Raw genomic sequence first — 115,343 nt, 5'->3', positions numbered from 1 at the left:
GAGAGGCATCTGAGCCCTCTGCAACAGACAACCATATATCATTTAAGCCATCTTCATTTAGATCACCAACTGAAATATCGTATACTGTAAAATCACTGTCGAGCTCATAGTATGAAGTCGGGGAAAAATCACCATCTCCCTGGGAAATTAATACCGTTAAGGCCTTACCTTGTGATTGATCACTAATCGTTATGATATCGTCGACGCCATCATCATTAACGTCACCAAGTGCTAAGCTGCCGAGATTATCCGGCTCCAGGAAGTAAAGAAAAGACCTGTAATCCTCTGGCTTAGTGCCAACCATTGAATAAATTGCAACCCCAATAGTATCCGCACCTCTTCCAACAATATCACTAACTCCATCCCCCGTAACATCAGCAATGGCTATTTGACTAGCGTAAGATGAACTAAAAGATTCCCGTAAAGCTAAAGACCCATCACTAAGCTGTAAAAAAACATCAATTCGACTGTTATCAAAACCTACAGCAATATCCTGAAGCCCATCACTATTCAGATCTCCAACAGCAATAGACTTTGGCAGATACACATCATCACCACCCAATGGATAATCTATGGAATCCCTTAACTGTCCATTCTCACCTTGTAAAAATACCTTTAATTTAAGGTTATTTCCTGAATCAAAATTACCGGTGGTACTCAGCACCACATCATCTCGACCATCATTATTCAAGTCTGCTACCGCAATAGCTTCCGCTTTTGATCCTGTTGGATAAATTTCTGCGGGCTGAAATTGAACTTCTCCCCATGCGCTGCTGGCAAGCAATAAAACAGTAGTAGGGAGGACAAAGAATTTTGATAGTAACTTCAGTTTCACAACATCTCCTTGTGTAGAATCGCTTTAAAAAGCAAACGAAACCTAACACAAAATCCGCAGAATAAATGTGATCAATTATAGAAAGAGCATTTAAAACGGCGCGGCTAAAGCAGACGCTGGTGCCAAAACCTGGGTAGAAAGGTAAAACTGTAAAAGCATAAAACTAAGGTATCAGGCTAAGGTATCAAGCTATTCAATTTAGAAACAGCATATACTGCATTAAATAGAAAAGTGTTTAAATATCTTCAAAAGAATACCTGCTGAAAAGTTCAAGAATAAACGGAAATTAACAGTTACAAAAAAAGCGGCCTAAGCCGCTTTTTTATTACCAACTACTCGAAATGCTAAGCGCTTTCCGAACGCCCTTTGCTGGGACGGCGTCTTGGTGCTCTCTGAGGTTTCTGGCCATCACTGCGGCCGAATTCAGCGCCGCGAGCCCTGCCATTACCCCCGGCTCGATTTCCATTACTGCCTTTACCGCCGGCAGCATTGCTATTGCGGCCACCGTTTTCACGTCCTTCTGTCTTGCCGCGACCATTTCCGCGATTACCGCGGCGCTCATCGCTATTGCCTCGCGCTTCTCGTCCCCCCTCACTGTTGCGGGAGCCTGTAGGGCGCTTGTTGGCGGCGGGCTTTTGTCCACCACCCCGCTTGGGATTACCGGAGGCCGGCAGCTGGTGATCAGGCTCAAAGTCCTCAATCTCCTCGCGGGGGATTGGCTTGCCAATCAAGCGCTCAATATCGCGCAATTGCTTGATTTCATCGGCGCTGACCAGGGAAACCGCCTGGCCACGCGCACCGGCACGGCCAGTACGACCAATACGGTGGACATAATCTTCAGGAACGTTAGGCAGATCGAAGTTAACCACTTGGGGCAGCTGATCAATATCGATTCCTCGAGCGGCGATATCAGTGGCAACTAATATTTGCACTTTACCCGCCTTGAAGTCGGCCAGGGCACGGGTGCGTGCATTCTGGCTTTTATTGCCGTGAATCGCCGCCGCGCGGATATTGTCGCCCTCCAACTGCTTCACCAACCGGTTGGCGCCATGCTTGGTTCGGCTAAATACCAGAGCCTGGTGCCAGTCATTATCACGAATCAGGTGACTCAACAGTTTTGTTTTGCGTGCCTTATCCACAGGATGCAGTTTTTGACGCACGGTATCTGTAGTCGTGTTACGCGGACTGACATCAATTTCCAGTGGGTTCTTCACCAGGCCTTTTGCCAGCTGGCGGATTTCCGGGGAGAAGGTGGCCGAAAACAGCAGGTTCTGGCGCTCTGCGGGCAGGATACGCAATACCCGCTTGATATCATGAATGAAGCCCATGTCCAGCATGCGGTCGGCCTCATCCAACACCAGGGCTTCGAGCCGATCGAAGCGGATAGCCCCCTGGCTATGTAGGTCTAATAAACGTCCAGGAGTGGCCACCAGGATATCGGCACCGCCGCGCAGCCTGGCGATCTGTGGATTGATCTTCACCCCACCAAAGACGACAGAGTGGCGCATTGGCAAGTATTTACTATAACTCTGCACATTATCGAATACCTGCGCCGCCAGCTCCCTGGTAGGGGTAAGTACCAACGCACGCACCTGCCCTTTTTTTGCGCGCTCTCCCTGACTCAAACTGTGCAACAGTGGCAAGGTAAAACCGGCTGTCTTACCAGTTCCCGTTTGGGCCGCAGCCATAATATCGCTGCCCTGCATAACGGCGGGAATTGCCTGAGCTTGAATAGGCGTGGGCGCACTGTACCCCTGCTCTGCAACTGCACGGGCGATCTCCTGGGCAAGGCCCAGATCTTCAAACAACATAAATAACCTCAAACTGCGCCCTAGGCGCAATCAAACACATTCGCACCACAGAGGTGCAAATAGAAAAATCGGAGTTGGCATCCAGAGCAAGCGAGGCTCGATGCACACAGCCGTCAAATCACCGGCCAGCCGGCGCGCGGCATTCAGTAGAGGGTTCCGGGAAGAATTTAAGAAAAGTTCACGGGGGGATACCGGTATATCACCGGCCTACAAATGACGCAGCTGAGAAAAATCAGCTGCAGCACTATAACACAAACAATCTGACTGTATAGTTCCAGCTTCTAAAACTACTCTTCATAGCTATAGACACAGGGATTGTTAGGCACTCGGGAAAGACGACCGTAACATAGTTCCACGTTCGCAACCCGAGCGTCTATCTTTGTGATATCCAACCCTCGTTGCGAACCACAGTTAATGCAGCCAAGTGCTGCTGGGATATTCACAACCATGTCACACAATCGCAGTGTCAGTAATGAACACCAGATCGAACAAGTCACTCTCGGTAACGGGCGCAGGGTTTCAATACGCCCTATTTGTCGTAGTGACAGCCAACTGGAGAAAGACCTCATCGAAGATTTATCTCCAGAAACTCGGCGGGACCGCTTTATTGGTGGAAGCTGTAAAGCCAGCCAAAAATTGATTGAGCTACTCACCGATAATGATCACCAGATTCACGAGGCCTTTATTGCCCTGTGTACCAGTGACCATGCGCAAAGGGCCGTGGCCACAGCACATTACGCTGTAGATGCGGACGGACAAGCCTGTGAGTGCGCAGTTGTTGTGCGCGATGATTGGCAGGGATTGGGGCTCGGCCGTTTGATGCTAAAACGTCTGATCGACTGTGCAAGAGAGCAGGGTCTACAACGGATTTACTCCATTGAGTCCGCCGACAACAAACGCGTGCAGACATTTGCCCGCTCCATGGGGTTTATTTGTAAAGCAGACCCGAAAGATTACACCCTATTAACTTATACCCTTAATCTTCAGGGAAATCCCCCTTCCAATGGTTATGATGCAGCCTCTAAAGAGGCCGGGATTAACCTGGGTTAAAGACCTTCCTCACAATTTTGGCGGTTAGTGAATTTTATTTGGCTGCCGCCATCCCACTGCTTTACTGCCCTCGACTTAATGAATCTTCCTGTGCCCTTGTTTCCATCCGCCAAGAAGATTTTGAATGACCTTCCGGTCAGCTCGCTGCTGAATCAGTATACCTACCGGGATAACCGGCTGGGCATTACACCGGGAATTAAACCTTTAAACTTAATACCTGTTCTTACAGTAGAGTTGATTCGACACTGAAGTATGGCACCACGGATCTAAGGAGTTCACTATCTAATAATCTTACTCCTCCGTTTGGCGTACTAATCCAATAATTTACTGCTGACTTAATCGCGATAAGAATGAAACTAAAAAATCTGATTCCAATTATTTTATTCTGCACATTGATTTGTGCTTGCTCTTCAAATATTGCAGACTACATTACGCACTCTAAAAGCTTCCCTCACGATCATATCGTTTCCAGTGAACAAATCGAAAAATGGGGGTTTTATAAAGGTAACTATCGAGATACATACAGAGATCTTGGCATCAGCTATCTTTATGCCGCGCCCTTGGAAAAAGATAAGATTAAATATTCTATCGAAACCGACTCAGGCCACAATACAAGTACAGTAACTCTTGCCATAGAGAGAAAGTCTCTGAAAAAAAGTTATTCCGGCACATTGATTCTGCTACACGGTTTCCGCGCCTCAAAGGAATTCATGCTCAACTCTGCATTATATTTCCGTTTGTTGGGCTTTCATGTTGTTATTCCAGACCTTCTTGGTCATGGCGAATCCGAAGGCAATAAAGAATATGGTATCGGTGATAGTGAAATTATTAATAGGATGATTGATGATCTGATCAATACAGGCATTATAGAGAATAAAAATATTTATCTTCTTGGCAACTCCATGGGGAGTCTTGCCGCAGCCAGAATTTCTCAGTCAAGACAGGATGTCAGTGGCCTAATACTACAGGCACCCATGCTGGAATTTGATCAGGCTGTTTATCTTTATGCTAAGGAAAACTTTCCGCTGCTTAGCAGAACGATCTCGGAGGATGAGATTAAAAAGGGAGCATTAACCGCGCTAGAAGAGGCCAATATCAGTCTTCAAGATACAAAAATTGAATCCTTAATAATTAATTCTCCCATTCCCGTGCTTTTATTTGCTTCAAACACTGATCCTATATCACCCTATGATCACTTCAAAAAATTAGAACAGGACCATATTAGGGTGGTCAATTTACCGGAAAGAAATCATCCGAGCATGGCCATTATCGGTAATATAGAGCATAAAATCTTACAAGAGTGGCTTACTCTCAATTAAGAACACCAACCTTAAAAAGATTGCTACTTAAGGAAACTAAATACCCAATAAGGCGACAAACTAGCGTCGCCTTAGCCTAGAAACAGAGCACAATCATACATCTGGGAATAGATCCAGACTCTACCCCGATATCCCTTCACAAGTAAAAGGCCCACTAAACTCCAAAAGCCCCTGTGGCACTTGAATGGATTCCACCAGACTACCCTTTTTATAAAGAGAGAAGTTGATATTTGCCTGCATTGATTTCATATAATTCTGCTCACCACCAAAAATTATAACCGAAGGAAATAAAAGTTGATAAAAGCTATTGATATCGGCTTGTGCCTCCATAATCAACTTGTACTTTATTTTATTTAACTCAACTTTTAGACTGCCAGCGCAAGCATCCAACTCTCTTTTCACCGAAAGATTATTAAATGCTGGGTGAAAAATTAGGTCATATTCATCTGAAATATACCTACCCGCCCACATTTCAAAATCAGACTCCCCCAGTTTTGCCCCAGTAAACATATAATAAAGCTTATCTGACAGACCCATAGAATAGATCATGCCAGCACTGGACTCTTTGTCATACCACCCTTTATCCAATTGGGCATAGCCCTGCCCCATTAACGACTGGAAAGCATCACTAAAGCTGTATTCAATAGGAGTTCCTACTGTATAGAGGAACCACTTCCCCCCAACTCCTGGCAACTCTGGAATAATGCCAAAGGGTGTCTGCCCAGGGTTTAAACCATGCCAATAGTGATGATGCTCCCCAGCCCAATGCATAGAAAAGTTGAAATCAATGTGATTTACCCTTACCCCCTCCTCATCTGCCACAACTACACCAGGGACCTCGTAATAAAATCCATCAGATCCGTCTGGATTAGACAAAATTACTTCATCTCGGAAAATATCATATTTCACCTCAACACCGTTTCTTGGTGAAAAAGCCAAGTGTATGTAGGCTTTAGGTTCCGGCTTAATAAAATCTGGTGCAATGTATGTTTGAAGGCTTACTTTGAAGTATCCCACATCGGGTATCGCGATATTGTAAAACCATTGCTCTGCCCAGGTTTTATTTGAAGTAGGTGTATGAGCTTTCAAATCATCCAACGTGGTGGCCGAGACAAGGTGACTTATTGACCACAAAACAGAAAAGATCAACAACTTTAATTTTTTTTGATAAAACACCTTACAACCCCCTAATTTAAATTAATTTATAAAAACCTCTGAATTACTACTTTTAAAATACTTAAAACGCATACTATCAGTATGTTTACAACTATTATTAAAATACCTGACACCCATTACGCAAATTGAGAAAGCCCACACAATAATTATTTAATTCCATTAACCCGCATTAGCTACAACAAGGCCCGTCCGCCTGAAAAACATAAGAGAGTCATCTCTATTTCTGACCAGACTGTAGTTATCCAAAATCTCCCCCCTACACCTACTACCACAACTGTTCCAGAGCTCCCAACATCAACACACGGCGTGAAATGCCCCCTAACTATTCAGACAACCCCTAAAGCGCCTAAACTATTGGTCACCTCCCCACCTGTTTCTGGTAAGGCAAATAATATGAATAAATCCATTCCCGCTCGCCTTCCGCTTCTCATTGACGGCAACTGGATACAATCCAATGCTGAGGAGTGGCTGGATGTGACAAATCCTGCCACGGGGGAGGTTTTAACCCAGGCTCCCTATACCACTGAAGCAGAGCAACTTAAGGCCATTGCCGCCGCGAAACAGGTGTTTTTATCCTGGCGGGATACTCCAGTTCCTAACAGAGCGCGTATTATGCTCAAGTACCAGGCTCTACTAAAAGAAAACCAAGAGACCTTGGCTGAGATTCTCGCAGAGGAAACCGGGAAAACTTTCGAGGATGCCAAGGGGGATGTTTGGCGGGGGATTGAGGTTGTTGAACATGCTGCCAATATTGCCACGCTATTAATGGGCGAGACAGTTGAGAATGTTGCCAGCGCTATAGATTGTTATTCTTATGTTCAACCTATCGGTGTTTGCGCCGGCATTACGCCTTTTAACTTCCCCGCGATGATTCCACTGTGGATGTTTCCCCTTGCGATTGCCTGTGGCAATACTTTTATTCTTAAACCTTCCGAACAAGATCCAATTACACCATGCAAGCTGGCCGAATTATTTGAGCAGGCGGGCGCTCCCAAAGGGGTACTTCAAGTTATTCATGGTGGCCGTGAGCAGGTAGATCTTTTGCTCAAAGATCCAGACATTAAAGCTATTTCATTTGTCGGCTCGGTACCGGTGGGTCGGCATATTTATCAAACAGGTACTCAGTATTTAAAAAGGGTGCAGGCTTTTGCCGGAGCCAAAAATCATATGGTGGTCATGCCCGATGCCAATAAAAGTGCCGCTATCAACAATATTATCGGTTCATCTGTTGGCGCTGCGGGTCAGCGATGTATGGCAATTTCGGTTGTGGTACTAGTAGGTGAGGCACAAAGTTGGATCCCAGGAATACAGAATGCAATGGCAAAGATAAAACCTGGATATTGGAAGAATCCGCAAGCCGACTATGGCCCTCTAATTTCTCCCGCAGCAAAAGAGCGGGTGTTGGGTTATATCGAGACCGGCAAAAAAGAGGGGGCTGATTGTTTGCTGGATGGCTCACAAGTTACAGTTGATGGATATCCCCACGGTAACTGGGTTGGCCCCACCCTGTTCGCCAATGTCACCGCTGAAATGTCAATTTATACCGATGAAATTTTTGGCCCAGTATTGTGCCTGGTAAATGTGGATCACTTGGACGAAGCCATAACACTGGTCAATAATTGCCCCTACGGCAATGGTACTTCGATATTCACTGCCAGCGGGGCTGCCGCACGGAAATACCAACATGAAATCCTTGTCGGTCAGGTAGGTATCAATGTGCCTATCCCGGTTCCACTGCCCTTTTTCAGTTTTACCGGCTGGCGCAGCTCTTTCTATGGGGATCTACACGCTTATGGTAAGCAGGCCGTGCGCTTCTATACCGAAACAAAAACGATCACTGCTCGCTGGTTCGACTCAGATATCGAACACGCCGAACAAGCAAATATGACCATACAGTTAAAGTAACACTACATAACAACTCAGTTTTTATTTTTGGGATAATGCCATGGATAAAATCGTAACCTTTCTTGGTCTGGGACATATGGGTGCGCCCATGGCCTGTAATTTAATCAAAGCCGGATTCTCTGTGAGAGGTTTTGATCCGGTGGAAACCTTACTCCAGGCGGCTGCAGAGCAGGGGGTGAAGAAATGCGCATCGGCAAAAGAAGCGGTAAAAGGAGCAGATTTTTTAATTAGCATGCTACCCAGTGATGCGGTAGTGGAGTCACTATATATTGATAAAGATCACCTACTGGAAGTTATCGAAAAGCAAACACTAATAATCGATTGTTCCACCGTTTCCGCGAGTAGCTCAAAGCGCCTAATTAACGCCGCCCAAACTAAAGGGCTTCATGCCATAGAAGCACCGGTCTCTGGCGGAGTCAAAGGAGCAGCTGCCGCCACTCTCAGCTTTATGTGTGGCGGAGAGCGCGAGGATGTAGCGAGGGCTAAGACAGTTCTGCAGCATATGGGAACCAACGTTTTTTTTGCAGGCCCAGCAGGTGCCGGACAAACAGCAAAGATCTGCAACAATATGTTACTGGCTATTCATATGATTGGCACAGCCGAGGCGCTCCAACTGGGTGTGGATAACGGCCTCGATCCTAAAGTACTGACCGAAATTATGTCCAAAAGCTCCGGCGCTAACTGGTCTCTACAGACTTACAATCCTTACCCCGGAGTTATGGAGAGCGCCCCCGCAAGTAATCAATATCGCGGTGGCTTTAAAGTGGGGTTAATGTGTAAAGACCTGGGACTGGCTCAGCAAGCCGCCAACCATAGCAAAAGCTATACACCGCTCGGCTCACTGGCCAGAAATCTATTTGGCTTACACAGCTTGAAGGGAAATGAAGAGCTGGATTTCTCCAGCATCCAAACAATTTTCAAGAAAGAGACTCATCAATAAGATCGGTTATTTAGGCCCTCACCCCATCTAACCTATCTATCGATCCTGACCTGTAGCGGCTATCTGAACTTCACGGATATTCACGTGCTGGGGTTGGCTGTACATAAACATCGCCGTACGGGCGATATCCTCAGCATTGATGGCTCCACCGATGGAAGCCTTCCACTCCTCATAAGCCTTAATAATCTCCTCAGAGGTGGTATGGCTTAGCAGCTCAGTTTCAACCGCTCCAGGACAGAGAGTCATGATACGTACTCCACTTGCGGCAACTTCTTCACGCACAGTTTCACTAATCGCCGACACTGCGTACTTTGTCCCGCAATAGGCTGCGTGATTGATAAAAGTCTTCACCCCAGCAATGGAGCTGATATTGAGGATAGTGCCGCGACCACGGGATTTCATATCCGCCAGGACAGCCTGCATACAGTTCATCAAGGCGAGTACATTCACATCGAACATCTCTCGCCACTCTTCGGCGCTCTGGGACTCAATATTCCCCAGTAACATTTTACCGGCATTATTCACCAGACAATCCACAGGCCCATACAGCGCCTCCGCCTCCTGAATAGCCGTGGATAAAACCGCAGTATCAGTTACATCGACCTGTCGACAAAGAGTATTCGGTAAATTCATCGCCTCTAACTTTTCCAGACGACGCGCCAACAGCAATAACGGATGCCCGGCATCCGACATATGCTGAGCAATGGCCGCCCCGATTCCAGAGCTGGCACCCGTTATTACAACCAATGGCTTAGACATGCTGCTTTTCTCTTCTGCAATTTATGATCCTGGGTTACTGGGTAACCCTTTTGTATCGGCAGTATAGAATTTATAATTAGAATGACTAGCCCAACTAATATGAAATCATTGTTTGGATTTTATGAACAATATCTCCTGGCGAGCCATCCGCGCCTTTATTGCCGTGGCCGAGCATCGCAGCTTTACCGCTGCAGCGGATCACACAGGATACTCCAAGGCCACACTTAGCCAGCAAGTCTCGGAATTGGAATCCGCCCTGGATGTTCAACTATTGCTACGCACCACTCGTAAGCTGCGACTAACCGAAGTCGGTGAAGGCTATTACCAGCGCTGTAAGCAAGCGATGCAGCAACTGGATAGCGCAGCTGATTGGGCAACACACTCCAGGGAGAAGATTAAGGGCAAAATCCGTATCAACGCGGTAGGTGGTATTATCGGTGAGGAGATTATCGCCCCCCTGACCATTGAGTTTCAGAAGACCCATCCCGATGTGCAAATACAACTGGATTTCTCCAGTATACGTGTGGATTTGATTGAGGATCGCTACGATTTAGTAATACGTATGGGGGAGCTACCAGACTCAACCCTCATTGTACGCAAGCTACTCAACATCAAAACCCGCTATGTTGCTTGCCCGGACTTTATTAAAGTGCAGGGCCAAATTTTAAAACCCATGGACCTTACTAAAGTGCCCCTAATTTACGGCAGTGTTGACCAATGGGTGCTGACGCGTGGTAAGACCAGACATAAGATTGAGGTGGAACAGGGTATCAAGCTGGTCAGCGGCCGCGCGATGCGCCTTGCGGCGCTGGCTGGACTTGGGGTAACCCGCCTGGCAGACATCTATGTTCAGGCGGATATCAAACAGGGTAAATTACAGGAAATATTACCTGGGTGGTCAGAGTCCACCCAGCTTTCTATGGTTTGCCCGCCCTTACGCCATCAGCTAGCCCGTGTACGCAGCTTAATGCAATGGCTAAAAGATCAATTTTCCAAGGAATATGAGCAGTTATTGGAAAAGGGATCAGCTGAAAACGGATAACAAGCAGCTATCGGCAGAAATTCTGCAGTGATCTTAACAACGAATTTTTTAAGATCTATGCAATTTCATCCATCTTTTTCTGTTCTTTAACCATTCCTTCTGCAGAGTTTTCAGCGCTATCCTTTAGCTTCGTTTCTGTATTTTCTTCCTTATCCGTATTGATGAACGGGTAAATACAAAAAACCAATGCTAGGAGCACCCAAAAAGCTGTTGCCTGTGCCATAGGCACAGTTAAATACAGCCAAAATACCTGTTCTCCCTGAAGCGCCGCATTAATATACACCGCTGTTCCACCCAGACCTACCAACAAGGGGCTTATATAAGGGATAACGTTGATCCAGTACCCGTGTAAATCCCTAGCCATACGCTCACACCATCGAACCATAAAGGGCAATGGAAAATTGGCCAGAATAATCCCCAATAAAACCTCGATAAGTCCAATATTCCAGCCCAGATGGAAAGCCAAATAAGTAAAGACCAGTAAATTAAGGGTAATACAGAACCATAAAACACAGCGAAAATAGGACATCCTATGAATTCCTTCTAAGAAGTCTGATTATTATTGATCACGTTACCAGTTGCTCCCAACACCTCCCAGAGAGGAAACACCATTAAATTGATCATATTTATTAAGTGAAAGTATTTATAGGTTACTTAAAGAGTTCCTGGTAAAGCCCCCTGTACCCGCTCAATGGCTTTCAACTCTTCTTCTGTCAGGGCTTTATAACCACGTAAATAAGGCCAACCATAGCCCCAGCGGAAAGGGGTCGGCAAGAATGGTGTCCCGCCAACCCTGACTCCAACTAGCATAATCAACGCTACTTCTCTTTCCCCAGTTTTGGCAACACAAATTTCCAGGTTGCGATCGGCTTCTTCTCGCTGCGCATAGCTTCCCCCTTTCCAGTAGGCGAAATCATGGGCATGGCAGCAATCCAGCCACAAATCATTCTGATCGAGAGTGCCGTCAGGAAAGATACTACAACCATCAGAATGAAAACTCTCTATCTCTACGGCGAACAGCGGCATAGCATAGAATAAAAACAACAACGAAAAATACTTCATAGATATTCTTTAGATCTATGCTCTTTTCAATACATTCATAATCAAATAAACAATTAGATGAAGTCAACAAAAACTACCAGAAGAATATTGAAAATAATGTTACCGGCTGCTCTACCCTTTTATCTTTAATATGAAGGTAACCTGTTCGATTGTAATCTCGCACATAACAGGGATAAGGGCGGTCACATAGATAGAGAATCAAATCTCTCAGGTCAAAATAAAGACATAGGCCAATAATGATATATTCAATTACAAATAAAAAGCCAAAAACTCCCCAGCCTTGATAAATCTCAGAAAAATTCAGACTAAACCAAATAAAGATCGGGCCAAACGTCACCAGATGGCAAATCCCCAGAGCTCGGGTATAGGGAATCGCTCTGTCCAGATAATAGACGACATGCATTGCCAAATAGCGCGCCAGGAAAATCATTGGCCCCTCCCAACGCCCAAATAGTAAAGTGAACGGCGCCAGGAAAAACTGTGGCAACACCATGATCTTGGCCCATTGAGCGACCAGCCACCCGGTGGGTGAGCCTGGCTGTTCCAATAATCTGCGGTGCTCTTTAATGACAAAAATCACTCTGGTGACTAGCATGCTTAGCATTGTCACATCCTTCAAAAGAACAAGACTGTTATAAATAAAGGATAGAGTAGATGTTTAATTGTCATCTATAACCGGAATTAGTAGGACCGCAAATTCATCCCAACTGAATTTATCCTGATTTTCATATACAGCAAAATTTTTAATCTGACCTCCGACATCAGCAATAATGATCAAGCATTAAATATTCTCTTAAAAGACATGAAAAGAAATCACCCCCTACTAGTAACGTTACTAGACGATACCAGCATCACTATTTAAATTTATTGAAAGGGGAAGGGTTACTGGGAGGGGCACATTTACTTTGGCATTTATGCGCAAAGTATATGCTTTTTTCAAAGTGTCTGAGAGGACACATGTATAATTTCCCAGCATATAGATTATATGCTGATTACAGCATACGGTTATAAAATATTCTAACAGACATTTCACTCAAACGAACTTCATCTTTTCTGAGCTAACTTAAACGCCTCGGCGATCATTTTAACATCACTTTCCGCACGATGATGTGTGAAACGCCCTGATGCAGCCAGTTCAGCCTTACAATTACCAAATAGGGCACGGGCATCACCACCAAGTAGATCATAAATAGAGGCAATATGAAATTGGCGAGACTGTCGGGCACTATAGTATAAAGTGTCTACCCAGTCGACATCCCAGCGATCTGCATCGCTGTACAAGACACCCTCAAAACCCTCCATGAACCTATTAAGCTCGTGAGCCACTATGCTCACTGGCAGCCCTTCTTTTACCAACTGCTCTCGCGTAATTCCATGCATCTTTTCAGCCACCGCGCACCAATAAGTCCATTTTGAGTCAGGTTTAATGAGCCATGAACGCACTTCACCAGCTTTTAATACGGCTATCTCTATTGGATAGGAGTCAAAATGTAAGCCACTGGCCTCAATGTCTATGATGGCAATGCTGTTCATAAGAAAAACATAAACTCCTTTGGAGCAAAAATATTACGCTTTTCGAAGATTTGATTTGAAGGTTCTTTTTTCCAAAATGACTGGTCTGCTGGCTTAATCACTGAGAACCGCTCTTGCAATGCAGGCACCTCGCCACACCAGCTCGGTACTTTCTCATTGGCATTTTTGGGTGGCGCATTCCATATTTCTACCATCCGCTCTACTAGGCACGCCCTAAGGGCATGAAGCAGGGGGCTAGCAGGATGCCTATCTGTCGCAGACTCTAGCTCCCAGCCTCGACGCCACACTAGCTGGATCAAATCTAAAAATGCAATTTCGTCATGCTCTAAAATCTTATCAATCATTAGATCTAATGTAGAATCAAGATTTTCCATAAGCCTTTTCCCATATTTGCTCAAATCTAGCCTCAAAAAGCTTGTCAGCCACATGAGGAACGAAGGGCTTATATTTTTTAACCTTATCTAAGATTTCTTGTTTATCCTTTGGTTTAATTTCTCTTAAGAAATGTACCGCGTCATTTACATCACGCGCTCCACGAAATGCCGTCACCTTGTGTGACAACATTTCATGCCAATCGGCAGCTTTAAGTACTAAATTTGAGTGACGAAAGACTATGGTATTTGATTTCGATTGCAGCCCAATAAAATTAACACTGTCATTAAACCATTTATCTCTCGGCCCATGCTCTAAACCGAACTCTTCACCGACTTGATCAACCAGTTCTTTCAATATATTTGCTAAGGATGGATTATTTGGAAACAACACATCAACATCATGAGTCATTTGACGAGAGCCATGATAAAGGACGCTCACCACACCACCACAACAAACTAGTTCTAACTTCTTCTTTTTATTTTTTAACAGATCTCCTAATTTATTTAGTGCCTTTACAATAATCTCTTTCGTGATTTGTGTTCCTGTTTCACCGTAGTACATAAAATTTCCCTTTACTATATTCCTAACGCATAACCACAATCACTAGATATTTTATGCATAATGAGTTCCTGTTCTCGTCCAACCACTTATGCAAATTGGCAAGATCAAGAATACGAACTTCATCACGCATATAAACCTTCCCTATTTCAAGCTTATGCCCATAAGCTTTTACTTGACTTCTTAATAGCGTTTTTCAAAGTCACCCATTTTATTCACATAATTAACCCACTTCTGCCAGGTTACCCTTACTCTCCAACCACTGCTTGCGGTCCCCGGCGCGTTTCTTGGCCAAGAGCATATCTAACAGCTGGTTACTATCGTCACCGGCATCGATATAAAGCTGCACCAGGCGGCGAGTATTGGGGTCCATGGTGGTTTCACGCAACTGCAAGGGGTTCATTTCCCCCAGACCTTTAAAACGGGTCACCTGAATTTTGCCTTTTTTCTTTTCTGCACTTATACGATCTAGAATTCCCTGCTTCTCCGATTCATCCAGCGCATAGTAAACATCTTTACCGATGTCTATTCGGAACAGTGGTGGCATGGCTACGTAGACGTGACCGTTGGTCACCAGTGGGCGGAAGTGGCGCAGGAAAAGAGCACAAAGAAGAGTGGCAATATGCAGACCATCTGAGTCGGCGTCGGCGAGGATACAAACCTTGTTGTAGCGCAGTCCTTCCAGGTTGTCGCTACCGGGATCGACACCCAGTGCCACGGCAATATCGTGCACTTCCTGGCTGGCGAGGATCTCAGTGGAATCGACTTCCCAGGTATTCAGGATTTTACCGCGCAGCGGCATGATCGCCTGGAACTCGCGATCCCGAGCTTGTTTGGCAGAACCGCCGGCGGAGTCTCCCTCTACCAGGAAAAGCTCAGAGCGGGAGGTATCGGCACTGGAGCAGTCCGCTAACTTACCCGGCAATGCGGGACCCTGGGTAACTTTTTTGCGCGCAACTTTTTTGGCTGAGCGCATACGCTTTTGCGCATTGCCAATACACAACTCGGCAAGCTTATCGCCCTCTTCCGTATGCTGGTTCAGCCACAGGCTGAAAGCATCCTTGGCCACGCCGGAAATAAATGCGGTGGCCTCGCGGGAGGAGAGGCGTTCTTTGGTCTGCCCGGAGAATTGCGGGTCGGCAAGCTTGGCCGAGAGCACGTAAGAGCACTGTCCCCAGATATCCTCAGGGCCCAGCTTGATACCGCGGGGCAATAAGTTGCGAATTTCACAGTATTCACGCATGGCGTCGAGTAGGCCCGCGCGCAGACCATTCACGTGAGTACCGCCCTGGGCGGTGGGGATCAGGTTAACGTAGGACTCGGCGGTGACCTCACCGCCCTCCGGCAGCCATTGCACCGCCCAGTCTGCTGCTTCGGTAGAGGCGGCAAAGCTGCCCACAAAGGGCTCGGCCGGTAATACTTCCCAGCCTAGATTAGCGGCGGCAAGATAGTCTTTGAGGCCGTCCTCGTAGTACCACTCGTCGGACTCGCCATCCTGCTCATTGATAAAGGTAACCGTCAGGCCGGGGCACAATACGGCTTTGGCACGCAGCAGGTGGCGCAGGCGCACTACGGAGAATTTAGCGGAATCGAAATACTTGGGATCGGGCAGGAAGCGCACGCTGGTGCCGGTGGTGCGCTTGGCACAATCGCCGATCACCTCTAGGTCGGAAGCCTTCTCTCCATTTTGGAAGCCGATGCGGTGCATTTTGCCATCCCGTTGGATGGTTACTTCCAGCACTTTGGAAAGTGCGTTCACCACAGAAACGCCAACGCCGTGTAAGCCACCGGAAAACTGGTAGTTTTTATTGGAGAACTTACCGCCGGCGTGCAGGGTGGACAGTATCACCTCAACACCGGGGCGCCCCTGTTCCGGGTGTATATCCACCGGCATACCGCGACCGTTATCACTTACCGAGAGCGAATGGTCCTTATGCAGAACTACTTCAATTTTTTTTGCGTGCCCAGCGAGCGCTTCGTCGACACTGTTGTCGATCACTTCCTGGGCCAAGTGGTTGGGACGGGTGGTATCTGTGTACATGCCCGGGCGCTTTCGCACCGGGTCAAGCCCCGTGAGTACCTCAATATCTTCGGCGGAATAATTGGCCATAATTTTTATAAATTACTGCTGGTTAAATAGAAATTCGACTATGGGATCGCAGTAACGCGCGAAACCCTGAAAGCTGTGGTCGCCACCCTCTTCGACAGTTTGACGCTGCCCCTGATAGAAAGACTCCGCATCGCGGTAGTCGAGGGTTTCATCGCCTCGCTGTGCCAAAAGCCAATAGCGGCTGAGCAGCGGACTGGGTAACTCTGCTTCCAATTGCGCCATGGTATCAACGTCAGCCCCGCTAAGGCGATACTCCTGTGGCTCACCGCTGTAAGGCTGTAACACTTTACCAACGTAGGACGGCATAAAGCGAGATGGGCGGACCGCGGGGTTAATCAGCACTGCCGGTAAGCGATAGCGCTCACCGAGGTAGGTACACCAGAAGCCCCCCATAGAACTGCCGACCAGGCCTATAGGCCCTGTGTTGCCTGAGTCTAGGAAACTATCCAGTAGGCGCAGCAGTGATTGCTGAGCATTCCCCGGATAGGGAGAGATTTGCGGCGCACAGAAAATGATCTGCGGGTGGTCGGCAGCAAGCCGCTCCCGCATCAGTTGGCATTTAAAGGACTGAGGCGATGAAAGAAAGCCGTGCAGATAGATCAGCAGCGGCCTTCCGTTGAGATTTTGTGTTTGCATAGTCGGGGATTATAGCGCCCCATGGCGGTAATGGGGCCGGCCTCCTCACAGTTCCCACTGATCACCAATCCCGATTACAACAGGGACCTGTCCAAGCTGGTAAAAGCCCGGCGTATATCGACACGCATATCCGACCAGAAGGTGACACTGGTGAATCGCTCCAGCCGTCCACCCGGTCCCGTCGAAGAACCGAAATTCTCGCCAATATCCCGTCGATCACGAAAATGCATTACGGCGCTGCCGTCACGATCGTACAAGGTACCTACCATTTCTGCATAAGCACTCTGTTCTGTATAGACACGCCAGGTCCAGGGGGATGGATCAAGCGGTGCAGCCAGGGAGAAATTTTTCAGTGACAGGGATAACGTGTAATCGGCCTCCGCCTGATCTGGCACCTGCTGGGCATTGCGCGGTTTTAATAGCTTATCGCTAAAGCTCTGTGCCAACAGAGTGTTCAGTCGCTGCAGATCCCTCTGGTCCAGCTCATAATCTTTTTCCCGATATTGGCGCCTAGGCAGGGAAGAGAATCGCTTGGTGTATTCAATCTGAACCGGTGCGATATAAACCTTAGCACCACTGAGATCCAGGGCGAAAGCCGCGGCGACTTCATCGAGCTGGCTCGGCCGCACTTCCAAACCATCGCTGCGCTCTTGCAGAGTGGGCTGCTGACTGCAAGCTGCGATCAGTAAAAGAAATGAGATGAGTGGTAAAAAAAATAATTTTTGCATTTTTAATTTCCCAATTTTCCGAAAAATATTTATCCGGCGAGAGGCTCTCAACACAAAATTTATTACCACTCAATTTCGAGCCTCGGCAATCTCAGAAACCAAAATTAAATTCTAAATGGTCCCATCTTTCACCGCTCTTCCACCATATTGAAAAAATACAGTCCAATACAGGAGCCCCATTGTACGGTGAGACAATAGGAAAAACAGGGGGCTTCGGTAAAGAAAAGTTTTCTTGCGCTTTTCTAAAAAGGCAAAGAAAGGAATGCATCACTCTCTGGTCCGTATGAATTAGGGGTGGCGGTTACGAGTGGCACTGATTTATTTATTACTTATATCGGGAGCCGTGAATTCTCTACTTGGGAATCAATAGCGACTAACAAGAAAGAAGATAAAAAACTGCTGTGGAAGTACCGCTACGAAATCGTAGCGGTTTGACTTAAATCAATATCCAGATGAGGCGAGATCGACACAATACTTGGAGATTGGCACCCGCTCCACACCAGTTTCGTAAGTGCCATCACTGAACAGTTCAAACCAGCGGTAACCGGGCATCTCATCGTCTACGGCGAAGGGGCCGCTGCCGGGAGTAAACTGTACTGAGGTGGAGGGCGTCGCATGCAGGCCCACATGGCCTCGGCTGCTGTCAAACTGCTGATGTACATGCCCCCAAACCAAGGCTTTGACCTGGGGTGCCTGATCGACCATGTGCAAAAATGTTTCACAGCCCTCGCGCAGCATATGCCCGTCTATCCACTTGCTACCTACGGGCACTGGCTGGTGATGCATCATAATGATCACGGGGTGATCGCGAGTTTCCCACAGGAGCAACTGTAGACGCTCCAGTTTCACACGATCCAGACCGCCACAAATCTGGCCCGTCACACTGGTATCCAACAGCAGCAGGCGCCAATTTCCCAGGGCGACCAAGTCAGTACAGCGATTGGGAGCCAGTTTTTTCATACGGGCACTGACATCATGGTTGCCCGGCAGCCAGTACCAGGGCATGGAAAGCTTGCGGGTTTTTTCTAAAAATCGGCAATAGGAAGCCTCGGAGCCATTGGCACTGATATCGCCAGTGGCAACCAGTGCCCGGGCACGGGATTGCCCGGCCCTGAGAGAGGCCAAAACTTCATCGAGGGTGTGGCCGGTATCCAGCCCCAACAGTTGATAATCGGGCCGGCTGCCAATATGTGGATCTGTAATCTGGATTAAGCGGTGCGAAGCCACCCCCAGGGGCGAATCCGGCTTGTTGTGCTCGCGAATCACTTGCTCACCTTGTGTTCACATCCATGTGTTCTGCAGCAGAATTAAAATCTCCGGCCATCCAGCACCAGCTCAAATTCTGCACGACCATTTGCAAGACAGTACTCCAGCCACTCGCCAAGAAAGCGATTGGCCTGGGGTCTCTCATCTGCATGCTGCATACGGGGGTTTGGATAGGTGGTATTCACTCCTTTACCACCCACCGGTCCGCGCCCATTGGCTGATATCACCTCCGCCATGCACGCATCGTGGTAGAGGCGCACAGTCAAATTCGGAGGTTCCAGCCACTGGCATTCACTGGAGCTAGCCTCAGCCCCCAGAGACACCTCCGTGGTGTATCTAGAACGCTCTACAACTCTTAACACCAGCGTGCCACCGGGCAATTGGTAGCGCCAGAGCGCCCTTTGTGAAAGCTCTGGCAGCAATTTGGTCAAGCGCAGGTAGTTGGCATCACAATCGGCATGATAAGACGACAGATCGACTCGATACACCGCCCGCCCGTTGCCATTTGGCGACATTTCCGACTGCTTTCGCCGCCGCGTTTTTGCCTCGCCCAGTAGAGCCATTATCAACACTCCAATTCAGTGACCGCCGTGACTCAGCTCTCAGTTTGCTCTATACGCAGGTAACAGTGCGCAATGCAAATGACCAGTCAGGCAGTTGGCCTGTGGTTTTTTAGTTCTGCCCGGTTCAATTGCAGCCACTGCATACAAATAATAGTGGCCGAATTATCGATAGGGTTCTCTCCTGGAGCATAGTCCCCCGCCATGGTGGCGAGTACAGAGTCTCTGGAAAACACCCGCAGACGGATATCTTCGTTTTCCTGCTCCAACCCAAAGTAACCCTCCGCGCAGTTCAAGTCCACCAACGCACAGTACAGGTGTAGCCGTTCGGAACTGCCACCAACACTGGGCATATAGCTGTGGATAAAATGCAACGCCTGTACCTGAAGCCCCGCCTCTTCCAATACTTCGCGACGGGCCACATCTTCCAGGTCTTCCCCGTTTTCCACCATGCCAGCCACCACTTCCAAGCACCAGGGGCCCGCCGGCCGCTCCAGCGCGCCGATGCGAAACTGTTCGGTAAGCGCAACGAGATCCCGTTCCGGGTCGTAGAGCAATACCCCCACTGCCGGGCCGCGTACAAACAGCTCCCGCGTGAAGATTTCACTCCAGCCGCCACGATAAAGGCGATGGCGCAGCCGCAGCCTCAACATGGAAAAAAATCCCTTATAAACCGTTTCCCTGGAAACAACTTCTACGGAATCTGCGGAAAACTCCGGGGACAAACCCTTTTGACTCTTCATTTTTGACATTAGTTCGCTGACCTTCTGCGCGAGTGGGATCTGCATACTTGGGCACTATATGACCGGGATGCAGCTGTTATACTCTGCGCCCACCGTACCAGCCCCTATAGCAAGCGGCCATACGTATTATCTCCCTGGATTTTTTTAGAGACCGCACCACCATGAGAGTGCTCAATATCGCCTACCAGCAACTGCGCCGTTACGGTAAGACGCGGGTTAGCTGGGCACAGAAACTGACTTTTGGCCTGATCAAAAACGACCACTATACACAGGTGTTCAGCGACCGGGATGTGGCAGCCTTTGAAGCGCCCTTTGGAATCCGCGACTTAGGGGTGAGCAAAGCCAATCGCCGCCTGTTGGAAACGGTTGAAGCATTCGAGCCCGACCTGATCATCGCCGGCCACTGTGACATGATCAGTAACGCCACCCTGAAGACTATCAAGCAACAACAGCCCAACTGCCTGATCGCACACTGCAATAACGATCCGCTGTTCGTGCCCAGCAATGTTGAACGTATCAAGCACCGCGCCGAAGTGGTCGATGCTGTCTTTGTCTCCACCGGCCGCCGCGAACTGAGTATTTTTGAGGGGATTAATGCCCGGGTTTACCACATGCCCAATCCGGTCGAGCCCTCCATCGAAAACCTCAATAATGCCGAGCGCACTGATCTGCCCATCGATCTGCTGTTTTGTAGCAACAGCAATAATTTCACCAAGCGCCTGCAAATGGTGAAAAATCTCAAGGATGCCCTGGGAGATTCGCTGAACTTCAAAACCTACGGCAGCTTTGGTGAAGCGCCAGTTTGGGGGAGGGACTACGATCGCGCACTGGCACAAACTAAAATGGGGCTGAACTTTAACCGCCAGGATACCCACTATTGGTATTCCTCAGCACGTATGGCCCAGCTCGCCGGCAATGGTATTTTGCAGTTCACCAGTGACAAGTTGCACTTCGACGAACTACTGCCTGCAGAGAGCGTGGTTTACTTTTCCGATGAGCAGGACCTGTTGGAAAAAATCCGCGAGTTCCATGGTGATGATGCTAAGCGCCGCGCCTGGGCAGCAAAAGCCCGGGAATTTTTCCACACAGAAATGAACTCAAAACTCTACGCCCAGTACATTGTTGAGGCCACCAGCCTGCAGCCCTTTAGTCACGACTACGCCTGGGCGCACGATATCAACCTGGATGGCACGCTGAAATAACGGCAGCTGGAAGAATTACACAGAATACGTTGGATTTATGAGTAACAAGCCAATTCGAGTGGCGCAGGTCCTCGCCGGTGCCGAGCACGGCGGTGCGGAAAATTTTTTCGTGCGCCTGGTGAGCGGATTGAATCCGCGCACTGAGATTAACGAGAAAGCCTTTATCCGCAACCACGATCACCGCGTGCAAGCGCTGCGTAACAATGGAGTCGAAACCGAAGGTTTTAAGTTTGGCGGCAAACTGGATTTTCTCGGTCGCAGAGTCTACCGCGAGGCACTGAATAACTGGCAGCCGGACATCGTGATGACCTGGATGGGACGCGCCACCATTATCACCCCCAACTCAAAAAACTACCTATTGGTCAGCCGGCTCGGTCACTATTACAACCTGAAATACTACCGCCACGCGGATTATTGGATCGGTATCAGCAAGGGGATTTGCCAACATATGATCGATGGCGGCATTCCTAGGGAGCGGATTTTTCATATCCCCAATTTTGCCGATGAGACTCCGGTGGAACCGCTACCACGCAACAGTTTCGATACCCCCGAAGACAAACCCCTGATCCTCGCCGCGGGTCGCCTGCACATCAACAAGGGTTTTGATGTCCTGCTGCACTCCCTGGCGCAGATACCCGACGCCACCCTGTGGCTCGCCGGTACCGGCCCCGAAGAGGCCAACTTGAAGGCGCTGTGCCACAAGCTCGGCCTGGACCAGCGCGTGCGCTTTCTTGGCTGGCGCAACGACGTCACTACCCTGATGCGCACCGCGGATCTGTTTGTATGCCCATCACGGCACGAGGGACTGGGTTCCATCGTAATGGAGTCCTGGGCACACCGCTGCCCAATCGTCGCCACCAATTCCCAGGGGCCCGGTGAAGTTATCAGTGATGGTCACAGCGGCCTTATTACTCCCATCGACGATGCCGATGCGCTGGCAAAGGCCGTCCGCTCGGTGCTGGATAACCCGGATTTACGCCAGAGCCTGATTGAGAATGCCGCGGAAGTGTATGCGCAGGGCTATTCGAAGCAATTTATCGTGGACTCATACATTGAGCTCTACGATACCCTGATGCACCGTGGGCGCCCTTAATTTCGGAAAAAACTCTCAGATAACTCGTAAAGTATTTTTAGCGGTCCAATTACACTTAACTACATGGGCCGCTAAAACGAGAAAAAACAGCCAATAGCTTTCAATACCTGAATTCAATTAAAAGTGAAATAAGGAAGAATTCTCTGGTATTTGAAATGGCTCGCCGGCCTGTAGCCGGCGATGGAGCGTATCAACCAAATAGATTTAAAAAGCTAAAACCGAAAATATCTCGGTTCACTGATAAGCTGGTGGCAGGTCCTTTAATAGCGCACTTACGCCTCGTGAAATCAGGCGTTGACGCTGCTCGATACTATCTGGGCGAGTCAGGAGCTCGCTGGCACTGCCCCCCCAAATTGTCGCGCCATCAGGGCGACCAATCCCCACACTCATAATTACCAGTGGAGCATCGGTAAGTGGCGGCAATTCCACCACATCCTGCGGTGCGTTGCTGTCAAACTGCTTATCCCAGCTTGGGTCTTTGGTATCTCCGGAAAAAAACTCATCCACCACAGCCACCTGGTAATCCACAACCATATCCGCATCCTGGTCCTGGGCGACCTGCCGGTAACCGCGCTGCTGTAATTGGGCCGCTACCGTACCGCGCATTTCTTCATCCAGCTCTACCAATTGCGCAGAGGCATCCGCATCATTAAGGGGCGTCACTCCCCATTTATAAGTGGAAAAAACCACCGGCTGAGCCCCGGTATTTACCCGTTCCACTTGCATTTCCTGGCACCCGGCCAAAAGTAGTAGTGTCATTAGGCCCATGGTTATGTAACGCATAAATACTCCTTGAATTTATTACTTATTTGACCGGTTCGGCATAATTATACAGCTCTATCTTGGGACTCCACTTATACCACTTGGGCTCCGCACGTGGATAGAGCGGGAAGTGGCTGCCGGATTCCACTTCGAATCCCATAAATGGCGGCTCGGGTGTAGCAAAAGCAATTCCCCCCTTAATCAGAGCCTGCGCAGACTCTGTATTAATATTGAGACCACTTTTCAGCCCAAAATTCACATCTACACCGCTGGCGTTCCAAAAAACTGTGTACTCCCGCACAAGTGGGCGATATTGCGGCTCGATATGTACATAGATATAAACCCGGTCGGCCCACTCTCCCAATTCAAAACCGGTAACCTCCCCGACTTGAACCTGCCGGTAGTAGACGGGACTTCCCGCCACCAGAGAACCTCGCCTAGCGGCATCGAGTATTACTGTCAGGCCGGGTCGGCTCATAGTTTCGACAAGATCCTCTTTCGGGGCCTGTAGTTCAGCGTAAAACTCTGTTTCCGGCGGCCCACCGCCGGGCTCCAGAGCGAGATAGCGACCGGTAATTATCGTATCCAAGTGCTCAACTTTACTGATACCGATTTGCGGCGACACCACCCAGATACGTGTGCCGGCACGGGCAAAGTTGCTACCGCGATGAAAGAGCTTCGCTCGCGCCTGAACCTCACTGAGATCCTTACCGAGGCGCAAGCGGGTTAATTCTCCGATTTGCACGCCTTTGTAACGCAGCGGGGCCCCGACCTTAAGCCCCTCCGCACTGGGCAAATGAATGCTTATTTCAATGCCCTCCTCCAGCGCCGCCTCGCGACTGCGGTATAGGGGGAACTGATCGCCATTTTGCACAGGCCCTCCCTTTTCGTGGTCATCACGCCTCATACCAAATGCGACACCACCGCGCAGTAGCGACATCAATGAATCCGCCTGCACCTCGATACCGCTACTGAGACTCGCACTGGCCCGTAGGCCGCTGATATTCCAGAAGCGGGTACCCGGCTTAACCAGGTGCGCATAGCGGGGTTCGATCACCACATACACCTCAACGCCTTCGCCGTCTCTACGCAATTCCATTCCCTGCACTTTGCCCACTTCGATACGGCGGAAATAAACGGGAGCCCCCCGCTGCAATGAGCCCGGATTGCGGGAGGTAAGACGTAAATGCAACCCTGGCACCCTCGGGTCCATTTGTGGCGCCGATGCACGCGCGGAAAAAGTGCGTTGGGAGCGCTGTCCGCGGCGCAGGTCCACCTCAATACGATTACCCTGAATTAATTCGTTCAGGCCACCACTAAAATCAAAGGTGGGCGGCTCCAACCAGAAGCGGGTATTTTCACTGAGAAGGTCATCGGTGGCCGGGTCCATCAGCACCCCGACTTCCATTCCGTTCATGCTGTTATTGGCTTTAGCGCGACTGACCTCCCCCACCTTGATTCCCTGGTAGTACACTTTGGTACTGCCTGGCGTTACATCAACGCCCCGATCGAAATTTAGGGTGATAGCAATCCCCGCATCCGCTGCGGCAAAATTTTTATACAGTTTGAATTCTGTGCCATTGACTGCCAGAGGCGACTGGCGCTGGGACTCCGGGGTGTAAAAACTGACACCACCGGCAAACAGGGCGGCGAGTGATTCCAGGTTGATGCTAATACCGCTGATTCCACCCTCGATCGAAATCCCGGAGCTGTTCCAGAAGCGACTACCCCGGTGTACCAAATAAGCGTATTCACGACGAATAAACAATTCGATACTAACTTCGTTACCTTCTTTACCGAGACTGTAATCCGCCACCTGCCCCACACGTAACTGGCGGTAGTACACCGGCGAACCCCGGCTGAGAGAACCGAGCCGACGGGACTTGAGCACCACACGCAGGCCATCGCCGCGAATAAATGCCGGTGGGCGATCCAGTGCCACAAATTCCCGTTTGCGCGAGCCACTGCCGGACTCCACCGCGATGTAATTGCCCGATAGCAGAGTCTCCAGTCCGCTGATGCCAGTAATGGACAGCTCCGGTTTCACTACCCAAAATTCGGTGCCCTCCACGAGCAGGTATTCAGCACTGCGGTTGAGGCTCACTTCCGCCATCACGCCGTCGGCACCGTTTAATTCTTTGGCATTGGGCACCAGCCGTACATCTTGGACGACACCGATATCCACACCAGAATACTTCACCACCGTTTTGCCTTTCACCAGACCATCGCCGGAGTGAAACAGGATGCTCGCGTGCACATCCCCCTCAGCCATATCCTGATAAAGCAACCAGGCGGCGATTAGGCCCGCCACCAATGGCAGTATCCATACAAGCGGCAGGCCCCGGCTCCTGCGCACCAGGCCCCGCTGGGCGCCCTCATAGGCACGGGGCTCTATGGCGTCATTATCTTCAGGCACATTGTCAGCCATTTTCTGCCGCACTCCTGTGAGCCGTTTCCGGCTCTACGGCGGTTGCATACAGATCGCCGTCGTGTGCATCCCAAATCAAACGCGGGTCGAAAGAACGCGCCGCCAGCATGGTGATCACCACCACCGAGGCAAAGGCCGTACTGCCTGGGCCGGCAGCAACCTGCGCGATAAATCCCATATCCACCAGGGCCGCGAGAATCGAGATCATAAATAGGTCCAATAGAGACCAACGTCCGATCCCGGAAACCACCCGATAAATTTTCATCGCCTGGGTCGGCACAAAATGCAATCGCAGCTGAATCTGCACTAATAGCAGTATCAAACCCAGCAATTTCATTACCGGTACGGCAATACTGGCCACAAAAACAATTAGGGCAATCCCCCACATACCGCTGTTATAAAGCTGCATCACACCGCTGATAATGGTGCTGGGCTCCCCGGCGCCGAGATAAATAGCACTCATGATCGGCAAGATATTTGCCGGCAATAACAACAGAGCCCCGGTAATCGTCAGCGCCCAGGTGAGCATCAAACTGCCATCAATACGCCCGTGCACACTGGCACCACAGCGGGGGCAGCGACAATGCCCACCATTAGCCGGTAAAATGACCAGCTGATGGCAGCTCAGGCAACTGGTCATTCCCTTCTTGAGCGCTTTCTGCAGGGCACTCATAGGGCTGCCTCGCGTAAGGCGCGCCGCAACGCCATACGTTGCCAAATAGCATTTTGGTCGAAACTGAGAGAGGAGAGGTTTGCCACCAACATCATGGCACCAAAACAATAGAGACCCGGTTCCACATCCATTTTTCCCAGATCCCTTAATTTGATTAGCGCCACCAGGATGCCCAGCATATAGACATCCAGCATGCCCCACTCCTTGATGTGCTGGTACCAGCGCACCGTAAAGGCAACCGCCCGATCCAAAAACTTCCAGGCACTGCCACAGCAGATAAACAACAGCAGTAGGAATTTCCCCAAAGGAGCCAGCACACTGCAAAACAGCACCAACGATGCCAGCCAGATAAAACCCGCCTTATACAGGGAGTAAACGCCGTTCAGTAGGGTATTATCGGCACCGAAAGAGAAAAGCGAGAACCTGAGAAGCGGTAGGCTGGCAGAGGGAATAAATAGCAGCAGCCCCGTCAGGCTCAGCGCAATGGTGTAATAAACACTGTGATTACCGTTGCGGTGTAAGGTGCAACGACAACGCGGACAAACCAACTTTTGACCGGGCGGTGCCAAGCCACCAGTCAAAAGCAGGTCACACTCATGGCAGGCACGCTGCCAAGGTATCGGCTTTTTGTTGCGCAGCTGATCCATGTGCCACAGGTCCTTGCCTTATCCTGCACAATTTTTGCCGCATCCAAATACTTCGATGGCGCGTCTATTGCAATGTAGGGCCATTGCCCTATTCAATGCTGCCCTGATACTGCCAGGCAGTTACCGGTAAACGCACATTCGCGTCGGTTTAACGAAGATATACCAAAAAGCCGAAAGCGTCGCCTCGACGCTTAGACTAGCCGCGGGTACACTCTCGCGACTGCTAATTGGGGAGACTGGCAGCGCCATCAGACAATGCGAGCCAAAGGAACCCACCGAGAATAACAACTCGAGTGCCGCTCCAAATAACTGACAGAAGCTTGAAGACCGCACCCGCCACAGGAAGTTGAAACCGATGAAAAGAAGTAACCGCAAAGAGTCGCGAGGCCGCCAGTTGCGTCCACTGAAGAAACTGATCGCCGCAACCCTGCTGGGCTTCGGCGCCATGCAGGCCCAGGCCGACACCCTGTGGGACATCTATATGCAGGCGCTGGATAACGATCCCCAGTTAGCCGCAGATCGCGCCGCCTACCACGCTGGGGTTGAAGCTAAAAACCAGCTGCGCGCTCCTCTGTTGCCGCAGGTGAATGCCTTTATCGAAGCTAAAAGAAGGCACCAATACGATCAGTTAAATCAGGTTGCACCTATTGATGTTGATCCAGATGAAAATGTGGACCAACTAGAATTGGTTGAGTTTCTTACTCGAACAACAGGTACCACCCAAGACAGAACATATAATGCGACACTAAGCCAGGCTATCTTTGATGCTCCCGCCTGGTTTGGCTATCAGCAAGGCAAGAAGCTAACCGAACTGGCCACGGCAGAATATAGCGCCAACCAGCAGGATATGATGATCCGTGTAGCTACCGCCTACTTCGATGTGTTGCGGGCCTTTGATGTACTAGAAGCAGCCGTCTCTGAAGAAAAAGCTCTGGCCAAGCAGCTGGAACAGACCCAGCAGCGCTTTGAAGTGGGCCTGACCGCTATTACCGATGTGTATGACTCCCAAGCCGCCTACGACAGCTCTGTAGCACGACGTCTCACCGCTCAGGATAGCCTGCTCAGTAACTTCGATGCCCTCTCGGTGCTTACTGGTGGCTACCACGATGAAGTTGCGCCGCTGGTAGAGAGCTTTCAAGTGGCTCCACCGGTGCCCGCAGATCGCGCCGACTGGGTCGATTTTGCCCTGGCCAATAACTTCACCTTGAAAGCCTCACGCCTTAATGCCGAGGCAGCCCGCTACAATGCCCGTGCTGCTGCTAGCGAACACCTGCCCACACTGACAGGTTCTCTTTCTTACAACAAATTTACAAGAAATGGTGATGTTCGCGAACGAGTAATGTATGAGAACTTTCCAGAACTGGAGCAAGATGAAACATTCCCTCTCGATTTAGATAATCGCGAGTCAGCCGCTGCGATCTCTCTGAATATCCCCATCTACACCGGCGGTCTGCTCAGCGCCAATCGCCGTGAGGCGCGCAACCTATCCTTCCAGGCCCAGGATCTGCGCAACCTGACCGAGCGTAATACCATCCAGACCACCCGCACCCTGCACCGCGCGGTAGTCACCGATGTATCCCGCGTATCGGCTCGGCAACAGGCAGTGGTTTCCGCCAAAAGCGCCCTAGAAGCAACTCAGGCGGGCTATGAAGTGGGCACGCGAAATATCGTCGATGTATTGCTGGCTCAGCGCACTCTGTTCCAGTCACAGACGGATTATGCCAATGCCCTCTACGACTACATTCTTAACACCCTGAGCCTCAAGCAAGTGGCGGGCCTGCTGTCACCCAAAGACCTGCAGGAACTGGACACCATGCTGAACCCAACACGCCATGTATCCCGTGTTGCCGAAGCCGGCGCCGCCGGTCCTTCCAAGTAAACTCGACTTTAGTGAGTGGATATAAATCCACTCACTAGTCCTCCAAACCAGGCATCAAGCCTTCAATTTCATCCAACAGACGCTGCAAAGCGCCGCTGTTTTCCTGAGCGACATCCTTACCGCGCTGGCCTGCAGAGATACGTTCATGGTCATTTTTTAACCAATTCTTCAGCTGAGTAGCTAAAGCGGCTGCATCTTCGGCAATTTCCATACCGCCTGCAGCTTTCAATAGCTGGGCAACCGTAGCGAAGTTATGCAGGAAAGGCCCACACACAACAGGAACTCCCCAGGCCGCTGGCTCAATCATATTGTGCCCGCCGACGGGGACCAGACTGCCACCCACAAAGGCCATATCGCAGGCACCAAAGAAGCGCAGTAACTCTCCCATGGTATCCCCCAGGAGTATTTGATCGCGGGCGGATGGCGCCCGCCCCTCACTGCGCCTAGTCACTCTGAAGCCTCGCTCCTGACAGAGTCGCGCAACACTATCAAAACGCTGGGGGTGTCGGGGGACCAATACCAGAAGTAAATCTGCAAAGGTTTCGACCAGCACGTTGTAAGCATCCAGGATAATTTCATCCTCACCAGCGTGAGTACTGGCCGCCAGCCACACCTTACGCCCCTTTGGGCCACGCCACTGGTGAGCCAGAACCTGAGCCTCACTAGCCAGCCCCAAATCGATATCCAGGTCAAACTTGATATTGCCACTGGCCTGCACCCGCTGGGAAGGCAAGCCTAAATCGATAAATCGCTGGGCATCGACATCATATTGGGCGACAACCCTGTCCAGGTCAGCCAACATCGACCGGGTAAGCCTCGGCAGCTTCCCATAGCCGCGGGCAGATTTCTCGCTGAGCCGGGCATTGGCCAACAATGAGGGAATATTGTGTTGTTTGCAGAGATGCAGAAGGTTCGGCCACAGTTCAGTTTCCACAATCACCAGCATATTTGGACGCAAGGCCTGCAGGAATGGAGTCAGGCATTCGGGAAGATCATAGGGCAGGTAGTAGTGCAGCAGACGGCCGCCAAGAATGGGGCGCAACGCCTCGGTCACGCGCTCTGAGCCAGTGGGAGTGCTCGTTGTCACCAACCACTGCCAATGGGGATGGCGAGCCGCTAGCTGGGCAATCACCGGTATCGCCGCCAGTGTTTCGCCCACGGAAACTGAGTGTACCCAAAGCAGCGGTGTCCGGCTGAGGCGTTCCGGCACTTTTCCCAGCCGCTCTCCAAGGCGCTGCCGATACTCGGGCTGGCTGCGACCACGCCACCAAAGACGCAACAAAACAAACGGAATCGCCGCTCGAAAAATAAAGGTATACAGGACTCGCATCGACAAAAAGGGTTTCACAAGAAGTAAACAAATGCTGGTAGGCTGTACCACCAACTGTACTGGATTAGGCTTCACTGCATATAATGAGTCTTCTGCCAGGAAACCAAGGCCTGGTCATCATATCATTGGCAGAACATTTTCTTCTTGGTTACTCGGAGCTGGTCACTTGAAAGTTGTGCAACTACTGCCCGCCTTGAACTCGGGCGGAGTTGAACGCGGAACCGTGGATTTTGCCCGTGCACTGGTCCGAGCAGGACACCAATCCATTGTCATTTCCAATGGTGGCCGTATGGTGGAGCAGCTGCAGCGCGAAGGCTCACAGCATATCACCTTACCAATCCACAAAAAGTCCCTTACCAGCCTGCTACAGGTACGCCCTCTGCGTAGGCTGCTGCATGAACTCAATGCGGACATTCTGCACGTTCGCTCCCGAGTGCCGGCCTGGCTTACTTACCTGGCCTGGAAAAAAATGCCTAAGCATAGCCGCCCCAGGCTGCTGAGCACCGCACATGGGCTCTACTCCATCAACCGCTACAGCGCAATTATGGCGAAAACCGAACAGGTTATCGCCATCTCCCGATGCGTAAACGATTACCTGCTGGAGAACTATCCCAAAGACCTGCAGAGGCCCCCTCAGATTGTCTACCGAGGGGTGGATACCGCCGAGTTTCACCCAGGGATAAGTCTTCCGGCTGACTGGTTGGAACAGACATGCAGCGAGTTTCCGCAGCTCCAGGGAAAGCGCTGGCTATTATTGCCGGGGCGCTTGACCCGCTGGAAAGGCCAGGAAGATTTTATTGAGCTAATTGCCAAGCTCGCTCCTGTAAACCCCCATATTCATGGAATAATCCTCGGTGGCAGCGAAGCGAATAAGGTCCATTACGAACAAGAGCTAAAAGAGAAAGTGCAAAAGCTGGGTATTGGGGATCACATCAGCTTTGTTGGGCACCGCTCTGATATCCGCTACTGGTATAAACAGTCTGCTCTGGTTTTCAACCTCTCGCAGCGCCCGGAGCCATTTGGACGCACGGTGATCGAAGCGGCTGCGATAGGCGCACCGATTATCGGTTATGACATCGGTGGCCCAGCCGAATCCCTACAAGCTTGTTTTCCACAGGGGCTGGTGAATAAAGGGGATCAGCAAATGCTCCTCGAGCGCACACTCGAATTACTGGACGCTCCCCTGCTGAAACCTTATCTCACCGAGGAATTTACTTTAGAGCGACAGGCTGCCCATACCATGGAAATCTATCGCACAATGCTCGACAGCAGAAAGGGTGCGGCACAATGATAGATTTGAATAACCGTGAGCCCTTCGCCAGTGGGGGAAATCGCTTTTGCTACCAGCATCCACAAGACTCCCTTTTATGTGTCAAAGTGATGCGCCCAGGGCGCACTCAGATACTGTTGGATAGGGCCCCCTGGTATAAACGATGGCGCGGCCTGGACAGCTTTGACGATAACCTGCGCGAGCAGGAGGGTTATAGTCAGAGAGCACTACAGCAGGATCGGACCGGACTATGGCAACACCTGCCTCGCTGGTATGGCATTCAGCAGACCAGCCTCGGACCAGCGGCTGTAACAGATATGGTTTTAGATGAGAGCGGGGCTCCAGCCCCCACTCTACGTCAGTACTTAATCAAACACGGTTTGGATAGTGAAGTGCGTACGGCGCTGCAAGAATTTGCCGGCTGGTTACTGGAATACGAAGTACTGACCAAAAACCTAATCGCTCACAACCTGGTTTTACGTCGAGAAAATGGGCGTTTGCAGATCTACCTTATCGATGGCTTAGGTTGTGCCTCTTTCCTGCCGCTGCCGCGATTTTCCCGCTTTTTTGCCAGCCGTTATATCCACCGTCGTATCCAGCGTATGTGGCTTCGAGTGGAGTGGGAGGTTTCCGATAAGAAGGTACCCTGGAGAAAATTTGAGGCACGCGGCCTGAAAGGCTAATTTGCCAAGAGTCCGCAGCGACGTAATAGTGCCCTGGCACATAGCAGGTACTGGTCCAGCGGCTGACGCTCTGGCTGGGCCAATACTTCTTCCAGATGTTCACTGACCATTCCCTGATCGATCAGCCTTTGCACCGCGGCACGGACCTTATTGGACTTACCCCGGCCGGGAACCCGGATCACCCCTACCCGTGCGCGACTCTGCAGCGACTCAAACAGCATGGAAACACTGTCTTCACTCACCCAGATCTGCTCAGCTGTCGCCATCTGTTCCTGAACCCAACCGGGGGGACAAGAGTGCCAGTCGACAAGGCTGGCATTATCTCCAGACAGTTCCTCTAATGTGCCCCCTGGTGTTCGGCGGCTATTAGAAATCTGCCAATCCAGAGGCTGGCTCAATAGTGGCGCTATTTGGGTGCGAATCGCCTGAATATCCCAAGAATAATGTTTACTCGGACCACCGAGCAGTATCAATCCCCTTCCAACTTTTGGAGCTATATCGGGCAACGGCTCCGTCAGGGCGCCCTGACTGAGAATAATATTCTCCAGAGGCGGCGGCCGGTCGTGCTCGGGCACAATCGCAAAATCAAACCAGCTAAACGGCAGCTGTGGGCGGTTGATCGACACAATACGCCCACCAAAACGGTGGCGCGCGGCCAACATCGGCAAGCGGCTTTTTCGCCCAGTACCAATGAGGAAATCCGGTTTGGGCAGCTGGTTGAGCTGCTGTACTCGTCCCAGGAAGATACGCGAGGCACTCAACCCTGCCGGGATATCAATACTCTGAACCTGCCCGTCAAAACTTTTACCCAGGCCACAAACCAACGCCGCACTTTGTTTCTCATGCGCCCGGTTACCATCGAGAAAACGCCAAACCTTCAGCTGCAAAGCCAGTTAACCCCATTGGTAAAAGCCCGTAAGCATAACTTATTGCCTCCCTTTTGCCTCCCTTGCCACTAACAACACTAACAAGAGATATGCCGGGTACCTACCGTGGCAGGGTAGCAATATCTGATACACTTGCGCGCATGATTTTTGGGCAACACAGCCCCTCCAGCGACAGGTAATGGGATACTCATGAATGTAACGGTATTTGGCAGCGGTTACGTAGGACTAGTTCAAGCCGCAGTTTTGGCTGAAGTTGGCCACAATATTTTGTGCATTGATATTGATGAGAAGAAAGTCGAAGACCTGAAAAAAGGGATTATCCCCATCTATGAACCCGGCTTATCCCCGCTGATAGAGCGCAACCTGAAAAATGGCACTCTGAGTTTCAGCACTGATGCGTCACACGGCGTCGAGCATGGAGAAGTCATCTTTATCGCGGTAGGCACTCCTCCGGATGAAGACGGCTCAGCCGACCTTCGCCATGTGCTAGCGGTAGCCGGGTCTATCGCCACTTATATGAAAAGCCCTAAAGTAATCGTGAATAAATCAACGGTTCCCGTTGGCACCGCAGACTTGGTGAGCAAGGCGATTACTGATCAGCTAGCTGAGCGCAACGCCGAAGATATCTCCTTCGAAGTGGTATCAAACCCCGAGTTCCTCAAAGAGGGCTCTGCGGTCAGCGACTGTATGCGACCGGACCGTATCATTATTGGCACCCGCAGCGCCTCCGCAGAAAGCTCCCTACGCCAACTCTATGCGCCATTCAACCGCAACCATGAAAAAATCATCACCATGGATGTTCGCAGCGCAGAATTGGCCAAATACGCAGCTAATTGCATGTTGGCCACCAAGATCAGCTTTATGAATGAAATGGCACAAATCGCCGACCATGTGGGCGCTGATATTGAGCAGGTGCGCCAGGGTATTGGCTCCGATCCTCGCATTGGTTACCAATTTATCTACGCGGGCATCGGTTACGGCGGCTCATGTTTCCCCAAAGATGTAAAAGCACTGATATCGACGGCAACCCAAATGGGAGTATCCCCCGGTATTTTGAATGCTGTGGAGGAGCGCAACCAGACCCAGAAGAGCTACCTGCTACAAAAAATCACCAAACATTTTGGTGAGGATCTGAAAGGGAAAACCTTTGCCTTGTGGGGACTTGCTTTTAAACCCAACACTGACGACATGCGCGAGGCACCCAGCCGTACCTTAATGGAACAACTCTGGCAGCGCGGTGCAAAGGTCCAGGCCTTCGATCCTCAGGCAATGGAGGAGTGTCAACGGATATACGGTGTACGCGAAGATATGCACCTCTGTGGTACCAAAGAGGTTGCACTATCTGGAGCGGATGCACTGATTATCGCTACCGAGTGGCAACAATTTAAAGCCATTGATGCTCAGGCCGTTATTAATGCGTTAAACAATCCGGTTATTTTTGATGGCCGTAACCTCTATGAGCCCCTGCATATGGCCGAGAGTGGGATTGAATATTATTGCGTGGGGCGACCAAAAGGATAAGCCGATCTTAACGTATTGAGGGGGAACTCCCCCTCATAATCACTGGCTAAGAGCCTGAGTTTGCTCAGTAGCGCTCTTACTTTTAAAAATATGGGTAACGATACCCGCAACTACAATGCCAAATATATAATGGCCGCTGGAATAGAAAAGATAAGATTCGAAGCAGTTAGCAATCAGCCAAAGAACCATAAAACCAATATAAAATAAGAAGAAATCCCCCGGTAAAAAGCCCTTGCGCCAGCTTTTATAAGCTGCCAAGAATAGCCAGCAATTTAATGCTCCCCATACCAAGGCCCCTAGAAACCCATAGTTCACTAGTAGATCAAGATAACTATTGTGCAGATGCCCAATAGAATTTTGAAACTCCGATGGCATATCCTGCAGGCTTTGGATAACAAGACGCCGACCCTTACCACCCCAACCGAGCAATGGGCGTTCGGCTATCCAATTAATCGCCGCATGCCAGCTGTGGACCCTAACACCGATACTGGAATAGGGGATCGATTCAAGGTTGCCTGAGAGCAAGGCATCCACCGTATTCCTCTCTAGCCCGAGGCGATTGATCACTACATCCCCAACTTTCATCCAAAGGGCGATCATAGCTACACCGATAACCGCCCCCCAAGAAAGCAGACGCAACCAAATGTCCTTACCCTGCTTGCGAAAAACTACCACCAGGTAAACTATTAGTAGAGTGAGCAGAGATATTGCCAAAGCAAACCAAATCGCGCGGGTCTGTGTATAAAGAACAGCCAGTGCACATATTCCAACAGCCGCCACCCAGGCCAAACTCGAAACGGATACCAGTCGTGAATATCTCAATATGCGTTTTGTAAAAACAGCTAAGCCGAGCAGCGCAACACCGAAGAGAAGTGCGGTGTGTTGGGCATTATGAAAGCCAAATTCGACCCGTTGCCCCATGGCTCCATATGCCCACTCAGAAAACCCGCCTCCCGCAATCCAGGGAGCCAATAGTAGGGCGATTAAAGCCGTCAACCAGAGGATTAAAGTGTTGCGAGTACTGCCCCCCAACCAACAAGCAATAGCAGCAAATAAAAACCACTGCCCCATACGGTGAAGTTTTGGCGAGGACTCGGCCCAATTGGGATATTCAACCAGCATGCCAGCCCAAGATAACACCTGGACTAGTAAGGAGGCAGCGAAAAACCACCCAACTGGTGAATTCAGCCAATTTCTTCCACGTGTAAAAAGCACCCAAAGAGTAAGAACAATAAAAAGGGTTTTTGAGATATCTGCCAAGTTGCTCGCTAAGGGAAATAATGCCGCATAAAGGAGTAGCAGAGCTGCTCCGAGCATTTGTAGATTTGCCGATACGTCGATCAACTCATTGCGCTGCCAAAATTGAAAAAATATGCTTTTCCAATCCTTCACAAAGTTTTTAATTGATAACACCAGCGACTCCCACGGCCCTTAATGACTCATGATTCTGTATCCCATCAAACAGAGGCAAAGATTGAACTCACCATTCAACGCTTTCGATTCACACTAAACCTGCGATGGGCAGACACCCACAGAATACAGAGAAATAATTAACTTGGGCATTCTACGAGAACAGCGAGCAGGGTACTACTTTCCCCTGGGGAAGAACTGAGAAAGGAGCCCTTAGGCTCCCTCCTATCTGAAGTGGGCTAAGTCGATGTTTGTTAGTCTAGGCAACAGCAATATGACTGCCATCGTGTTGTAGACCGGTGTCATCTACATCACTCAACCAACCACGGTGCGCAATGCTGCGGCCATGCACGACATCAAAATAAAGTCCCTGTAAACGGCCGGTGATTGGGCCGCGGCGGCCGCTGCCTATAGATCGTCCATCAAGCATGCTGATGGGTAGAACTTCTGCGGCTGTCCCGGTAAAAAAGGCCTCATCGGCGATATAGACCTCATCCCGGGTGATACGTTTTTCGGCTACGCGATAGCCGCATTCCCTGGCCAGCTCGATCACTGTATCGCGGGTGATACCATCCAGGCAGGAGGTCAGCTCTGGGGTATAGATAGTCCCGTCCCTGACAATAAAGAAATTCTCTCCACTGCCCTCGGCCACATAGCCCTCTGGATCAAGCAATAACGCCTCTTCACAACCATTGCGAATCGCCTCCTGCAGGGCCAACATCGAGTTGATGTAATTGCCGTTTGCTTTGGCTTTGCACATGCTGATATTGACGTGATGACGGGTATAAGAGGACGTATTGACCTTGATACCGCGCTCTAGTGCCTCTGGGCTCATATAGCTAGGCCACTCCCAGGAAGCGACAATCACATGGGTCTTGAGCCCCTCTGCACGCAGCCCCATGCCTTCAGATCCGTAAAACACCATCGGTCGCAGATAGGCGTGCTGGAGGTTGTTTTCCCTTACCACAAGGCGTTGGGCCTCATTTAACTCATCCGCGTCATAAGGCATCGGGATATTCATGATTTTCGCAGAGCGGAATAAACGGCGGGTATGATCCTGCAGGCGAAAGATACTGGCTCCGCGATCGGTCTCATAAGCGCGCACCCCCTCAAAAACCCCCATTCCGTAATGCAGGGTATGAGTTAGAACGTGCACACGCGCATCGCGCCAGGGAACCAATTCACCATCAAACCAGATAACGCCATCGCGGTCGGCAAAAGACATAAGGCAACTCCTACAAATCCTGAAAAACAGTTTAATCGGGCAGCAGGATGAAGCTGGGGTTTAACCGAGCAATTGCTGCCAGTTTGTTAGAACGGTCTTTCTTTCCGCTGTGAAGCGGTCATCGCTCACTATCCCTGGCAGTTGTTGTAGTGCCAGGCGATGACCTTCAGATCGGTAGGCTTTGTAGGCGTCGATCAGATGCTCGACCTGTTTGGACGGCATCAGGCCCGCATCATTCAGACTTTCGAGAATGCGAATATTATCGGTATATCGCACGATCGAGGGCGCAGTTTGTGCCCAGGCCAGAGCAGCATATTGAACCAAAAATTCAATATCGACAATACCACCCGGGCCGTGCTTCAGGTCGAAATTTTGATCATTGCTCTTATCCAAGTGAGAGCGCATTTTATCGCGCATCCCGACTACTTCCTCGCGTAATTTCCCCTCATTTCTCGCTTCGCAAAGCAATCTCAGGCGCAAGGCTTCAAAGTCCCTGCAAAGCTGTTCTCCACCCGCCACCGGGCGCGCACGCACCAATGCCTGGTGCTCCCAGGTCCAGGCGCTTTCGCGCTGATATTTTTCAAAGGCTTTCATGGAGGTGACCAACAGTCCCGAATTGCCCGAGGGGCGCAGACGGGTATCCACCTCGTAAAGTGGGCCGCTCAAAGTACGCGTCTGTAAGATATGGATCAGGCGCTGCGCCAAGCGGGTATAGAAACGCAGGTTGTCGATGCTGGTATCGCCATCGGTGTAACCTTGAGGATCAGCGTCGTGTACAAAGACAATATCCAGATCTGAACCGTGGGATAATTCCAGTCCCCCAAGCTTGCCGTAGGCGACAATGGCAAAATGCATATTCTCCGCCGTGGCCCCAGCTGGCAGACCGTATTTGTCCACCATCTGTGCCCAGGCTAAATTGAGCGACTGCTGTAATATCCCCTCTGCCAGCCAGGTGAGTGAGTCGCTCACCTTCATCAATGGCAATGCACCGCTGACCTCTTGGGCGGCAATACGCAGGCTCTGGCTCTGTTTGAAGTAGCGTAGTGTTTCCATCTGCTGCTCCAGATCCGCGGGATCGACACGCAGCAGTTCCCGACGCAGCTCATCGGCAATATCCTCCGCCGTGGCGGGTACCAACAGGCGGCGAGAATCCAGTAGCTCGTCCAACAGGATAGGGTGATGCGCAAGCTGCTCAGCGATCCGCGGGCTGGCACTACACAGCTGTACCAATTGGCTGAGCACAGGGGGATTTTCATTGATCAGCACCAGGTAGGCGCTGCGGCGCAACACCGAGCGCACCAGGGGAAGCACCCGACCGAGTATCAGCTGCGGCCTTTCCTGCAAGCTGGCTGCGGCCAGCAGCAAGGGCATAAAGTGATCCAAGCGCTCACGTGAAGATGCGGGAAGTGCCATCACCATCGGGGAGTGATTGAGATCCCGCAGCAGCTCCAGAGCCTCCAGTGCCGGACTGAAACCCGCATTTTCCAGGGTCTGCAGATTTATCTCTTCACTACCTTCGTCGCCACAGCTACTCCACAACCCCTGCCATTCTTCCGCTACATGGGGCTCGGCGATCTCCTCCGGTGGCGCAATAACCGTATCGAACTCCCGCTCCACCACATTGCGAACGGCAGCCAACTCTCTAGACAGCTGGTCCCAGTTGTCACGACCGAGGGCGAATGCGAGCCGCTCGCGTTCTACGGTGTCCTGCGGCAGCGCCTGGGTCTGCTGATCCTTATAGGCCTGCAAAGCGTGCTCTACCCGGCGCAGCAGCAGGTAGCAGTTGCCCAACTCATCGGCGACACCTGACTCCACATGGCCGTCAGCTTCCAGTAATGGCAGAATTTTTAATAAATTGCGTTCTCGCAATGCCGGCACACGCCCACCACGAATCAACTGGAAAGCCTGCACGATGAACTCCAGCTCGCGAATACCACCGCGCCCCAACTTGATATTGTCGATCAGCCCGCGGGCACGCACCTGTCGCTGTATGAGAGCCTTCATCTCGCGCAGGGCGTCGATAGCACTGAAATCGATATAACGACGGTAGGTGAATGGCCGCAATAGCTCCATTAACTCAGCAGCAACGCCTTGATCGCCAGCTACCGGGCGCGCCTTGACCATGGCGTAACGCTCCCATTCTCGCCCCTGGGTCTGGTAGTAATCCTCCAGCGCAGCGAAATGGCTCACCAAGGGGCCGCTATCACCGTAGGGTCGCAGACGCATATCCACGCGAAACACAAAGCCTTCGGCATTAATGGCATCGAGGGATTTAATCAGTCGCTGACCCAGGCGCTGGAAAAATTTCTGGTTTTCCACGCACTGATCGCCGTCGGTATGTCCAGGTTCGGGGTAGGCAAAAATCAGGTCGATATCAGAGGAGAGATTCAGCTCGCGCGCGCCCAGCTTGCCCATACCGAGCACCACCAGAGACTGTGCTCGTCCGCTTCTATCCCGGGGCTCGCCATATCGCTGGGCCAGCTGGCTGTGGTGCCACTGCAGAGCCGTATTGATAGCAAGCTCTGCCAGTTCGCTGAGACGCAGGCAGGCCCTGGGGATATCCCACTGGCCTGCAAAGTCACGGAAAATAACCTCGGCGATCGCTCGGTTGCGCAGCTGCCGTAGGGCCAGATCTAAAGTTTCATCGCTATCAAAACTGCGTAGCTGCAGGCCCAAATCATCTTGCTGCAGTAACTCCAAAAGAAAACCCGGATGGCGCCGGCACTGTCGAGAAAAGAATTCTGAACCGATAAAGCTGCGTGCCAGTGCCAGCCCAAGCGCTTGATCTTGCAGCAACGCCTCGACTTCGACGGCCACTGCCGGGCCCACAGCCTCGCTCCAGTCTCGCCACAGAGTCTGCAATTGCGGGCGCAGAGGTTCGGGGCAGATAGCACTATCAATCATGCGGAATCGATCCTTATTTCCAAATGAGGAATTCTGCAGGGGCAGCACTCCCGCCCCACAATTTTTAAACTCAACCTACCTTTCGGGAATTGGGCTCTATTAAAAAGCGATATCCGGCGGCGGTGCTACACGTAATACTTCCGCCACGGTAGTGAGGCCAGCAGCCACTTTCTTGGCCCCCGATAAGCGCAGACTGTTCATACCCTCGCGCATAGCCTGCCGACGAAGCTGTTGTAAGTCACAATCTGGAGTGATGATGGTTTGCACCGTTTCACTGAACGGCAGGATTTCATAGATACCCTGACGCCCCTTGTAACCGGTATTGCGGCAGTCCAGACAGCCCTCAGGGGCATACACTTTTTCTGGCATAGGGGCTTTCCAGGGCCGTACCAGGGAATGCCAATCCGCCTCATCGATGGTGTCTTCGCGCTTGCAGGAAGGACATAGGGTTCGCACCAGACGCTGAGCCATAACCCCAAGGATGGTGGACTTAAGCAAGTAATGAGGCAAACCCAAATCCAGCAAACGAGTCACCGCCGTGGGGGCATCGTTAGTGTGTAGAGTGGAGATCACCAGGTGGCCGGTCAGTGCCGCCTGTACCGCCATCTGCGCGGTTTCCAGATCGCGGATCTCCCCCACCATGATGATGTCCGGGTCCTGGCGCATCAGGGTGCGGATGCCCGCAGCAAAATCGAAGCCGATAGCGTGGTGTACCTGGGTCTGGTTAAAGCTCTCTTCCACCATCTCGATGGGATCTTCCACAGTGGAGACATTAACCGCACTGGTGGCCAGCTGCTTAAGGCCGGTATACAGGGTGGTGGTCTTACCCGAACCGGTAGGGCCTGTCACCAGCACAATGCCGTTAGGCCGTGCCAGCATCGCCTGCCAGCGGGCCAGGTCGGTGCCGGCAAGCCCCAGGTCGCTGTAGGAGCGCGCCAGTACCTCGGGATCGAAGATACGCATCACCAGCTTTTCGCCAAAGGCGGTAGGCAGGGTGGAAAGACGCAATTCCACTTCGCTGCCATCGGGACGTTTAGTCTTGATTCGGCCGTCCTGGGGTTTGCGCTTCTCCGCCACATTCATACGCCCAAGGATTTTTAGGCGACTGGTTACCGCCGCATTGACCTGATCGGGCAGCTCGTGAATCGGATGGAGGACTCCATCGATGCGGAAACGAATTCGCCCCACCTGGCGCCGGGGTTCGATATGTATATCACTGGCGCGCTGATCGAAAGCATGCTGCAACAGCCAGTCGACGATATTGACGATATGCTGGTCATTGGCCTCTGGATCTTTCAGGCTACCCAGCTCCAACAGCTGCTCGAAATTATTCGCCGCAGAGGTGCCCTGCAGCCCACTGGCGCCAGAAATAGAGTTCGCCAGGGAGTAAAACTCCACACAGTAGCGCTTGATATCCGCCGGGTCTGCCACCACCCGCCGCACCCGGCGCCCACTGGTATGTTCCAGCTGCTCCTCCCAACCGTGGGTAAAGGGCTGGGCCGTGGCCACGGTTAGTTCTTCTGCGCCGGCTTCGACACACAGAATCTGGTGACGCTTGGCGAACTGGAAGCTCATTACCTCGGTCACCGCGCTCACATTCACCTTGAGCGGGTCGATATGGTAGAGGGGGTGATCAGCGCTCTCCGCCAGCCAGGCACTGAGCAAATCGTCGCCCAGCAAAATACCTGGGGCCTTTTGGTTGGCCAGGTCGCAGCTGGCGATATAACTGAGAGGATGCATCTGCGCCTGCTCAGCGGTACGCGGCGTGCCCACAATACGGTTCGCATCCAGCCTGCTCACGTAGCCCTGGGCAACGAGATCCTCCAGCAATCCACGTAAATCCAGCAACCTGTCCGCCGCTCTGCTCTCTGTCATTGGCATGCCCCCTTATTCTCATATGACGACGCATTGTAGCCCTATCAACTAGCGGGGACAGTGCATCGTTAACGCACTATTACCGAAGTGGCCCCGATTGGGGTACCATGCCGCCGTTTTCGCACCCTGAGCAATGGAGCAAACCATGGCCCTGTCGAATATTGCCAATCTGTTTGGCCGCTCACCGATCAAACCGATCGAGAAGCACATGGCTACGGCCCACGAGGCTTCGGCCGACCTGATCCCGTTCTTCGACGCCCTGATTAAAGGCGACTTGAAGGAGGCGGAACAGATTCAATTGCGTATCTCTGCTACAGAGAACCGCGCCGATGACATCAAGAGAGATCTACGCCTGCACCTGCCGGACAGCCTGTTTATGCCTGTTTCCCGCTCCGACCTGCTGGAGCTGTTGCACGCCCAGGACGAAGTGGCCAACACGGCACAGGATATCGCCGGGCTGGCAATTGGTCGGAAAATGCAGATTCCCGAGAGCCTGCAATCTCTGATGACCACATTTGTTGAAAGCGCCGTGGCTACTTCCGCCCAGGCCCTGCGCGCGATCAATGAACTGGATGAATTGCTGGAGAGTGGCTTTGCCGGGCGCGAGGTGACTATCGCCAAGCGCATGACCGAAGAGCTGGATGAGCTGGAGCGCAAGTCGGACAAGCTGGAAATTGAAATTCGCGCCTCTCTGTTCGCGATCGAAAAAGACTTACCGCCGGTAGATGTGATGTTCCTCTACCGGGTGATTGAATGGATCGGCGAGCTTGCTGATCGCGCCCACAGCGTGGGCAACCGTTTGCAGTTGTTGTTGGCACGTTAGGGGGTTCAACGTGGAAATTCTTAGTCAATATGGCCATATTCTGTTGATATTGGCCTGTGTCGCGGGCTTTTTTATGGCCTGGGGTGTTGGTGCCAACGATGTCGCCAACGCCATGGGCACTTCAGTCGGCTCGCGGGCACTGACTATCAAACAGGCGATTGTTATCGCCATGATTTTCGAATTTGCCGGGGCCTACCTGGCCGGTGGTGAGGTAACCGCCACGATCCGCAAAGGCATTATCGATTCCGAGATCTTTGCCTCACAGCCTGAACTGCTCGTGTACGGCATGTTGTCCGCCCTTTTCGCCGCAGGCACCTGGCTGCTGGTAGCCAGTATTCTCGGCTGGCCGGTATCCACCACCCATTCCATTGTTGGCGCCATTGTCGGTTTCTCTGCCGTGGGTATTTCTGCCGATGCGGTGGCCTGGGGCAAGGTAGGCAGTATTGTGGCGAGCTGGGTAGTCTCCCCACTGCTGGCGGGAACTATTTCCTTCCTGCTGTTTCGCAGCGTGCAGCGCCTGATCCTCGACACCGAAGATCCATTCACCAACGCCAAGCGCTATATCCCCTTCTATATGTTTGCCGTGGGCTGGATGATCGCCATGGTGACCCTGACCAAGGGCCTGAAGCACGTTCTCAAAGATGCGGATATCAAGCTCAGCTTCCTGCAGGACGCCGGTATCGCCGCGCTTGTCGGTCTGCTTGTCGCCGGGCTTGGTGTGGCCATGCTCAAGCGTATCAAGCGCGATCTCTCTATCGAAGCAGAAAACCGCTTTGCCAACGTGGAGCGCGTCTTCGCCATCCTGATGGTTTTCACCGCCTGTGCCATGGCCTTTGCCCACGGCTCCAACGATGTGGCCAACGCAGTGGGCCCGCTGGCAGCAGTGGTCAATACCATCCAAATGGGTACGGTAACCGCCAAGGCAACCATGCCTTCCTGGATTCTGCTGCTCGGGGGCCTGGGTATTGTGGTGGGTCTCGCCACTTACGGTTTCAAAGTGATGGCCACTATCGGCCGCAAGATCACCGAGCTGACACCAAGTCGCGGTTTTGCCGCCGAACTCGGCGCAGCTGCCACGGTGGTGATGGCGTCTGGCACCGGTCTGCCTATCTCCACCACCCATACTCTGGTGGGCGCGGTACTGGGTGTTGGCCTGGCGCGGGGCATCGGCGCACTGAACCTGCGCATGATCACCACTATTGCCGCTTCCTGGGTAGTTACTCTGCCCGCAGGTGCCGGTATTGCGATCCTGTTCTTCTATTTCTTCAAGGGTTTATTTGGCTGATAACAGTCACGCAGTATCCGTCAAAAAAGGGAAGCTCGGCTTCCCTTTTTTGATTTTCTATATATTCATACTGGCCCGCTGCTTTCCAGGCCAGGCGACTCCAGCCCCCTCCCCTCAATCTCCCCCCAGAAACTGGACTAAGCTGTCCCAGGCATGGGTTCTCCTGTCAAAACCCACCTCCATACCCAGCGACTACCAGCTGAAGACGAATATCGCCAAATGAATACATTAGACACCAAGCACTGGACTGTTGGGACCTACTTAGCACAGCGGTTGAAAGATGTGGGAATCAACCACTACTTTGCCCTGCCCGGCGACTACAACCTGGTCTTACTCGACCAGCTGTTGCTGGAAACAGACTTACAGATGATCAGCTGTTGTAACGAGCTGAATGCAGGATATGCCGCAGACGGCTATGCGCGGGCAACCGGAGGACCTTCCGCCGCCGTGGTCACCTTTTCTGTTGGCGGGCTCAGCATGATCAACGCGGTCGCCGGAGCCTATGCTGAGGACCTCCCCCTGATCGCTATTTCCGGGGGTCCAAATACCAATTCGGAAGCCGAATGGGAATACCTGCACCACACCCTGGGAAAGGTGAACTATGGCTACCAGCGGGAGATGTATTCATACGTCACCGCAGAAACCGTGATCATCCACCACCCCAGGCTGGCACCAGCGGCCATCGATCGTGCTCTCGATACCGCCATGCTGCGACGCAAGCCGGTGTATATAGAGATCGCCTCCAACGTTGCCAACGCCCCGACTTCAGCCCCAATTCCACGCGGCTTTGCCCGTCGGCCAACCAGTGACCCCGACTCCCTCGCCGCCGCAGTGGAACACATCGCCGACTTCCTAAACGCAGCTGAACGCCCTGTGCTGGTAGCCGGCAGTAAAGTGCGCGCAGCAAACGCCCAGGAGGCTCTGTGCAACTTGGCACACAGCTGTAAATACGGACTCGCCTCCATGCCCGACGCCAAGGGCCTGCTTCCAGAAACTATGGCGAGCTTTATGGGCATCTACTGGGGTCCAGTAAGCACCCCTGGCTGCAGCGAGATCGTGGACACAGCAGATGCCCTCCTATTTGCCGGCCCCCTGTTTACCGACTATACGACCACAGGCCACCAGCTGTGCTTTCAAACTGAAAAGGCCATCATAGCTCAACCCACATCTGTTCAATTGGGGGAGACCTGCTACAGCAATGTACATATGAGGGACCTGCTGGATGCCCTTGCCGGGCAGTTGAGCGCAAACGATGGAGCCCTGACAGCCTACCGCCGGGTCAGCAGTCCCAAATATATTCTCAAGCCCGGTAAACCCGATACGCCACTTACCACCCGACAGCTGTTCGCGCGAATACAAAAATTACTCGATCACAAAAGCACACTGCTCGTGGAAACTGGAGATTCCTGGTTTAACGGTATGGAGCTCTCATTACCTGAGGGGGCACAGTTTGAAATACAGATGCAATATGGAAGTATCGGTTGGTCTGTAGGTGCGAGCCTTGGCTATACACTCGGCATGAGCAAAGGGCGCCTGATCTCCTGCATCGGCGACGGCTCCTTCCAACTCACCGCCCAGGAAATCTCCACCATGATTCGCTATGGGGTCAATCCGATTATTTTCCTGATCAACAATGGCGGATACACCATTGAGGTGGAAATCCACGATGGTCCCTACAACACGATAAAAAACTGGAATTATGCCCAACTGATTGAGACCTTCAGCGCTGGGGAAGGCGATGCCTGGGGATGTAAAGTCAGCAGCGAGGGGGAATTAGATCAGGCCATTACAGAGGCCAAGAAGCGCAATGGCCTATGCCTGATAGAAGTGCTCATCGACCGCAATGATTGCAATGTGAACCTGCTGCGCTGGGGCAATCAGGTTGCACGCAATAACAGCAGGGCTAATCGCAGCATGTAACAGTAACTCCATCCGGCGACGGGCTCTGCTCCAGCCCCGGCACTTTCGATTGAGTCATCTCCATTGCTTGCCTCTCACGGCTGTGGGTGGCGGCCACTTCCATTTATTGTTCGCCCACGCAATACTCACCATCTACTACTAGCCGTATATTTTCCGCTCCCGAGAAAGCATCACCATGCCTCTATTGATCCTTGTCACCCTACTCTGGGCCTTCTCATTCAGCCTGATCGGCATCTATCTCGCTGGACAGGTAGACAGCTATTTCTCGGCGATGACAAGAGTTCTATTGGCCGCACTGGTGTTTCTGCCAATGCTGCAGTGGCGACGTTCAAGTGCCCGTAGCGCGATTACCCTGATGGCCATTGGCGCCGTGCAGCTGGGTGCGATGTATCTGTTTTACTATCAGTCGTTTTTGCTACTGAGCGTGCCTGAGGTGCTGCTGTTCACCATATTCACCCCTTTGTATATCGCACTAATTTACGACCTGATTGAGCGGCGCCTGTCATTGTGGAATTTGGCTATCGCGCTACTGGCGGTCTCCGGGGCGGCCATTATCCGCTGGGACTCTCCAAGTGGCGATTATTGGTCGGGCTTTGCCGTGGTCCAGGGAGCCAACCTATGCTTTGCCATTGGCCAGGTCGCCTACAAGCAATTCATGCGGCGCGAGCAACCCCTGCCCCCTAGACAGACTTTCGCCTGGTTTTTCCTCGGTGCCGCCGTCATCACTGTGAGCGCCTGGGCTCTTTTAGGCGGCCCCACGTATCCGCAAACTATCACCCAGTGGGGCGTATTGCTATGGCTCGGCCTTATAGCCTCCGGCCTCGGTTATTTCCTTTGGAATAAAGGCGCTACACTGGTTTCCGCCGCAACCCTCGCCGCAATGAACAATGCCCTGGTACCCGCCGGCCTGCTGGTAAACCTGTTAATCTGGAACCGCGATGCGGATATCCCCAGGCTCGCCTTAGGTGGATGTGCAATCGCAATGGCGGTTATCCTCAACGAGCGACGCAACAAAATAAGGGACAATTCCCATGGCGCCTATCGCAGTACCTGAGTTTAAGACCCAACTTCGGCAATTAATCGCCTGCCCCAGCGTCAGTGCTACCGATCCAGCACTGGATATGGGTAACCGCCCAGTGGTGGAGATACTCGCAGATTGGCTCGAAACCCTGGGGTTTGCTGTGGAGCTGATGTCCCTGCCGGGTAGCCCGAATAAAGCCAACCTCATTGCCACTCTGGGCGCGCGCGAAGGCGCCGAAGGCGGCCTGATCCTATCTGGGCACACCGATACGGTTCCCTTCGATAATGGGCGCTGGCAGTCGGACCCATTCAGCCTGCAGGAGCGCGACAATCGCCTCTATGGCTTGGGTACCAGCGATATGAAAAGCTTCTTCCCTCTAGCCATTGAGGCCGCTCGCAGCTTTGTCGATAAACCCCTGCGCCATCCCCTGACCATTCTCGCCACCGCCGATGAAGAAACCTCCATGACTGGCGCCAGAGAACTGGTAAAAGCAGGGCGGCCACAAGGGCGCTACGCGGTGATTGGCGAACCGACCGGCTTGCGTCCGGTACGCATGCACAAGGGCGTGATGATGGAGTCGGTGCGCATCACCGGGCAGTCGGGGCACTCCTCCAATCCAAGCCTCGGTGCGAACGCCCTGGAGGCCATGCACTCGGTGATTGGAGAGTTACTGCGCCTACGCGGGGAATGGCAGGAAAAGTACAATAACCCCGGATTTATCGTTCCTGTTCCCACCCTAAACCTCGGCTGTATCCATGGTGGTGATAACCCCAACCGGATCTGCGGCAACGTAGAGCTGCAATTTGATGTGCGCCCCCTGCCCGGTATGTCCTTACAAGAGCTGCGCAGCGAGCTAAATGAAAGGTTGCAGGCTCGTATCGACAAACACAGAATCCACCTCGAACTGGTTTCTCTATTTCCGGGCACCGAACCCTTCGAGCAAGACCCAAATTCCGAGCTGGTCAAGGTCGCGGAGAAGCTCACCGGTTACAGTGCCCAGAGCGTTGCCTTCGGTACCGAAGCCCCCTACTTGAAGAGCATGAATATTGACACTATCGTGCTCGGCGCTGGCGACATAGACCAGGCACACCAACCAGATGAATACCTGGGGCTCGACCGTATAGAGCCGATGGTAAAAATATTGCGCAACCTGATCGGCCGCTTTTGCCTCTGAACTGCTTAAGCCGACCAAGTTTCTGGCTTTTATCCAACCGTGCCTATTCACAGGCAATTACTTCATAAGACGGAAAGGCATTAGTGAGCGACGAAAACGCCTCCCTCAACTGGTTCCGCCACGCGGCGCCCTATATCAACGATCTGCGTGGACGTACCCTGGTTGTCGGCATTCCCGGCGATGGACTCGAACACAGTAACTTTCGCAACCTGGTCCACGATCTGGCGCTGCTTGCCAGCCTCGGAGTCCGCTTGGTAGTGGTGTACGGTTGCCGTGCACAGGTAAACCACGCCCTGGAAGAGCACGGTATTGAAAGCCGTTTCCACGGCAGCAAGCGCATCACCGACCGGGAGAGCCTGGAAGTCATAAAAGCTGCAGTGGGCAGGTTGCGTTTCGATATCGAGGCGGCCTTTTCCCAGGGGCTCCCCGACTCCCCCATGGCCCGCTCGGCCCTAAAGGTAATCTCGGGAAACCTGGTTACCGCGCGCCCTTGCGGCATTCTTGATGGCGTCGACCTGGGTTGGACCGGCACAGTCAGGCGCATGGAGATCAACACCATTGAGCAGGCTCTGGACCAGGGCGCGCTGGTATTGCTGTCGCCATTGGGTACCTCGCTGACCGGAGAGCTGTTTAACATCAATTACCTGGACCTGGCCGCAGAGGCTGCACGGGTGTTGCGCGCCGAAAAGTTGGTTTTGTTTCGCGAGCCGGCCCAGCTGATGCTCGATGGAATCCCGGTGCATGAGCTCAGTATTGTCCAGGCTGAACAGGCCGCCACTCGGGTGCAGAGTGAAACGCTGCGCTGTGCCATTCAGGCCTGCAGTGCCGGCATCGCCCGGGTTCACCTGCTCAGCTACTGCCAGAATGGCGCCCTAATCCAGGAGCTGTTTCGCCGTGAGGGTGCCGGCACCATGATCTATCGGGATAGCTATGAAGTGGTGCGCCGGGCGCGTATCACCGATGTGGGAGGGATTCTCGGGCTGATTCGCCCACTGGAAAAACAGGGAGTCTTGGTTCGGCGCTCACGGGAAAAGCTCGAAGCAGAGATTGAACACTTCACTCTGGTGGAAGTCGATGGCACTCCCGTAGCCTGTGCCGCACTCTACCCCATCAAGGACGATGGAGGTGACACATCCGCCGCAGAGATCGCCTGTGTGGCCAGCCATCCAGATTTTCGAGGCGGAGGGCGCGGCGCCAAGCTTATGCGCCACCTGGAACGCCAGGCTCGCACGGTTAATATCCGCGAACTCTTTGTGCTCACTACCCAGACTGAGCATTGGTTTATTGAGCAGGGTTTTGAACAGGTGGGAGTCAGTGACCTTCCGGCCTCACGCAAGTCTTTGTATAACATCCAGCGCAATTCACGTATTTTGCGCAAGCACCTAGACCAGGATAGCGGCTCTTAAAGCCTCCCTTTCGAAATCCTCATCCTAGTGAGGAGCGCAGTGACCAATTGCTGCGCGAAACTATCTCGAATATCGGCTTTTTGCTAAGCTGGCAGTCTAATTTGCTCAGCCGGATGCTTGTATATGCCCAGATATCGTTCCCGTACCTCCACTGCCGGACGCAACATGGCCGGCGCCCGAGCTCTGTGGCGCGCCACAGGTATGACCGACGCGGATTTTCACAAGCCGATTATCGCCATCGCCAACTCCTTCACCCAGTTTGTGCCGGGTCATGTACACCTGAAAGACATGGGGCAGCTGGTTGCGCGAGAGATCGAGCGAGCCGGCGGTGTCGCCAAGGAATTCAACACCATCGCCGTGGACGATGGCATCGCTATGGGCCACGACGGCATGCTCTACAGCCTGCCCAGTCGCGAGATTATCGCCGATTCAGTGGAATATATGGTCAACGCCCACTGCGCCGACGCCCTGGTATGTATCTCCAATTGCGACAAGATCACCCCGGGAATGCTCATGGCCGCCCTGCGTCTGAATATCCCGGTGATCTTCGTATCCGGTGGTCCCATGGAGGCCGGCAAAACCAAACTAGCTGACCACAAGCTCGACCTGGTGGATGCTATGGTCATCGCCGCTACAGATAGCGCCTCGGATGAAGAAGTGGCCGAGTATGAACGCTCCGCCTGCCCTACCTGCGGCTCCTGTTCCGGCATGTTCACCGCCAACTCCATGAACTGCCTCACCGAGGCTCTGGGTCTCTCGCTGCCTGGCAATGGCACCCTATTGGCCACCCATGCAGACCGCAAAGAGTTGTTCCTGCGCGCAGGCCGTGAAATCGTTGCGCTGACCAAGCGTTATTATGAAAAAAATGACGAGAGCGCCCTGCCCCGCAATATTGCCAACCGCACGGCATTTTTGAACGCTATGGCCCTCGACATCGCCATGGGTGGCTCGACCAACACGATTTTGCACCTGCTCGCCGCCGCCCAGGAGGGCGATATCGACTTCAACTTACAGGATATCGACCGACTTTCCCGCGAGGTGCCGCAGCTCTGTAAAGTGGCACCGAACACGGAGAAATACCATGTGGAAGACGTCCATCGGGCCGGTGGCGTCATGGCGATTCTCGGAGAACTGGAATCCGCGGGACTGATTGATACCTCTCTACCCACAGCCTATGGGGGCTCACTGGCCGATGCTCTCAAGCAATGGGATATTTCTCGTACTGACGAACAATCTGTGCACGACTTCTACCGAGCCGGCCCCGCAGGCATTCCTACCCAGACTGCATTTAGCCAGGCTTGTCGCTGGCCCACCCTGGATGCCGATCGCCAGAACGGCTGTATTCGCTCCGCCGAGCATGCCTATTCAGCGGAGGGAGGCCTTGCGGTATTGTTCGGCAACTTAGCCCCCAATGGTTGTGTTGTGAAAACTTCCGGCGTGGATGAGGCGCTCTGGCAATTTGAGGGACCCGCCCATGTTGTCGAGAGCCAGGAGGAGGCCGTTGCCCATATTCTCGAAGGCAAGGTACACAAGGGAGAAGCGGTGATAGTGCGCTATGAAGGCCCCAAGGGCGGTCCCGGTATGCAGGAAATGCTCTACCCTACCAGCTACCTGAAGTCCAAGGGACTAGGGGAGCACTGCGCCCTGATTACCGATGGTCGTTTTTCCGGTGGTACTTCCGGTCTTTCCATTGGGCACGTATCCCCGGAAGCCGCGTCTGGTGGCAATATCGCTCTGGTACGAGATGGCGATCCAATTCAGATCGATATACCGGCACGCAAAATTGAGATTGTCATTAGTGAGGATGAACTCGAGAAACGCCGCCAGGAAATGACCGAACTCGGTAAGCAGGGCTGGAAACCCCAAAAAGAGCGCCCCCGCAAAGTCAGCAAGGCGTTGAAAGCCTATGCACTTCTCGCCACCAGTGCCGATCGCGGTGCGGTAAGGGAAATTGATTAGGTTTAAATAAAGACATAAAAAACGGCCCAGATGGGCCGTTTTTTACTTACTGCGCCAATTTATAGGTAATGCGATTGCGCACTCCAAAGCGCTCAATGGGCTGACCATCCTCCACTTGCGGCTGATATTTAAACCGCTCTGCTGCTGCCAATGCCGAACGATTAAATACATTGGTGGGATTACCGGTGCTATCGAATCCACCAACTACCCGTGCATCACGCACAGCTCCGGTTTTCGTTATCGTAAACTCCACAACAACATAGCCCTCTAAGCCTCTGCGCATAGCCACACTCGGGTAACGCGGTGCGGGCTTATAAACAGGCACAGGCTCTCTCGATACGATAACTGGATTATCACCAGTTTCAGCAACCGGAGGAGCAATCGTTGGAGTAATAGTTATAGTATCCACATCTCTAGTCACCTCAGTACGCTCAAGCGGAGGCGGAACATCCTGAGGGATGGGCGGAGCCTCATACTTTTGCTGGGTAACCACTTTTTTATCGGTGATATCTATAGGTTGAATCGTCGGTAACGACTTAGCCACTGGCTCCACAAAATTAGTGGAAATCAACTGACTCATTGCAAAAATCAGCCCGAGGGTAATCAGGGCTGCGTAGACCAGGCCTTTGGCATAACCAGTAAGCAGATGGGTAGGGAAAAAATCGGGGCTGGAAAATGGCGTGCAAGCTCTATCCATAACACCTCTCCTATTGTTATTAGGGTGCGTAAAAGGCATCCAAGTGCCGAAATGGAAAAAGCTGATCAGCTGGCCTTAATCATTAGCCAATTCACACAAAAATGCAAATAGTCTGTTAATACAGGTTGCAACAATATTTTGTATTGCCGCGAAAAGGGAAAATAGCATAAAAAAAGCCGCACATTTCTGTGCGGCTTTTTCTAGGGAGTGAAAAGCAACTAGGTATTAAATTGCCAACTGCTTTTCACGTTTCTGTTCACCCTTCACAAAGTCTATCCACTGCTTGGCAAACTTCTCGGAGCGCTCATCTTTTGAGGCCTCTTTGAGGCTCTTTATTGCTGCGTCATAGTGTTTCAGGTTGGCATTCGCCATACCCATTACGATATGCAGGGTATCGACACGTTTGACACTGCCTTTAGCAAGCGCTTTTTTACCCATAGAAATGGCTTTCTCATTCTGGTCCAGGTCCAGGTAGATGCCGGCCAAGCGCGAGTAGATTTCCCCCTTGTCAGACAGCTGAGCTGCGGCTTCCAGCTGGGGAATTGCCTTTTGCAGCTCTTGCGCCATTTGATAAGCCTGGGCGAGGGTTTCCAGGTTCTTGGCTGTACGCGGAATCTTCTTCTCTTCGATGCCCTTAGCAATCACCTTGGCACCTTTATAAGGCATTTCATGCCCCATAAAGAGATAACCCATGTTCATCAAGTCCCTATCTTTCTCCAAAGCACCAGCAAGATAAGCCGCTTCCATCATGTGCAGCTGATCCTTGTCGCGCTTCAGCTCACCATACATGGCCGCCAGTGTTTTGTAGTAAACGGGCTTGGGATAGTGCTGCACCAGCTTCTCAAGAACACCAGCTACTTTTTTGTAGTCGTTGCGCTCGAAATAAATGTACTGCTGAAGACCGTACCAACCTTCCTTGGGTACCTTGCCTTCTTTTTCGTACATAGATACCGCGATATTAATATCCGCAAGCGCCTTGCTCTGGTCGCCAACCTGGTTATAGGCCTGGGCACGCAATGCGTAGGAGTCCGCAGTAATACGATCGGAAACCTTGAACCATTGATTCAGGTAGTTGATCGCCTGTTTATAGTCCTCGGTAACAAAGTAGAGCTGTGCAAGAGTGAAAAGAGTTCCCACTTCAAGGGCTACCGGCAGGTTTGCTTCACCCTGGTTTAGAACCTTCTTAAAGTATGGAATTGCCTCTTTATAGCGCTCGGTGCTGTAGTAAACAACACCAAAGAAGTTATACATCTGCGCTACTTCATAGCCATTAAATCTGCTCTTACTGGCATCCATATCTTTCAGCGCTTCGAGAGCAGCCGCCCAATCTTCTGCATCAGCAGCTTCCTGGGCTTTTTCCAGCTTTTTATACGCCGCTTCGCGCATAGCCGGAACTTTACGGGTTTTCTGCTTGCTAGGCTTACTTTGCTCCTGCGCCTGCGCAGAGGCGAAAGGTGAGGATACACCTGCCGCTTCGAGCACGGTAACACTGACCGCTGGTGCCAGGACCAGGGGCAAGGCTACTGAGGTACGCAGAGCGAGCTTGGACAAACTTTTTCTGATGCTTGTCAACTTCATAGTGCTTCCCCCTTAGTCCTTAGCCATATTAAAGCTAATCTTAGTCCGCACATTGGGGACTTCGGTTGGCTTGCCATCAACTACCCGCGGCTTGTACTTATATTTCAGCGCAGACTTAAGCGCGGCACTGTTAAAAACAGAAGTCGGCTTACCGTCCAAGGTAAAGGCTTCGATTACGATCGGATCGCGCACGGAACCGTTGGTGGTTACCGTGTACTCAACGATCACATAGCCTTCCATACCCCGCTGAAGAGCGCGGCGTGGATACTGAGGTTGAACCTTGACGATGGGCAGGTAGTCGCCCTCACCAAAGCTAAAACCTGCCAGTTTGACACCACCGGACGCTTTCGGCGCAGAAATACTTATACCGCCATCGATGTCCGGCTCTTCGAACTCTGGTTCAGGCATTTCAGGTGGCGGAGTTTCAGGATCCTCCGGCTTCACCGGCTTGGTCGTATCGTACTGTGTTTCAATCTTCTGCTCAGGCATCACCACATCGGCAACTTTGAACTGCTCCTTATCCTCTGGAGCTTTCATATTTGCCTGAATCAGCTGATGCATGGTGAAGATGAGGCCAAAGGTTGTGGCTACCGCCAACGTACCTGCCCCAAGAAGTCTTACCGGATTCATAGCTGTTAACTCTTTTCTGTCGCGACCGAAACTTTCTTGATACCGATCTTCCTGGCTGCTTCCGCAATCAGGGCGATTTTCTCAATACTCGCCTCCTTATCGGGCTGAATCACCAACCACCCTTTCGGGTTTTCCGAGTAGAGGCGCTCCAGGACAATCTTCACCTGACGCTCATCAACCTTCTCTTTGGCAATCCAGATCTCATTACTGTCGTTGATCGCTACCAGAATAGAGGTGGCTTTGAGTTCTGCGGTTGTCGCTTCCGGCTTAACAACATCAGCACCCGGTTCCTTGATAAAGGTCGCAGTGACGATAAAGAAGATCAGCATGATGAACACCACGTCCAGCATGGGCGTGAGGTCGATAGCGCCGGCTTCTTCTTCTGCCGTATTTTGTCTTTTGCTCATAGCAACTCTCTTAGCGAACTTTCTCGGCGAGGGGCTCTGGGAGCTCCCCCGACGAAAATTTCTGGCTTGGCTAAACCTTCACAGCAAATAAGTTGGCCTATTCGCTTATGTGTGCTTAGTGATCCATGGTCAGATGATCTTCCAACAGCTGGGTCTCACGCTCGGCCTTACGGGCGAGGTAGGTGTTGGCAAATACACCAGAGAGGGCCGCAACCATGCCCGCCATTGTCGGGATAGTTGCCATGGATACACCACTGGCCATCTGCTTGGCGTCACCGCCACCGGTAATTGCGAGAACATCGAACACGTTGATCATGCCCCAGACCGTACCCAGCAGCCCGAACAGGGGGGCTAAGGCTACACAGGCCTGGATCATGTCCATATTGTCCTGAATCTTCTCGGAAACCCGGGAGATCATCGCGTAGCGGATCTGGTGGGAGGCCCAGGATTTGCGCTCGCTGCGCTCTTCCCATTGGTCTACCGCACCTTGAACGTCACTCTTTAGCGCTTTGTTAAAGTAGAAAACACGTTCAAAAATCAGCGTCCACATAAAGAAGGTCAGGCCGGCGATCAGGAACAGTACTGGCCCGCCCGACGCCATAAAGGCGTTGACGGCGGCCCATGCGTCGATTAATGCGTGCATGTTGCCGCCTCCTCTTATTTACGCTCGGCGTTTTCCGCCACGATACCAGCACTCTGCTCTTCCAGAATGTGCAGGACGCGCTTGGCACGAGCATTAACAATGGTGTGCATCAGTACAGTGGGGATAGCCACACACAGACCGAGAACAGTGGTGATCAGGGCGGAGGAAATACCGCCAGCCATAGCTCTGGGGTCACCAGCACCGAAAATAGTGATCGCCTGGAAGGTTACGATCATACCGGTAACAGTACCCAGCAGACCCAGCAGCGGAGCAACCATAGCGATAATCTTCAGCAGGTTGAGGCCGGATTCGATGGCGGGACGCTCTTTCAGTACCGCTTCTTCCATCTTCAGCTCCAGAGTCTCACCGTCGACACCTTTGTTCTCTTCCGCAACAGCCAGTACGCGGCCCAGTGGATTGTTGGTGTTCGGGGTAGAGGAGCGCAGCTGTGCATTCACTTTGGCGCTAACAGCAGTCAACACGATCAGGCGGAAGATGGCCAGTAGCATGGCAACCACGCCGACCGCAGTGATGATGTAACCAACGATGTCGCCTTGGTGCCAGCGCTCAACGATGTCAGGGCTGTTGATCATGGCTTTCAGGTAAGAGCCACCAGTAGGGCCAGTCGGGTCAATACCGAAAGCGCTGAAACCTGCAGTGGAAGCCTGCAGATCTTCCGCCATCTTCTGGAAGCTAGCATCCGGCTGGCGGATCAGTTCTGCCATTTTGTAGGCGTCGTTCATTTCCAGATATTTGCCGTTGGAAACCAAGTTGAAGTTACCAACACGGACAACTTCCTGTTGAGCCTGCTCACCATTGGGCTTGATCACAGTCGCGTTGAACTTAACAACTTTGCCAGATTCAATAGTTTCACGCTGAACTTCAAACCACAGACGCTCGATTTCCTCGATGGTCGGCAGCTTGGTAGCAGTATTCATCTTGGCCAGCAGGCCATCGATAAATTCGGTACGACCCGGATACTGTGCGGAAACCAGCGAAGAACCGATATTTGAGCGCAGGTCCGCCGCAGTAGAGGACATGTGACCAAACAGCTCTTTCAGGGAACCCATACGCTCATCCAGCTGTTGACGCTTCTGGTCTACAGCCACTTCCTGCTCCTGGTATTTCTTTTCCAGTTCAGAAGAACGTTTTTCTTCAGCGGTGCGGGTGTCTTTGGCTTTTTTCAGCAGAGCCTGCTGGTTGGCCTTCTGACGGCGGAACTCAGCTTCGCGCTGCTTGTGTTCTTTGGATTCAGCAACCTTGGATTGTTGAACCATTTTCAGCAGGTCGTCGAGAGAAGCTGCTTTTTCCTGGGCAACAGCAGAGAAGCTGATCAGGCCAGCCGCTGCTGCAACTAGTACGCGTTTGGCGATAGAGGATTTCATTGCGCTGCCTCCGGAGCCGCGATTGGCATAGTCATGATATCGATAGTGGCCTGTTTCTTGGCGATCTTGAGGCCATTCATGAGGGCGCGGCGGTATTCGCCTGCATCGATCTCAACCCAGTTTCTCTGGCCTTTGTCGTAGGCGAGGGAGATCGCGGAGTCGGTAGTTTGAGCCAGCAGCGCGATACGACCGATCTGCAGCACGTTTACCTGGCGCTCCTGGCCATTTATGTCCAGAGTGTCACCGTAAGTGTCGATCTTACGCGCGTATTCTGCTTCGAAGTTGTACAGCTCCAACACCTGACGGAATTTCTCCGCAACAGTGATATCGGAACGGTCCATATTGTTCTTTACGTTTTCCAGGTTGCCCTTGCGCTCGTCCAGCTTGAACGGAGCGTCCAGTTCAATGAACTGTTCCAGGCCATCCAGCATGCGCAGGATCAGCGGCTGGATCTGACGTTCGATTACGGTAACGTTGGCAATGGACTCATCCAGCTCATTGATCACTTCGAGCTGATTGGCCAGCTGCTTTTCCAGCTGACGGTTGTACACACGCAGACCATCGATTTCCTTGTTGACTACCTTGAAGTCCTGCAGAAGGCTGCTGGTTTCTTCGGCAATCTTGTCGATGCGTTTTTGCGATGCCTGGGCCGCAGTGGTTTTCTGCTGGCCGACGGCGAGTACGTTATCGAGAGTATCCGCAGTGGCTACGCTGCCGTAGAGCGCGCCGGCAGACAGCGCAGTGGTCAGCGCCACAGCCATGAATCGCTTGGTTTTCATTAGACCCCCCAGTGGGTTCAATATTTCACAACATGGTCGCGATGAGATAGCTGCCACAACGCGGTGTCCTTTTGTTTTAAAAACATTGGTTAGAAGACAGCTAAGAGCCGCACATTGTAAACAGCCGATTTGATTATTCAAATGCCGATTGTCAGCATCGGCCCGCGTGGGTAGCAAGGTAACAACCAGGTAACAAAACCGGGTCACTTGCACACATTAGCGGCGCTGTTCCCTGTGTAAGCTGTCGCAGAATTTAACAGATTGATCAACTTTTAATCAAATTGTTTTTATTTGAATCTGTCGTACCGAACTAATGCGTAGTTGTACTCATTCTTGTCGGAGGCAGGGTAACACTCTCGTGCAACTTCGACCCAGGAGTCATCAACTTCGGGGAAAAACGCATCTCCCGCCACTTCAACATCCACTTCGGTGACGTAGAGCCGTGCCGCATGGGGCATAGCGAGGCAATAAATTTGCGCACCGCCAATCACCATCAGCTCGCTGGCACCTGCCTCCAGAGCGTGTTTATCGGCAAGCTCCAGTGCGGCTTCCAGGGTGCTTACTACCTCAACACCCTCGGACTGCCAATCGGGGTTGCGGGTAATCACGATATTGGCACGCCCGGGCAGTGGGCGGCCTATAGACTCAAAAGTCTTGCGCCCCATCACCACGGGCTTGCCCATAGTCGTGCGTTTGAAGAATTGCAGATCGCCGGAGAGGCGCCAGGGCAGCTCGTTGTCTCTACCGATAGCGCCATTGCGTGCCACAGCTGCGATCAGGGCAATTGGTGTATCCACAGCTTCTCTCCTGATTAAATCGCGACTGGGGCGGGAATATGCGGGTGTGCCTGGTAATCCTGCAGTTCAAAATCCTCGAAACTGAAGGCAAACAGGTCTTTGACGCCCGGGTTAAGGCGCATCTTTGGCAGGGGGTGTGGCTCCCGTTGCAACTGTAGATCTACCTGCTCTAGATGGTTGGAGTAGAGGTGGGCATCGCCAAAGGTGTGGATAAATTCACCTGGCTGGAGGTCACACACCTGCGCCAGCATCAGGGTCAGCAAGCTGTAGGAGGCAATGTTGAACGGCACACCAAGGAAGATATCGGCACTGCGCTGGTACAACTGGCAGGACAACTTGCCATCCGCCACATAAAACTGGAACAGGGCATGGCAGGGAGCAAGCGCCATGCGCCCCTCGCGGGCGTTTTCCGCTGGGGATATACCCTCATCAGGGAGGTCTGCCGGATTCCAGGCGCTGATCATCAGGCGACGAGAATCGGGACGGGTTTTCAACTGGTGCACCAACTGCTCCACCTGGTCAATCTTACGCCCATCCGGCGTTGGCCAGGAGCGCCACTGGTGACCATAAACAGGGCCCAAATCCCCCTCTTCAGTCGCCCATTCATCCCAGATTCGCACCTTGTTTTCCTGCAGGTAGCGAATGTTGGTGTCCCCTTGTAAAAACCAAAGTAGTTCGTGAACGATTGAGCGCAGGTGGCACTTCTTTGTGGTAATTAAAGGGAATCCCTCTTCCAGGTTAAAGCGCATCTGGTAGCCAAACACACTGAGAGTGCCGGTGCCGGTACGGTCTCCTTTTACTGTGCCGTTTTCGCGCACATGGCGCATTAGATCGAGGTACTGCTTCATTTCTATCTAGGCTCCGCCATTTACCTGAGAACGGTTTTCTTTGTTTCCACCCTTACCGCGCCCCTCTGGCAGCGGTTGTGTGCGATAGCTCCACACCAACAGAGTGATACCGGCAATAATCATTGGCAGACTCAAAAGTTGCCCGCGTGTCATCCAGCCGAATAAGTCGAAGCCGATATGGCCGTCTGGCTCCCTGACAAACTCCACCAGGAAACGGAAAATACCGTAGAGCAAGACAAACATGCCGCCTACGGCCAGGCGCGGGCGAGGTTTACTGGAAAACCACCAGAGCACCGCGAAAAGCACCAGCCCCTCCAAGAAAGCCTGATACAGCTGCGATGGATGCCTGGCCAGCAATTCCGGGTCTTTGGGAAACACCATGCCCCAGGGGCCCTCCGTAGGGCGACCCCAGAGTTCCTGACCGATAAAGTTACCCAAGCGGCCCAGTCCCAACCCAATTGGTACCAGCGGGGCGACAAAATCAATCAGTGCTGGGAAAGTTGTGCCGATTTTCCGGGCATAGAGGACCGTGGCCAACATGACACCCACCAGACCACCGTGGAAACTCATGCCTCCTTCCCAGACTTTGAACAGGGAGAGCGGATTCTCCATCAGCTGCGGCAGGTTGTAGAAGAACATGTAGCCAAGGCGTCCACCGACCACCACGCCGATAGCACAGTAGAGGATCAGGTCCTCCACTTCCGATTTGATGACCGGAGACCAGGGTCGGGTGCTGCGTCGCAATGCCAGCCACCAAGCAGCAATAAAGCCGAACAGGTACATCAGCCCGTACCAATGTACTTTTAAGGGACCAATAGCTATGGCCACCGGATTGATTTCTGGATAAGTCAGCATGGGGGAATCGAGATTGTTGGCGAAACGCCTATTATGGTCGCAAAGCGCCCCCCAGCGAAAGAGGCGCGCCAAAAGCCTTATGCCGGGAAAATACTATGTGTCTACTGCTATTTGCCTACCACTGCCATCCAGACTATCCGCTCCTGCTTATCGCCAATCGAGATGAATTTTACGCCAGAGCGAGTGCCCCCGCCGAGCCTTGGAGAAGAGGCCAAGAGGGCGAACAAGGCAGGCAAATAGTCGCGGGGCGAGATCTGCAGGCTGGGGGTACCTGGGCGGGTATTGCTGCAGGGCGGGTGGCGGCAGTTACCAACATCCGTGAGCCTGGCAGGGCGGAGCCCGAAAATGCCCTGTCACGCGGGGAAATCCCATACAAATTTCTGACCGGCAGCGCTTCACCGGAGCAGTTCGCACGACAACTTGAAGGGCAGCGCTATCGGGGCTTTAACGCGCTGCTATTCGCCCTAGATGAAGAGCAACCTCTCTATTGCGCCGGCAATAGGCACAGTCCTTTTGCCTTCTCTGCGGGAGTACACGGTATCTCTAACGGCGCACCCGACGCCCCTTGGCCCAAAGTGGAAAAGGGCAAGGCGGGGCTTGCGCAGATTACGCGGCACATTGAGGGCACTATTAACCGGGAGAACTTTATAGAGCCAGCCCTCAGCCTTCTGCAGGACAGGGCCCCCGCTGTAGATGCGGAGCTGCCCAGAACCGGCATGAGCCTACTGATGGAACGCGCACTGTCGCCAATATTTGTGCAGATAACCCAAAGAGAGAATCAGCTGCCAACCAATGTAGACTCAAGCGCCTTCGAACGTGGCTATGGCACTCGCGCCAGCACCCTGATCGCCGTACATCGGAACGGTCAGTCCCATTTATGGGAACAGAGCTTTACCCAGGGTAATCTGTGCGGCCCCCTTCGCTACTTTTCCATCCCCTGACACTCTCGCCAAGTCCCTGAAGTCAGTAGGGTTTTCAAGGACTGTTAAAATAATTGGCCGTATCTAATCGCCCAAGCCGCAGGTCACTGTCGGAAAAATTTCTACCTATAGCAAAAACTTTTCGCGGTACGGATGGAGTTTTTCAGCCTTTCTACGCAGGCTGCCGGATCACTTATCCTCAGAAGAAAGAAACGCCAAGCAAATTCCGTATTTATTGCCATACTTAGTTTCACAGGCTGGGATTGGTTGAGTTTCGCGCAAGTGTGACGCCAATTGCGGTCTTAAATAAGAGGAAGTCGCGCGGGACGCATGACAAGTGCGAGTCATCGCTAGACACCTAACAGTCTCTGGATGGGCTCGCCACAGGTTCGGAAGGTATGAACGATCTGGCGCCCGGCATTATCCACAAGACAACACCGGGCCCCTGCAGTATCGCTGAGGTACCATGTCTTATTTCAACCCAGAGCAGCGCAAACACAAATCTTTACTGCCCTTGCTGATGCTAGGCAGTCTCTGCGTCTCTATCCTCTATTACGCCTTCTCGGCCAACCAGAAAACGGTGCCGGTATTACCGGAGAGTGCGGTACGACCACATCTAATGCAGTGGTTGGAAGAGAGCCCAGAAGCATGGCCGGCCCAGGATCCCATCTTCAACCCGGCGGCGGTGCGCAGGATCTACCAGCGCACTAACTACCGCCTGCTGTGGTTTGATAACTACAACCTGAGTGACAGCGCCACTGACCTGCTCAAGCAGCTGACCGCCGCCAGCTCCGGCAACCCGAGCAGTATGGTGGATTACCGCTACCACCTGGGCTATTTCGACCGCACCTTGCGGGACACTCCCCAGCGCCTGCAGATGGCCGCCGTGCTGGACATTTTGCTGACTGACGCCTTTGTTTCCTACGCACAGGATACCCAGCTCGACCGGATCAATCCCAAAAGTCGTCCGCGCCGGGGGATTACACCGGTACTGCGCGAACACCAGGGGTTCCGCATGGTGGCCTATAGCAATGTGGCCTACGGCGATGCCCCGCAGCAAACATCCAGTGAACCGAGTGGTCGCAAGTATTTCCGTGGCTATGATCGGGCGCGTATGGTCGGCGGTAAAGCGCGCAACCGTTACTATTCCCGCGATTACAATACCGATAACGAGCGCAATCTTTCTAGATCCACTGGCACCCGCAGCCAACGTACTCGCTATAACTCTTCCAGTGACAACAATGGGAACTCAGCAGCAAGCAGGGGTGGCAGCAGGGTTTACTACAACCAGAGCCGTAATAGTAATCCCCAGGAGAGGACCACAGTAACCCGCTCAGAAAATAGCGAGGGGCCTTACTTAGAGGAAAATACCCCTTACGGCAGCGATGTCTACGCCCTGAGAAACGAATTGGAGCGCCTACGCACAATCTCCAATAGTGGCCGCTGGCGTCCGATACCTCCCGGCCCTGTTATGACCGTGGGTGCCCGTCACCCCCATGTGTCGCGTTTGAGAGAACTACTCACCCTTTATGGAGACTACCAGAGCCGCTATAGCTATGGCGGCGGTGATCCCAATCGCTTTGATCGGGGCTTGCATGAAGCGGTGGTGCGCTTTCAAAAGCGTCACGGCCTCAAGCCAGATGGCATCGTGGGCCGCGGCACCCGCAAGCGCCTCAATCTCTCCCCTACAGCACGGGCAAAAATTGTCGAGATGAATATCCAGCGCAGGGAAGAACTGCCAGCCGACCTCGGAGACCGCTTTATCCAGGTCAACATTCCCGCCTACCGCCTTCAGTATGTGGAGAACAATCGGGTGAAACTGGCTATGAATGTCGTAGTTGGTAAGAAAAAGCACGCCACGCCTGAGCTTTCCACCCGCGTCAGTAAGGTGATTTTCAACCCCACCTGGACAGTGCCACGCAGCATCCTGGTGAATGAACTCTTGCCCAAGGCACGCAAGAACCCCTCAGGCATGGAGAAAATGGGTTACCGGGTAGTCAGCGGGAGTGGAGAATACCTACCTCTCACTCCCAGTAATCTGTCAGCCGCCGGGGCGGGGTCCTTCTTAATGCGCCAGATGGGCGGTGAGGAAAACATTCTGGGACGGGTGAAATTCGAGGTTCCCAATAAGTATGATGTCTACCTGCATGACACTCGTGCCCGCACCCTTTTCTCTCTAACCGACCGGGATTACAGCCACGGCTGTATCCGCCTGGAAAAACCCCGCCATCTAGCCGAAGCCCTCCTGCGTCCTCAAGGGGACTGGGACCAATGGCGCATCGACCAGCTCACAGCTGGGGACAAGACTACTGAGGTCGACTTGCTCCGCCTGGTCAGGGTTTATATCACTTACTGGACCGCCTGGGTGGATGGACAGGGCCGCTTGAATTTCCGCCCAGATATCTACGGCAAGGATGGGTTAAGCGACAATCAATTTTGATTCCTCCGGGGCGGCCCGCTCGGCCGCCCTTAGTCTCCAAGAACAACCCTCTGTAGTCTTTTTCCCTCGGCAAATGGCCCAGACCATTTCCCTAAATTATTAAGGGCCCGCCAGTCACAAGTTACCAATGTGAGCAGGGTGATCAATCACTTTGATCCGACTTCGCTTACTGGGGTGACCTATGGGTGCTGGCAATAATTCCTTCTCGCTGAATAAATCAATCCACGGTGGCACCATCGCTTTGATGCTGGTCATTGCACTGGGTGTCGATAGCCCCCCAACTTCGGCAAACACAGGAACCGAACTGGACCTAACGGTGCCCGGCAGGGACCCCTTTTCCCCCTATGGCCGACAGTTCACTCTGCTCAGCGAAGAACTGGCACGCTACCGGACGCTGGCACAAGGTGACCAATGGCGACCGCTGGATGCAGGTCAGCCGATAACTCCGGGGAGCCGAGGTCCGCGAGTCGCCCAGTTGCGCAGCTTGCTGATGCTCTATGGAGATTTCCGTCCCGACGATTTTCCCGGTAAGGGCACCAAGGAAACACTCAACGGTGATGTCTACGACAAGCCTCTGCAAGAAGCTGTGCGCCGCTTTCAGCGCCGCCACGGTCTGAAAGGCGACGCATTGGTGGATGAGCGCACACGCAGCCGACTCAATACCAGTCCAGACAAGCTAGTCCGTATTCTCTCCGCCAATATTGCGCGCTGGGAGAGGCTTCCCAAGGATCTGGGGCCGCGCTATATCGTCGTCAATGTACCCGAATTCAGCCTGCGGCTAATTGACGACGAACACGAACAATTCCGCATGAAAGTGGTGGTTGGCAAGCCTAAGCACAAGACTCCTCAGATAGCCACACGCATGACACGCCTGGAGTTCAACCCGGTGTGGCGGGTTCCCCCCAATATCGCATTGCGCGAGCTACTCCCCAAGGGCAGCTCGGCACTGAGCGCCAAGGGTTACCGCTTAATCAACCATCGCGGCCGGGCAGTTCCCTTCACCCACGGCAATGTCGCCGCAGTGCGCCGAGGTCAAGTTACCCTGCAGCAAAAAGGTGGGGCGGGAAATGCCTTGGGACGGGTCAAGTTTGTGATCCCCAATCGCCACGCCATATTCCTACACGACACCAACAGCAAACACCTGTTCAATAAATCCCAGCGTGCCTTCAGTCACGGCTGCATACGCCTTGAAAAACCGATGAAATTCGCCCGTATGATGCTCGCTCAGCAAAACCACTGGAACAGTGAGCGTATCGAGCGCGCATTGATGAGCGATCGCACCCATGGTGTAGAGCTGAAAAACCCCCTGCCGGTATATATCGCCTACTGGACAGCCTGGGTGGATGAGGAAGGACAACTACAGTTTCGCCCGGACATCTACAACCGCGACACGGCCGCTAAAGGAGCAAATCGTGGCTGAAAGTAATCACTCCACCGGAAAATGACAATGGCCTGGTACCCCCGTCACCTGGGGCTAATCATCCTGCTGACAGTGGCCATCGCCTCTGCCGCCTCGATAAACAGTGGGCATCCCCCTAAGGGAACTGCAGCCCTGGACATTGCCCTTATGGGAGACCAGCTGCGTAGCGAGGCGCTCCACTATCGAACTCTGGCGAAATATTGGCGCCCGATTCCCCAAGGAGGGCCGCTGCAAGCTGGAGATAGGAACGAACGGGTGCTGCAGCTTCGCAAACTGCTTGAACTCTACGGGGATTATCTCGGCCAACCCGGCCCGGTATCCGCACCGCAAAAAGATCCTATGCGCTTCGATAGCGCACTGCAGTCGGCGCTTGAGCGTTTCCAGCGCCGTCACGGCCTTGTGCCGAGCGGTATTGCCGAAGGGGAAACCCTCACAGCCCTATCGGTTTCCCCCATCGAAAGAGCCGAGCAAATGGCGAAGAACGCACTGCGTTGGGACAAACTCCCCGCCCTGGAGGAAGGGCGTTATGTACTGGTGAATGTTCCCGATTATCGCCTGCAATTGGTGGAAAACGGGCGCGTCAAACTGGATATGAAAACCGTGGTGGGTAAAAACAGCAGCCGCACACCCAATTTACACACCCACATCACCAGTGTGGTGTTCAACCCCACTTGGACAGTACCGCGCAGCATCCTGATTACAGAATTGCTTCCGAAGGCCCGACACAACCCCGCAGCCATGCATCGGCGCGGTTATCGCATCATCCAGTATCGCGGTGGCAAAACCTCTCCTATCACCGAAGAGAGCCTTGACCGGGCCGCCGGTGGCCACGCAACCCTGCGCCAAGCCAGTGGGCCGGATAACACGCTGGGCAAAGTGAAGTTCGTTATCCCCAACAAGCAATCCATTTTTCTGCACGATACCCAGGCTCAGAGCCTTTTCACCGAGCACAACAGGGCCTTAAGCCACGGGTGTGTGCGCCTACAACAACCCGAGGAGTTGGCCTACAGCCTGCTTCAAGCCCAGGGGTGGGACAGAACCCGCATCGCCGAGGCGGCGACCGGTGCCGAATCCCTGAAGGTTTCTATCAAACCGGCCCCCAAACTCTTTATCGTATATATGACAGCCTGGATAGACGCCGAAGGACGCCCCCAATTCCGCCGGGATATCTATCACAAGGATAAATAGCCTCTCCCCCAAGATGCCCCCCGAGAAGTACTCCAGACAAAGCGAAAAAACTGTTTAGTCGCAAAAAAAATGATTTTTTAAGTTTTTCTAATGAATGACAACGCTGTCTCTTGATTGAGTACCTATTACCCAATAACCGCTACAGAAGCTTCAAAAGAGCTAGCACTGAGGAAAAAATTTACCAACCGAAGTTTTCAAATATTTCCTAATTAGCAAGCCACAATTTGTAACAAATGGTTATTTTTTGTACATTTTCCGCCGTGACCGGATGCGCCCACTCAAGGGCACACCGAAGAGACTTAACGACGAGGCGGAATTATGAAGAATCCATCCAGACGTCGATTCCTGGCAGTGACCTGCGCAACTGCGGCGGCCGTCAGCGCCGGACCGACTTTCGCTAAAGTAGGTAGCTCCCGCACCCTGAGAATGCGTAATCTGCACACAGGGGAGAAGCTGGAGGCCGCCTACTGGAGCAACGGGAACTATAGCGGTGGCGGCTTAAAACAGTTCAACAAGCTGTTGCGGGACCACCGCGCCAACGAAGTGACCCGTATGGACCCGAAGCTGTTAGATATCGTGTATAAGCTGAAGGAAAAGTTCAATTACAACGGTACCATCGAGATTATCTCAGGGTACCGGTCGCCTAAGACCAACGCGAAGTTACGCGCTGCGGGCAGAGGTGTTGCCAAGCGTAGTTACCATACCCGCGGTATGGCCATGGATATCCGTATGCCCGGTGTCCCCCTGTCAAAACTGAGGCAGGCAGCACTGGATCTGAAGGCGGGCGGTGTCGGCTACTACCCGAAGAGTAACTTCGTACATGTAGACACGGGTCCCGTACGTCGCTGGTAAAACTGCAGATATCAAATCTATCGAAAAACCCCGGCATTTGCCGGGGTTTTACATTTCACTCAGTCCTCGGTTGCCGGCATTGAAACCGGCATCACATCCTTTTCCGATACCGGCACCTCTGTGGTACCAGCCATTAAACCCGCCATTCGCTCCAGTAATTTGCGCGCCTTGGCTAACTGTCCTAGTTCCGCCAGCTCGAAAGGGTCTTCCATCTTTAGCAGCAGGGCTTCAAAGTCTGAAAAGGTCTCCTCCAGAGCATTGACCTGGTGACGGTCGAGTAGCACTTCCGCCAAGCCGCCACCACCAGTGGGAATCCAGTTGGACTGCAGGGTTGCCATAATCGCTAACAGGGCCTGTTTGGAATCCGCCGCACGGCCACTTTCCACATCGCTCTCGGAGCCCTCGGGGAGACGGCGCAAAAGCTGCTCATCGATAACCTGGGTATGCGCCGAACGAATCTGCTGAAGTCGCGCCACCGGTCCCAGCGCCAGGTACTCGCGGGATAAGTTGTTTACCGAGGTGGGCCATCGGCGCGCCAGCCCGGCCATATCCTCTTCAATCCCCCTGGCAATCAGGCTGGTCAACTCGCGGCGACGATTGGCCGCCAGGGCTTCAGGCTTCTCCCCCTCGCTGACCGCGACAAAGTCCTCCGCCATTCGCTCACTGGTAGGCCCCCACAGCATCACTTCGAGCGCATGAAAACCCGTGCTCGCTTCCTCGTGTGCTGTGAGGCGGTGCTGCTTGCGCAAATTTGCCAAAGTCAGCTCGATTGCGGTGTCGTTGACGATGCCGCTATCGGAGTAACCAGGAACTGTATCCAGGTAACCGGGCTGGGCAGGCCAGCTATCCAGTGCCAACAATAGCTTGCGCCCCTGACTGCGCAGGTCCGAGGGAGAAAAAGCCAGCTGAATATAGGGCAGAGTTGCAGCAAACTCGCGGTGCGCATCCAACCAGGCGAGTCTGGCTTCCTCCAATTGCTCCTCATCGGGCTGTGCCAGCAAAGCTTCCACCGCCCGTTGCAGAGTTTCCACTGAAGCATGAGCATGTAATACCTGGGCCTGCCCCGCCTGCCAAATTGCCAGGGAGAGGTCCGAGGCCGCCTTTTTATCTACCTGTTGAGTCGCCGGGGCCCGCTGTCTTTCCTCGAGCGGTTGGGAGGCTCTCTGTTCACAGCCATATATGAAAACCAATACACCCAGCAACAGGGCTGTGGTCATAGACCGGAGGCAATATCCTTTCACTCAATTCCTCGTTTTATCTTTTCCAAGGCCGTAGTTTTCCTGTGGCCAAAAACACCATTCAGCCCTGATCTCGCAAGCTGATAATCGGCCAACCTCGCGCCTCGGCCTCTGCGCGCAAGCGGGCATCGGGGTCGACCGCCACCGGGTGTTCAACCTCAGTGAGCAGTGGCAAATCGTTGATGGAGTCGCTGTAAAACCATTTCTCTCTACCCGCGAACTCTGGGTTTTGCGCCAGCCATTGTCGCAGGCGCAACACCTTTCCGGCTTGGTAGCAGGGCTCTCCTACAACGCGACCGGTAAAGAGGCCCTCGTGTTCCTCAGGCTCCGTCGCCAGCAAGGTATCCACCCCAAGGCGCGCAGCGATCGGCTCCACCACAAAGCGGTTGGTGGCGGTAATAATCATAATATGATGACCCTTGCGGCGATGTTCCCCAATAAGTTCGTGTGCCGCCGGCAGCCACAACTCGCTGATCACTTCCTGCATAAACTCATTTTGCAGGTTCTCGAGCTGACCGCGGGAGATTTGCGACAGTGGCTCCAGGGCGAATTCCAGATAGGCAAAAATATCCAACTCACCACGCTGGTAGTCCTGATAAAAGCGATCGTTGCTCAAGCGATAGTGCTCGCTGTCTACGTGCTCGCGCTCCACCAGGAATTCACCCCAGGCGTGATCACTGTCGCCACCAATAAGCGTGTTATCGAGATCAAAAATCGCCAATTGCATCGCAAACTCCCCCATAAACTATAGATTCGCAAAGGCTATTTCACCGCCAGAGTAAAGCAGCCACTACTACAGTGGCGGTCGATTTTACCGTGCACTTGCCCACATCACACGGACTGCGTCACTGAATTGCTGTAAACCCACCTCTGTGGAACAATGCGGGACAAGTAAGTGCAGCGCACGGCAGCACACAACAGTATTGAGGACGGTATTTTGGGCGACGGCAAACCGGCACCTGCCGGGCGAAGAAACCGCCGTAGGCCTGCCAAGCAGTCAAATCGCACCGACACCCCCAGCGGCAGCAATCGCAACCGGGGACAGGGTGGCGACAACAGCAGCAATATAGACGCAGAGGGTTTCCGCCCCAATGTCGGTATCATTGTGCTGAATGCCCGCGGTCAGGCACTGTGGGCTAGGCGGGTAGGTGGCAAGGACGCCTGGCAATTTCCCCAGGGCGGCATTAATCCGGGCGAAACTCCTGAACAGGCACTATATAGGGAACTATACGAAGAAATCGGACTTACACGCGATCAGGTCAGTCTTATTGCCTGTACCCGTGGCTGGCTGCGCTATCGCCTGCCACAGCGCCTGATTCGTCGACGTTCAGAGCCCCTGTGCATCGGTCAGAAACAAAAGTGGTTTTTACTAAAACTAGAGACCGAAGAGTCGTGTATCAGCTTCGATAATGGCTATAAGCCTGAGTTTGACCACTGGCGATGGGTTAGCTATTGGCACCCACTCACTAAGGTGGTGACTTTTAAGCGCGAGGTTTACCGGCGCGCATTGGCCGAACTGGCCCCACAGCAAATTCAGCTGGAGAGACGCTGGCTACGCGAGCGGGGCGAATAACCCCGCAGCGCCCGCTGCGCTCCGGTACCACCCGGCTTCAGGCTGCCCTGAGCCAGTAATATTCTCCGTTGACTGGCGAGGAAAGGCCATTGCTCGGATCTTTGCGCAGTATCGTTCAGGAAGTTAACTCCGCCAGGGATCTGCCCGCGGTGCTTGAAATCATTGTGCGGCGCGTACGCGAAGTGATGAACACTCGCGTCTGCTCCGTATACCTGCGCGATAAGGAAACCGGCAATTACGTGCTGATGGCTACCGACGGCCTACTGCCCAGCGCCGTGGGCCAAGTATCCCTGGCGCCGGGAGAGGGTCTGGTAGGCAACGTCGTTACTCGCGAAGAACCCATCAACCTGGAAAAGGCCGAAGCCCACCCCGCCTATCAATACTTCCCATCCACCGGCGAAGAGCGCTTTAGCGCATTTCTCGGTACACCGATTATTCACCACCGCTCAGTACTCGGTGTCCTGGTGGTCCAGCAGGAAGAGCAGCGCCGCTTTGATGAGGGCGAAGAGGCATTTTTGGTTACCCTCTCGGCTCAACTTGCCGGAGTCATTGCCCATGCTGAGGCCACTGGCACGTTGGCCACCATCCGCCGACAGCGTCAGGAAACCCATTTTTCCGGTATTGCCGCATCCCCCGGCGTTGCAATCGGGCGCGCCCATATCGTGACCCCTCAGGCTAATCTGGCTACTGTGCCCTACTCCCTGTGCCTGGATATCGAAGAGGAACTTGTCCTTTTCCGGCAGGCGCTCACTTCCGCCAGGGAAGAAATTCGCGAGGTGGGTGAACGTCTCAAGGACGAGCTCAACCGCGAAGAGCGCGCACTCTTCGATGCCTATATCAGCATGCTCGACGACAATTCTCTCGCCGTAGAGGTTTGCGACCGTATCCAACAGCAACTGAGCGCCCCTAGGGCCTGGGCAGAAGTCATGCTCGAACATGTGCGCCGCTTTGAAGCCATGTCCGACTCCTATTTCCGCGACCGCGCCGCCGATGTGCGTGATCTGGGTGCACGCGTTCTCACCCACCTGCACCAACAACAACAGAGTGAGCGTGACTATCCGGATAACACCATTTTGGTAGGAGAAGAGCTCACCGCCGCAGTATTGGCCGAAGTGCCGCGGGAGAAACTGATCGGGGCGGTTTCTGTAAAGGGCTCTTCCAATAGCCATATGGCCATCATCGCCCGCGCCATGGGACTGCCGGCGATCATGGGGGTACAGGACCTCCCCTATGAGACTATCGACGGCGTCGATATGGTGGTGGACGGCTATCGAGGTGACCTGCATATCCACCCCGGTACAGAACTTAAGCGCCGCTACGATGAGATAGTCGCAGAGGAGGAGCAGCTCGCCCACAGCCTGGACCACCTGGCCGAGCTACCTGCTGAGACCGCCGATGGACACCGGGTGCGCCTGCTGGTCAATACCGGACTGATGGCCGATGTCACTCGCTCTCTCGAGCGCGGTGCCGAAGGCGTCGGCCTTTTCCGCACCGAAGTCCCCTTTCTCTTGCGCGACCGTTTTCCCTCCGAAGAGGAGCAGCGCGAAATTTACCGGGAACAACTGGAGGCCTTCGCCCCCCTGCCAGTCACCATGCGTACCCTTGATGTGGGTGGCGACAAGGCACTGGCCTACTTTCCCATTGAGGAGACCAACCCCTTCCTGGGCTGGCGCGGCATCCGCGTAACCCTGGACCACCCAGAAATCTTCCTGGCACAGGTGCGCGCCATGATGAAGGCCAGCCAGGGGCTCAACAACTTGCGCATCATGCTTCCAATGATCAGCGGACTCAATGAACTCGAATCCGCACGCAAACTGATCGAGCGGGCCTACCGGGAACTCCTAGAGGAAGATTATGACATTGAGATGCCACCGCTCGGGGTCATGGTGGAAGTACCCTCGGCAATCTACCAGATTCGCGAACTGGCCGAGCGCGCCGACTTTATCTCGGTGGGCAGCAACGATCTAACCCAGTACCTGCTGGCCGTGGATCGCAATAACAGTCGCGTTGCCAATATTTACCACGCTCTGCATCCCGCAGTATTACGGGCACTGCAGGAGATTGTCAGTACCGCGCATGCGGAAGGTACTAGAGTCGGCATCTGTGGCGAACTGGCCGGAGAGCCTGGCGGTGCCCTACTGTTGGTGGCCATGGGCTATGACGCACTCTCAATGAACGCCACCAATCTACCGCGGGTAAAGGCAACCTTGCGCGCAGTACGTCAGGCAGATACCGAGTTACTTTTGCAACAGGTTATAGAAATGTGCTGCCCAGAAGAAATTGAAGAGGCCGTTAAAACTTTTATAGGTCAAATCGGTTTGAAGGTAACCCTCCAGCCTTAAATTGACGCTCCGGTCTATTATTATTTTTGCTATTAAGCAGCCATCATATCAAAGCAGTTCCTACTGGAAGCAGCTCATTATTAGTTAATACAAATTACCTATCTGGTGGTAGAATTCTGCTTTTACGCCAACGTCTATTGATATTGGCATACCCACCTCATTTAAAAATAAACTTGATTTGAAGGTAACTTGCCGTGCTAAAAAAAATAGCGCTTCTAACTCTGGCTATTATGGTGACAGCATGCGTCTCCCCCGTATCCCTGGATGAGCAATCTGTAGCCCCTGAGTATCAAACTAAGGAGTCAATACTAATATCAGTAATTGACCAACGCCAGCGAGTAATCGAAGGAAAGAAAAAAACATTTGTTGGCAAAGCCCACGCGTCCTTTGGTATCCCTGTTGATTGGCACGTAAAGCAAGTACTTGCCACAGAGCCCGGAGATAAAGAGAAAAACCTAGCGCAATTTTTACAAAGTAGACTGGTATATGGTCTGAACACCTCCGGCTGGAATGCTGCAGAAGTTGACTTAGATGAGATCCCTGAGGAGACAACCATCAAGCAGCTAATGGAGGAAAAAAATGCTACAAAAATGATTAATTTAGTGCTGAATGAATGGTATTTCAGTATTAACCTAAATTGGGTATCCGCTTTTAACTTCGATACTGATACTAGTGTTTTGGTATATGATTTAGAAGATGGTCAGCTTCTGACAAAAAATCTTAAGGAGCGGGATGTAATTGAAGAAAAGGCCAACCAGTCTCCTCAAAACAACATTCTACTAGCTTACAAAGCTCAACTAGATCAAATAATAAATGATGAGGAAGTCCGCGGAGTGATGTCGTTTGACTAAACGACTAAATATCATTTACGTAGAATTATATTTCCCTAGTGATATTTATAAAAAGACCACTGAAAACCCAGTGGTCTTTTTTATTGGCCAACTAATAAGTTAGTCCTCAGACTCCGAGCGATAGGCATCGGCATCCAGCATATTGTCCAGCTCGCTCACATCGCTGGGCTTAATGCGGAAGAACCAGCCATCGTCGTAAGGAGAGGAGTTTACGGTTTCTGGAGACTCTTCCAGAGTTTCATTCACCTCAACGACCTCACCGGACACCGGGGAGTAGATATCGCTGGCAGCCTTAACGGACTCAACCACACCGGCTTCGTCACCGGCGGCCAGAGTGCTGCCTACTTCGGGTGTTTCAACATAGACCACGTCACCCAGTGCATCCTGGGCATGGTCGCTGATGCCGATAGTAACGGTGCCGTCCTCTTCCAATCGCGCCCACTCGTGGCTGGAGAGATATTTCAATTCGTTGCGGATTTCGCTCATGCTGTGATCCTTTGATTAAGCATCTAAATATATTGTCTTAATGGCGCCTACACCTTTGGTGCGACGCTTAAATAACCGATTTGCCGTTGCGCACAAAGCAAGGCTTAACCACCTTGACCGGCTGCAGCTTCTTGCGGATTTCCACTTCGGCGGTATCACCGACATTGGCCGGTACCCGCGCCAGGGCGATGGAGTAACCCAGGGTCGGGGAGAAGGTTCCGCTGGTGATGATACCGCGCTCGTCGCTACCGTCTACCATCACATACTGGCCCCCGCGCAGGACGCCGCGCTCCTCCAGAACCAAGCCTACCAGCTTGTGTTCGATGCCCTTGGCCTTCTCCTCTTCCAGTGCCGCACGGCCGATAAAGTTGCGGCTCTCCGGCGCCCAAGCAACAGTCCAAGCCATATTGGCAATGAGAGGAGAGGTCTCCTCGTCCATTTCATGGCCGTACAGGTTCATACCCGCCTCGAGGCGCAGGGTATCGCGCGCGCCCAGGCCACAAGGTGCAACGCCGGCCTCGTCCAAAGCGCGCCAGAAACCGCTGGCATCTTCGCCGGGCAGCATAATTTCCAGGCCGTCTTCGCCAGTGTAACCAGTGCGGGCAACAAACCATTCACCGCGGGCTACGCTCTGGAACACTTTCAACGCATCGATCGCAGCAGTCCAATCGATGCCCAAAACCTCTTTGGTTTTGCTGAGGGCATTGGGACCTTGGATAGCAATCATCGCCAACTGGGGACGCTCAGTGAGCGTCACCTCAAAAGATTCCGCCTGCTTATTCATCCAGGCCAGATCTTTCTCACGGGTTGCGCAGTTCACTACTACTCGGTAACCGGGGTCGCGCAGATAGACGATCAGGTCGTCAATGACACCACCCTTTTCATTCAGCATGCCGGTATACAGTGCCTTACCGGGATTGCCGTCGAGCTTGGCTACATCGTTGGCCAGCAGGTAACGCAGGTAGTCGCGGGCACCCGCGCCATCGACATCGACCACGGTCATGTGGGAGACATCAAACATCCCCGCATCGGTGCGCACCTTATTGTGCTCATCCAGCTGCGATCCGTAGTGCAGCGGCATATCCCATCCACCGAAATCCACCATTTTGCCGCCCATAGCGACATGTGTGTCATACAGAGGCGTTCTGTTTCCCATTTTAAATTCTCAGTCCGTCAGGTTCCGAAGCGGCGTATTCTAGCGGCTTGGGTACAGGCCTTGCCAGCGGGCTATGCACTGCGACATATCTGCACAGAAGCCTAGCAGCCACCGGAATCAAAACCTGTACAGCTTGCCGGTGACCGTCAAAGATTCCGCCGGGGGTGCCGGCAGTATAAAAATACGAGGCATAAAGCGCTGAATTCATTCATCGCGGCTCTTTCGGTCTTCCCGCCCATCACCAGCTTCTTCAGTATCCGGCTCCTGCTGAGCCGACTCATCCACCTTGAGCCCGTGCCTCTTTGAGCGCCAGCGCCACAGGCGTTTGGCCAACTCCTGGCGATCTGGTGTTTTATCCGCCTCATCGACAATCTCCTCGCCGAGTAATGTCTCGAGAAGATCCTCCAGGGTAACCACCCCCTCCAGGCTGCCATACTCATCCAGCACCGCACTAATTTGCACCCTTCGCTGCAGCATTTTCTGGAACGCCTGATAGATGGTGGCCGTTTCCGGCAACATCAGCATTTCGCGGCGAAATTCGGACAATTTACGCTCACCCTCGCCCTTGGCGTAGGCGAGCAGTAGTTCCTGCTTGAGCACAAAACCCACCACACAGTCCTGATCGCGGTTTTCATAGACGGGGATGCGGGAAAAACGCCCCTTCTCCGCCTCCTCGTAAACCTCGGCCAAGGTGGCGTCTTCAGATAGGGAGAAAACCACGGTGCGCGGCGTCATCACCTCGCGCACAGAGTGGTCGCGCAAAGTAAAAAACAGGTTGCGTAGAATACTAGACTCGCGCTCCTCCAACTGGCCCTCTGCCTCTCCGATCTCCGCCATAATCGCAAATTCATCGCGACTGAAGCCCGTAAGGGTGGGTCCATGCGATAAGCCCCGTGTCAACCACTCGGACATCTTCACAAAGGGGTAGAGCAGCCACACCAATCCACGCAGCACATAAGCGGTAAGTGGAGCCAGCTGGCGCCAATAAACCGCTCCCAGGGTTTTAGGAATAATTTCGGAAAAAACCAAAATCAACAGTGTGAGGATTGCGGAGGCAATGCCCAGATACTGATTGCCGAAAACCGCTGCGGCCTGGGCACCGGCGCCAGCAGCACCGGCGGTGTGGGCAATGGTATTCAGGGTAAGAATCGCGGCCAGGGGCGCATTAATGTCCCCTTTCAGCTTGCGTAGCAGAGACCCCGCCTTATGCCCGTCCCGCTCAAGCAGCCTCACATAGGGCGTAGTGACACTGAGAATGACCGATTCAGCAATCGAGCACAAAAAGGAAAAGCCGAGAGCGATAAAAATATAGGTAATTAAGAGAAACATATATCCCTGGTTACAGCAGAATTAGAGCTGAATTTTTGCGCACTGTCGGTGATACAACAAGTCTAAAATTAGGTAAAACCCCAAAGACAAATCCACCTGGATACGTGGAATCTGAGCATAAACCAGTTTTATTAAGTTGAAGGAAAAGTAAGCTTTATGAAAAAGGATTATCCTGCTCTCTCTTCACCCAATATCCGCTCTGCGTAGCGCCTCACCTCCCGTGCAGGCAGAGGTCCTCCATGCCCCAGGTAAAAGGTCTCTTGCCCCTTATCGAGCAAATTTAATAATTGCCTGGCTACTTCCACAGGGTTTTCCTCAAAAGGAGGCTGGCGCGCCCTGCCGGTCAACATAATGCCACCGAGGAAGATTCCCGAAGCCACCAGGTCGCCAACCAGTGCGCGCTTGTCGCTGAGGGTGATAGATATAGAGCCTTGGGTATGACCCGGTGTTGAAAAAACAACACCGCTTACTCCAAATTCAGAAAGGTCAAAAACCTCCTGGTCTTTAAGCAGAATATCCGGAGTAAATTGATCGTAGGGGCGCAGCGGCATTCCCGATTTCAGCAGCAACCGGCCAAACCAGCCGGTAGCACAATAGGTCATCGCCTTTTCCTGCTGAAAATAGGCCAGGTCTCCCCGATGGGCAAGGATTGGAGCGGCACAAAATTGCTGCAGTTTGCTGGCACTGCCAGCGTGATCTGCATGAGCATGGGTAACAACAATCAGATCAATATCTTTAAAGGAGAGCCCCAGCCGCGACAGAGATCGCCCTATTTTTTCTTCGGAGCCGGGCACCCCGGAGTCCACCAATATTTTGCTATCTGAGCCTAAAATCAGGTGGGCATTAATCATCCCCAGGGGAAATATTGGTATTCGTACAATATCCAGCTTTTCCATTGAGGCTCACCATCCTCGCAATATCCAAGCTATCTAGATTGGGGCAAATCTTCGGGCGCCTCCCAGGGCACAGTACACAAGGGCAATTATCAGACCACTGAGTAGCCCACCAATATGAGCGGCATTGGCAACCCCCACCCCAGTTAATAGCGTCACAATGCCCAGGGCACACAATAGCAGCCACACTAGGGCTACAGCGGGAATTCCCGCCGGTATATCCCGCCACAGAGGCTGAAAACGCTGTAAAACCAAGGCGAAACCCACCAGAGCATAAACGACACCGGACATGCCTCCGAAAAGCACCCCGGGCTGCCAAAAATACTGGGCCAGGTTGGAGGCGACGGCGCTGAGTAACGCCAGTAGAACAAATACAACACCCCCACTGCGAGCCTCGATGGGCCTGCCGAGAATCCAGATACCCAGGGCATTAAACAGCGCGTGAGGTAGGGAAAAATGCACAATCGCCGGAGTGAATAGTCTCCACCACTGCCCCTGCTCTAAATGCCAAGCCAGTGAGGATTCTGAAAAAGTGTCCCCACCGCTCTGATCGGGATAAATCAGCAGGCCGCTACTTAAATTATTTACCTGTAGAAACCAGCCAAAAAAACACAGGGCTATCAACAAAAGACTGATGGGAGTCTTATCCAGGGGAAAGCTCGGCAATACAGATACTGCATCGCCATTTTTTTTATCGGGATTATCTTCAGTAGCACCAGCCTGGGAGTCAGTTGCTGCCGCAGAGATCTGTGTTGCTTCGCTACCAGGCTCTTCGCCTTCAATCCTCTGCATATGCACTTGATCGAGATCCAGCTCTCCAGAATCCCAGCGTTGCAATAGAGGCTTAAGCATTTCCGCTAAGCCTGCATTGGGGCAGAGTAATAGCTGCTGATTTTTTTCCTCGGTGATACGTAGAGGTAATTGATAGCGCTGAATAAACCTCGCAAGCGCACCGAGATCCTTGGAGAGAGGGAAGCTATAAATAGAAATCCACTGACTCAATTCGGGAAACCTTTATTACCAACTATTTCCGGCTATTTCCGATAGGTGTTGCCGGCTAATATTATCAGCCTGCCAGCTGACACCTTGCGCCCTAGCGGACTTTATTTTTGTGCCCACTCATCAACTTTGAGCAGAGCGGTGGGCAATTTAAGGCAAGCCCCCACTAAACCGCCATAGCCCGCATGATGATACGTTTCTTTAACATGGGGCTGGCGTCTACCATACTCAAGCCGGTATTGCGCAGCCAGCGCCAGTGCAACTCACCGGCACCGAACAAGGATTTGAAGGTGCTCATGGCCTTCAATGTAGCGGCATTGTCGCCACGGCGGCGGCGCTCGTAACGCGCCAAGACCGAGGCGTGTGCCTGTTCCAAACCGCGGGACAGTGCGCGGTCTATCTCGTCGGTAAGTACACGTACATCCTGGAAACCCAGGTTTACTCCCTGCCCCGCTAGTGGGTGAATGCTGTGAGCGGCATCTCCAACCAGTACGGCGCCGGGTCCGTGGTAGCGCTCTGCATGTCGCGCGCGCAAGGGGAAGGAGAAGCGTTCACTGACAGACTCCACTTTGCCGAGGCGACTCTCAATAGCCTTTTCAAGATTGAGGGCAAATGCCTGGTCGTCCAGCATTAATAATTCGCGTGCGAGAGCATCATCCGCCGACCAGACAACGGCGCAGTGGTTGTCATCGCCGTGGCCCGCCAGAGGTAAGAAGGCCAGAGGGCCGCTTTGCATGAAACGCTGCCAGGCAGTGTGTCGATGGGACTTCTCACAGCGAGCCACACAGACCAGGGCAGTCTGGTGGTAATCAGTTTCCTGACAACGGATACGCAAGAGATCGCGGACTTTGGAGCGGGCGCCATCTGCACCGATCAGCAGGCGAGTTTGCACGATTTCTGCCTGCTCCCGCAGACCTTCGACCCCATCGGATTGCTCACCGCGCGGCTGTAAATGCCAGAGCCCACAATCGCGCCACCAGCTTTCCAGGCGAAAGCCGTTAACCAGCTCCACGTTGGGCAATGCCTCAAGCCGCGCGCGCAGGGCGGCAACGATAATATTGTTCTCGACGATATGCCCCAGATTGGGTAACTGCACATCGCGGCTGTTGAAGCGCACCGACCCCGTGCCATCGGCATCCCAAACCCGCATTTCCACGTAAGGGCAAGCCCGTTGCGCGGAGATTTCCTCCCAGGCACCGACCTCCTCAAGTAGTTCACGGGACGCCTGAGTGAGTGCCACAACCCGAGGTTCGTAATTATCGGACAGCTGCACAGGGGTCTCGGAAGAGGCCTCCAACAGCGCCAGGCGCAGCTTTGGGTGGCGCACAGCGAGCAGTGCGGCCTGAGCCATACCCACCATTCCCGCACCGACGATGGCAAAATCCAAACGGTGTCTATTCATATCTAGCCATTTCCACTGTTATGCCCAACTTAGTGCCGATCCCGATCCAAGACATAATCAGCACATAGTACCCAGCCATTTCAGGCCCGGAATTAAAGCCCAAATCCCGCTGCCTGTCCGGCAAACTGCTGCCGCAGTGGCGGTACCAGTGTAAGACCAAGCATCCCCATTTGGCGCACCACTTGTTGGAAAGGGTTGGCCGAGGAAAACAATGCCGGAATTCGGTCACTGAACCCCACTGTTAACTGCTGGTCGAGCCTGCGGTTTTCCCCATAGGCCGCCAAGCACTCCAAATGCCCCACAGTGCCGGACTGTAGCTGTGGCTGCGCCAGTGCCTGGGCCAGGGCATAGCAATCGCGCAGGGTCAGATTGAATCCCTGCCCCGCCACCGGGTGCAGAAAGTGGGCGCAATTACCCAACAGTACTATATTGCGTCGCCACTGCTCACGGGCCAGTGACAGACTGAGCGGATAGCCCTTTAAGGCACCCGCCCTGAGAAATCGACCGGCGCGCCACCCAAATTGCCGTTGCAACCGTTGTAAGCACTCCTGTTCCGGCAGTGCACAGACCGTATCCGCCTCCTCTTCCGCACAAGCCCAAACCAGAGCCGCGCGGTGTACACCCTCACGCCGGGGCAGAGGCAACAGCGCCATCGGACCTGATGGGGTGAAACGCTCATAGGCAACGCCATCGTGGTCCCGCTGTAGAGCAACAGTAGTGATCAATGCCCGCTGCTGGTAATTTACTGTGTCAATTTCCATTCCCAGCTGCTGACACAGAGGTGAATCTACTCCATCGGCGACGACCAGCAGACCACACTTCAATAACTGTTCCGAGCCGCCATTCGCGTCTGTCCAGCGCAAGTTAGCGCCTTCACTATCCATACGCACCGAGGTTACCCGAGCTGGAGAGAGAAGTCTGACCGCTGTGTCATTCAAGGTATTGTGCAGGATGGGGCCCAGAGCCGCATTTTCTATGACAGCCCCTAGCATTCCGGCAAAACTGGCCTGCTTCTGGGTACCAGCCGAGAGAGTAGTACCAAAGGCATGGCCCCGGTCACTCACCTGGATGCGCCTGATAGGTGCACTGTACTCCCGCAAAGTTGGCCATAGACCCAGCTGCTGGAAAAGCTGCAAACTACCGGCCGCAATCGCAGTGGCGCGGGTATCAAAGCTGGGCAATCGCACGCTGGCAGAGGCATCGGGCAGAGATCTCTGCTCCAGCAACTGAACACTGAGGTGAGGGCAAAAATGTGCCAGCATCAGTGCCAAGCTGGCGCCAGCCATACCGCCGCCGACAATAGCCACATCTACCCGCTCTAGAGGCTCACTCATAAAATTCTCCCCCTGCTCAGTGCCCGAAATAGCTCTGCACACTGAAAAACAAAATCTCGAAATACATTAACGGGTCAGTAAATCCCGCCCGTGGCGCATGGTGTATTCAATGTCATTAACGGTTTTTGGTGCGGCCTCAGAAAGCACTCTCAACCCATCGGGAGTAAGCGCGACATCATCCTCAATACGAATCCCCATGCCGCGAAATTCGGAAGGTATCCGCTCATCGTTTGCCGGAATATAAATACCAGGCTCTATGGTCATCACCATGCCTGCTTCCAGCTGCCGCCAGGCCCCTTGTACTCGGTAATCGCCCACATCGTGCACATCCATTCCCAGCCAGTGCCCAACGCGGTGCATATAAAAGCGTTGGTAGGCGCCTGAATCTATCAGTTCGCGTAAGTCCCCTTGCAACAACCCTAAGTCCAGCAAGCCGCGTGTGATCACTTCAACACTGGTTTCATGTGGCTGATCCCAGTGGTTGCCCACACATACCTGCTCCATCGCCGCGGCCTGCGCCGCCAGAACGATTTCATATACGGCCTTTTGCGGGCTGCTAAAGCGGCCATTGACGGGGTAGGTTCGGGTGATATCGGCGACATAACCCCGGTATTCACAGCCCGCATCCACCAACACCAAGTCGCCATCACGCATCCGCGCCTTATTGCTGCAGTAGTGCATGATAAGCGCATTATGGCCACTGCCGACTATTGTCGGGTAGGCGGTTTCCCGCGCACCAGCATCCATAAAGCTGTGCAAGAGTGCCGCCTCCAACTGGTATTCATAAAGTCCTGGCTGGCAGCGCGCCATGGCGCAGCGATGTGCCTCAGCGCTAATCTCCCCGGCACGAGCCATTAAATCCAATTCTTGCTCGCTCTTTACCAGACGCAGCTCGCGCAGCTGATAATCCAGATCCACCATTTCCGGCGCGCCATTACTGGAAGGCGCCTCATCAATCGCCTGTAGGTAAGCGCGCAAGCGTCGATCCAAGTGGGCATAGCGTCCCATAGGGAAGTAAATACGCTCTCGCCCTTCCAGTAATCCGGGCAGAATATCGTCGAGATCGCCGATGGGAAAAGCATCCGAGAGACCCAATTGGGTCACGGCGTGCTCGGGCCCCAGACGCGGCCCATCCCAAAGCTCTTTATCCTTGTCGCGCTCACGACAAAACAACAGAGTGTCTCCCTGGCTACGGCCGGGTAAAAGTACCAGTAATGATTCCGGCTCATCGAAGCCAGTTAAATAAAGAAAATCGCTATCCTGCCGAAATGGAAAGTAGGTATCACGGGAACGCAACTGCTCCCCGGCCGAGGAGATTATCGCCAAGCTATTTGGGACCAACTCAGCCATTAGCCGGACGCGGCGGCGGGCATATTCCGCCTTGCTAATCACTGGATCTTTTTCGCGTTCACTGCGGCACATCAGTGGACGGTGGGACCACTGCCGGAGTGACTTCCACGCACTTCGGTAAAAATATTGAGCACCGCAACCCGTACATATTCCTGCAGTTCAATTAACTGCTGCTCGGTTTCTTCACTCTCTTCAACATGATCGGCATCGACCTGTGAGATGGCACCGATATCTTTGAGCGCTTCTTCACTGGTGGGCTGTAGCTTCACCTTGGCACTGCCAACGCCAAATCCGTGTAAAAAACCCTCACACCAGTGCCCCAAAGCCAAGGCTCGGCTGACAATATCCTCGTCGTCACAGAGGACCAGCCGAAAAGAGAAATCTGAGCCGTCCAGTTGCTTGCGGCTTTCCTCCGTCAATTGCAACAAATCCCGATCCAGATCTGCCGGCATCGCCTCTAAATCGAGTAACTCCGCCAGTTCTTTTTGCCAGCGTTTTTTATCTGGTTCGGCCCCGGCAGCCAACATGCCACAGATAAAGCCGTGTAACTCGCTGGGGTCTACCTGGCCACCAGCGGAGAGGATGGTGTTGGCGAGTTGTTCAAATCGGTTGTGTTCTGAAGTCATGATTACCGCACAGTTTTTCTTGATCAGGATAGATTCGATGCGCTGCGTTGGCAGCAACAAGCCTGAGAACTGGGTCCTCGGCACGATTTTGTGATTGTTCACGCAGGTGGAGCGATTGACCCACCATTTCGCCGGCAATATAGTAGCGGAATCCCTCGCAGTCTGTCGTGTTGCGAACCCAGACGTAGACCTCAAACGCAGGAAATATGGATAAGCTGCAAGCGTTAGAAAGCACCGTAGATTCACTGATCGCCCGCTGCCAACAGCTGGCCAATGACAATCGTGAACTGCGCCGGCAGGAAGCCGATTGGCTGCGTGAACGCCAGCGCTTAATTAAAAATAATGAGGCCGCCCGCTCGCGGGTCGAAGCTATGATTAATCGTCTCAAAGGGCTAACGCAAGAATCCTAATGGCTGACACTGCATTAACTTCTGAAACCGTCACCGTTTCCATTCTCGGAAAAGAGTACCGTGTTGCCTGTGCTGACAGAGAGCGCGCTGGGCTACTGGCTTCCGCACAATTACTCAATGAGCGTATGTCTCGAATCCGCAGCACCGGCACCGTCATCGGCGTCGAGCGTATCGCGGTCATGGCCGCACTCAATATTGCCCACGAGCTTATCCAGGCAAAAGCAGAATTGAGTAGCATTCCGCTGCAGAAAGAAATCCTAGAGCGGCTGCAGAACAAGGTACATGACGCCTTGGGAGATACCGACCCAGAAAAGGCTCAGTCATAACTCTATTATGGGTGGTATGGCAAAACATCAAATTTTGCGGTTAACAGCCCCCCTTTCAACAAGTTATAATTGGTACATACCCTGGGGTGTTGGCCAGCAGACTATGTCCTTGAGCCGATAATCTTACCCTGGTGGTTTCCAGCGGGTGCTGGTGCGCATGTCCGCCATGTAGCGGAAAGCCTTATGTACTCCGGAGACCGCCACCTTGAACCTTACGGTTCAAGGCCCCGTCTACAGCCGCAACTCGGGGTTCCTATTTCTTTCCCAATACTCCCCCAATTGATGAGCGAAAATAAGACGCAACTGCGCCGGTACATGCGCGCAGAGCGAAGGCGGCTCAGCGCCTATCAGCAACGCTTGCACGGCCGCGCGGCAATAACGCTCTTGAGCCGGATTCCGCAGATGAAGCGCGCCCGCCATATTGGTATCTACTGGCCGATGGATGGTGAGCTGGACATTCGCCCTTTGCTACAACGCTTTCCCGAGAAATGTTTTTATCTACCGGTATTACCTGTGGAGCCGCATCCGCATCTTGGTTTTAAGCAGTGGAGTGGCAGCCCGCTACCATTTCGCAACCGCTTCGATATTCCCGAGCCAGTGCGAAGCCCCAGCCGCGCCGCAGGCCTGTTGGACCTGGTGCTTGTACCCCTGGTAGCTTTCGACCCCAATGGCGCCCGCCTGGGTATGGGGGCAGGTTTTTACGATCGCACTTTTGAACATAAGCAACTGCTGCCAGGAAGCAGTCCGCAACTGATTGGCGCTGCCCACCAATTACAGTGTGTGGAACAGCTGCCGACAGATAACTGGGATATTCCCCTCGATATGGTGGTGACAGAGCAGCGTATCTATCGCTGCCGGTAGAGGATGCAACGGAAATACCCTGGCGCACCTAGCCCTGACTGTAACCGGATAACTCAATTACTACACCGTGAACAAAAAAGGCCGAATACCAAAGGTATCCGGCCTTTTTTGTTTGTGCTCGGGCAGAGCGCCCCCCGGCATAAGCCTAACGGGTAACCACTCCCTGTTGCAGAGCAGCTGGCGGTTCCTTTTCCGAGGCAAATACCTCGGTCAAACCACTAGTGCTCAGCAGAACGCCCGCGACAAAGACAACCACGGCGATTGTCAGCGCATCGGCTTTCATTGGGACCATCCTGTACGATCAATTTTTTTGTTATATGCGTTTCACCCCGCTTATGACCTAAGCCATAGCAAAAGTTCCACGACCAAAGAAGATACTCAACAATCGTCGGAATAGTAACCGTTTATTGAATATTTTCTGCGTTTTTTGTCGCATTTTTGCACAAGAAAGTTCGACAAAACTAATCCCCTGGTCTACGAGAGAAAAACTTGGTGAGACATCTTACTCAGCAAGCCCTTTAGTCAGGTTTAGTTACCCAGAAAAAAACGGTAAGCAGGGTTTTCAGTTTCATCCCAAAAAGGAAACTGCAATTGCTCCAGTAGATCCAACAGCTGCTCACGTTCCGAGGGCTCTACCTGCAGGCCAGCAAGTACCCTGCCATATGCGGCACCGTGATTCCGATAGTGAAACAGGGTGATATTCCAGCGTCCTGCTAGTTGCTCGAGAAATTTGCGCAGCGCGCCGGGGCGCTCGGGAAACTCAAATCGGTAGACAACCTCATGGCGCAGGCCTGGAACCCGCCCACCAACCAAGTGGCGGATGTGCAATTTGGCCATTTCATTATCGGTGAGATCAGTTACGCTGTAGCCTTTACGCTCCAACCGCTCAACCAATTGGCTGCGGTCACTGCCGGCAGATACCTGCAAACCAACAAAAATATGCGCCTCGCCATCCCCTGCATAACGATAATTAAATTCTGTGATAGCGCGGTCCCCAAGGTCACGACAGAAGCGTAGGTAGCTACCCGGTCGCTCTTCGATACGCACGGCCAGTACCGCCTCGCGCTTCTCGCCAATTTCCGTGCGCTCACTGATATAGCGCAGCCGGTCAAAATTGATATTGGCGCCGCTACACACTGTCGCGAGTGCCTCATTGCGACCGCCACTCTGTTCTGCGTATTTTTTTAAACCGGCCAGACCAACTGCCCCGGCGGGTTCGGCGATTGAGCGGGTATCCTCAAAAATATCCTTGATCGCCGCACAAATTTCATCGGTGCTTACCGTGATCACGCCATCCACCGTTTCGCGCAAAATACGAAAAGTCTCCAGGCCAATCTGCGCTACTGCAACCCCATCGGCAAATAACCCTACTTGTGGCAAGCGTACGCGCTCACCGCTGTCCAGGGCCGCTTTGAGGCAGGCGGCCTCCTCGGGTTCCACAGCATAGACTCGAGTCTCTGGCCTCACATATTTAATATAAGCCGCCATACCCGCGGCGAGCCCACCGCCGCCGACGGGGATAAAAACCGCCTCGAGGTTACCGGAGTGTTGGCGCAATAACTCCATGGCCACAGTGCCCTGGCCCGCGATCACATCTGGATCATCATAGGGATGTACAAACACCAGATCGCGTTCCTGCACCAGCTGCTGGGCGCGACTGGCAGCCTCATCAAAGGTATCCCCGTGCAACACCACTTCAGCACCGAGCATACGAACAGCGTTGACCTTAATTTGGGGAGTGGTCTTCGGCATCACAATAGTCGCGCGCACCCCCAGTTGCGCGGCTCCCATTGCCAAGCCCTGGGCGTGATTGCCCGCAGAGGCGGCTATCACGCCGCGCGCTCGCTGCTCCGGAGGTAATTGCAGCAGCTTGTTATAGGCGCCGCGAATCTTGAAAGAAAATACCGGCTGCAGGTCTTCCCGCTTGAGTAGAATCCGATTGCCAAGACGGTGCGACAACTGGCGCATCGGCTCCAAAGGCGTCTCGGTGGCGACATCGTAAATGCGCGCGTCTAAAATGCGCTTGATATAGGACTTGGGCATGGCTGTATCAATTGCCGTTGCGGTTAATTTCTGTGCGCGACTCAGGCAAGCGTAGTAGCAGGAGCGGGCGGTAGGGCAACCGCCACATGCGCAACACCGGCAGGCCAGTCTAATCCTTAGCTAGCATTATTGCCATTTTTTTATATATATTGCGCTTTTTTTTATCGAAAGAAGCATTTAAATCAGAAATAATTGCACAGGAAACTATCCAGCCTATGACCCAGGATGAACTGAAGCAGGCCACCGCTAGGGCCGCCATCGACTATATCTCCCCGCGTCTGGAGGCCGACTCCATCGTCGGCGTCGGCACCGGCTCCACGGCCAATTTCTTTATTGACTACCTGGCTGAAATCAAAGGCCAATTTGACGGCGCCGTTGCCAGCTCTGAAGCTTCCGCACAAAGACTCAAGGCCCACGGTATTCCCGTGTATGAACTGAACAGTGTGGACGGCATGCGGTTTTATGTGGATGGTGCCGATGAGACAAATCCCGCTCTGGAGCTAATCAAAGGCGGTGGTGCAGCCCTCACCCGCGAGAAAATTGTCGCTGCCTGCGCGGAAGAGTTCATCTGCATTGCCGATGAAAGCAAGTGGGTAGAAACCCTGGGAAACTTTCCTTTGCCAGTGGAAGTGATTCCTATGGCCCGATCTCTGGTGGCCCGCGAACTGGTCAAACTGGGAGGAGATCCAGTCTACCGCCAGGGTGTGATCACCGATAACGGCAACGCCATTTTGGATGTGTATAACCTGAAGATCGAACAACCGAAAGACCTGGAAGACGCCATCAACAATATCACCGGCGTGGTCACTAACGGGATCTTTGCCATGCGCCCAGCCAATGTGCTGCTGCTCGGCACCAGTACCGGAGTGAAAACCCTCACCGCTCAATAATTCAAAGAGACTATGGGAAAGAATAATAAGAAACTGCTAGCCGCACTGCTTGGCGCCATAACCCTGATTGCGGGCTGTACCACCAGCCCGCCCAGTAACCCAGACAATATCTGTTCTATTTTCCGCGAGAAAAAGAGTTGGTACCGGGAGGCCAAGGCCGCAGAGGAGAAATGGGGGTCACCTGTGGCCGTTATGATGGCCATACTGCACCAGGAATCGCGCTATGTGCACGATGCACGCCCCCCCCGTACCAAGATTCTTGGCTTTATCCCCGGCCCCCGCCCCTCAGACGCTTATGGCTACGCCCAGGCCCTGGGCAATACTTGGCGCGTATATCAACGTTCCAGCTTTAACTATGGGGCGGATAGGGATGATTTTCGCGATGCTATCGATTTTGTTGGCTGGTACAACAACACCAGTGCACGCCGATGCCAAATCCATGCAAATGACGCTTACCACCTCTACCTGGCCTATCACGAAGGGCACGGGGGCTTTAACCGTCGCAGTTTTAAAAATAAAGCCTGGCTCAAGGGAGTTTCCCACAAGGTTTCAGCGAAAGCGCAGCGTTATCAGCAACAACTCAATCGCTGTGAGCAGTCACTGCCAAAGCGCAGGAAATTCCTCGGCCTGTTTTAGGCCCCAGGCTAGGGCCGATAAAATTTGCTCCGGTTGCGAGGATTGGCGCCACAGCCTCTCTGAAACTGACTACCCTGAAACTAATGTCTCAGAGTTGATTGCACCAGTGCTATCAACTGCCAACGGATTCCGTAGCAACACCTGGGCACTTGAGCAGTGTGGCTGGGTGTTTTCTTTAGAGAAGCAAAAGCGCCCCCAAACTTTCAGGAGTGCCCAATGAAATTCCCTTTTAAGTATCTCGCTCTTTTCGCTCTGTTATTCACAGTGCCCTTTGCGGCCGCACAGACATCATCTCCCCAGGCTGAGGCCCCAAAAGCATCATTCAGTGAGCCCCAGCTCAAGCAGTTTGCCGATGCCTACCGCTCGATTGTGATGCTGAGCCGAGAATATGCACCCAAACTTAAGGCCGCAGCCGATATCAAAGAAGCTGAAGCGCTCAATAAAGAAGCCCAGGGCAAAATGGTCGCGGCTATTGAAAAGGCGGGACTGTCAAAGAGTAAGTACCAGGAAATTGCCAGCAGTATTAAATCCAACCCGGCTCTGCTAGAAAAGGTCAATAAAATACTGCAGCAGAGTCACAATCAAAAACCACAGTAATCGCTGTAAAAGATCTCACTGCACGTCGCAATCTGCTCAATTAACCAATAATTAGATTTCGTCGCCGGCCTCTGGCCGGCGCGACTTCTACGAAAATGCGTTTGTCTGCCCTGATTTCGGTGAGATAAGAATCAGTGTGCCTTAGTAGTGCTATCTCGCACGATACAAACAGCACTTAGCAAGAAGTATCTAGCCGATGTTGACCCCCAACACCTGACAAATTGCCGATAAATTATTTTTTATCCAATTGCGATCGAAGGAACCCCAATCGCGAAGCAAATAATAGCCATCATTGTGGCGGACACCCTCCTGAATAAATTCCACCTGAGTGCCGTGGCCTGGCAAGCCCTTGGCAATAATGTCCTGTACAGTGCGTCGCGGCCACCCGGTAGCCTCTTCCAGGGCCGGATTGTTGGGACGGGGAATCTGTTCAATTAAATAGGCAATCAACATCCGCCTACATATTGTCGGGTTCAGCTGGCTTTCGACAGACGCTGAGGGCATTGGGCCACTCCTTCATTGGCATTTAACTTATTCTTATCTTACATGACCTGCCGGTCTCTTTGATGGCTACCCTACTAGATACCTAATCCAAGAGCTAACGGTAGGGTTTACTTGCTTATTTATACCCCCTGTATCAGGAGAAAAACATAGTCACATAAGCTCCTTATTTCCTGAATAATGAAATAAAAATCAGTTCAGGTCACTTGGTCTCTCGTCGATAAAAACAGCGATAAGTCGGTACATCTGCGGCTAACTTCGATGAAATACCCTAAAATTGCGCAGTTTCAAACTGCAACGCTTAACCTGGCAGTTCGCCAAGATTGCCCTTTTCTTACACTCTCCAGGGATAAACCTGACTTTCACGCTCGCTTTGCGCATAATCCCTGCTTGCATTTAAAAATTACACGCAGCAAAGAAGATCAAGTTGAGGGCTGAGACAGTGGAAAGCGAGACTCCCAAACTCCGCGAAGCGGACCCAGGTATCCTCGCCGCGGTAGTTCGTGCCCAACTGGTGGGCGCCCAGGCAGCGGGGCTGGACTGCCTACAGCTGCTGCGGGATAGCGGGATAGATCCTGCTCACCTTGACGATTCCGAAAGCCGTATCGACCGCGAGCAAATGGCCAACCTGTTGCGCCTGGAGTGGGACTTACTGAATGATGAGTCCGGTGGCTTTCTGGCCCGCCCCTGGCTGCCCGGCACTTTTGCCATGATGGGACATGCCTGCATCAGCTGTCCCAACCTGCGCCGAGCCCTGCTGCGTTCAGCGCGTTTTATCAGCATGGTCAGCGACGACCTTCATATCAAACTGGTAGAAGATGGCGAAGAAGCCAGACTTATCATTCACCACAGTAACGATAAAAAGTTGCCCAACCAGATTTTTGTGGAGTCGATTGCAGTTATCTGGCTGCGCTTTTTTAGCTGGCTAATTGATCGCACTATTTTGCTCGAACGGGTGTTATTGGCCTTCCCACCGCCGGATTACAATGAAGACTACAGCGATATGTTCCCATGCCGGCACTACTTCAACCAGGCCGAAACCTGCCTGGTATTTAATACCCGCTACTTACAAATGCCTCTGGTACGGGACGAGCAACAGTTGGCAGATTTCCTCTCCCGAGCGCCGGAGTGTCTGCTTACCCAATATAAATCCGACCACAGTTTTACCGGTCGCATACGCCGTATGCTGCAACAGCAGAACAGTATTGAGAATCTCTCCCTCGACGATGTTGCCGCTCGCCTGTTCACTTCCCCACAAACACTGCGCCGACGCCTTAAAGACGAAGGAAACAGCTGGCAGGACATCAAAGATTCAGTGCGCCGCGACATGGCCGTGTACCAACTGAAACAACAGGAAACCGCAGTAGCAGAAATTGCCGAGCGGCTCGGCTTTTCTGAACCCAGTGCTTTCAACCGTGCATTTAAAAAATGGACCGGCCTCGCTCCCGGCGCCTATAGAGAGAAATTTCGCAGTTGTTAACTGTTATTAATTCACCGATAAGTGAAAGATAAGCTGATTATGATCTCATCAAATAGCCCCGCAAAATACGGGGCTATTTATTTCGGGAAGCGCGGCTTAGAAAAAACCTACTCAGTAGTTACCACCCGTACACTAATGCGCTCATTTTTCTTTTGCTGATCTGAAGTTTGTTCAGTCTCACTTTGCGGCAGGGGCTTGGCGGATCCCATACCTGTCGCAGTAATTCGATTGGCCGCAATGCCCTTTTGCAAGAGCAATTCCCGCACAACATCCGCCCTTTCCTGAGAAATCTCCTGCTCTTTAATTTCATTCCCCTCACCTTTCACATGCCCCTCAATGGCGACAGTGAGATTTGGGTTTTCCTGCATAATTTGTGCGAGGTCATCAATATCCGGCGCCTTGGGATTTAGGAGTTTTGCTGTACCCGGTTCAAATTTGACCTGCAGAATAAATTCTTGATTGGGATCGCGGTCAAAGCTCTTTAAATAGTCGCGAAGGTTACTGGAAAATTTATCCGGCCCCAGCTGTGCCTGGGCATTACCCTCATTAGGAGGCGTGTCTCCCACCGGCTCCGAAGGAGATTCCATAAAGGCCTGCTCCTGCGTGGTCTCGAAAGGCTGGTCAGCAGCCTGCTCCTGCCTGCCCTTGTTCATGCACATATTCAATGCATATAGGGCAATCAGTACCAATAACAATGGAAAAAACCAGCTACTGAAACTCACGGGCTTTTTCTTTTCCCCATGCCCATGTAGTGCCTGCTCTCGCGGCTCCTGAGGTTTGGCATGTCCATGGGTGACCAGGGCCTCCCCCAAATTGTCAAATCCTTGTACATCCAGAGCGCCCAGGAGGGCATCGGGGATTTTGTCTCGCAGGAATCCTCTCTGGCCTATTAAAAAGGAAGCCAGATCGGAAACATCCATTTTATGCACTTTCACTTGGGCCCCTAAGAGAGCCGTCACCAGAGGCAGTACCATTTTAAGCAGGCGTCCGCCTTCATTACCGGGCACTTCCGTGGTGGCAACCTTGGTCACTTCATCAACCCGGGTTCCAAATACTTTTTGCAGAGTTGCATCACCAGCCGGGAGAGAGGCCTCCAACTTTTCCTTATCTGAGAACTGCTCCAATACATTGGATAGATCCGGAGCTTCACTACCAGTGACCAGATTGAACAGATAAGCCATACCGGTTTTACTGCTGGCTTTATTCAGCATTCCCGCCAGAACGAATGCTATACCGGTATCCAGTGCTGACTGGCCTTTCTCTGCCGGAAGATTGAGTGCAGCTGCCAGAGTACCAATACCCGAGGGCCCCAGTTGGCTCGCCGCCAGTTCCAGTAGATTCTCTGCCATAGTCAATCCTCACTGCCAGATCACCGCAAAATTTGAGTCGCCCCATGAATAGCGCTGGTGAATAATCAACCTGGATAAAGGCTTTTCCTGCTAGCGCAAACCCTCAATATGAATATTCCGGCAGGGCTATTGCGGCCTATATGCGACGTTATCGACCATCATTTATTGGCCGAAAATAAAAAATATAGCGCCTTATTTGAGTGTACGGCAGACCACTCATCGAGTTAGTTTGATTTGGAATAAACAAGGCTTGAAACTTCTCTGCATTATTTTACTGGGCTGACATCCACGTCACCGCCCCTGGCGTCTTTCATCATTGCGCCAAAACCCCACACGACTATGGTTGAACCCACAAACAAAAATAAAGAGGCTATTACCGTGTCCACAGAAGCCTATATTTACGATGCGATCCGTACGCCGCGAGGTAAAGGGAAACCCAGCGGCGCACTACATGAAGTCAAACCCATCACCCTGCTCTCCAACCTTTTGCGCGAACTGCAGCAGCGCAGCCAACTGGATACCGCCAAGGTCGATGACGTAGTAATGGGATGTGTAACCCCTATCGGTGACCAGGGTGCAGACATCGCCAAGGTCGCCACCCTCAGTGCCGGATGGGACTGGGATATCGGCGGTGTCACCCTCAACCGATTTTGCGCTTCCGGTGCCGAGGCGGTGAATTTAGCCGCCGCCAAGGTGCGCTCTGGCTGGGAACAGCTCGTAGTGGCTGGTGGAGTGGAGTCCATGTCGCGGATACCCATGGGCAGTGACGGCGGCGCCTGGGCCATGGACCCACAAACCGCTATAGAAACAGGCTTCGCTCCCCAGGGCATTGGTGCCGACCTGATCGCCACACTCGGGGGCTTCTCCAGGGAAGATGTGGATAACTTTGCCTTACACTCCCAACGTAAAGCCGCTGAAGCCTGGCAGCGGGGCGCCTTCGCCAAATCTGTTATCCCGGTGCGAGACCAGAATGGTCTGCTACTGCTCGATCACGATCAACTAGTGCGACCGGAGACTTCCCTTGAGGGGCTCGCCAACCTCTCCCCATCATTTGCCGCCATGGGCGACCTCTGCTTCGATAGCATAGCGATCTCCCGCTACCCCCAGGTAGAAGCCATCGACCATGTACATACCCCGGGCAACTCCTCAGGCATAGTGGATGGTGCCGCCGCCATTCTTATCGGCAGCGAGCAAGCCGGGCGGGATCTGGGCCTAACACCTCGCGCGCGCATTGTCTCCGCCGCCGTAGTTGGCACCGAGCCCACCATCATGTTGACCGGACCAGCTCCCTCCGCACGCAAAGCCCTCAAGGCGGCAGGCCTGAATGCCCATGACATCGACCTATACGAGGTCAACGAAGCCTTCGCCGCAGTGGTGCTGCGCTTCCAGCATGAACTGGATATCGACCCGCAGAAAATCAATGTAAACGGCGGCGCTATCGCTATGGGCCACCCACTCGGTGCCACAGGCGCCATGTTGATCGGCACCGTTCTCGATGAATTGGAACAGCGGCAGTTGCGCTACGGTCTGGTCACCCTTTGTGTGGGTGGCGGTATGGGCGTCGCAACCATTATCGAAAGGGTCTAGGGGGAACTATGAAATCTATACGCTTGGAAAAAGACGGGGACAATATTGTCCACCTGATTATGGACAACCCCAATGCCTCGGCCAATGTTATGGACCGAGATTTTACAGACTCCCTTCAGGCTGTGGTGGAGGAATTAAAACAACAGGAGTTCGCGGGAATTATTGTTCGCTCGGCAAAGAAAACATTTTTTGCCGGCGGAGATCTTAAATCACTCTATGCCGCTAAAAAAAGTGAGGCCCAAGAGTTCTTTGCTTCCTGTGAAGACCTCAAGGCAAATTTGCGCTGGCTGGAAACGCAAGGCAAACCCGTTGTTGCAGCAATCAACGGTGCTGCGCTCGGCGGTGGCTGGGAAATTGCCCTCAGCTGTCATCACAGAATCGCTTTGGAAGACAACTCGGTAAAAATTGGATTACCGGAAGTCACCCTCGGCCTGCTGCCCAGAGGTGGGGGTTGTGTGCGTATGCCACGCTTATTGGGCATTCAAAATGCCCTGCCCTTCTTACTGGAAGGCAAACAGGTGAAAGCCAAGCAGGCCCTGGGAAGCGGTTTAATCCAGCAGACAGCCAAAGATACGGAAGACCTGCTCAACAAAGCCCGGGAATTTATCCGCGCCAACGGCGACCAGCCTAGCCTACAACCCTGGGACCAAACTGGCTACCGTATGCCCGGCGGAGATGCCAAAAATCCGAAAAATGCCCAGCTATTAATGATCGCCCCCGCCATGCTGGAAAAGAAAACCCATGGCTGCTTACCCGCCCCCGAAGCAATACTGGCGACAGTTATCGAAGGCTCCCAGGTGGACTTCGAGACGGCCACGCGTATTGAATCACGCTATTTCGTCGATCTCGCTTGCGGTCAGGTGGCAAAAAATATGATCGGCACCTTCTGGTTTGCCCTCAATGCATTGAAGAGTGGTGCCTCCCTTCCCCAAGCCGCGCGTGAATCCAAAACCACGCCTATAAAAAAGATCGGCATACTCGGAGCTGGAATGATGGGCTCGAGTATCGCCTATGCCTGTGCCAGTAAAGGCGTTGATGTTGTGCTCAAGGATATTTCCATGGAGGCAGCGCAAAAAGGTAAGGCCTATGCGGAAAAGGCTCTGCAAAAACAACTGGAGCGCGGACGCGCCGATGAAGCGCGTGTAGAGGCCATCTTATCTCACATTCAACCTACAGATAATGCTGCCGACTTAAGCGGGTGTGAACTGGTTATTGAAGCAGTATTCGAGGACCGGGAGCTAAAAGCACAAGTTACCCGCGAGGCTGAGGTACAACTAGACAACAGTGCCATCTTCGCCTCCAACACTTCCACACTCCCCATCACCGGACTGGCTCAAGCCTCCAAACGCCCCGGTAGCTTTATCGGTTTACATTTTTTCTCTCCAGCAGAAAAAATGCCGCTGGTGGAGATCATCTGTGGTCGGGAAACCAATGAAGAGACCCTGGCTCAGGCATTCGCCTTTGTTTTACAAATCGGTAAAACACCTATTGTCGTTAATGACAGCCGCGGCTTCTTCACCTCTCGAGTATTTGGCTGCTTTACCAACGAAGGGATCGGCATGCTCGGTGAAGGGGTAAATCCCGCCACTATTGAAAATGCCGCATCCCTGGCCGGGTTCCCGGTGGGGCCATTGGCAGTGAGCGATGAGGTCTCACTCACGTTAATGGGTCGGATTCGTCAACAGACTATTAGCGACCTGCATAAAGAGGGCAAGAGTGTTCCCACACACCCTGCAGAGTCTGTAATCGATCATATGCTGGAACTGGGCCGTGCCGGTAAACTGGCTGGAGGCGGATTTTACTTTTACCCGGAAGGGGGTAAAAAGCATCTTTGGCAGGGCCTACAGCAGGAATTCCCTCCGTCAAAGCAACCTCCTACTGAAGATATTAAAGAACGCCTTTTATTTATAATGGCGATTGAGACACTGCGTTGCTACGAAGAAGAAGTACTGCGCAGCGTGCGGGAGGCCAATATAGGCTCTATTTTTGGTATTGGTTTCCCTCCCTGGACCGGCGGGGCCCTGCAATATATTAACCAATATGGTATCGCTGCTTTTGTACAGCGCGCGCACAAGCTCGCAGAAAGCTACGGCGACAGATTTTCACCTCCGGAAATATTGCTGACCCTTGCCGAATCCCAGGGCGAATTGAAAGATACCGAATAGTCACGCAAGGACCGAAAAGTCACTCAGTAGTGCGGAAACTTGTCGTAAATTACGGGGCTGCTTCACCCGAACAGCCCTGGAATAGCCCAAGTTTGAAAGGTCTACAATTCCAGATAATAAAAACGAATGTTGGAGTTCAGAATGATACCGAGAACCGTTTACAACGAGGACCACGAGCATTTTCGCGATACCGTGAGGAAATTCCTGGAAAACGAGGCCATCCCTTACCACAGCCAATGGGAAAAAGATGGACAGGTCGATCGTGCCCTCTGGAATAAGGCTGGTGAAATGGGCTTTCTCTGCCCTCAGATTTCCGAATCCTATGGCGGCTTGGGGCTGGACTACGGTTACAACTCGATTATCGATGAGGAGGTCGCCCGAGCAGGTCTTTCTGGCGTCGGCTGGGGTCTGCACTCCAATATTGCTGTGCCCTACATTATTAATTACGGTAGTGAAGAGCAAAAAAAGAAATATCTTCCCAAGTGTATCAGTGGCGAGATTGTTACAGCCATCGCCATGACGGAACCCGGAGCCGGTTCAGATCTACAGGGAGTGAAGACAACAGCAATTAAGAAGGGTGATCACTATCTTCTCAACGGCTCTAAGACATTTATTACCAATGGTCAGCATGCCGACTTAGTTGTTGTCGTTGCAAAAACAGATCCCAGTGAAGGCGCCTCTGGGGTGAGTCTTCTCTTGGTCGAGGCCGATTTGGCAGGATTCAAGAAAGGAAATAACTTGGAAAAGATCGGGATGAAAGCCCAGGACACCTCCGAACTTTTCTTTGATGACGTTAAAGTTCCGGTGGAAAATTTATTGGGAGCCGAAGGTCAGGGCTTCGTCTACCTAATGCAAGAACTACCTCAGGAAAGGCTAAGCGTCGCTATTTTTGCAATATCCAATGCGGAAGCAGCATTACGCTGGACTATTGATTACGTCCGAGATCGAAAGGCTTTTGGTAAACCCATCGCCGCATTTCAAAACACCCAATTCAAGCTGGCAGAGTTAGACAGTGAACTCTCTGCTCTCAGGGTGTTTGTGGATCGTTGCCTAGAGCTACATTATGAGAAAAAACTTGACGTTACTACGGCTGCAAAAGCCAAATTACTGGCGACAGATTTCCAATGTAAACTGCTAGATGAATGTGTTCAGCTTCACGGTGGTTTTGGCTATATGTGGGAATACCCAATTGCCCGCGCTTGGGCGGATGCTAGAGTTCAGCGTATTTATGCTGGCACGAATGAAATTATGAAACTCATTATTTCCCGCGACATCCTCCGTGATGGTTAAGCCCACTAACCCGGTAATCTACACGATCACCGGGTTTATCTCGATATTTTATTAACCTAAAAACTGTAAGCGTATTAACTCAGTACAGACGTTAATATCACTAACTTTTATCGGTGACCACTGACGAAAAAAGCCTACAAGAAATTTTAATAATAATTTTTATTGATTATAAAAAATGGATAATTTTACTGCCCCTCTGCAAGGTCTACGAATACTCGATTTTACCACCCTACTACCCGGTCCCTACGCCACTATGTTGATGGCTGATATGGGGGCAGAGGTTCTACGCATAGAATCCCCAAATCGCCCAGATATGCTAAGAGGCCTTCCTCCCATGGTTGGCAGCGCAGAGCCCGTTTCCGCAGCTCATGCAACGATAAACCGCAATAAAAAATCCCTGGCCCTGGATTTGAAAAACCAAGAGGCAAAAAAGATTATCGAGAGGTTACTCAGCGAATACGATATAGTTATCGAACAATTTCGCCCAGGAGTAATGGAAAAACTTGGCTTTGGTTATCAAGCCCTTAGTGAGTTGCGCGCAGATATTATCTATTGTTCAATCACCGGATACGGACAAGATGGGCCCCTGAAAATGCGGGCCGGGCATGATATCAATTACCTGGCACTTTCCGGGCTTGCCAGCTACTCCGGTCGACAGGATAGTGGACCCAGCCTGAATGGTATGCAAATTGCCGATATTGCTGGAGGCTCCCACCACGCAGTAATGGCTATTCTTGCCGCAGTGTATCACCGCCAACAAACAGGCCGCGGCGGGCATATTGATATCAGTATGACTGACTGTGCCTTTGCCTTAAATGCCATTTGCGGCGCCAATGCCCTCGCCGATGGCCAAGACCCAGAGATGGAAATGGAGCTGCTTAACGGCGGTAGTTTTTATGATTACTATTGTACTGCCGACAACCGCTACTTATCCGTTGGCAGTCTTGAACCCCAATTTGCCGAAGCTTTTTTTCTGGGAATCGGCCACCCCGAATGGATGGAACGCGTACTCGAGAGCGACCAACAAGAGAGTTTGAAACGAGACATTGCCGCTACAATAAAGAAAAAGAAGCTCAGAGAATGGAATATTATTTTCTCTGAAATCGATACCTGCGTAGAACCGGTTCTTAATTTTAGTGAAGCAACAGAAAGTAAATTAATTCAAGAGCGCCAAATGATTGCAAATGCAGTCACAAAAAGTGGCGACTACCTGCTACAGATCAACTCACCCTTTAAATTCAATGGAAAGAAAAATAAAAAACATCAGGCAGGATCTACACTAGGCGCGGATAGTCAATCGATCCTGAAATCACTTGGATATAGCACCCAGGATATTGACCGACTCCTTGCCAATAAGGTTATTGCTTAGAGTATTTTATAAAATCACAGGAAAAAATATTGAAAATATCAATCTCCACCGCATCCTCCACTACAGCCACTGGAGTCACCGCTAAAATTATCAAAAAATCCTCCAAAGGAGGAACTTGACTCAGGGTCTCCCGAATCCCCCGAACACCCTGAAACACAGGAAATATGAGAAGCACAGTAATCGGAGGTTGTCCCAGAAGAGTTGCTACGCCTACAGTTTAGGGAGTATTGAAAGCCATTCTTTATATTTAATTCCTGATCAATGGCAAATAATAGAGGCAGATGTCTAGGGCTCTTTGGGTTAGCCCCCTCCCTGAAACAGGAGATTCGCCATGCCCTCTTAATACCCTCCTGAGCAGAGTTTGGGGTTGGCATTGCCTCTGCGGGTGTATGATGTAAGAACCGCCCAAAAGCTTTTTTACAGAACTCCTGATATGAGCGTGTATACAAAATAAATTCATGCCAAGCTACATCCACAACCTGAGAGGGCATAGAGACCACTTTCTTTCCAGCCACTTGGCAAACGCAGAAGTACTCTCGAAGGGCATTCATCACTATATCCAGCTCTTGACTGGATAGATGAGGATATACTGTTTTTATCTTATTTTTAATCTTCGAGTGAAAGATATAATTCTCCAGGTACTTAATCCGAGACCTTTTCCTCAACTTATACACCAAAACCACGAGAAATATTAAAAATACTACCAAGCCAATCCATTTGAACAGCAAAACTCTTTCCATAAAACAATATTTTTACTACTTACTTGACCCCAACAAAGAAAATCATGTTAAGACAAAATTTTTCAACTCCAAATTCTACTCCAAAAAAATCTACCTCAACAAATCACGACCAAACATTTAGGAACACCCATTTACCGAAATGGTCACAATGATATAACTCCTAACAATCAAGTAAAATTTTATTTCTAATAATCTCCTATTCTTACATCAAATGGTGCAGACGTATCAGCTTGAGCGCCAATCAAGTCAATTACCACCTTAAAACAACTCGGCGCACACCATCGACCAGGATAAAAATTGGCACTTAAACGCAGCTTATACAACTTTTCAAGTGCTAATATTTCCAAAATCAAATTCCTAAACATATCAACAACATCCTGAATGCTTAAGGATAAAGTTTATAAAGGCATCTCTTCAAAAAGGAACCCCCTTTGAAGACACTGAGACTTATACTGGGCGACCAACTTAACCATAAGCATTCTTGGTTTAGAGAAAACCATCAGGATATTTATTACTTTATTGCCGAGATGCGACAGGAGACAGACTACGTTGTCCACCATATTCAAAAAGTGGTTGCCTTTTTTGAATCAATGCAAAACTTTGCTAAATGGCTTGAATCAAAAGGTTGTCAAGTAATTTACTACCAAATAGACAACAAAAAAAACCAACAAAACCTTGAAAAGAACATCCAAAGACTAGTTGATCAGTTGAACATCCAGAAATTTGAATACCAGCTACCCGATGAATATCGCCTTGATGATCAACTAAAGACAATAATTAAAAAGCTATCAATTAAGTCTGAGGTCTATGACACCGAACACTATCTAACCAATAGGAACTATCTAGAAAATTTCTTTTTTGGAAAGAAAACATTTTTGATGGAAAGCTTCTATCGTCATATGCGCAAGGAGCACAACATTCTTATTGGCAAAAAAGGCAAACCTATTGGCAATCAATGGAACTTTGATAAAGGCAATAGAAAAAAATGGAATGAAGATAGAGAAATCCCTCAACAATATCTATTCCGAAAGAATGTTGAAAAAACTCGTAAGCGCATCCAGGCAGCAAAAATAAAAACCATTGGTACTATCAACCCAAAACATTTTACCTGGCCAACGAGTCGTGCAGATAGTCTCAAAGTACTCAATCACTTTTGCAAGAAATTGTTGCCACACTTTGGTGACTACCAGGATGCCATGGACCCTAATGAGGCGTATCTTTTCCATAGCAGATTAAGTTTTTCTCTCAATTGTAAGTTTCTATCCCCCAGCGAAATTATTAACCATACGATTGATCACTGGGAGTCCAATAAAAAGAGTATTCACATTAATCAAATAGAGGGGTTCATCCGGCAAATTCTCGGCTGGCGAGAGTATATGCGTGGCATTTATTGGCAGGAAATGCCAGGCTATAGCAAGCTAAACAAACTACGCAATTACAATCCACTACCCAATTTCTACTGGACGGGCGAAACCGATATGTACTGCCTGAAAAGTGCTATCAACAACAGTCTGGAACACGCCTATGCCCACCATATTCAGCGCTTAATGATTACCGGTAACTTTGCCCTACTAACACAAACGGACCCGGATCAGGTAGATGCATGGTATTTGGGGATATATATCGATGCCATACAGTGGGTAGAATTACCTAATACCCGAGGTATGAGCCAGTATGCCGATGGTGGACTGGTTGCAACAAAACCTTATATTAGTAGCGGCTCATATATAAATAAAATGAGCAACTACTGTCAAAACTGCAGATACGACGTCAAGAAAAGAACTGGAAGTGATGCATGTCCCTTTAATAGCCTTTACTGGAATTTTCTCTTGCAGAAGAGGGACCATTTTAAGAAAAATCCACGGATGTCTATGATGCTCAATCTTGTGGACAAACTAACAAGTAAAGAAAAAAAAGATATCCAAGTACAAGCTGAAAACTTCATTAAATCTATACATATCAACTAGAAGCTAGCTTTTATCGAAAATTAAATAGAAGAATAAAAGTGCACGGAGAGAGTGTTGATAGGATTGATCTTTCTAATGAGCCCGCCAGACAATAAATATTATCTAGCGAGCTCAATTCATAGTTTCAACTATGGCCTGAACTTCACTTAAACATCAATTCCGGATTAACCATGGTCTTCATCTCCAACACGTTACCGTTGGGATCCTCGATAAAGAAAGTTTCCTGCTCATATTCACTGCCAACAAAGCGGCGATAAGGCTTATCCAGGTACTCCAGACCAGCAGCTTCGATACGGGCTTTCAGCGCCTGGAATTCGTCATCCGGGAGGTGGATACCGAAATGGGGAACGGCAACGGCTCCCATATCTACCTTATGGCGTACGTTTGGCAGTTTTTCTTCACTCTGGTGTAGGGTCAGCTCGTTACCCCAGAAGTCGATATCTACCCAGCGTCCCTCTTCGCTGTTCCCGGTTTTACAACCGAATACGCCGCAATAAAATTTCTTAGCTACCTCAAGATCCCCTGCGGGGATTGCAAGGTGCAAGCAATTGGATTTCATAAAGCCTCCCACTCCCGAGTGCCCTTCACCATCCCTCTAGTTAGCCTGTAATCTCAAGCCAAGCCAATTGGATTTGGTTCATCAAGCAATCAATTTGTACATGCAAGATCAACCGACCCCGCTTTATTATTAATGCCGCATTAATGCCGCCTGGTCGCAGATATTAAACTCTCCAGATGGCGAGAAGATAGCAAGACAAGCTAGCTAGGCCCCATAAGCAAATACTGCTTCTATTTATAAGGCGGCGCATAAACCTTCCCCACCAGGTGCTCAAAAAAGCAGCAAAAGGTGTAGTCAGGTCACGACTAACCGGCAAGCCTTGAAATATCCTCCTAATTGAGTGCTGTACTTTAACACATGTGTTTCTGAGAATAACTGATCTCCTTAGTAGAGGTGTTACTAACAAGTCACAGCTTCAGTAGGTCCCTCCAATTTATACGCGCCCCTATCGCACCTTTTCTGCGCACCTAAAAAGTGCATCCTAAGTGTAAGTACCTATGAAAAAGAAGCGCCTGAGCCCGATAAACGCAGATCAACTCACGAACCCTTCCTAGCAACTTTGCCTCTATTAACTTCTTGCACCCTTATAGTGCTCAATAGCGCTCCTTATGGAAGCGCTAGCATCATTTGAAAGCGCCAAGTCTTCGCGCACACCACTTTCTTTAGAAACACTTGCTTAGCGTGGCCAAAAATAAGGCTATCCCTTCAATAAGCCTTTTTTTCGATTTCATACTTAGCCAACTCCCAAATGGTATTTATTTTTTCTTTTGAAATATTTATTAGTACTTCATTGCTTTATGGCTGCTCGCATAGAGGCGATTGCTGAAAAAAAATACTGGAAAACAGTCGGTAAACTCGGGTATATTCCGCGACTATTTTTTAACCAACTGCCGACCCAATTGTCGGCCGCCAGTGCGATTTCCGCCTGTCGTTGTAACAGAGGTAATAGAATGAAACCAACCAAGCCCCTGCTACTACTGGCCTCCGGCCTGTTGTCCGTAGCTGCTCAAGCTGAAATGACTTGGAGCGACAACAGCCTCAGCCTGCTGTATGGCCGCGACTATGAAGTGAACTACAGCCTGACCACCGATGATTCCGAACGCTCCGTAGTAACCTTTGAACACGCCAGTGGTCACAACTGGGGCGACCTGTTTATCTTTGCCGATTACTTGGATTCAGAAGATGGTTCCAAAGAACTCTATTCAGAAATTTCTCCGCGCCTGAGCCTGGGAAAGCTCAGCGATCGTGAACTGGCTTGGGGGCCGGTGACCGATGTGTTGGTGGCAACAACCCTAGAGCTGGGCAATATGGATGATCCTGATCATCTCACTGCAACAGGCCCGCACTTCACCAACGTTCTGGCAGGTCTCGGTTTCGACCTTGCAGTTCCAGGTTTCTCCTTTGTTCAAGTGAACACTTACCGCCGCGATAACGATGACAAAGCCAGCAACGAGCAGCTGACCCTGGTTTGGGCCATGCCGTTTACCTTGGGCGACTCCAGCTTCGTATACGACGGTTTTATCGATTGGACCAGCGCCTCCGAAGATGCACACCCGAGTATGAATTTCACTTCCCAGCTCAAGTGGGACATAGGCGCCAATTGGGGTGAGCCAAAAGCCCTGTATGCCGGTGTCGAATACGTGCATTGGAATGACAAGTTCGGTATTAAAGATGGCTCCTTTGGAGTCGACTCCAACGAGCGCAATGTTAACCTGCTAGTAAAGTACCACTTCTGATATGAAACCCTCTGATATCCAAACATCAGCGACCCCAGGGTCTGGTATTCCCCAGGTAGGCGGTGACGCCTCTTTACTGGAAAAGCTGTTCAAACTGTCTGAGCGTCAGACGAATGTTCGCCGGGAAGTGATTGCCGGTGTGACAACCTTCCTGACCATGGCTTACATCATTTTTGTAAACCCGAACATTCTGGCTGCTGCCGGCATGGATAAGGGCGCCGTATTTATGGCGACCTGTCTTGCTGCGGCGATCGGCTGTTTGATCATGGGACTCTACGCCAACTACCCCATCGCCCTAGCACCTGGAATGGGTCTGAACGCCTTCTTCGCCTATGTGGTGGTGGGCGAGATGGGCTACAGCTGGCAGGTCGCTTTGGGAGCAGTGTTTATATCGGGGGTAGTATTCCTGCTGCTCAGTATCTTTAAGCTGCGGGAATGGATAATCGATAGTATTCCCACATCCCTGCGGCAGTCCCTTGCAGCCGGTATCGGTCTGTTCCTGGCGATTATTGCCCTGAAGAGCTCGGGAATTGTGGTTGCCAGCCCCGCCACCCTGGTGACTCTGGGTAACCTCAAATCCGCTGAAGCTCTGCTGGCAGGCCTGGGTTTCTTTATTATTGTGGCCCTCTCCTACCGCCGTATGCTCGGCTCAGTGATGATCGGCATTCTCGCGGTCACACTTATTGCCCTGGCAATCGGCAAGGTAGAGTTTACCGGCCTGATTTCCGCGCCCCCGAGCCTGGCCCCGACTTACCTCGAGTTAGATATCGCCGGTGCATTCGAAGTGGGAATGATCAGCGTGATCTTCGCCTTCCTATTTGTTGACCTGTTCGATACCGCCGGCACTCTTTTGAGTGTTTCCGACCGTGCCAAGATGCTGGATGAGGACGGTAAGCTGCCTGGCATGGGCAAGGCCCTGATGGCAGACAGTTCCGCTTCCGTAGTAGGCGCAGTGCTGGGCTCCTCCACCACGACTTGCTATGTGGAGAGTGCTGCGGGGATTACCGCAGGCGGACGCACCGGTCTTACCGCCGTTGTCTGTGCCGGTCTGTTCCTGCTGGCAACTTTCTTCTCTCCGCTGATTGGTATGATCCCCGCTTATGCGACTGCCGGTGCCCTGCTGTATGTCGGCGTTCTGATGACTTCCGGTCTGTCTTCTATCGACTGGGATGACATCACCGAAGCCGCACCGGCGGTGATTGCAGCGGTGATGATGCCACTGTCATTCTCCATCGCTCACGGTATTGCACTGGGCTTTATTGCCTACGCAGTCATCAAGACACTGAGCGGGCGCAGCAAAGACGTCAGTATCAGTGTCTACGTGTTGTCGGCTCTCTTTATTGCCAAGTTCGCCTTTTTCTGAGGGGTACACAGATGAAAAAGCACTTTATCAGCGCGCAGCAACTTCTAAATGATTCCTACGCGCTTGCTGAGCAAATCTATCAGAGCGGCTTCCGCCCCAATTACATCGTTGGTGTATGGCGTGGCGGGGCTCCGGTGGGTATCGCTGTACAGGAATTACTGCACGTGATGGGTGTGGATGCGGACCATATCGCGATCCGAACCTCCTCCTACCTCGGCATCGGCGAACGCGGCAAGAAAGTACGAGTACATGGCCTGAACTACCTGATCAAGCGCCTTGAGTCCCACGACTCTCTGCTTATCGTTGACGATGTTCACGACTCCGGCCTGAGTATTGAGCAAACTATCGAAGACCTGCGTGCAGCCTGTAAAAAGAACACGCCAGAAATTCGAATCGCGACGCCTTACTACAAGCCGAAAAACAACAAGGCCAAGCGTGAGCCGGATTACTTTATCCACAAGACCGAAGAGTGGCTGGTATTCCCTCATGAGATTGACGGCCTCTCACGGGAGGAGATCCTGGAGAACAAGCCTGAACTAGCTCCCTACATTGACCGGATTGCTACCGCAGTCTGATCCGCTCCGGTACCGGGGGCCAGTGCCCCCGGTACTTCCTTCCGATACCCTTGATCGGTTCATATCGATTAAGCCCCCACATTGCCGTAGTAACCCTCGCGGCAATTACCCGCATAAAACCTTCCTCCACCTATACCACTTCCGCCCCAGGTATCTCACCCAGGGTCACGCATCTTCAATACTACTCCCCATACTCCAAACCTTTCTCAAAAGCTCCCACTTATGCAACTAAAGTTAGTTTTGGGCAATTTATTAAATGGAAAAGTTGGTCCAAAATTGAGAAAACTCTGAATGATTCCACAATACTTCTATTGGGCCTCTGGGAATATCACACAATTATCCAGTGGCTCCTTTTAATCATTGATCCAATTGTCGGTAAATAAAAATGAACGACAAACTCGCAGGGCTCACTCAAGCGCAACTCGATGCACACTGGATGCCATACACCGGCAACCGGCAATTTAAACGAGACCCTCGTATCATTACTGCTGCCGAAGGCTGCTACTATACCAGTGCCGATGGTCGCCCAATCTTCGATGGTCTTTCTGGCCTGTGGACTTGTGGCGCAGGGCATAATCGAAAAGAAATTACCAAAGCCATCAGCCAACAATTGGAGACTCTCGACTTTGCCCCCTCCTTTCAGTTTGGTCATCCTACGTCCTTTGAATTGGCTGAGCGCATCACACAATTTATGCCCGCGCATCTCAATCGTATCTTTTTTACCAATTCCGGCTCTGAAGCGACTGAAACCTCTCTGAAAATTGCCCGTGCCTATTGGCGTAAAAGAGGCCTTTCAGCAAAGACCAAACTTATCGGTCGAATAAAGGGTTATCACGGGGTAAATTTTGGAGGCGTCAGCGTTGGCGGTATCGGTGCTAACCGGGCAATGTTTGGCCCAGTACTCGACACCGTACACTTGTCACATACACTTTTGCCTGAAAACCGCTTTTGCCATGGACAACCCCAACAAGGTGCCTATCTAGCCGATGAACTTCTCGAATTAATTACACTGCATGATGCCAGCAATATAGCTGCAGTAATTATTGAACCCATGGCCGGCTCAGCTGGTGTACTTCCACCACCGGAAGGCTATCTGCAACGTCTTCGTGAAATCTGCAACGAACACCAGATACTATTAATTTTTGATGAGGTCATCACTGCTTTTGGCAGGATGGGCACGGCCACCGCAGCGGAGTTTTTTGGCGTGGTACCGGATATTCTCAATACCGCCAAGCAACTCACCAATGGCGCTTTTCCTATGGGCGCCGTCGCAGTGCACCAGAATATCTACGATATATTTATGGAACAGGCCGGACCTGACTACCAACTTGAATTGGCCCATGGCTATACCTACTCAGCCCATCCAGGGGCCTGCGCTGCTGCACTGGCCACCTTGAAAATCCTTGAGCGGGAAAGCCTGTTCAAGCGCGCTGCAGAGCTTGCCTATGTACTGGAGGAGTACATTCACCAACTCAAAAATCTACCTCTGATCAATGATATTCGCAATTGCGGCCTAGCTGCGGGCCTAACTATCGAATCCGCTCCAGGCGAACCACTGCAACACCCCTTTCGAATTGCCATGAAAATGTGGAATAAAGGCTTTTATATTCGCTATGGCGGCGATACTGTCCAATTGGGAATGCCTTTCATTACCTCTAGTGAGGAAATCGACGGCTTGGTCAATGCCCTAGCAGAATCTATTCTGGAAGTAGCCAATGGGAAATAACTTCTCTCCCAAATAAGTCTAGAAAGACCCAGCCGTTCACCGCACATGGGCGACACCTCAGCGCACAATTCAGGCCGCTATACCCGTACCAATTAAGTCCCTAGTACAATGACATTTGTCCCCTTACTCGGCAAAACTGTTGGGTCGAGTTACGGAGTTAATGTTAAGAAAGCGGAATAGTTACACCGGCAAAAAAAGCTACAACGATGAAATATGTGAGAACACAATGATTAAAACCAATAAGCGAGCTACCCCAAAACTTGTCGCCACACTACTATGCACGGCCATACTAACCGCCTGTGGTCAGGAACCCAGTACTTTAAAGCCTCAAGGCGACACTATTGCAACGCCACAAAGAGCAGAGACCTCGGGACTCTCCGAAGAATATGCCAAGCTACGGAAACAACAAGTAGAACAAGTTGATTATCGCCTAAGTGTCAATCTGGACAGTACCGGTGAAAGTTTTTCTGGCACCGTACACGCCGATATTCAATTCGGAAAAGTTCTACAACAACCTCTTACTATGGATTTTGCCGGCGGCACTGTCGAATCACTAAAAATTGATGGCAAAGAAACGCCATTCGAATATAACGGCCACTTTATCACTGTTCCTTCAAGAAACCTGCCAAACCGGCATCATGTTCTAACCGTTAACTACCAGCATCCCTATTCCAATAATGGTTCTGGACTACACCGCTTCGAAGATCCGGAAGATGGTAAAGTCTATATGTATACCGACTTTGAGCCCTATGATGCTAACCGTCTTTTTCCACATTTTGATCAACCAAATTTAAAAGCTCGCTTTACCCTAGATGTTACTGCCCCCAAAGATTGGGTAGTCATCAGTGCGGAACGGGAAAGCAGGGTAGAAAATCAGGGAGAAAATAAGCACTGGTTCTTCCCACAATCGCAAAAATTTTCTTCTTACGTTTTCTCCCTCCACGCGGGTCCGTTCCAAATATGGGAAGACGATGCCGAAGGTATTCCCCTACGCCTGATGGCCCGCCAGAGTCTCGCAGAATATGTTAAAACCGAGGACTGGTTTACATTCACCAAGCAGTCTTTTGAGTTTTTCCAACCTTATTTTGAAATAGATTATCCTTTCAAGAAATACGACCAAATCCTGGTTCCCGACTTCAATGCCGGTGCTATGGAAAACGTGGGTTCAGTCACTTTTAATGATAACTATGTATCGCGAGGAGAAAGAACCCAGGCTCAGCGCATGGACTTAGCTGATGTTATCGCACACGAAATGGCACACCAGTGGTTTGGCGATCTGGTCACTATGAACTGGTGGGATGATCTTTGGCTCAATGAAAGTTTCGCCACCTATATGGCAAACCTGGCTCTAGCCGAAAACAGTGAGTTTTCCAACACCTGGGAAAATTTTTATTTAGAAACCAAACAGTGGGCCTACTATTCTGACCAGCGCCCCACCACCCATGCTATCCAGCTACCCGTTAAAAATACCGACGAAGCCTTTACCAATTTTGATGGCATCACCTACGGTAAAGGCGGCTCGATACTGAAACAGTTGCCTTACTATCTGGGCAAAGAGGAATTCCGTAAAGGCGTCAGCAGTTACCTAAAAGAACTCTCTTTCAAAAATTCAACACTCGATGATTTCATCAATCACCTGGACAAAGCTGCAGGTGTCAATCTTGATACCTGGCAACAACAATGGCTCTACCAAGCCGGCCTCAACACCATTGAGGCAGACTTCCAGTGTGAAAACAACCAGATAAGTAGCCTAACTCTAAAACAGAGCGCACCTGAAGATTATCCGATCCTGCGAGAACAGCGTATACAGCTAGGCTTCTATCGTATGGAGGGTGAAAGTATGAAACGCTTTGCCACCCTACCAGTACTTTATAGTGGCACAACGACTAAGATCGAAGAAGCAAAAGGTCTGGCCTGCCCGCAAATTCTCTACCCTAACGAGGGTGACTGGGCCTTTGTAAAAGTGAATCTGGATCCGATTACTCTAAAGAATATGGCACAGCAAATTAATACGATTGAGCAGCCTTTTGCCCGCCTGATGTTGTGGCAGAGCCTGTTTGACAGCGCCTATGATGCAAAATTACCGCTGGATGAATATATTAGTTTTGTAATTAATAACGGGGCCGCCGAGCAGGATATTAACGCTATTCGTCTCAATACTCGTTATTTAAACTATGTTTACAGTTATCTGAATCAGATACCTATCGATGACCAGCGCCGCGAAAAACTGCTTAAAGCCATAGAAGACTTTGCTTGGCAGCAGTTACAACAGGCTTCACCTGCTAGTGATCAACAAAAGACCTGGTTCGAACTCTTTACCGAAGTAGCCCACTCTACCGCTGCATTGAGTAACGCAAAACAATTGCTGATGGGCGAACTCGGAATTGAGGGGCTAAAACTCGATCCAGATATGCGCTGGGAATTAATCCGCCTGCAGAATCGCTATCTCTTTGCCGATTATGAACAAGCGATTACTCGAGAATTGAAAGAAGATCATTCAGATAGATCCAAACTCAATGCAATAGCGGCCGAGGCGATCAGACCCATACCTGAAGTTAAAGAGAAGTGGCTGAAAAATCTTATAGAAAATAGAAACGATTTCAAGTTAAGTGAACTTCGCAAGGTCACTTCAACGCTATTCACTGATGAGCAACTCCCACTATTTAATAGTAATAGCGAGCGTATTTTTTCCGCCCTGGAAAAAATTAACGATGTGGATTCTCCTGAATTGATTAGCACCTACGCAAATATATTCCCCCTGATGTGTTCGAAGAATAGCGTAGGAAAAATTAGTGACACCCTGACTAAAGAGGAAAAGCTAAAACCAATGCTAGTGAAAGCATTAAAGAACCATCGTTATACCAGCGAGCGTTGCGTAAAGATGGGACAGGCCATGCTCAATCAGAAAAAAGGATGAGATTGCTCCTCTAAGAAACATCGCCTAAAAAATCAGGTGTCTATATGACAATAAAAGCCATTGGCAACTAAGAAACACCAAAGGGCCCAACGGGCCCTTTTCTTATAAAAACACATTCTCATGGCAAAGAAACATAGATATTGACAATAATTCTCAGTTAATATACCTACCACCCAGACTTACAATAAAAGAATTTTTTCCATGAATCTTGTGGTTCAAAAAGATGATCTATCGGATGGCGCAATTATTGAGCTACTGAAGTCCCACTTAGAGAAAATGTATCAGTATTCTCCTCCAGAAAGCGTACACGCCTTAAAACCAGAAAGTTTAATGGACCCAACAATCACTTTCTGGAGCGCGCGGGTCAATGGAGTTCTAGCAGGCTGCGGGGCTCTCAAAGAAATATCCCCTGTTCTGGGAGAGATAAAATCCATGAAGACCAGCCAGGGTTTCCTACGCAAGGGTGCCGCTAGAGCCGTGTTGCAAGAGATATTGGACGAAGCCCAAAAGAGGAACTACTGGGAAGTAAAATTGGAAACCGGCAGTAGTAAACATTTTTCTCCTGCAATTGCACTTTACCAGCAATATGGCTTTGAACCATGTAAACCATTTGCCAATTATAGTGAAGATCCACATAGCCTATTTTTCACAAAGAAACTCTCATACACTGATTAGACACACTATCTGGCTAGAACACCTATAGCAGCACATCAAAGGGTATCCAGGTTCTCGGCTGAAAATCCTAAAAGCAAAAAGAAAATATTAATACAAAAAGTCTTTTTGTTTTAATAGACAATACGGATTGAAAATTTGCCGCCCCAGCGACCACTCCCTGGAATTCTATAGCCGGAACAACAATGATCAACAAGCTTTATGTGATTGGTGGATGCAAAGCTGGCAATACCACCAACAGAGTTAAAACTTAACTTATGTGTAAATTTATGATTTCAACCTATATAAATGAGAAAAATTCGGCCATTATTTCTAACGCTCGCTAGGCTTATGGCTGCACCTCTTGTGAATTGAGGCATTGGTAGCTGGGGTATTAACGCTCGAAAACTGTGAATATCATTCCACATTAAAATACCCATTACGCTCAACACCAAGATAGCCAATATAACGATCTCGAATCTCCCGCACATACTTAACCGGTTCACGCCCACGTACGTAGCCAAAACGGCTTTTACGGTAATGCTTGGGTTGCGACAGCAGTAACATCGCTTCTTCCACATGGCCAAACCACTGATTGGGGTCCAGTCCCAGCTGCTGGGCTAGGGCTCTGGCGTCATGTACATGGCCATGCCCTGCATTATAAGCAGCTAGGGTAAAGTAAATTTTTTGTTCTACGGGAATATTCTGGGGGAATCGTTGGTCGAGCCAACCGAGATAGGCTATCCCCGCACGAATGCCATTTTCAGGTTTATAGAGATTCTCAACACCCAATTGGCGTGCGGTACGGGGCAGAACCTGCATCAGGCCCTGAGCTCCAGAAAAAGAACGAGCCCGGGGGTTGAACTGGCTTTCCTGATACATCTGTGCAACCACCATACGCCAGTCTCGGTCTGTTTTATCCGTGTATTTATGCACTATAGGATCATAGGGAGAAAGGGCATCAGTGTTGCGCAGACGGTTTTCCTGGTGACGAAGAATATGTTTTTTTTCTTTAAAGTATTTATTGTAAGTGACATTAAAAAACAGGTCGCGATCATGTTTATTCAAGAAATTATTTAATTGTTCCAGTAGGTGGCTTTGGTCCGTACGTACTGCCCAGGCTATTTCTCTAATATTAGGTAAATCAGCCACCACCCTAAAGTCATCACGATAAGTGCTTTCGATCGCCACCAGGTGGGAATCTGCAACCGTATAGGGAAATATTCCCTGGGCAACGGCGTCAATCAAATACTCGGTTGTGGCCCCTGGATGTTCAGATATCTGAATGGGAGCAATTCCCCGCTCCCGCTGTAGCAACATCATTTCTGCAAGGCTTTCGTGGTAGCTGGTCTGTGGATTAACAGCCACCATTTTGCCCGATATCATTTGCTCTAAGGGGGCATCCCCTTGCAGGGATATATCCGTACTCGGAGCAATCACCTGTTCAGTCACCTGGAGATAGGGCCGAGTAAAAACCAATCCCTGTTGCCGACGTGTTACGGTAACCGTGAGCGATGCGGCGATCATATCGCCCATACCCGCCTGTAAAGCATCAGTCAAATCCATATCCGCATTGGGTACTACCATACTGAGGCGAAGCTTATGATCCCGGGCGAATTTTTTTAATAGGTCATAGTCGAAGCCCATTAATTCACCGCGCCAGATAAAATAGGAAGCTGGATTGTTGCGGGTAAGAACACGCAAGGTTCCACTCTCTAAGATATCCTCCCAATCCCTGATGGATTTACTGGAGTTTTGCCCGGCCAATACCAATTCAGCCGTCAGGAATTCGTTGAGCTCCCGCCTCAACTCGGTGGCATTAAGGCGCACTGCCCAGGCGATATCTCTACTGGATTCCAACTGATCACTGGCTGTGAGCTGTGGGTAATTGAGTAGAAGTGCCTCGGCCAAATTACTATCCATGACGGTAGCCTGATACTCCCCTGCGGCAACAGCAGCTAAAAGCGTGCTGTTGGCTACTGCCCCATCCAGCAGAGTCACTTTATACGCCTGCTCGGTATCCTCTTTGAGGGTTTCGGCATAGGCACTACCACGACGTACTGCCACTTCTTGTGGAGGCTTATCTATATCCCGCAGAGTGATCAGTAATTCGTTCACTGTCTGCAGAGGCCTTGTGAACGCCACTTGACTACGGCGATTGGGAGTGCGCGAAAAGTTAGTCGCAATGACATCGCCACGACCTTCTATCAGGGCGGGAATCAGAGCCGCAAAGTTATCCACATACACCCACTGAGGCCTCAGGTTGCGACTGTAGGCAAATTTCTCGGCGAGCTGCCGCCACTCCCCCTGTGGCAAACCACCGCGCGGCAGGGCATCCTCTTCAGGGCCTCTCGGTGCGAGTAAGCGTAATATGCCGCGCTCTTGTAATGCGGGGAAGTCTCCGCGCTCTCGGTAATTCAGGAAAGTGCTTTTAGTCTTTTCAGAGAGTGTTTCCACGGAATCCCCCTGCTGAGAGGAATGCTTTTCGCAACTTACCGAAAAAATAAGAGAAACGAATAGAAAAGCCAGTTTAATTAATATTTTTTGCACAACTCTACCTTTTCAGTGAAATTTTTATTGTTATCAACCTGCTTAATAATTATGAATACGGTTCAAAGAATTACCACCGCCGGTCTTAACCGGTATGCACAAGCCTTTTAGCACTAATCTATTAGGATTTTATTTTGTGCTCTTAGCCCCAAGTAACGAATATTTCCCAGGTTCCAATGCGGTAGATAGCGTGTCATCTCTTTCATTGTCAGTGATTAACAGGCCCTGGAGGGCAGTATAAATAAATCGTACCAATTTTCCTCGCCACTAATAAAAAAACCCGGCAAAACAAATTGCCGGGCAAATATACGTTGGCGACTATGAGTTGTCTCTTACAGTAAGTGACAGCCCCTCTATTATTCTGTGAGCGTCTTATCGTTATTAGCTGGATTTAGGTTTGCCCTGTAGCTCCGCCAATCTCATTTTTATTTCTCGGTTCTGCTCCTCATCAGGGAGTTCGAACATCAGCGGCTTTGCCACCCGTGCAAAGTATTCCGCATTTTTCTGCTGATATAATTCTTCTGCTAGCCACTGGGCGATATGGAGTTCTCGAGGTGCGCGGTTATAGGCCTCTTCCAGCTTGGCTAGATATTCTTCCCGGGGGTAATCCAACATTTCCATAGCCATGGCCAATCCAAACCAATGAGAGGCATTCTGTGGTTCCTCCTTCGCGAGATAATCGAATTCCTCACGGGCCTTTTTCAAACTGCGCAAATCGCGGGCATCGTTTGGTACGGTAGCCTGTTGATTAACCGTTAGCCAGGCGTGGGCATTCAGATACCAGGTCTGCTGGCGATCTTTGCGTGGCACACTGGCGAGCAGATGACTTGCCTGAGGAAAATCCCCTACACGCAAATCCGCACTCGCCTTAATGGCAGCCAGTTCAGTACTGTAGATGCCGGTATGGTATGAGTAGGTAATCAGGTCGTCGAGAGCCTGTAGGTTATAACCAGACTGGGCAATAAAATTCGCAAGTACATTAACCGCCTCACGTTTCTGCAGGCGCTTCACTTGGGGAGTAACTGCCTTAAAATCTGCAGGAATTTCACCACTGACCACCTCATACTCTCCCGAGTCAAATGCGGCGACATACTCTTTTTCGAGTTCCTTCACCGACATTCCCAGGGCCTTCTCCAGTGATTTCACCGGATCAGCGCCATTGTTGTAGTCTTTGATAAACCGATTAAATTCTTTCGCTTTGTCGCCTTCCATCATCAACCAGTGGGACAGCAACCAGCCACTGGCATAGATATCGGCTTTCTCCTCTGAGTCGGTGTCGTACACCGTTGCACGAAGCAATCGGTCGAGGGGCATCAGGCCTGCGTACATCAAAGTTTGGGCACGCTCCTGGGGTATTTCACCTAACTCATAGCGACCCTTTTCAGGGAAGGACATGGTCGCCATAAATTCGGCAAAACCCTCGCTATACCAATAGGGAAAATGCGTCGTGTTGCCGTTATAGCTGAGGAAGTGTGTGTATTCGTGAAAGAGAAACTCACGGGCCTTGAGCTGCTTTTTAACACTGCGGCCATCGAGATTCACCAGGGCGTAGCTGCCCTCGGCCGAGGTATCAAACAGGCCGTTAGTCATATCGGCAAGTTCAGCCCCAACCAGACCTGCATAGGTATCGCGGTCTCCGGCTGCATAAATCGTGAGCTTGGGGACATTGGGGTCAACCTCCAGCAGCTCTATAGCCACGGAGCGATAACGCTCCAGATCGGCCACTAGGGTTTTTACCGCATTGGGATCACCATCGGTAATAACCCGGAAATTCTTACTATCTACCTGATACCAGATTTCCTCGCCGAGATAGCGTGGTGCAGCATTGGCAGAAAGTAAAAAACCGAAAAAAAGTACTAAGAAAACAGCTGAGCGAGAAACCATAGTTCAGGCCACCGAGTCATTGTTGCCGAAGCCCTCCATAGCCAAATCGTAGAGGCCACACACTAACGGTTTTTTCTGATCAAAAAAAGAGCAACATGAATAAGAAATGAACTTTTTAGGCAGTTTTTATGTGACCAGCAAGACAAGGGGAATTTAAAAAATCGACATAAAAACCTAATGGGGACAGCGACAGGCAACGAGACAAACGTCTCATTTTTTACCGAAACAGCATACAAATATGCGGCGGGCTTCTATATATTGCGCAGTTGACCAATGTGTTACACAGGGTCAAAAAAATAAAAATAATTTACTTTGATGAGAGAAAAAAATGAAAACTGCACCACTACTGGCGCTGCTCGGCAGCGCTA

Annotated in this window: 99 protein-coding genes and 1 other RNA gene (1 of these 100 running past the window's edge); 45 read left to right on the top strand and 55 right to left on the bottom strand. The window is 51.6% G+C overall.

The window, feature by feature from the left end; translation table 11 throughout:
* Together LC073_RS00500 and LC073_RS00495 are read right to left on the bottom strand one after the other, a co-directional pair.
* Positions 1-835 carry the beginning of a PKD domain-containing protein gene (locus tag LC073_RS00500; RefSeq protein ID WP_226642230.1) on the bottom strand. Its footprint begins 1,505 nt before the window's first position, so only the first 835 of its 2,340 coding nucleotides appear in the window; its start codon is at positions 833-835; its stop codon lies beyond the left edge, outside the window.
* Positions 836-1,179: 344 nt separating this feature from the next.
* Positions 1,180-2,646 (bottom strand): DEAD/DEAH box helicase, encoded by a 1,467-nt coding sequence (locus LC073_RS00495; protein WP_226642228.1) that lies wholly within the window; start codon positions 2,644-2,646, stop codon positions 1,180-1,182.
* Positions 2,647-3,093: 447 nt separating this feature from the next.
* On the opposite strand from LC073_RS00495, the gene LC073_RS00490 reads away from it, so the two are divergent.
* Positions 3,094-3,696 carry a GNAT family N-acetyltransferase gene (locus LC073_RS00490; protein ID WP_226642225.1) on the top strand — a complete coding sequence of 201 codons (603 nt, stop codon included), beginning with the start codon at positions 3,094-3,096 and terminating at the stop codon, positions 3,694-3,696.
* A gap of 350 nt (positions 3,697-4,046) precedes the next feature.
* Positions 4,047-5,015: an alpha/beta hydrolase gene (locus tag LC073_RS00485; RefSeq protein WP_226642223.1), complete on the top strand. Its 969-nt coding sequence runs from the start codon at positions 4,047-4,049 to the stop codon at positions 5,013-5,015.
* A 120-nt stretch (positions 5,016-5,135) separates the two neighbouring features.
* On the opposite strand, the gene LC073_RS00480 is transcribed toward LC073_RS00485, so the two are convergent.
* The gene (locus LC073_RS00480) at positions 5,136-6,191 is read right to left on the bottom strand and encodes a hypothetical protein (RefSeq protein ID WP_226642222.1); all 1,056 of its coding nucleotides are present in this window, start codon (positions 6,189-6,191) and stop codon (positions 5,136-5,138) included.
* A 393-nt stretch (positions 6,192-6,584) separates the two neighbouring features.
* Here LC073_RS00480 and LC073_RS00475 point away from each other — a divergent pair, with 393 nt between their 5' ends.
* The gene (locus tag LC073_RS00475) at positions 6,585-8,096 is read left to right on the top strand and encodes a CoA-acylating methylmalonate-semialdehyde dehydrogenase (protein WP_226642220.1); all 1,512 of its coding nucleotides are present in this window, start codon (positions 6,585-6,587) and stop codon (positions 8,094-8,096) included.
* Positions 8,097-8,136: 40 nt separating this feature from the next.
* Complete coding sequence (mmsB, locus tag LC073_RS00470; protein WP_226642218.1) at positions 8,137-9,036, top strand: 3-hydroxyisobutyrate dehydrogenase; 900 nt, start codon at positions 8,137-8,139, stop codon at positions 9,034-9,036.
* 36 nt (positions 9,037-9,072) lie between these two features.
* Here mmsB and LC073_RS00465 read toward each other — a convergent pair whose 3' ends face one another.
* Positions 9,073-9,795, bottom strand: coding sequence for an SDR family oxidoreductase (locus tag LC073_RS00465; RefSeq protein ID WP_226642216.1), 723 nt, complete (start codon positions 9,793-9,795; stop codon positions 9,073-9,075).
* Between the two features lie 121 nt (positions 9,796-9,916).
* Between LC073_RS00465 and LC073_RS00460 the strand changes: the two genes are divergently transcribed.
* Positions 9,917-10,837 (top strand): LysR family transcriptional regulator, encoded by a 921-nt coding sequence (locus LC073_RS00460; RefSeq protein WP_226642214.1) that lies wholly within the window; start codon positions 9,917-9,919, stop codon positions 10,835-10,837.
* Positions 10,838-10,892: 55 nt separating this feature from the next.
* On the opposite strand, the gene LC073_RS00455 is transcribed toward LC073_RS00460, so the two are convergent.
* The 12 genes from LC073_RS00455 to LC073_RS00400 all read right to left on the bottom strand — a co-directional run bounded on the left by LC073_RS00455 (position 10,893) and on the right by LC073_RS00400 (position 20,453).
* Positions 10,893-11,366 (bottom strand): hypothetical protein, encoded by a 474-nt coding sequence (locus LC073_RS00455; RefSeq protein ID WP_226642212.1) that lies wholly within the window; start codon positions 11,364-11,366, stop codon positions 10,893-10,895.
* A 125-nt stretch (positions 11,367-11,491) separates the two neighbouring features.
* Positions 11,492-11,899: an FAD-binding oxidoreductase gene (locus LC073_RS00450; protein WP_226642210.1), complete on the bottom strand. Its 408-nt coding sequence runs from the start codon at positions 11,897-11,899 to the stop codon at positions 11,492-11,494.
* Positions 11,900-11,972: 73 nt separating this feature from the next.
* Positions 11,973-12,503 (bottom strand): hypothetical protein, encoded by a 531-nt coding sequence (locus LC073_RS00445; RefSeq protein WP_226642207.1) that lies wholly within the window; start codon positions 12,501-12,503, stop codon positions 11,973-11,975.
* Between the two features lie 440 nt (positions 12,504-12,943).
* Complete coding sequence (locus LC073_RS00440) at positions 12,944-13,432, bottom strand: hypothetical protein (protein WP_226642205.1); 489 nt, start codon at positions 13,430-13,432, stop codon at positions 12,944-12,946.
* Positions 13,429-13,806, bottom strand: a complete 378-nt coding sequence (locus LC073_RS00435) for a hypothetical protein (RefSeq protein ID WP_226642203.1) — start codon at positions 13,804-13,806, stop codon at positions 13,429-13,431. The genes LC073_RS00440 and LC073_RS00435 overlap by 4 nt, the downstream gene beginning before the upstream one ends.
* The gene (locus tag LC073_RS00430) at positions 13,793-14,368 is read right to left on the bottom strand and encodes a hypothetical protein (RefSeq protein WP_226642201.1); all 576 of its coding nucleotides are present in this window, start codon (positions 14,366-14,368) and stop codon (positions 13,793-13,795) included. The genes LC073_RS00435 and LC073_RS00430 overlap by 14 nt, the downstream gene beginning before the upstream one ends.
* Before the next feature lie 220 nt (positions 14,369-14,588).
* A complete protein-coding gene (gene parE, locus LC073_RS00425; RefSeq protein WP_264190303.1) occupies positions 14,589-16,475 on the bottom strand; it encodes a DNA topoisomerase IV subunit B in 1,887 nt (628 codons plus the stop codon).
* Positions 16,476-16,487: 12 nt separating this feature from the next.
* Entirely contained in the window at positions 16,488-17,111 is a 624-nt protein-coding gene (locus LC073_RS00420; protein ID WP_226642199.1) for a YqiA/YcfP family alpha/beta fold hydrolase, read from the bottom strand.
* Between the two features lie 74 nt (positions 17,112-17,185).
* A complete protein-coding gene (locus LC073_RS00415; protein ID WP_226642197.1) occupies positions 17,186-17,839 on the bottom strand; it encodes a hypothetical protein in 654 nt (217 codons plus the stop codon).
* Between the two features lie 441 nt (positions 17,840-18,280).
* Entirely contained in the window at positions 18,281-19,105 is an 825-nt protein-coding gene (locus tag LC073_RS00410; RefSeq protein ID WP_226642194.1) for a phosphodiesterase, read from the bottom strand.
* A 41-nt stretch (positions 19,106-19,146) separates the two neighbouring features.
* Positions 19,147-19,668 (bottom strand): DUF1249 domain-containing protein, encoded by a 522-nt coding sequence (locus tag LC073_RS00405; RefSeq protein WP_226642192.1) that lies wholly within the window; start codon positions 19,666-19,668, stop codon positions 19,147-19,149.
* Positions 19,669-19,754: 86 nt separating this feature from the next.
* Complete coding sequence (locus LC073_RS00400; RefSeq protein ID WP_319004692.1) at positions 19,755-20,453, bottom strand: NUDIX domain-containing protein; 699 nt, start codon at positions 20,451-20,453, stop codon at positions 19,755-19,757.
* Between the two features lie 116 nt (positions 20,454-20,569).
* On the opposite strand from LC073_RS00400, the gene LC073_RS00395 reads away from it, so the two are divergent.
* On the top strand, positions 20,570-21,610 hold the full coding sequence (locus LC073_RS00395) for a glycosyltransferase (protein ID WP_226642190.1): 1,041 nt from the start codon (positions 20,570-20,572) through the stop codon (positions 21,608-21,610).
* A 37-nt stretch (positions 21,611-21,647) separates the two neighbouring features.
* Entirely contained in the window at positions 21,648-22,703 is a 1,056-nt protein-coding gene (locus LC073_RS00390; protein ID WP_226642188.1) for a glycosyltransferase, read from the top strand.
* Between the two features lie 234 nt (positions 22,704-22,937).
* On the opposite strand, the gene LC073_RS00385 is transcribed toward LC073_RS00390, so the two are convergent.
* Genes LC073_RS00385 through LC073_RS00370 form a run of 4 tightly spaced genes read right to left on the bottom strand, consistent with a single transcriptional unit; the run spans position 22,938 to position 27,213 of the window.
* Positions 22,938-23,486, bottom strand: a complete 549-nt coding sequence (locus tag LC073_RS00385) for a DUF4136 domain-containing protein (protein WP_226642186.1) — start codon at positions 23,484-23,486, stop codon at positions 22,938-22,940.
* A 22-nt stretch (positions 23,487-23,508) separates the two neighbouring features.
* Positions 23,509-25,893, bottom strand: a complete 2,385-nt coding sequence (locus LC073_RS00380; RefSeq protein WP_226642184.1) for a PqiB family protein — start codon at positions 25,891-25,893, stop codon at positions 23,509-23,511.
* On the bottom strand, positions 25,886-26,566 hold the full coding sequence (locus tag LC073_RS00375; protein WP_226642182.1) for a paraquat-inducible protein A: 681 nt from the start codon (positions 26,564-26,566) through the stop codon (positions 25,886-25,888). Before LC073_RS00375 ends, LC073_RS00380 begins: the two co-directional genes overlap by 8 nt.
* Positions 26,563-27,213 carry a paraquat-inducible protein A gene (locus LC073_RS00370; RefSeq protein WP_226642180.1) on the bottom strand — a complete coding sequence of 217 codons (651 nt, stop codon included), beginning with the start codon at positions 27,211-27,213 and terminating at the stop codon, positions 26,563-26,565. Before LC073_RS00370 ends, LC073_RS00375 begins: the two co-directional genes overlap by 4 nt.
* Before the next feature lie 355 nt (positions 27,214-27,568).
* On the opposite strand from LC073_RS00370, the gene LC073_RS00365 reads away from it, so the two are divergent.
* A complete protein-coding gene (locus LC073_RS00365; RefSeq protein ID WP_226642179.1) occupies positions 27,569-29,092 on the top strand; it encodes a TolC family outer membrane protein in 1,524 nt (507 codons plus the stop codon).
* Positions 29,093-29,126: 34 nt separating this feature from the next.
* Here the strand turns inward: LC073_RS00365 and waaA are convergent, their stop codons facing one another.
* A complete protein-coding gene (gene waaA / locus LC073_RS00360) occupies positions 29,127-30,422 on the bottom strand; it encodes a lipid IV(A) 3-deoxy-D-manno-octulosonic acid transferase (RefSeq protein ID WP_226643263.1) in 1,296 nt (431 codons plus the stop codon).
* A gap of 175 nt (positions 30,423-30,597) precedes the next feature.
* Here waaA and LC073_RS00355 point away from each other — a divergent pair, with 175 nt between their 5' ends.
* Positions 30,598-31,713, top strand: a complete 1,116-nt coding sequence (locus LC073_RS00355; protein ID WP_226643262.1) for a glycosyltransferase family 4 protein — start codon at positions 30,598-30,600, stop codon at positions 31,711-31,713.
* Positions 31,710-32,375 carry a YrbL family protein gene (locus LC073_RS00350; protein ID WP_226642177.1) on the top strand — a complete coding sequence of 222 codons (666 nt, stop codon included), beginning with the start codon at positions 31,710-31,712 and terminating at the stop codon, positions 32,373-32,375. The genes LC073_RS00355 and LC073_RS00350 overlap by 4 nt, the downstream gene beginning before the upstream one ends.
* Here LC073_RS00350 and LC073_RS00345 read toward each other — a convergent pair.
* Positions 32,372-33,262: an ELM1/GtrOC1 family putative glycosyltransferase gene (locus LC073_RS00345; protein WP_226642175.1), complete on the bottom strand. Its 891-nt coding sequence runs from the start codon at positions 33,260-33,262 to the stop codon at positions 32,372-32,374. The two genes, LC073_RS00350 and LC073_RS00345, sit on opposite strands and share 4 nt — an antisense overlap.
* 189 nt (positions 33,263-33,451) lie before the next feature.
* On the opposite strand from LC073_RS00345, the gene LC073_RS00340 reads away from it, so the two are divergent.
* Positions 33,452-34,783 (top strand): UDP-glucose dehydrogenase family protein, encoded by a 1,332-nt coding sequence (locus LC073_RS00340; protein WP_226642174.1) that lies wholly within the window; start codon positions 33,452-33,454, stop codon positions 34,781-34,783.
* A 39-nt stretch (positions 34,784-34,822) separates the two neighbouring features.
* On the opposite strand, the gene LC073_RS21765 is transcribed toward LC073_RS00340, so the two are convergent.
* The 4 genes from LC073_RS21765 to LC073_RS00320 form a co-directional block, all read right to left on the bottom strand.
* Complete coding sequence (locus LC073_RS21765; RefSeq protein ID WP_226642172.1) at positions 34,823-36,196, bottom strand: O-antigen ligase family protein; 1,374 nt, start codon at positions 36,194-36,196, stop codon at positions 34,823-34,825.
* Positions 36,197-36,452: 256 nt separating this feature from the next.
* Positions 36,453-37,418, bottom strand: coding sequence for a branched-chain amino acid transaminase (locus LC073_RS00330; RefSeq protein WP_226642170.1), 966 nt, complete (start codon positions 37,416-37,418; stop codon positions 36,453-36,455).
* A gap of 60 nt (positions 37,419-37,478) precedes the next feature.
* Entirely contained in the window at positions 37,479-40,322 is a 2,844-nt protein-coding gene (gene glnE, locus LC073_RS00325; RefSeq protein ID WP_226642168.1) for a bifunctional [glutamate--ammonia ligase]-adenylyl-L-tyrosine phosphorylase/[glutamate--ammonia-ligase] adenylyltransferase, read from the bottom strand.
* 99 nt (positions 40,323-40,421) lie between these two features.
* Positions 40,422-42,197, bottom strand: a complete 1,776-nt coding sequence (locus LC073_RS00320; protein ID WP_226642166.1) for a GspE/PulE family protein — start codon at positions 42,195-42,197, stop codon at positions 40,422-40,424.
* A 145-nt stretch (positions 42,198-42,342) separates the two neighbouring features.
* On the opposite strand from LC073_RS00320, the gene LC073_RS00315 reads away from it, so the two are divergent.
* From LC073_RS00315 to ilvD, 7 genes are all read left to right on the top strand, one after another.
* Positions 42,343-43,020, top strand: a complete 678-nt coding sequence (locus tag LC073_RS00315; protein WP_152455299.1) for a TIGR00153 family protein — start codon at positions 42,343-42,345, stop codon at positions 43,018-43,020.
* Between the two features lie 10 nt (positions 43,021-43,030).
* Entirely contained in the window at positions 43,031-44,305 is a 1,275-nt protein-coding gene (locus LC073_RS00310; protein WP_226642164.1) for an inorganic phosphate transporter, read from the top strand.
* Positions 44,306-44,524: 219 nt separating this feature from the next.
* Positions 44,525-46,225 (top strand): thiamine pyrophosphate-binding protein, encoded by a 1,701-nt coding sequence (locus LC073_RS00305; protein WP_226642162.1) that lies wholly within the window; start codon positions 44,525-44,527, stop codon positions 46,223-46,225.
* 175 nt (positions 46,226-46,400) lie between these two features.
* Positions 46,401-47,279 carry a carboxylate/amino acid/amine transporter gene (locus LC073_RS00300; RefSeq protein ID WP_226642160.1) on the top strand — a complete coding sequence of 293 codons (879 nt, stop codon included), beginning with the start codon at positions 46,401-46,403 and terminating at the stop codon, positions 47,277-47,279.
* Positions 47,257-48,420 carry an acetylornithine deacetylase gene (gene argE / locus LC073_RS00295; RefSeq protein ID WP_226642158.1) on the top strand — a complete coding sequence of 388 codons (1,164 nt, stop codon included), beginning with the start codon at positions 47,257-47,259 and terminating at the stop codon, positions 48,418-48,420. Before LC073_RS00300 ends, argE begins: the two co-directional genes overlap by 23 nt.
* 83 nt (positions 48,421-48,503) lie before the next feature.
* Positions 48,504-49,826, top strand: coding sequence for an amino-acid N-acetyltransferase (argA, locus tag LC073_RS00290; protein WP_226642157.1), 1,323 nt, complete (start codon positions 48,504-48,506; stop codon positions 49,824-49,826).
* A 123-nt stretch (positions 49,827-49,949) separates the two neighbouring features.
* Entirely contained in the window at positions 49,950-51,785 is a 1,836-nt protein-coding gene (gene ilvD / locus LC073_RS00285) for a dihydroxy-acid dehydratase (RefSeq protein ID WP_226642155.1), read from the top strand.
* 46 nt (positions 51,786-51,831) lie between these two features.
* On the opposite strand, the gene LC073_RS00280 is transcribed toward ilvD, so the two are convergent.
* From LC073_RS00280 to lgt, 10 genes are all read right to left on the bottom strand, one after another.
* On the bottom strand, positions 51,832-52,482 hold the full coding sequence (locus LC073_RS00280; protein WP_226642153.1) for an energy transducer TonB: 651 nt from the start codon (positions 52,480-52,482) through the stop codon (positions 51,832-51,834).
* 225 nt (positions 52,483-52,707) lie between these two features.
* On the bottom strand, positions 52,708-54,060 hold the full coding sequence (locus tag LC073_RS00275; RefSeq protein WP_226642151.1) for a tetratricopeptide repeat protein: 1,353 nt from the start codon (positions 54,058-54,060) through the stop codon (positions 52,708-52,710).
* Positions 54,061-54,072: 12 nt separating this feature from the next.
* Positions 54,073-54,690, bottom strand: coding sequence for an energy transducer TonB (locus LC073_RS00270; RefSeq protein WP_226642149.1), 618 nt, complete (start codon positions 54,688-54,690; stop codon positions 54,073-54,075).
* A 5-nt stretch (positions 54,691-54,695) separates the two neighbouring features.
* Positions 54,696-55,097 carry an ExbD/TolR family protein gene (locus tag LC073_RS00265; protein ID WP_152455319.1) on the bottom strand — a complete coding sequence of 134 codons (402 nt, stop codon included), beginning with the start codon at positions 55,095-55,097 and terminating at the stop codon, positions 54,696-54,698.
* Positions 55,098-55,212: 115 nt separating this feature from the next.
* Complete coding sequence (locus LC073_RS00260) at positions 55,213-55,740, bottom strand: MotA/TolQ/ExbB proton channel family protein (RefSeq protein WP_152455321.1); 528 nt, start codon at positions 55,738-55,740, stop codon at positions 55,213-55,215.
* A gap of 14 nt (positions 55,741-55,754) precedes the next feature.
* A complete protein-coding gene (locus tag LC073_RS00255; RefSeq protein WP_226642147.1) occupies positions 55,755-57,125 on the bottom strand; it encodes a MotA/TolQ/ExbB proton channel family protein in 1,371 nt (456 codons plus the stop codon).
* The gene (locus LC073_RS00250) at positions 57,122-57,904 is read right to left on the bottom strand and encodes a DUF3450 domain-containing protein (RefSeq protein WP_226642145.1); all 783 of its coding nucleotides are present in this window, start codon (positions 57,902-57,904) and stop codon (positions 57,122-57,124) included. The genes LC073_RS00255 and LC073_RS00250 overlap by 4 nt, the downstream gene beginning before the upstream one ends.
* Positions 57,905-58,191: 287 nt before the next feature.
* Positions 58,192-58,701: a dihydrofolate reductase gene (locus LC073_RS00245; protein WP_226642143.1), complete on the bottom strand. Its 510-nt coding sequence runs from the start codon at positions 58,699-58,701 to the stop codon at positions 58,192-58,194.
* Between the two features lie 14 nt (positions 58,702-58,715).
* Entirely contained in the window at positions 58,716-59,549 is an 834-nt protein-coding gene (locus LC073_RS00240; protein WP_226642141.1) for a thymidylate synthase, read from the bottom strand.
* 6 nt (positions 59,550-59,555) lie between these two features.
* On the bottom strand, positions 59,556-60,404 hold the full coding sequence (gene lgt / locus LC073_RS00235) for a prolipoprotein diacylglyceryl transferase (protein ID WP_226642139.1): 849 nt from the start codon (positions 60,402-60,404) through the stop codon (positions 59,556-59,558).
* Between the two features lie 95 nt (positions 60,405-60,499).
* On the opposite strand from lgt, the gene LC073_RS00230 reads away from it, so the two are divergent.
* The 5 genes from LC073_RS00230 (at position 60,500) to LC073_RS00210 (ending at position 67,224) form a co-directional block, all read left to right on the top strand.
* Positions 60,500-61,345, top strand: a complete 846-nt coding sequence (locus LC073_RS00230) for an NRDE family protein (protein WP_226642137.1) — start codon at positions 60,500-60,502, stop codon at positions 61,343-61,345.
* Positions 61,346-61,790: 445 nt separating this feature from the next.
* Positions 61,791-63,764 (top strand): L,D-transpeptidase family protein, encoded by a 1,974-nt coding sequence (locus tag LC073_RS00225; RefSeq protein ID WP_226642135.1) that lies wholly within the window; start codon positions 61,791-61,793, stop codon positions 63,762-63,764.
* A gap of 181 nt (positions 63,765-63,945) precedes the next feature.
* Complete coding sequence (locus tag LC073_RS00220; protein ID WP_226642133.1) at positions 63,946-65,184, top strand: L,D-transpeptidase family protein; 1,239 nt, start codon at positions 63,946-63,948, stop codon at positions 65,182-65,184.
* 27 nt (positions 65,185-65,211) lie between these two features.
* Positions 65,212-66,372 (top strand): L,D-transpeptidase family protein, encoded by a 1,161-nt coding sequence (locus tag LC073_RS00215; protein ID WP_226642131.1) that lies wholly within the window; start codon positions 65,212-65,214, stop codon positions 66,370-66,372.
* A gap of 318 nt (positions 66,373-66,690) precedes the next feature.
* Complete coding sequence (locus LC073_RS00210) at positions 66,691-67,224, top strand: DUF882 domain-containing protein (protein WP_226642129.1); 534 nt, start codon at positions 66,691-66,693, stop codon at positions 67,222-67,224.
* Between the two features lie 59 nt (positions 67,225-67,283).
* On the opposite strand, the gene LC073_RS00205 is transcribed toward LC073_RS00210, so the two are convergent.
* Together LC073_RS00205 and LC073_RS00200 are read right to left on the bottom strand one after the other, a co-directional pair.
* Positions 67,284-68,441: an imelysin family protein gene (locus LC073_RS00205; protein ID WP_226642127.1), complete on the bottom strand. Its 1,158-nt coding sequence runs from the start codon at positions 68,439-68,441 to the stop codon at positions 67,284-67,286.
* 82 nt (positions 68,442-68,523) lie between these two features.
* Complete coding sequence (locus LC073_RS00200; RefSeq protein ID WP_226642125.1) at positions 68,524-69,189, bottom strand: HAD family hydrolase; 666 nt, start codon at positions 69,187-69,189, stop codon at positions 68,524-68,526.
* Positions 69,190-69,528: 339 nt separating this feature from the next.
* On the opposite strand from LC073_RS00200, the gene LC073_RS00195 reads away from it, so the two are divergent.
* From LC073_RS00195 to LC073_RS00185, 3 genes are all read left to right on the top strand, one after another.
* Positions 69,529-70,035: an RNA pyrophosphohydrolase gene (locus LC073_RS00195; protein WP_226643260.1), complete on the top strand. Its 507-nt coding sequence runs from the start codon at positions 69,529-69,531 to the stop codon at positions 70,033-70,035.
* Positions 70,036-70,124: 89 nt separating this feature from the next.
* On the top strand, positions 70,125-72,377 hold the full coding sequence (gene ptsP, locus LC073_RS00190; RefSeq protein ID WP_226642123.1) for a phosphoenolpyruvate--protein phosphotransferase: 2,253 nt from the start codon (positions 70,125-70,127) through the stop codon (positions 72,375-72,377).
* A 194-nt stretch (positions 72,378-72,571) separates the two neighbouring features.
* Positions 72,572-73,228: a hypothetical protein gene (locus LC073_RS00185; protein ID WP_226642121.1), complete on the top strand. Its 657-nt coding sequence runs from the start codon at positions 72,572-72,574 to the stop codon at positions 73,226-73,228.
* 99 nt (positions 73,229-73,327) lie between these two features.
* Here the strand turns inward: LC073_RS00185 and gcvH are convergent, their stop codons facing one another.
* The 9 genes from gcvH to LC073_RS00140 form a co-directional block, all read right to left on the bottom strand.
* Complete coding sequence (gene gcvH / locus LC073_RS00180; protein ID WP_226642119.1) at positions 73,328-73,714, bottom strand: glycine cleavage system protein GcvH; 387 nt, start codon at positions 73,712-73,714, stop codon at positions 73,328-73,330.
* A gap of 67 nt (positions 73,715-73,781) precedes the next feature.
* Positions 73,782-74,870 (bottom strand): glycine cleavage system aminomethyltransferase GcvT, encoded by a 1,089-nt coding sequence (gcvT, locus tag LC073_RS00175; protein ID WP_226642117.1) that lies wholly within the window; start codon positions 74,868-74,870, stop codon positions 73,782-73,784.
* 204 nt (positions 74,871-75,074) lie between these two features.
* Complete coding sequence (locus LC073_RS00170) at positions 75,075-76,199, bottom strand: CNNM domain-containing protein (RefSeq protein WP_226642115.1); 1,125 nt, start codon at positions 76,197-76,199, stop codon at positions 75,075-75,077.
* Between the two features lie 167 nt (positions 76,200-76,366).
* Positions 76,367-77,095, bottom strand: a complete 729-nt coding sequence (locus tag LC073_RS00165; protein WP_226642113.1) for an MBL fold metallo-hydrolase — start codon at positions 77,093-77,095, stop codon at positions 76,367-76,369.
* Positions 77,096-77,128: 33 nt separating this feature from the next.
* Positions 77,129-78,094, bottom strand: coding sequence for a rhomboid family intramembrane serine protease (locus LC073_RS00160; protein WP_226642111.1), 966 nt, complete (start codon positions 78,092-78,094; stop codon positions 77,129-77,131).
* Between the two features lie 163 nt (positions 78,095-78,257).
* Entirely contained in the window at positions 78,258-79,493 is a 1,236-nt protein-coding gene (locus LC073_RS00155; RefSeq protein ID WP_226642109.1) for a UbiH/UbiF/VisC/COQ6 family ubiquinone biosynthesis hydroxylase, read from the bottom strand.
* 92 nt (positions 79,494-79,585) lie between these two features.
* Positions 79,586-80,827: a 2-octaprenyl-6-methoxyphenyl hydroxylase gene (gene ubiH / locus LC073_RS00150; RefSeq protein ID WP_226642107.1), complete on the bottom strand. Its 1,242-nt coding sequence runs from the start codon at positions 80,825-80,827 to the stop codon at positions 79,586-79,588.
* A 66-nt stretch (positions 80,828-80,893) separates the two neighbouring features.
* Positions 80,894-82,249 carry a Xaa-Pro aminopeptidase gene (pepP, locus tag LC073_RS00145; protein WP_226642105.1) on the bottom strand — a complete coding sequence of 452 codons (1,356 nt, stop codon included), beginning with the start codon at positions 82,247-82,249 and terminating at the stop codon, positions 80,894-80,896.
* Positions 82,249-82,941 carry a UPF0149 family protein gene (locus LC073_RS00140; RefSeq protein WP_226642103.1) on the bottom strand — a complete coding sequence of 231 codons (693 nt, stop codon included), beginning with the start codon at positions 82,939-82,941 and terminating at the stop codon, positions 82,249-82,251. Before LC073_RS00140 ends, pepP begins: the two co-directional genes overlap by 1 nt.
* Positions 82,942-83,009: 68 nt before the next feature.
* Between LC073_RS00140 and LC073_RS00135 the strand changes: the two genes are divergently transcribed.
* The 4 genes from LC073_RS00135 to LC073_RS00120 all read left to right on the top strand — a co-directional run bounded on the left by LC073_RS00135 (position 83,010) and on the right by LC073_RS00120 (position 84,400).
* The gene (locus LC073_RS00135; RefSeq protein ID WP_152455364.1) at positions 83,010-83,213 is read left to right on the top strand and encodes a TIGR02449 family protein; all 204 of its coding nucleotides are present in this window, start codon (positions 83,010-83,012) and stop codon (positions 83,211-83,213) included.
* On the top strand, positions 83,213-83,539 hold the full coding sequence (locus LC073_RS00130; RefSeq protein WP_226642101.1) for a cell division protein ZapA: 327 nt from the start codon (positions 83,213-83,215) through the stop codon (positions 83,537-83,539). Before LC073_RS00135 ends, LC073_RS00130 begins: the two co-directional genes overlap by 1 nt.
* A 75-nt stretch (positions 83,540-83,614) precedes the next feature.
* Positions 83,615-83,794: non-coding RNA, 6S RNA (gene ssrS / locus LC073_RS00125), on the top strand.
* Positions 83,795-83,821: 27 nt separating this feature from the next.
* Entirely contained in the window at positions 83,822-84,400 is a 579-nt protein-coding gene (locus tag LC073_RS00120; RefSeq protein WP_226642099.1) for a 5-formyltetrahydrofolate cyclo-ligase, read from the top strand.
* 145 nt (positions 84,401-84,545) lie between these two features.
* Here LC073_RS00120 and LC073_RS00115 read toward each other — a convergent pair whose 3' ends face one another.
* Together LC073_RS00115 and ilvA are read right to left on the bottom strand one after the other, a co-directional pair.
* Positions 84,546-84,683, bottom strand: a complete 138-nt coding sequence (locus tag LC073_RS00115; protein ID WP_172975284.1) for a hypothetical protein — start codon at positions 84,681-84,683, stop codon at positions 84,546-84,548.
* Positions 84,684-84,928: 245 nt separating this feature from the next.
* On the bottom strand, positions 84,929-86,488 hold the full coding sequence (gene ilvA, locus LC073_RS00110) for a threonine ammonia-lyase, biosynthetic (protein WP_226643258.1): 1,560 nt from the start codon (positions 86,486-86,488) through the stop codon (positions 84,929-84,931).
* 170 nt (positions 86,489-86,658) lie between these two features.
* Here ilvA and rpiA point away from each other — a divergent pair, with 170 nt between their 5' ends.
* From rpiA to LC073_RS00095, 3 genes are all read left to right on the top strand, one after another.
* Positions 86,659-87,333: a ribose-5-phosphate isomerase RpiA gene (gene rpiA / locus LC073_RS00105; protein WP_226642098.1), complete on the top strand. Its 675-nt coding sequence runs from the start codon at positions 86,659-86,661 to the stop codon at positions 87,331-87,333.
* Between the two features lie 12 nt (positions 87,334-87,345).
* Entirely contained in the window at positions 87,346-87,969 is a 624-nt protein-coding gene (locus LC073_RS00100; protein ID WP_226642096.1) for a hypothetical protein, read from the top strand.
* A gap of 216 nt (positions 87,970-88,185) precedes the next feature.
* A complete protein-coding gene (locus LC073_RS00095; RefSeq protein WP_226642094.1) occupies positions 88,186-88,566 on the top strand; it encodes a DUF4168 domain-containing protein in 381 nt (126 codons plus the stop codon).
* A 189-nt stretch (positions 88,567-88,755) separates the two neighbouring features.
* Here the strand turns inward: LC073_RS00095 and LC073_RS00090 are convergent, their stop codons facing one another.
* Positions 88,756-89,070, bottom strand: a complete 315-nt coding sequence (locus LC073_RS00090; RefSeq protein ID WP_226642092.1) for a helix-turn-helix domain-containing protein — start codon at positions 89,068-89,070, stop codon at positions 88,756-88,758.
* Positions 89,071-89,509: 439 nt separating this feature from the next.
* Between LC073_RS00090 and LC073_RS00085 the strand changes: the two genes are divergently transcribed.
* Positions 89,510-90,547, top strand: a complete 1,038-nt coding sequence (locus LC073_RS00085) for an AraC family transcriptional regulator (protein ID WP_226642084.1) — start codon at positions 89,510-89,512, stop codon at positions 90,545-90,547.
* A gap of 107 nt (positions 90,548-90,654) precedes the next feature.
* On the opposite strand, the gene LC073_RS00080 is transcribed toward LC073_RS00085, so the two are convergent.
* Complete coding sequence (locus tag LC073_RS00080) at positions 90,655-91,896, bottom strand: OmpA family protein (RefSeq protein WP_226642082.1); 1,242 nt, start codon at positions 91,894-91,896, stop codon at positions 90,655-90,657.
* A 378-nt stretch (positions 91,897-92,274) separates the two neighbouring features.
* Here LC073_RS00080 and LC073_RS00075 point away from each other — a divergent pair, with 378 nt between their 5' ends.
* The 4 genes from LC073_RS00075 (at position 92,275) to LC073_RS00060 (ending at position 98,307) form a co-directional block, all read left to right on the top strand.
* The gene (locus LC073_RS00075; RefSeq protein WP_226642081.1) at positions 92,275-93,483 is read left to right on the top strand and encodes an acetyl-CoA C-acetyltransferase; all 1,209 of its coding nucleotides are present in this window, start codon (positions 92,275-92,277) and stop codon (positions 93,481-93,483) included.
* A gap of 8 nt (positions 93,484-93,491) precedes the next feature.
* The gene (locus LC073_RS00070; protein WP_226642079.1) at positions 93,492-95,648 is read left to right on the top strand and encodes a 3-hydroxyacyl-CoA dehydrogenase NAD-binding domain-containing protein; all 2,157 of its coding nucleotides are present in this window, start codon (positions 93,492-93,494) and stop codon (positions 95,646-95,648) included.
* Between the two features lie 141 nt (positions 95,649-95,789).
* Positions 95,790-96,938 carry an acyl-CoA dehydrogenase family protein gene (locus LC073_RS00065; protein ID WP_226642077.1) on the top strand — a complete coding sequence of 383 codons (1,149 nt, stop codon included), beginning with the start codon at positions 95,790-95,792 and terminating at the stop codon, positions 96,936-96,938.
* Between the two features lie 175 nt (positions 96,939-97,113).
* On the top strand, positions 97,114-98,307 hold the full coding sequence (locus LC073_RS00060; protein WP_226642075.1) for a CaiB/BaiF CoA transferase family protein: 1,194 nt from the start codon (positions 97,114-97,116) through the stop codon (positions 98,305-98,307).
* Positions 98,308-98,345: 38 nt separating this feature from the next.
* On the opposite strand, the gene LC073_RS00055 is transcribed toward LC073_RS00060, so the two are convergent.
* Positions 98,346-99,047 carry a glycine-rich domain-containing protein gene (locus LC073_RS00055; RefSeq protein ID WP_226642074.1) on the bottom strand — a complete coding sequence of 234 codons (702 nt, stop codon included), beginning with the start codon at positions 99,045-99,047 and terminating at the stop codon, positions 98,346-98,348.
* A 431-nt stretch (positions 99,048-99,478) separates the two neighbouring features.
* Between LC073_RS00055 and LC073_RS00050 the strand changes: the two genes are divergently transcribed.
* Entirely contained in the window at positions 99,479-101,014 is a 1,536-nt protein-coding gene (locus LC073_RS00050; RefSeq protein ID WP_226642072.1) for a cryptochrome/photolyase family protein, read from the top strand.
* A gap of 142 nt (positions 101,015-101,156) precedes the next feature.
* Here the strand turns inward: LC073_RS00050 and LC073_RS00045 are convergent, their stop codons facing one another.
* Positions 101,157-101,573 carry a VOC family protein gene (locus LC073_RS00045; protein ID WP_226642070.1) on the bottom strand — a complete coding sequence of 139 codons (417 nt, stop codon included), beginning with the start codon at positions 101,571-101,573 and terminating at the stop codon, positions 101,157-101,159.
* A gap of 950 nt (positions 101,574-102,523) precedes the next feature.
* Here LC073_RS00045 and LC073_RS00040 point away from each other — a divergent pair.
* From LC073_RS00040 to LC073_RS00015, 6 genes are all read left to right on the top strand, one after another.
* The gene (locus tag LC073_RS00040; protein ID WP_226642068.1) at positions 102,524-103,309 is read left to right on the top strand and encodes an outer membrane protein OmpK; all 786 of its coding nucleotides are present in this window, start codon (positions 102,524-102,526) and stop codon (positions 103,307-103,309) included.
* 1 nt (position 103,310) lies between these two features.
* Positions 103,311-104,672 (top strand): NCS2 family permease, encoded by a 1,362-nt coding sequence (locus LC073_RS00035; RefSeq protein ID WP_226642066.1) that lies wholly within the window; start codon positions 103,311-103,313, stop codon positions 104,670-104,672.
* A gap of 11 nt (positions 104,673-104,683) precedes the next feature.
* On the top strand, positions 104,684-105,247 hold the full coding sequence (locus LC073_RS00030; RefSeq protein ID WP_226642064.1) for a phosphoribosyltransferase: 564 nt from the start codon (positions 104,684-104,686) through the stop codon (positions 105,245-105,247).
* 385 nt (positions 105,248-105,632) lie between these two features.
* Positions 105,633-106,973 (top strand): aspartate aminotransferase family protein, encoded by a 1,341-nt coding sequence (locus LC073_RS00025; protein WP_226642062.1) that lies wholly within the window; start codon positions 105,633-105,635, stop codon positions 106,971-106,973.
* A 226-nt stretch (positions 106,974-107,199) separates the two neighbouring features.
* Positions 107,200-109,890, top strand: coding sequence for an aminopeptidase N (pepN, locus tag LC073_RS00020; protein WP_226642060.1), 2,691 nt, complete (start codon positions 107,200-107,202; stop codon positions 109,888-109,890).
* Between the two features lie 201 nt (positions 109,891-110,091).
* Positions 110,092-110,565, top strand: a complete 474-nt coding sequence (locus LC073_RS00015) for a GNAT family N-acetyltransferase (RefSeq protein WP_226642058.1) — start codon at positions 110,092-110,094, stop codon at positions 110,563-110,565.
* A gap of 393 nt (positions 110,566-110,958) precedes the next feature.
* Here the strand turns inward: LC073_RS00015 and LC073_RS00010 are convergent, their stop codons facing one another.
* Together LC073_RS00010 and LC073_RS00005 are read right to left on the bottom strand one after the other, a co-directional pair.
* Positions 110,959-112,998: a transporter substrate-binding domain-containing protein gene (locus tag LC073_RS00010; protein ID WP_226642056.1), complete on the bottom strand. Its 2,040-nt coding sequence runs from the start codon at positions 112,996-112,998 to the stop codon at positions 110,959-110,961.
* Positions 112,999-113,472: 474 nt separating this feature from the next.
* The gene (locus LC073_RS00005) at positions 113,473-114,975 is read right to left on the bottom strand and encodes a hypothetical protein (protein ID WP_226642054.1); all 1,503 of its coding nucleotides are present in this window, start codon (positions 114,973-114,975) and stop codon (positions 113,473-113,475) included.
* Positions 114,976-115,343 lie beyond the last annotated feature (368 nt).

This window comes from Microbulbifer variabilis (assembly GCF_020524905.1).
In the GTDB taxonomy this organism is placed as follows: Bacteria; Pseudomonadota; Gammaproteobacteria; order Pseudomonadales; family Cellvibrionaceae; genus Microbulbifer; species Microbulbifer variabilis_A.
This window is presented reverse-complemented; position numbering and strand designations above follow the sequence as displayed.

Bases quoted from the DNA above. Each gene is read 5' to 3' on its own strand.
- LC073_RS00080 (WP_226642082.1), bottom strand. From the start codon at position 91,896: ATGGCAGAGAATCTACTGGAACTGGCGGCGAGCCAACTGGGGCCCTCG.
- LC073_RS00420 (WP_226642199.1), bottom strand. From the start codon at position 17,111: ATGCAAACACAAAATCTCAACGGAAGGCCGCTGCTGATCTATCTGCAC.
- waaA (WP_226643263.1), bottom strand. From the start codon at position 30,422: ATGCGAGTCCTGTATACCTTTATTTTTCGAGCGGCGATTCCGTTTGTT.
- LC073_RS00300 (WP_226642160.1), top strand. From the start codon at position 46,401: ATGCCTCTATTGATCCTTGTCACCCTACTCTGGGCCTTCTCATTCAGC.
- LC073_RS00095 (WP_226642094.1), top strand. From the start codon at position 88,186: ATGAAATTCCCTTTTAAGTATCTCGCTCTTTTCGCTCTGTTATTCACA.
- LC073_RS00040 (WP_226642068.1), top strand. From the start codon at position 102,524: ATGAAACCAACCAAGCCCCTGCTACTACTGGCCTCCGGCCTGTTGTCC.
- LC073_RS00270 (WP_226642149.1), bottom strand. From the start codon at position 54,690: ATGAATCCGGTAAGACTTCTTGGGGCAGGTACGTTGGCGGTAGCCACA.
- LC073_RS00340 (WP_226642174.1), top strand. From the start codon at position 33,452: ATGAATGTAACGGTATTTGGCAGCGGTTACGTAGGACTAGTTCAAGCC.
- LC073_RS00330 (WP_226642170.1), bottom strand. From the start codon at position 37,418: ATGTCTTTTGCCGACCGCGATGGCGTTATCTGGTTTGATGGTGAATTG.
- LC073_RS00115 (WP_172975284.1), bottom strand. From the start codon at position 84,683: ATGAAAGCCGATGCGCTGACAATCGCCGTGGTTGTCTTTGTCGCGGGC.
- LC073_RS00395 (WP_226642190.1), top strand. From the start codon at position 20,570: ATGAGAGTGCTCAATATCGCCTACCAGCAACTGCGCCGTTACGGTAAG.
- LC073_RS00485 (WP_226642223.1), top strand. From the start codon at position 4,047: ATGAAACTAAAAAATCTGATTCCAATTATTTTATTCTGCACATTGATT.
- LC073_RS00365 (WP_226642179.1), top strand. From the start codon at position 27,569: ATGAAAAGAAGTAACCGCAAAGAGTCGCGAGGCCGCCAGTTGCGTCCA.
- LC073_RS00165 (WP_226642113.1), bottom strand. From the start codon at position 77,095: ATGGAAAAGCTGGATATTGTACGAATACCAATATTTCCCCTGGGGATG.
- LC073_RS00475 (WP_226642220.1), top strand. From the start codon at position 6,585: ATGAATAAATCCATTCCCGCTCGCCTTCCGCTTCTCATTGACGGCAAC.
- LC073_RS00260 (WP_152455321.1), bottom strand. From the start codon at position 55,740: ATGCACGCATTAATCGACGCATGGGCCGCCGTCAACGCCTTTATGGCG.
- LC073_RS00205 (WP_226642127.1), bottom strand. From the start codon at position 68,441: ATGACCACAGCCCTGTTGCTGGGTGTATTGGTTTTCATATATGGCTGT.
- LC073_RS00055 (WP_226642074.1), bottom strand. From the start codon at position 99,047: ATGGAAAGAGTTTTGCTGTTCAAATGGATTGGCTTGGTAGTATTTTTA.
- LC073_RS00440 (WP_226642205.1), bottom strand. From the start codon at position 13,432: ATGAACAGCATTGCCATCATAGACATTGAGGCCAGTGGCTTACATTTT.
- LC073_RS00060 (WP_226642075.1), top strand. From the start codon at position 97,114: ATGGATAATTTTACTGCCCCTCTGCAAGGTCTACGAATACTCGATTTT.
- LC073_RS00215 (WP_226642131.1), top strand. From the start codon at position 65,212: ATGGCCTGGTACCCCCGTCACCTGGGGCTAATCATCCTGCTGACAGTG.
- LC073_RS00275 (WP_226642151.1), bottom strand. From the start codon at position 54,060: ATGAAGTTGACAAGCATCAGAAAAAGTTTGTCCAAGCTCGCTCTGCGT.
- LC073_RS00460 (WP_226642214.1), top strand. From the start codon at position 9,917: ATGAACAATATCTCCTGGCGAGCCATCCGCGCCTTTATTGCCGTGGCC.
- gcvT (WP_226642117.1), bottom strand. From the start codon at position 74,870: ATGGGAAACAGAACGCCTCTGTATGACACACATGTCGCTATGGGCGGC.
- LC073_RS00210 (WP_226642129.1), top strand. From the start codon at position 66,691: ATGAAGAATCCATCCAGACGTCGATTCCTGGCAGTGACCTGCGCAACT.
- LC073_RS00495 (WP_226642228.1), bottom strand. From the start codon at position 2,646: ATGTTGTTTGAAGATCTGGGCCTTGCCCAGGAGATCGCCCGTGCAGTT.
- pepN (WP_226642060.1), top strand. From the start codon at position 107,200: ATGATTAAAACCAATAAGCGAGCTACCCCAAAACTTGTCGCCACACTA.
- LC073_RS00090 (WP_226642092.1), bottom strand. From the start codon at position 89,070: ATGCCCTCAGCGTCTGTCGAAAGCCAGCTGAACCCGACAATATGTAGG.
- LC073_RS00025 (WP_226642062.1), top strand. From the start codon at position 105,633: ATGAACGACAAACTCGCAGGGCTCACTCAAGCGCAACTCGATGCACAC.
- LC073_RS00445 (WP_226642207.1), bottom strand. From the start codon at position 12,503: ATGCTAAGCATGCTAGTCACCAGAGTGATTTTTGTCATTAAAGAGCAC.
- LC073_RS00100 (WP_226642096.1), top strand. From the start codon at position 87,346: ATGGGAAAGAATAATAAGAAACTGCTAGCCGCACTGCTTGGCGCCATA.
- ilvD (WP_226642155.1), top strand. From the start codon at position 49,950: ATGCCCAGATATCGTTCCCGTACCTCCACTGCCGGACGCAACATGGCC.
- LC073_RS00250 (WP_226642145.1), bottom strand. From the start codon at position 57,904: ATGAAAACCAAGCGATTCATGGCTGTGGCGCTGACCACTGCGCTGTCT.
- pepP (WP_226642105.1), bottom strand. From the start codon at position 82,249: ATGTGCCGCAGTGAACGCGAAAAAGATCCAGTGATTAGCAAGGCGGAA.
- LC073_RS00385 (WP_226642186.1), bottom strand. From the start codon at position 23,486: ATGCGTTACATAACCATGGGCCTAATGACACTACTACTTTTGGCCGGG.
- LC073_RS00430 (WP_226642201.1), bottom strand. From the start codon at position 14,368: ATGTACTACGGTGAAACAGGAACACAAATCACGAAAGAGATTATTGTA.
- LC073_RS00035 (WP_226642066.1), top strand. From the start codon at position 103,311: ATGAAACCCTCTGATATCCAAACATCAGCGACCCCAGGGTCTGGTATT.
- LC073_RS00380 (WP_226642184.1), bottom strand. From the start codon at position 25,893: ATGGCTGACAATGTGCCTGAAGATAATGACGCCATAGAGCCCCGTGCC.
- LC073_RS00220 (WP_226642133.1), top strand. From the start codon at position 63,946: ATGGGTGCTGGCAATAATTCCTTCTCGCTGAATAAATCAATCCACGGT.
- LC073_RS00370 (WP_226642180.1), bottom strand. From the start codon at position 27,213: ATGGATCAGCTGCGCAACAAAAAGCCGATACCTTGGCAGCGTGCCTGC.
- LC073_RS00435 (WP_226642203.1), bottom strand. From the start codon at position 13,806: ATGGAAAATCTTGATTCTACATTAGATCTAATGATTGATAAGATTTTA.
- LC073_RS00120 (WP_226642099.1), top strand. From the start codon at position 83,822: ATGAGCGAAAATAAGACGCAACTGCGCCGGTACATGCGCGCAGAGCGA.
- LC073_RS00005 (WP_226642054.1), bottom strand. From the start codon at position 114,975: ATGGTTTCTCGCTCAGCTGTTTTCTTAGTACTTTTTTTCGGTTTTTTA.
- LC073_RS00135 (WP_152455364.1), top strand. From the start codon at position 83,010: ATGGATAAGCTGCAAGCGTTAGAAAGCACCGTAGATTCACTGATCGCC.
- parE (WP_264190303.1), bottom strand. From the start codon at position 16,475: ATGGCCAATTATTCCGCCGAAGATATTGAGGTACTCACGGGGCTTGAC.
- LC073_RS00390 (WP_226642188.1), top strand. From the start codon at position 21,648: ATGAGTAACAAGCCAATTCGAGTGGCGCAGGTCCTCGCCGGTGCCGAG.
- LC073_RS00455 (WP_226642212.1), bottom strand. From the start codon at position 11,366: ATGTCCTATTTTCGCTGTGTTTTATGGTTCTGTATTACCCTTAATTTA.
- LC073_RS00465 (WP_226642216.1), bottom strand. From the start codon at position 9,795: ATGTCTAAGCCATTGGTTGTAATAACGGGTGCCAGCTCTGGAATCGGG.
- LC073_RS00065 (WP_226642077.1), top strand. From the start codon at position 95,790: ATGATACCGAGAACCGTTTACAACGAGGACCACGAGCATTTTCGCGAT.
- LC073_RS00315 (WP_152455299.1), top strand. From the start codon at position 42,343: ATGGCCCTGTCGAATATTGCCAATCTGTTTGGCCGCTCACCGATCAAA.
- rpiA (WP_226642098.1), top strand. From the start codon at position 86,659: ATGACCCAGGATGAACTGAAGCAGGCCACCGCTAGGGCCGCCATCGAC.
- LC073_RS00230 (WP_226642137.1), top strand. From the start codon at position 60,500: ATGTGTCTACTGCTATTTGCCTACCACTGCCATCCAGACTATCCGCTC.
- LC073_RS00400 (WP_319004692.1), bottom strand. From the start codon at position 20,453: ATGCAGATCCCACTCGCGCAGAAGGTCAGCGAACTAATGTCAAAAATG.
- LC073_RS00045 (WP_226642070.1), bottom strand. From the start codon at position 101,573: ATGAAATCCAATTGCTTGCACCTTGCAATCCCCGCAGGGGATCTTGAG.
- LC073_RS00490 (WP_226642225.1), top strand. From the start codon at position 3,094: ATGTCACACAATCGCAGTGTCAGTAATGAACACCAGATCGAACAAGTC.
- LC073_RS00265 (WP_152455319.1), bottom strand. From the start codon at position 55,097: ATGAGCAAAAGACAAAATACGGCAGAAGAAGAAGCCGGCGCTATCGAC.
- LC073_RS00130 (WP_226642101.1), top strand. From the start codon at position 83,213: ATGGCTGACACTGCATTAACTTCTGAAACCGTCACCGTTTCCATTCTC.
- LC073_RS00015 (WP_226642058.1), top strand. From the start codon at position 110,092: ATGAATCTTGTGGTTCAAAAAGATGATCTATCGGATGGCGCAATTATT.
- LC073_RS00375 (WP_226642182.1), bottom strand. From the start codon at position 26,566: ATGAGTGCCCTGCAGAAAGCGCTCAAGAAGGGAATGACCAGTTGCCTG.
- LC073_RS00170 (WP_226642115.1), bottom strand. From the start codon at position 76,199: ATGTTTCTCTTAATTACCTATATTTTTATCGCTCTCGGCTTTTCCTTT.
- ubiH (WP_226642107.1), bottom strand. From the start codon at position 80,827: ATGAGTGAGCCTCTAGAGCGGGTAGATGTGGCTATTGTCGGCGGCGGT.
- mmsB (WP_226642218.1), top strand. From the start codon at position 8,137: ATGGATAAAATCGTAACCTTTCTTGGTCTGGGACATATGGGTGCGCCC.
- LC073_RS00070 (WP_226642079.1), top strand. From the start codon at position 93,492: ATGAAATCTATACGCTTGGAAAAAGACGGGGACAATATTGTCCACCTG.
- LC073_RS00155 (WP_226642109.1), bottom strand. From the start codon at position 79,493: ATGAATAGACACCGTTTGGATTTTGCCATCGTCGGTGCGGGAATGGTG.
- LC073_RS00030 (WP_226642064.1), top strand. From the start codon at position 104,684: ATGAAAAAGCACTTTATCAGCGCGCAGCAACTTCTAAATGATTCCTAC.
- LC073_RS00320 (WP_226642166.1), bottom strand. From the start codon at position 42,197: ATGACAGAGAGCAGAGCGGCGGACAGGTTGCTGGATTTACGTGGATTG.
- LC073_RS00255 (WP_226642147.1), bottom strand. From the start codon at position 57,125: ATGAAATCCTCTATCGCCAAACGCGTACTAGTTGCAGCAGCGGCTGGC.
- LC073_RS00280 (WP_226642153.1), bottom strand. From the start codon at position 52,482: ATGGATAGAGCTTGCACGCCATTTTCCAGCCCCGATTTTTTCCCTACC.
- LC073_RS00225 (WP_226642135.1), top strand. From the start codon at position 61,791: ATGTCTTATTTCAACCCAGAGCAGCGCAAACACAAATCTTTACTGCCC.
- LC073_RS00200 (WP_226642125.1), bottom strand. From the start codon at position 69,189: ATGCAATTGGCGATTTTTGATCTCGATAACACGCTTATTGGTGGCGAC.
- gcvH (WP_226642119.1), bottom strand. From the start codon at position 73,714: ATGAGCGAAATCCGCAACGAATTGAAATATCTCTCCAGCCACGAGTGG.
- lgt (WP_226642139.1), bottom strand. From the start codon at position 60,404: ATGCTGACTTATCCAGAAATCAATCCGGTGGCCATAGCTATTGGTCCC.
- LC073_RS00350 (WP_226642177.1), top strand. From the start codon at position 31,710: ATGATAGATTTGAATAACCGTGAGCCCTTCGCCAGTGGGGGAAATCGC.
- LC073_RS00305 (WP_226642162.1), top strand. From the start codon at position 44,525: ATGAATACATTAGACACCAAGCACTGGACTGTTGGGACCTACTTAGCA.
- LC073_RS00240 (WP_226642141.1), bottom strand. From the start codon at position 59,549: ATGAAGCAGTACCTCGATCTAATGCGCCATGTGCGCGAAAACGGCACA.
- LC073_RS00415 (WP_226642197.1), bottom strand. From the start codon at position 17,839: ATGCAAAAATTATTTTTTTTACCACTCATCTCATTTCTTTTACTGATC.
- LC073_RS00450 (WP_226642210.1), bottom strand. From the start codon at position 11,899: ATGAAGTATTTTTCGTTGTTGTTTTTATTCTATGCTATGCCGCTGTTC.
- argE (WP_226642158.1), top strand. From the start codon at position 47,257: ATGGCGCCTATCGCAGTACCTGAGTTTAAGACCCAACTTCGGCAATTA.
- LC073_RS00405 (WP_226642192.1), bottom strand. From the start codon at position 19,668: ATGGCTCTACTGGGCGAGGCAAAAACGCGGCGGCGAAAGCAGTCGGAA.
- glnE (WP_226642168.1), bottom strand. From the start codon at position 40,322: ATGATTGATAGTGCTATCTGCCCCGAACCTCTGCGCCCGCAATTGCAG.